The 115,343-nt window shown below is 40.7% G+C and carries 83 protein-coding genes, 1 tRNA gene and 1 pseudogene (1 of these 85 cut by a window edge); 43 read left to right on the top strand and 42 right to left on the bottom strand.

Annotated features, from left to right (window positions below; all coding sequences use genetic code 11):
* Positions 1–305: 305 nt before the first annotated feature.
* Positions 306–379: transfer RNA gene (locus IPO83_16815), tRNA-Asp, on the bottom strand.
* Between the two features lie 159 nt (positions 380–538).
* On the opposite strand from IPO83_16815, the gene IPO83_16810 reads away from it, so the two are divergent.
* The 3 genes from IPO83_16810 (at position 539) to IPO83_16800 (ending at position 3,041) form a co-directional block, all read left to right on the top strand.
* On the top strand, positions 539–1,489 hold the full coding sequence (locus IPO83_16810) for an acetyl-CoA carboxylase carboxyltransferase subunit alpha (GenBank protein MBK9732915.1): 951 nt from the start codon (positions 539–541) through the stop codon (positions 1,487–1,489).
* Positions 1,490–1,550: 61 nt separating this feature from the next.
* Positions 1,551–2,021: a hypothetical protein gene (locus IPO83_16805; protein ID MBK9732914.1), complete on the top strand. Its 471-nt coding sequence runs from the start codon at positions 1,551–1,553 to the stop codon at positions 2,019–2,021.
* A gap of 138 nt (positions 2,022–2,159) precedes the next feature.
* Positions 2,160–3,041, top strand: a complete 882-nt coding sequence (locus IPO83_16800; protein MBK9732913.1) for a 4-hydroxy-tetrahydrodipicolinate synthase — start codon at positions 2,160–2,162, stop codon at positions 3,039–3,041.
* Between the two features lie 270 nt (positions 3,042–3,311).
* Here the strand turns inward: IPO83_16800 and IPO83_16795 are convergent, their stop codons facing one another.
* Entirely contained in the window at positions 3,312–4,556 is a 1,245-nt protein-coding gene (locus IPO83_16795) for an aminotransferase class I/II-fold pyridoxal phosphate-dependent enzyme (protein MBK9732912.1), read from the bottom strand.
* 415 nt (positions 4,557–4,971) lie between these two features.
* On the opposite strand from IPO83_16795, the gene IPO83_16790 reads away from it, so the two are divergent.
* From IPO83_16790 to IPO83_16755, 8 genes are all read left to right on the top strand, one after another.
* Complete coding sequence (locus IPO83_16790) at positions 4,972–18,021, top strand: T9SS type A sorting domain-containing protein (protein ID MBK9732911.1); 13,050 nt, start codon at positions 4,972–4,974, stop codon at positions 18,019–18,021.
* Positions 18,022–18,384: 363 nt separating this feature from the next.
* On the top strand, positions 18,385–22,689 hold the full coding sequence (locus IPO83_16785) for a T9SS type A sorting domain-containing protein (GenBank protein ID MBK9732910.1): 4,305 nt from the start codon (positions 18,385–18,387) through the stop codon (positions 22,687–22,689).
* Positions 22,690–22,995: 306 nt separating this feature from the next.
* Entirely contained in the window at positions 22,996–23,817 is an 822-nt protein-coding gene (gene bamD / locus IPO83_16780; GenBank protein MBK9732909.1) for an outer membrane protein assembly factor BamD, read from the top strand.
* On the top strand, positions 23,804–24,148 hold the full coding sequence (locus IPO83_16775) for a DNA-directed RNA polymerase subunit omega (GenBank protein ID MBK9732908.1): 345 nt from the start codon (positions 23,804–23,806) through the stop codon (positions 24,146–24,148). Before bamD ends, IPO83_16775 begins: the two co-directional genes overlap by 14 nt.
* A 207-nt stretch (positions 24,149–24,355) precedes the next feature.
* Entirely contained in the window at positions 24,356–25,618 is a 1,263-nt protein-coding gene (gene coaBC / locus IPO83_16770; GenBank protein ID MBK9732907.1) for a bifunctional phosphopantothenoylcysteine decarboxylase/phosphopantothenate--cysteine ligase CoaBC, read from the top strand.
* Positions 25,619–25,672: 54 nt separating this feature from the next.
* Positions 25,673–26,572, top strand: a complete 900-nt coding sequence (locus IPO83_16765) for a DUF4835 family protein (GenBank protein ID MBK9732906.1) — start codon at positions 25,673–25,675, stop codon at positions 26,570–26,572.
* Positions 26,573–26,749: 177 nt separating this feature from the next.
* Positions 26,750–28,408: a DNA repair protein RecN gene (gene recN / locus IPO83_16760; GenBank protein MBK9732905.1), complete on the top strand. Its 1,659-nt coding sequence runs from the start codon at positions 26,750–26,752 to the stop codon at positions 28,406–28,408.
* A gap of 116 nt (positions 28,409–28,524) precedes the next feature.
* Positions 28,525–29,346: an SDR family oxidoreductase gene (locus tag IPO83_16755; protein MBK9732904.1), complete on the top strand. Its 822-nt coding sequence runs from the start codon at positions 28,525–28,527 to the stop codon at positions 29,344–29,346.
* Between the two features lie 102 nt (positions 29,347–29,448).
* On the opposite strand, the gene IPO83_16750 is transcribed toward IPO83_16755, so the two are convergent.
* The 7 genes from IPO83_16750 to IPO83_16720 all read right to left on the bottom strand — a co-directional run bounded on the left by IPO83_16750 (position 29,449) and on the right by IPO83_16720 (position 37,819).
* Complete coding sequence (locus tag IPO83_16750) at positions 29,449–30,312, bottom strand: sigma-70 family RNA polymerase sigma factor (protein ID MBK9732903.1); 864 nt, start codon at positions 30,310–30,312, stop codon at positions 29,449–29,451.
* 309 nt (positions 30,313–30,621) lie between these two features.
* On the bottom strand, positions 30,622–32,751 hold the full coding sequence (pnp, locus tag IPO83_16745) for a polyribonucleotide nucleotidyltransferase (GenBank protein ID MBK9732902.1): 2,130 nt from the start codon (positions 32,749–32,751) through the stop codon (positions 30,622–30,624).
* Between the two features lie 141 nt (positions 32,752–32,892).
* Positions 32,893–33,162 carry a 30S ribosomal protein S15 gene (gene rpsO, locus IPO83_16740; GenBank protein ID MBK9732901.1) on the bottom strand — a complete coding sequence of 90 codons (270 nt, stop codon included), beginning with the start codon at positions 33,160–33,162 and terminating at the stop codon, positions 32,893–32,895.
* Positions 33,163–33,346: 184 nt separating this feature from the next.
* On the bottom strand, positions 33,347–34,195 hold the full coding sequence (locus tag IPO83_16735; protein MBK9732900.1) for an acetyl-CoA carboxylase carboxyltransferase subunit beta: 849 nt from the start codon (positions 34,193–34,195) through the stop codon (positions 33,347–33,349).
* 112 nt (positions 34,196–34,307) lie between these two features.
* A complete protein-coding gene (locus IPO83_16730; GenBank protein ID MBK9732899.1) occupies positions 34,308–35,366 on the bottom strand; it encodes a class I fructose-bisphosphate aldolase in 1,059 nt (352 codons plus the stop codon).
* Positions 35,367–35,565: 199 nt separating this feature from the next.
* Positions 35,566–36,372 carry an ABC transporter substrate-binding protein gene (locus IPO83_16725; GenBank protein MBK9732898.1) on the bottom strand — a complete coding sequence of 269 codons (807 nt, stop codon included), beginning with the start codon at positions 36,370–36,372 and terminating at the stop codon, positions 35,566–35,568.
* 91 nt (positions 36,373–36,463) lie between these two features.
* Positions 36,464–37,819 carry a pyridoxal-phosphate dependent enzyme gene (locus tag IPO83_16720; GenBank protein MBK9732897.1) on the bottom strand — a complete coding sequence of 452 codons (1,356 nt, stop codon included), beginning with the start codon at positions 37,817–37,819 and terminating at the stop codon, positions 36,464–36,466.
* Between the two features lie 235 nt (positions 37,820–38,054).
* Here IPO83_16720 and IPO83_16715 point away from each other — a divergent pair, with 235 nt between their 5' ends.
* Positions 38,055–40,463 carry a choice-of-anchor B family protein gene (locus IPO83_16715; GenBank protein MBK9732896.1) on the top strand — a complete coding sequence of 803 codons (2,409 nt, stop codon included), beginning with the start codon at positions 38,055–38,057 and terminating at the stop codon, positions 40,461–40,463.
* A gap of 324 nt (positions 40,464–40,787) precedes the next feature.
* On the opposite strand, the gene IPO83_16710 is transcribed toward IPO83_16715, so the two are convergent.
* Positions 40,788–41,633 carry an energy transducer TonB gene (locus IPO83_16710; protein MBK9732895.1) on the bottom strand — a complete coding sequence of 282 codons (846 nt, stop codon included), beginning with the start codon at positions 41,631–41,633 and terminating at the stop codon, positions 40,788–40,790.
* Positions 41,634–41,743: 110 nt separating this feature from the next.
* Positions 41,744–43,411: a S8 family serine peptidase gene (locus tag IPO83_16705; protein ID MBK9732894.1), complete on the bottom strand. Its 1,668-nt coding sequence runs from the start codon at positions 43,409–43,411 to the stop codon at positions 41,744–41,746.
* A 258-nt stretch (positions 43,412–43,669) separates the two neighbouring features.
* Here IPO83_16705 and typA point away from each other — a divergent pair, with 258 nt between their 5' ends.
* Positions 43,670–45,484: a translational GTPase TypA gene (typA, locus tag IPO83_16700; GenBank protein MBK9732893.1), complete on the top strand. Its 1,815-nt coding sequence runs from the start codon at positions 43,670–43,672 to the stop codon at positions 45,482–45,484.
* A gap of 23 nt (positions 45,485–45,507) precedes the next feature.
* Here the strand turns inward: typA and IPO83_16695 are convergent.
* The 8 genes and pseudogenes from IPO83_16695 to IPO83_16660 form a co-directional block, all read right to left on the bottom strand.
* A pseudogene (locus IPO83_16695) lies at positions 45,508–47,093 on the bottom strand (carboxylate-amine ligase).
* Positions 47,094–47,186: 93 nt separating this feature from the next.
* A complete protein-coding gene (locus IPO83_16690; GenBank protein ID MBK9732892.1) occupies positions 47,187–48,185 on the bottom strand; it encodes an NAD-binding protein in 999 nt (332 codons plus the stop codon).
* Between the two features lie 143 nt (positions 48,186–48,328).
* Complete coding sequence (locus IPO83_16685; GenBank protein MBK9732891.1) at positions 48,329–50,008, bottom strand: hypothetical protein; 1,680 nt, start codon at positions 50,006–50,008, stop codon at positions 48,329–48,331.
* A gap of 64 nt (positions 50,009–50,072) precedes the next feature.
* A complete protein-coding gene (locus IPO83_16680) occupies positions 50,073–53,198 on the bottom strand; it encodes a tetratricopeptide repeat protein (GenBank protein MBK9732890.1) in 3,126 nt (1,041 codons plus the stop codon).
* A gap of 224 nt (positions 53,199–53,422) precedes the next feature.
* Entirely contained in the window at positions 53,423–55,696 is a 2,274-nt protein-coding gene (locus tag IPO83_16675; protein ID MBK9732889.1) for a TonB-dependent receptor, read from the bottom strand.
* A gap of 143 nt (positions 55,697–55,839) precedes the next feature.
* Positions 55,840–56,448 carry a threonylcarbamoyl-AMP synthase gene (locus IPO83_16670; GenBank protein MBK9732888.1) on the bottom strand — a complete coding sequence of 203 codons (609 nt, stop codon included), beginning with the start codon at positions 56,446–56,448 and terminating at the stop codon, positions 55,840–55,842.
* A 71-nt stretch (positions 56,449–56,519) separates the two neighbouring features.
* Complete coding sequence (gene sucC, locus IPO83_16665; protein ID MBK9732887.1) at positions 56,520–57,713, bottom strand: ADP-forming succinate--CoA ligase subunit beta; 1,194 nt, start codon at positions 57,711–57,713, stop codon at positions 56,520–56,522.
* An 837-nt stretch (positions 57,714–58,550) separates the two neighbouring features.
* Entirely contained in the window at positions 58,551–58,889 is a 339-nt protein-coding gene (locus tag IPO83_16660; protein MBK9732886.1) for a hypothetical protein, read from the bottom strand.
* Between the two features lie 212 nt (positions 58,890–59,101).
* Between IPO83_16660 and IPO83_16655 the strand changes: the two genes are divergently transcribed.
* The 4 genes from IPO83_16655 to IPO83_16640 all read left to right on the top strand — a co-directional run bounded on the left by IPO83_16655 (position 59,102) and on the right by IPO83_16640 (position 65,524).
* Positions 59,102–59,752 (top strand): ABC transporter ATP-binding protein, encoded by a 651-nt coding sequence (locus IPO83_16655; protein ID MBK9732885.1) that lies wholly within the window; start codon positions 59,102–59,104, stop codon positions 59,750–59,752.
* A gap of 389 nt (positions 59,753–60,141) precedes the next feature.
* Positions 60,142–62,190, top strand: a complete 2,049-nt coding sequence (locus IPO83_16650) for a M13 family metallopeptidase (protein ID MBK9732884.1) — start codon at positions 60,142–60,144, stop codon at positions 62,188–62,190.
* 334 nt (positions 62,191–62,524) lie between these two features.
* A complete protein-coding gene (locus IPO83_16645) occupies positions 62,525–64,222 on the top strand; it encodes a hypothetical protein (protein ID MBK9732883.1) in 1,698 nt (565 codons plus the stop codon).
* Between the two features lie 552 nt (positions 64,223–64,774).
* Positions 64,775–65,524, top strand: coding sequence for a hypothetical protein (locus IPO83_16640; protein ID MBK9732882.1), 750 nt, complete (start codon positions 64,775–64,777; stop codon positions 65,522–65,524).
* A 259-nt stretch (positions 65,525–65,783) separates the two neighbouring features.
* On the opposite strand, the gene IPO83_16635 is transcribed toward IPO83_16640, so the two are convergent.
* The 8 genes from IPO83_16635 to IPO83_16600 all read right to left on the bottom strand — a co-directional run bounded on the left by IPO83_16635 (position 65,784) and on the right by IPO83_16600 (position 71,196).
* Complete coding sequence (locus tag IPO83_16635; protein MBK9732881.1) at positions 65,784–66,113, bottom strand: DUF1493 family protein; 330 nt, start codon at positions 66,111–66,113, stop codon at positions 65,784–65,786.
* 26 nt (positions 66,114–66,139) lie between these two features.
* Positions 66,140–67,549 (bottom strand): LysM peptidoglycan-binding domain-containing protein, encoded by a 1,410-nt coding sequence (locus tag IPO83_16630; protein MBK9732880.1) that lies wholly within the window; start codon positions 67,547–67,549, stop codon positions 66,140–66,142.
* Between the two features lie 329 nt (positions 67,550–67,878).
* On the bottom strand, positions 67,879–68,238 hold the full coding sequence (locus IPO83_16625; protein MBK9732879.1) for a hypothetical protein: 360 nt from the start codon (positions 68,236–68,238) through the stop codon (positions 67,879–67,881).
* Positions 68,225–69,265 (bottom strand): RHS repeat-associated core domain-containing protein, encoded by a 1,041-nt coding sequence (locus IPO83_16620; GenBank protein ID MBK9732878.1) that lies wholly within the window; start codon positions 69,263–69,265, stop codon positions 68,225–68,227. Before IPO83_16620 ends, IPO83_16625 begins: the two co-directional genes overlap by 14 nt.
* A gap of 51 nt (positions 69,266–69,316) precedes the next feature.
* Positions 69,317–69,700 (bottom strand): hypothetical protein, encoded by a 384-nt coding sequence (locus IPO83_16615; GenBank protein ID MBK9732877.1) that lies wholly within the window; start codon positions 69,698–69,700, stop codon positions 69,317–69,319.
* A 13-nt stretch (positions 69,701–69,713) separates the two neighbouring features.
* On the bottom strand, positions 69,714–70,109 hold the full coding sequence (locus tag IPO83_16610; GenBank protein MBK9732876.1) for a hypothetical protein: 396 nt from the start codon (positions 70,107–70,109) through the stop codon (positions 69,714–69,716).
* Entirely contained in the window at positions 70,093–70,623 is a 531-nt protein-coding gene (locus IPO83_16605; GenBank protein MBK9732875.1) for a hypothetical protein, read from the bottom strand. The genes IPO83_16610 and IPO83_16605 overlap by 17 nt, the downstream gene beginning before the upstream one ends.
* Before the next feature lie 60 nt (positions 70,624–70,683).
* The gene (locus tag IPO83_16600) at positions 70,684–71,196 is read right to left on the bottom strand and encodes a ribonuclease H-like domain-containing protein (GenBank protein ID MBK9732874.1); all 513 of its coding nucleotides are present in this window, start codon (positions 71,194–71,196) and stop codon (positions 70,684–70,686) included.
* Positions 71,197–71,665: 469 nt separating this feature from the next.
* On the opposite strand from IPO83_16600, the gene IPO83_16595 reads away from it, so the two are divergent.
* The 3 genes from IPO83_16595 (at position 71,666) to IPO83_16585 (ending at position 75,950) form a co-directional block, all read left to right on the top strand.
* Complete coding sequence (locus tag IPO83_16595; protein ID MBK9732873.1) at positions 71,666–73,570, top strand: RecQ family ATP-dependent DNA helicase; 1,905 nt, start codon at positions 71,666–71,668, stop codon at positions 73,568–73,570.
* Between the two features lie 161 nt (positions 73,571–73,731).
* Complete coding sequence (locus IPO83_16590) at positions 73,732–74,826, top strand: glycosyltransferase (protein MBK9732872.1); 1,095 nt, start codon at positions 73,732–73,734, stop codon at positions 74,824–74,826.
* A complete protein-coding gene (locus IPO83_16585; protein ID MBK9732871.1) occupies positions 74,823–75,950 on the top strand; it encodes a glycosyltransferase in 1,128 nt (375 codons plus the stop codon). The genes IPO83_16590 and IPO83_16585 overlap by 4 nt, the downstream gene beginning before the upstream one ends.
* A 4-nt stretch (positions 75,951–75,954) precedes the next feature.
* On the opposite strand, the gene IPO83_16580 is transcribed toward IPO83_16585, so the two are convergent.
* The 6 genes from IPO83_16580 to IPO83_16555 all read right to left on the bottom strand — a co-directional run bounded on the left by IPO83_16580 (position 75,955) and on the right by IPO83_16555 (position 83,293).
* Complete coding sequence (locus IPO83_16580) at positions 75,955–76,647, bottom strand: ATP-binding cassette domain-containing protein (protein ID MBK9732870.1); 693 nt, start codon at positions 76,645–76,647, stop codon at positions 75,955–75,957.
* 40 nt (positions 76,648–76,687) lie between these two features.
* The gene (locus IPO83_16575) at positions 76,688–76,891 is read right to left on the bottom strand and encodes a fructose-6-phosphate aldolase (GenBank protein ID MBK9732869.1); all 204 of its coding nucleotides are present in this window, start codon (positions 76,889–76,891) and stop codon (positions 76,688–76,690) included.
* Positions 76,892–78,841: 1,950 nt separating this feature from the next.
* Entirely contained in the window at positions 78,842–79,219 is a 378-nt protein-coding gene (locus IPO83_16570; GenBank protein MBK9732868.1) for a GxxExxY protein, read from the bottom strand.
* Positions 79,220–79,298: 79 nt separating this feature from the next.
* Entirely contained in the window at positions 79,299–80,831 is a 1,533-nt protein-coding gene (gene lptC, locus IPO83_16565; GenBank protein MBK9732867.1) for an LPS export ABC transporter periplasmic protein LptC, read from the bottom strand.
* 75 nt (positions 80,832–80,906) lie between these two features.
* Positions 80,907–81,872 (bottom strand): MCE family protein, encoded by a 966-nt coding sequence (locus IPO83_16560; GenBank protein MBK9732866.1) that lies wholly within the window; start codon positions 81,870–81,872, stop codon positions 80,907–80,909.
* A 200-nt stretch (positions 81,873–82,072) separates the two neighbouring features.
* On the bottom strand, positions 82,073–83,293 hold the full coding sequence (locus IPO83_16555; protein MBK9732865.1) for an N-acetylmuramoyl-L-alanine amidase: 1,221 nt from the start codon (positions 83,291–83,293) through the stop codon (positions 82,073–82,075).
* A 133-nt stretch (positions 83,294–83,426) separates the two neighbouring features.
* On the opposite strand from IPO83_16555, the gene IPO83_16550 reads away from it, so the two are divergent.
* The gene (locus tag IPO83_16550) at positions 83,427–85,925 is read left to right on the top strand and encodes an LPS-assembly protein LptD (GenBank protein ID MBK9732864.1); all 2,499 of its coding nucleotides are present in this window, start codon (positions 83,427–83,429) and stop codon (positions 85,923–85,925) included.
* Between the two features lie 213 nt (positions 85,926–86,138).
* Here the strand turns inward: IPO83_16550 and IPO83_16545 are convergent, their stop codons facing one another.
* A complete protein-coding gene (locus tag IPO83_16545; GenBank protein ID MBK9732863.1) occupies positions 86,139–86,933 on the bottom strand; it encodes a DUF4197 domain-containing protein in 795 nt (264 codons plus the stop codon).
* Between the two features lie 184 nt (positions 86,934–87,117).
* Here IPO83_16545 and IPO83_16540 point away from each other — a divergent pair, with 184 nt between their 5' ends.
* From IPO83_16540 to IPO83_16530, 3 genes are all read left to right on the top strand, one after another.
* Positions 87,118–88,371, top strand: coding sequence for a competence/damage-inducible protein A (locus tag IPO83_16540; GenBank protein MBK9732862.1), 1,254 nt, complete (start codon positions 87,118–87,120; stop codon positions 88,369–88,371).
* A 168-nt stretch (positions 88,372–88,539) separates the two neighbouring features.
* Positions 88,540–89,838, top strand: a complete 1,299-nt coding sequence (locus IPO83_16535) for a 2-oxo acid dehydrogenase subunit E2 (protein MBK9732861.1) — start codon at positions 88,540–88,542, stop codon at positions 89,836–89,838.
* Positions 89,839–89,953: 115 nt separating this feature from the next.
* The gene (locus tag IPO83_16530; protein MBK9732860.1) at positions 89,954–90,388 is read left to right on the top strand and encodes a hypothetical protein; all 435 of its coding nucleotides are present in this window, start codon (positions 89,954–89,956) and stop codon (positions 90,386–90,388) included.
* A 40-nt stretch (positions 90,389–90,428) separates the two neighbouring features.
* On the opposite strand, the gene IPO83_16525 is transcribed toward IPO83_16530, so the two are convergent.
* The gene (locus tag IPO83_16525) at positions 90,429–92,339 is read right to left on the bottom strand and encodes a M1 family metallopeptidase (GenBank protein MBK9732859.1); all 1,911 of its coding nucleotides are present in this window, start codon (positions 92,337–92,339) and stop codon (positions 90,429–90,431) included.
* 246 nt (positions 92,340–92,585) lie between these two features.
* On the opposite strand from IPO83_16525, the gene IPO83_16520 reads away from it, so the two are divergent.
* Entirely contained in the window at positions 92,586–93,419 is an 834-nt protein-coding gene (locus IPO83_16520) for a universal stress protein (protein MBK9732858.1), read from the top strand.
* 231 nt (positions 93,420–93,650) lie between these two features.
* Positions 93,651–93,947, top strand: a complete 297-nt coding sequence (trxA, locus tag IPO83_16515) for a thioredoxin (protein ID MBK9732857.1) — start codon at positions 93,651–93,653, stop codon at positions 93,945–93,947.
* Between the two features lie 290 nt (positions 93,948–94,237).
* On the opposite strand, the gene IPO83_16510 is transcribed toward trxA, so the two are convergent.
* On the bottom strand, positions 94,238–94,660 hold the full coding sequence (locus IPO83_16510) for a hypothetical protein (GenBank protein ID MBK9732856.1): 423 nt from the start codon (positions 94,658–94,660) through the stop codon (positions 94,238–94,240).
* A 195-nt stretch (positions 94,661–94,855) separates the two neighbouring features.
* On the opposite strand from IPO83_16510, the gene IPO83_16505 reads away from it, so the two are divergent.
* Positions 94,856–95,554: an alpha/beta hydrolase gene (locus IPO83_16505; GenBank protein MBK9732855.1), complete on the top strand. Its 699-nt coding sequence runs from the start codon at positions 94,856–94,858 to the stop codon at positions 95,552–95,554.
* Between the two features lie 178 nt (positions 95,555–95,732).
* Here IPO83_16505 and IPO83_16500 read toward each other — a convergent pair whose 3' ends face one another.
* Complete coding sequence (locus IPO83_16500; GenBank protein ID MBK9732854.1) at positions 95,733–96,575, bottom strand: universal stress protein; 843 nt, start codon at positions 96,573–96,575, stop codon at positions 95,733–95,735.
* A gap of 334 nt (positions 96,576–96,909) precedes the next feature.
* Here IPO83_16500 and IPO83_16495 point away from each other — a divergent pair, with 334 nt between their 5' ends.
* Positions 96,910–97,347 carry an isoprenylcysteine carboxylmethyltransferase family protein gene (locus tag IPO83_16495; protein MBK9732853.1) on the top strand — a complete coding sequence of 146 codons (438 nt, stop codon included), beginning with the start codon at positions 96,910–96,912 and terminating at the stop codon, positions 97,345–97,347.
* 73 nt (positions 97,348–97,420) lie between these two features.
* Here the strand turns inward: IPO83_16495 and IPO83_16490 are convergent, their stop codons facing one another.
* The 4 genes from IPO83_16490 to IPO83_16475 form a co-directional block, all read right to left on the bottom strand.
* Positions 97,421–97,894 (bottom strand): DNA starvation/stationary phase protection protein, encoded by a 474-nt coding sequence (locus IPO83_16490; GenBank protein MBK9732852.1) that lies wholly within the window; start codon positions 97,892–97,894, stop codon positions 97,421–97,423.
* Positions 97,895–98,086: 192 nt separating this feature from the next.
* The gene (locus IPO83_16485) at positions 98,087–98,248 is read right to left on the bottom strand and encodes a hypothetical protein (GenBank protein MBK9732851.1); all 162 of its coding nucleotides are present in this window, start codon (positions 98,246–98,248) and stop codon (positions 98,087–98,089) included.
* A gap of 250 nt (positions 98,249–98,498) precedes the next feature.
* On the bottom strand, positions 98,499–99,788 hold the full coding sequence (locus tag IPO83_16480; protein ID MBK9732850.1) for an acetyl-CoA hydrolase/transferase family protein: 1,290 nt from the start codon (positions 99,786–99,788) through the stop codon (positions 98,499–98,501).
* Between the two features lie 84 nt (positions 99,789–99,872).
* Positions 99,873–100,670 (bottom strand): CHAD domain-containing protein, encoded by a 798-nt coding sequence (locus IPO83_16475; protein MBK9732849.1) that lies wholly within the window; start codon positions 100,668–100,670, stop codon positions 99,873–99,875.
* A gap of 132 nt (positions 100,671–100,802) precedes the next feature.
* On the opposite strand from IPO83_16475, the gene IPO83_16470 reads away from it, so the two are divergent.
* The 11 genes from IPO83_16470 (at position 100,803) to IPO83_16420 (ending at position 111,762) form a co-directional block, all read left to right on the top strand.
* A complete protein-coding gene (locus tag IPO83_16470) occupies positions 100,803–101,252 on the top strand; it encodes a pyridoxamine 5'-phosphate oxidase family protein (GenBank protein MBK9732848.1) in 450 nt (149 codons plus the stop codon).
* 133 nt (positions 101,253–101,385) lie between these two features.
* Positions 101,386–102,603 carry a serine hydrolase gene (locus IPO83_16465; protein ID MBK9732847.1) on the top strand — a complete coding sequence of 406 codons (1,218 nt, stop codon included), beginning with the start codon at positions 101,386–101,388 and terminating at the stop codon, positions 102,601–102,603.
* A gap of 116 nt (positions 102,604–102,719) precedes the next feature.
* Complete coding sequence (locus IPO83_16460) at positions 102,720–103,133, top strand: T9SS type A sorting domain-containing protein (GenBank protein ID MBK9732846.1); 414 nt, start codon at positions 102,720–102,722, stop codon at positions 103,131–103,133.
* Positions 103,134–103,139: 6 nt separating this feature from the next.
* A complete protein-coding gene (locus IPO83_16455; GenBank protein ID MBK9732845.1) occupies positions 103,140–103,709 on the top strand; it encodes a Crp/Fnr family transcriptional regulator in 570 nt (189 codons plus the stop codon).
* A 93-nt stretch (positions 103,710–103,802) separates the two neighbouring features.
* The gene (locus IPO83_16450; GenBank protein ID MBK9732844.1) at positions 103,803–104,240 is read left to right on the top strand and encodes an SRPBCC domain-containing protein; all 438 of its coding nucleotides are present in this window, start codon (positions 103,803–103,805) and stop codon (positions 104,238–104,240) included.
* Between the two features lie 162 nt (positions 104,241–104,402).
* Complete coding sequence (locus IPO83_16445) at positions 104,403–106,181, top strand: T9SS type A sorting domain-containing protein (GenBank protein MBK9732843.1); 1,779 nt, start codon at positions 104,403–104,405, stop codon at positions 106,179–106,181.
* Positions 106,182–106,286: 105 nt separating this feature from the next.
* Entirely contained in the window at positions 106,287–107,234 is a 948-nt protein-coding gene (locus IPO83_16440; GenBank protein ID MBK9732842.1) for an MBL fold metallo-hydrolase, read from the top strand.
* A 282-nt stretch (positions 107,235–107,516) separates the two neighbouring features.
* Positions 107,517–109,511, top strand: a complete 1,995-nt coding sequence (locus IPO83_16435; protein MBK9732841.1) for a right-handed parallel beta-helix repeat-containing protein — start codon at positions 107,517–107,519, stop codon at positions 109,509–109,511.
* A 311-nt stretch (positions 109,512–109,822) separates the two neighbouring features.
* Positions 109,823–110,233 (top strand): hypothetical protein, encoded by a 411-nt coding sequence (locus tag IPO83_16430; GenBank protein MBK9732840.1) that lies wholly within the window; start codon positions 109,823–109,825, stop codon positions 110,231–110,233.
* Positions 110,223–110,798: a hypothetical protein gene (locus IPO83_16425; protein MBK9732839.1), complete on the top strand. Its 576-nt coding sequence runs from the start codon at positions 110,223–110,225 to the stop codon at positions 110,796–110,798. The genes IPO83_16430 and IPO83_16425 overlap by 11 nt, the downstream gene beginning before the upstream one ends.
* A gap of 73 nt (positions 110,799–110,871) precedes the next feature.
* Positions 110,872–111,762 (top strand): hypothetical protein, encoded by an 891-nt coding sequence (locus tag IPO83_16420; GenBank protein ID MBK9732838.1) that lies wholly within the window; start codon positions 110,872–110,874, stop codon positions 111,760–111,762.
* A gap of 125 nt (positions 111,763–111,887) precedes the next feature.
* On the opposite strand, the gene IPO83_16415 is transcribed toward IPO83_16420, so the two are convergent.
* On the bottom strand, positions 111,888–112,607 hold the full coding sequence (locus IPO83_16415) for a (Fe-S)-binding protein (protein ID MBK9732837.1): 720 nt from the start codon (positions 112,605–112,607) through the stop codon (positions 111,888–111,890).
* 206 nt (positions 112,608–112,813) lie between these two features.
* Between IPO83_16415 and IPO83_16410 the strand changes: the two genes are divergently transcribed.
* From IPO83_16410 to IPO83_16395, 4 genes are all read left to right on the top strand, one after another.
* The gene (locus IPO83_16410) at positions 112,814–113,566 is read left to right on the top strand and encodes a helix-turn-helix transcriptional regulator (protein ID MBK9732836.1); all 753 of its coding nucleotides are present in this window, start codon (positions 112,814–112,816) and stop codon (positions 113,564–113,566) included.
* Between the two features lie 89 nt (positions 113,567–113,655).
* On the top strand, positions 113,656–114,873 hold the full coding sequence (locus IPO83_16405; GenBank protein ID MBK9732835.1) for a thiol oxidoreductase: 1,218 nt from the start codon (positions 113,656–113,658) through the stop codon (positions 114,871–114,873).
* A gap of 1 nt (position 114,874) precedes the next feature.
* Entirely contained in the window at positions 114,875–115,315 is a 441-nt protein-coding gene (locus IPO83_16400; protein ID MBK9732834.1) for a Rieske (2Fe-2S) protein, read from the top strand.
* On the top strand, positions 115,312–115,343 hold the 5' portion of the coding sequence (locus IPO83_16395; protein MBK9732833.1) for a hypothetical protein. Its footprint extends 1,222 nt past the window's final position; 32 of the gene's 1,254 nt are visible here — the first part of the coding sequence; the start codon lies at positions 115,312–115,314; its stop codon lies beyond the right edge, outside the window. Before IPO83_16400 ends, IPO83_16395 begins: the two co-directional genes overlap by 4 nt.

Here is a 115,343-nt window from a genome sequence, read left to right as displayed (position 1 = left end):
GACTTATACCAGAAAGAAAAAAAGATCTGTACCGTACAGTACTTGGAAAGTGAAGGTATTTCCTGAAGGAAATACCAATTTATAACTCAATATCCGCAACAGTAGTAGCGAGTGGAGATTTCGGAGTTCTTGACCACCGTTTTTCGGTTTGGTTTGACCATGTGATATCAGTTGGGTTTGACCATCCAGTTTTTCCCCCGTGTCCTGCTAGCTCACAGCACAAGGCTTTCAGCAGAGACACGGGGGCGGTGTAAAAAACAAAACCCCTACAATCATTATTGCAGGGGCTTACAGAGTATTAATTGCGGTCCGGATGGGACTCGAACCCACGACCTCTGCCGTGACAGGGCAGCATTCTAACCAACTAAACTACCGGACCTTATAATTTTATCGCCAGCATTAAAGAATCTAAAAATCCACTTCAATCTTATGATTCTTAATTTCCGGCTCGCAAAAGTAAACTTTTCTTCTTTTCAAAAAAACTATTCACTTCATTTCCTTCATATTTTGATAATTTTGTTTCCCACAAAAAAAATGCATGACGTATCTCGATTTTGAAAAGCCAATCGAAGAGCTACAGGAACAGTTGGATAAACTGAAAAAGATTGGTGAAAACGGCAAGGTAGATATGGCTTCGGCCATTAAGGAGTTGGATGATAAAATGCTGGAAACCAGGAAGAATATTTATGGTAACCTTAACGGTTGGCAACGCGTCCAGCTCTCCCGGCATCCTGAACGGCCTTATACGCTCTATTACATCTCTCAAATGTGCAGCAAGTTTATTGAATTGCATGGCGACCGCACAATGGGCGATGATAAAGCCATGGTAGGTTGCATTGGAAAACTGGATGGTGATTCCATTCTCTTCATTGGTCAGCAAAAAGGAGTGAATACCAAGCAACGTCAGTACAGAAACTTTGGAATGGCCAATCCTGAAGGTTACCGTAAAGCATTGCGCCTGATGAAGATGGCCGAGAAATTTAATATCCCGATTGTTACATTGATTGATACTCCGGGTGCATATCCGGGCCTGGAGGCGGAAGAGCGCGGACAGGCTGAAGCTATCGCAAGAAACTTGTATGAAATGACATTGTTAAAAGTGCCTGTCATTTGCATTATCATTGGCGAAGGTGCTTCAGGTGGTGCGTTAGGAATTGGTATCGGAGACCGTGTGCTGATGATGGAAAACACCTGGTATTCAGTAATATCTCCTGAATCATGCTCTTCTATTCTTTGGCATAGCTGGAATTACAAGGAACAAGCCGCTGAAGAGCTGAAGCTGGATGCAAAAAATATGTTTGATTTCAAATTGGTCGATGGTGTAATCAAAGAACCATTGGGAGGAGCTCATAATAACCCGGAAGAGATGGCAAAGATTCTGAAGCGGGAAATAAAAAAACACCTGATTGATCTCAAAGACCTCACTCCAAAGGAACGTATTGATCAGCGGATACAAAAGTTTTCTTCCATGGGATTTTTCGAAGAATGAGCAGATGCAACTATTAACATACATAAGAAGACTATTCCATTTCTATTTTCTAAATAAGGAATTGAAGTTTCACCAGGTTTCCAGAAAAGTGGTGAATCTCAACGATTCCCGTGAAATCGGGATTCTTTTCGATGCCTCCGATACAGACAGAACAGCTATCGTGAATATCTTTGCCGATGCACTTCGCAAAGAGCGGAAAAAAGTTGTTTTACTCGGCTTCTATAATTTCCCGAAGCCCGCTATCAATTTTAATTTTCCGTATTTCAACCGTAAAAACATCAACTGGCATTTTGAACCCAATGGCGGGTTGGTGGAAGAATTCATTGCGCGTAAGTTCGACATTCTCATCAACGCTTACATTGATGAAAACCTTCCACTGGAATACGTGTCAACCATGTCGCAATCCTCTTTTAGAATCGGGCACTACGATAAACAAAAAACGTATGCTTATGATTTTATGATTGACATGAAGGGAGAAAGAGATTTACGAAAATTGATGGAGCAGGTGAAATATTATATGGAGATGGTGTAAAGGAAAATTAGGAATTAGGAATTAGGATATAAATTGGGGAATCAATATAAGCATTCTGCACATAGGACGAAGGTGCTAAACATGCTAAACTAAACATTTCAAACTCTCAAACAACCTAAACATTTCAAACCCTCAAACATGATTCACCAGAAATTCCGCGGAACAGGTGTCGCACTGATTACTCCTTTCAAAAAGGATGGCAGCATAGATTTTACAGCGCTTGATAAACTTATTCATTTCAATATTGACAATGGTGTAAATTATTTTGTTTCACTCGGTACAACAGGTGAAACAGCCACATTGACAAAAGAAGAAAGAAAAGAGGTATGGCAATTCTCTTCGAAATCTGTAAATGGAAAAGTCCCACTGGTTGCAGGCATTGGCGGAAATAATACAGCAGAAGTAGTTGAAACCGTAAAACAGTTTGACATCCCGGGATTTGATGCGATTCTTTCAGTGAGTCCTTATTACAATAAGCCATCACAGGAAGGTATTTATCAGCATTTCATGAAAATTGCGGAAGTATCCAACCTTCCTTTACTATTATATAACGTACCCGGAAGAACAAGTTCTAATATTTCCGCAGAAACGACGATAAGGCTTGCTAAGTCTCATGAGCGTTTTATTGGAATGAAAGAAGCCTCCGGAAATTTTGCGCAATGTATGCGAATTGTTAAAGAGAAACCGAAAGACTTTCTGGTGATTTCGGGCGATGACATTATAACGTTGCCCATGATTGGTTTTGGAATGGATGGTGTGATATCAGTTGTTGGACAGGCTTTCCCTACAGATTTTTCAGAGATGGTAACCGAAGCGCTCAATGGAAATTTCGCGGCCGCTCAACAATCGCATTATAAGCTCCTCGATTTTATGGAATGGTTCTTCGCAGAAGGAAGTCCGGGTGGTGTGAAAGCTGCTTTAAACATATTGGGGATTTGCGAAAATATAGTTCGCTTGCCATTGGTTCCTGTGAGCAACACGCTTTATCAACGAATCGGGGCAGCGATGGCGATCGTTTGAAATATTGAAGAGCTTAGATGTTTAGGAGTTTGAAATGTTTGATCGTTATCGCACCATGAATGGAAAATGCATCCTCCTAAAATAGACAGGAACAGATGGTTAAATTCATGGGTAAATGGCAATTTAATAATTCAACAATTTAACCACCATATAACCATCTGATCATTTAGCCATTTTTACAAAGAGAATTGGTATGAAAAAAAACTGGCCACGAACTAAGTCCGCAGCCAATCAACAATTAAACAATTTTACAATTAAGCAATGCAATAACTATACGACTCCCACTAACTTCTGTGTCAGATAAGTTCCTGCCTTTAATTTTTCGCCCACTTCCGTGAAACAGTTCAATGTTTCATCTATGTCTTGCATGGTATGAACGGCAGTAGGTGTAAGACGTAACAGCATCACTCCTTTAGGTACTACCGGATACACCACTATCGATAAGAAAATGTTGTAATTCTCACGTATATCCATAATCATATTGGCTGCTTCAGAAGGAGATCCTTTGAAATAAACCGGAGTTACGGGTGTGTTGGATTGTCCGATATCAAAACCGCGTTCTTTTAACCCTTTCTGAAGTGCATTTACATTCTCCCACAATTTTGCTTTCAGTTCAGGTTGTGTTTGCAACAATTCAAGCCGCTTAAGATTTCCAACTACAAAAGGCATAGGTAAAGCTTTGGCGAAAATTTGCGAACGGGAATTATACCGGAGGTATTCAATTACCTGTTCATCACCGGCCATAAAAGCGCCGATGCTTGCCATTGATTTTGCGAATGTGGAAAAGTACAGGTCAATGTCATCCTGAACGCCTTGCTCCTCTCCTGTTCCGGCACCTGTTTTTCCCATGGTTCCAAATCCGTGTGCGTCATCCACCATCAGCCGGAAACTGTATTTTTTCTTCAGCGCTACGATCTCTTTCAGTTTTCCCTGGTCACCACCCATTCCAAAAACGCCTTCAGTAATTACCAGTATGGCGCCTCCGGATTCATTAGCGAGTTCTGTTGCACGTTGTAACTGTTTTTCGCAACTTTCGATATCGTTATGAGCGTAAACGAAACGTTTCCCCAGGTGCATCCTTAAACCATCAATGATACATGCATGAGATTCTGCATCGTACACAATTATATCCCGGCGATCCACCAGGCAATCAATTGCTGACATAATTCCCTGGTAACCGTAATTGAAAAGTATCGCGTCCTTTTTTCCTTCAAACTTCGCCAGTTCTTTCTCTAACTGCTCATGCAGGTCAGAATTGCCTGACATCATACGTGCACCCATTGGATAAGCCAATCCCCAGCGTGCAGTGGCATCAGCATCTGCTTTACGGATTTCTGGATGATTGGCGAGGCCCAGATAATTATTTAAACTCCAGATGATCCGCTCTTTACCTCGGAAGATCATACGGTTTCCAATCTCGCCTTCGAGCTTTGGAAAAGAAAAATAACCGTGCGCAATTTTTGAGTACTGCCCTATCGGACCTCTGTTCTGAAGAAGTTTTTCAAATAAATCCATGTAGTTGGATGGGGTTGTTGATGAATGAATTTAAAGCGAAGGTAAATGAATGAGTCTTGAAAAAAATAATCGGGTAAAAATAGTTATTCACCTGAAAAAACCACTCCCCCAACCGTCAGAAACGATTTAGAAAAGGAAGATTTACCGTATTGAATAACCGACAGGCTATGGTTACGGTAGGAAATTCTGGGTGGATCGACCAGCGGAATCGTTGCCGTTGCAGTTTTTGTAACCTACTATTGTTAACCCATTTCAGGTGAAAATATCTTAATCCGTCTCGCTGCTGGTTGTTAATGTTGACCTGAAAAGCCTATCCATATTTATGGTTAACTCATAAATACAAGCAATTCTTACCAATATGTAACATTAATTACTAACCTGTCGTAGTGAAATACATCTATAAATCCAACCCACCATGATAAAACTTCTACTCCGTAATCAAGGTTTTGCTTTTATTCTCCTGTTTCTCCTATTCACTCAATCGGCCCATGCATTTTTAGTAAGTGAATTACAGGCCACTTATCGTTACGGTCAGGTGTTTCTTACCTGGAAAAATTCAACCACTACAAACCTGCAATACAATGTTTACCGTTCCACTTCACCTCTAAATGCCACTAATCTCAACGCTACTACTTTCTTGGGTTATGTTCGCGATAACTCAGCAAAAAATGTCCGGAAAGCATCGCTATATACCGGAAGTTTTTATTTCAAGATCACTGACAGCGGCAGCCCTTTAGCAAGTGACCGTGGCTTATATGTTGCAACCTGCACGAACAATGCCTCCTATTATTATGCCGTCACAATCGTCAACCTGAGTACTGGTGTGGAGGATAAATCATTAATTAACTCAGCAAATTCATTAGCAGTACCTGTGGCCGAAACAATTGCCGATCCGCAGGCAGTTCTACAGCTTCAAAATAATGAGACAGACGGTTCGGTTAGATACGAATATGCTATGTGGGGCAATAACCAGAATGCCAGTCACTTTCCCGCTTTTAACAATGCCGGTTCTTATGCACATAATTTTACCGTCTTTAAAGTGGGCAACAGTACCAACCGATCCATTTATATACAATACAAAGATGATAACCCATTTTCCAATTCAGGCATCAATGTGTGTACCGATTGTAACGTGATAAAGATTGATGACCGCCTGCCCAATGGGGTTGACTCTTATTGGAGCGGATGGAATGAGAATTATAATATGTACTCCACTACTAATCCTGTAGCTACATCAGGGGTCGTTAAAATGTATACGCAGGCACGTTTGAAAGAAACAATTGAGTGGTTAAGAAAAAATATTTCTGCCGACAGCAATCGTGTCTACCTGATCGGTGTTTCACACAATGCTTTTGGCGCTTTACTGACCTCCCAGATGTGGCCCAATCAGGTTACCGCTGTTTCTGCAAAAAATGCCCCTATCATTATTAAACCCATCAACAACTCTCCACGCGAGGAGCAATGGTGCGACAATCTGGTAAATCTTAATTCAGATTATAATGACCCAAATACAGGTCTTCCTATCCTGATATGGGATCTTTTTAGTATTTACCATATGTATGGCATCAACAAGACCAGAGGTATTCCATTTAATGAAGGAATTAATGGCAAGAAAGACGTGACTGTTGGCTGGGTTCAAAAATTTTATTGGTATGATTCAGTGAATGTCTATAATCAGGGTGGAGCATGGTATTGGGATCAGCGGACACATAATAATACCGGAGGGTTATTTTTAGATGAGGAAGTATCTCCGGCGTTCGAAAGATTTTCTCTAGCCCGTTCTTATCCCGCATTTGCGTATTGTTCAATTAATCAGAATCCTGGAAATGGAACTCCTACGGATGGAGCACCTGTTGGAGCAATAAATGGCTACCTCGACTGGAATGATGCTTCTATTAATGACATCAGCACTAATTATGATATAACCTGCTTTGTGAAAAATTTTTATGCCGGCGGTGTACTATTGGCAAATCAATATGATTCCTGTACAACTAATATTACGTTCAGAAGACTTCAGCAATTCAAACCATTGGTTGGACAGGTGATTACCTGGGCTGTTCGAAAAAACAACGGGAATGTAATTCAGCAAGGCACCATGGTGTATAACGGAGGCCCCATCACGCTGACGGGTATTAAAATTTACAAAGTTGGAAGTAACATCAGTCTGTCGGTTCCCGGATGTACTACTAAGTATTATGCTGATACCGATCATGATGGATACGGATCGAGCACCGATGCGGGCACAATTTATTGCATTGCACCCAATGGATTTGTGACCAATAACAATGATTGCAACGACAACAATGTGTCCATAAATCCTTTAGCCCAGGAAGTATGCGATGCCAATGATATAGATGAGGATTGTGATGGAATGTCAGATGATGCGGATGCAAGCGTAACAGGTAAAATGGTTTATTATCCGGATGCTGACCATGACGGATTTGGCTCCTCAACATCAAGCGGAACATTGTATTGTAATCCACCTGCCTGGTATATCACCAATAAAACAGACTGCAATGATGCCAACAGTGCTGTTCGTCCTAATGGCCAGGAGATCTGTGATGCCAACGATGTTGATGAAGATTGCGATGGACTGTCAGATGATGCTGATGCTTCAGTAACAGGGAAACAGACCTATTATATTGATGCTGATCATGATGGTTTTGGAAGTATCATTCTGCCTGGAACAGCCTATTGCAATCCGCCGGCATGGACCGTTACCAATCATACTGATTGCAATGATCTGAACGCTGCGATTTTTCCAACAGCTGTTGAAATTTGTGACCTGTTCAGCATCGATGAAAATTGCAACGGATTATCAGATGATGCGGACCCTGCTGCCACAGGAAAAATAAGTTATTACCCTGATGCAGATCTGGACGGATATGGAACCAGCGCTGGTTCAGGAACTGCCTATTGCCATCCTCCTTTGGGTTTGCAGAGTTCACATAACGATTGCAACGATAACAATATCACCATTAACCCGGCTGCCATAGAAATATGCGATGTGAATAATATTGATGAAAATTGCAATGGCCTCGCGGACAATGCCGATGCGCTTGCACTCGGTAAGATTATTTATTACAAAGATGTTGACCTGGACGGATTTGGAAGTCTTGCTGATGCCGGCACTTTTTATTGCGATCAGCCTGCAGCCACTACATTAAATCATACGGATTGTAATGATGCGAATGCATCTATAAACCCTTCCGCAGGTGAAATTTGTGATGCCAATGATGCGGATGAAGATTGTGATGGTTTGGCAGATGATTTGGATCTTTCTGTAACAGGCAAGCAGATTTATTACATAGATGCTGATCATGACGGCTTTGGTAACTCTCTGCTTCCAGGAACTCCATTCTGCAATGCTCCTGAATGGACCGTAACCAATAATACTGATTGCAATGATATCAATGCAGCAATTAATCCAATGGCTAACGAGCTCTGTAATGCAAGCCTGATAGATGAGGATTGTGATGGGCTGATTGATGCAGCAGATCCATCAGCAATCGGAACAATTATTTATTATGTGGATGCAGATTTAGATGGTTTCGGATCAGCATCTGCTATAGGAACCGCTTATTGCAACCCTCCCGCAGGTCTCGTTACGTCGCATAATGATTGTAACGATAACAACGCATCAATTAATCCTAATGCCACGGAAATATGTGATTTAAATAATGTGGATGAAAACTGCAATGGACTGGCTGACAATGCAGATGCAAATGCTATTGGTAAGATCATTTATTACAAAGATGTTGATCTGGATGCATTTGGTGATCTTTCAGATGCCGGAACGCTATATTGTGATCAACCTGCGGCCACTACATTAAATCATACTGATTGTAATGATGCGAATGCATCAATAAATCCTGCTGCCAGCGAAGTTTGCGATCCAAATCATCTCGATGAAGATTGCGATGGATTAGCGGACAGTGCTGATCCTTCTGCAACTGGAGCAACATCCTATTACATCGATTCAGATAATGATGGTTATGGTTCTGCTATTGCTACAGGAACAGTGTACTGTACGCCGCCAGCAGGTTACGTTTCAAACCAAACAGATTGCAACGATGCCAACAGCGCGGTTAATCCCGGTACCCAGGAAATCTGCAGTGCTAATAACATTGATGAAAATTGCAATGGTCTTGCCGATAATGCTGATCCCGGTGCCATAGGAAAACTTACCTATTATGCCGATGCCGACAATGATGGTTATGGAAGTGCAACAGCGTCCGGTATTGCCTATTGCCAACCTCCGGCCGGTGTTTCTTTAACTCACAACGATTGTGCTGATGGCAATGCTAACATTAACCCCGGTGCGCCTGATATTTGTGATGGCATTGATAATAACTGCAATGGAACAGTTGATGAAAATGCAATTAGCGTTACGGTTACTGCGGCAGGTTCACTAAGTGGATGTAAAACTGATTTTATTACGTTAACCGCTACGGGAAATAATATCACTTCCTATAAATGGTATAAAGGCTCAAATCCAAATTCAGTTGCCGGACAATCCAACTCCACCTATAATCTCAATTACGAAACCACAACAGTTAAAGCTGTGGTCTCCAATGGTTTTGGTTGCACTGTCACTTCAAACATTATTTCGCTTACCGCCCTTAATTCTCCCGCTTCTACAATAACTGTTTTAAATAATGGCAACCTGAACTTATGCGCAGGACCCGTTACGCTTACTGCAACAGGTGGTACCAATTATACCTGGCAGTGGTACATGAATGATGTTGCCATCGCAGGTGCAACCGGCATTAATTATACTGCAACCGGCAATGGTGTCATTACGGTTAAAGTAACCAACGTGACCGGTTGTTATAAAATTTCCAATCCTGTAACAGTGTTTGGACAAGCAAATTTTTATGTAGATGCAGATCTTGACGGGTATGGTTCTTCAACGGCTACTGCTTCTACTTTTTGCACACCTCCTCCGGGAACATCTATCAATAATACAGATTGCAATGATGCCAACAGCTCGGTTAATCCCGGTGTCCAGGAAATCTGCAGTGCAAATAACATAGATGAAAATTGCAATGGTCTTGCCGATAATGCTGATCCCGGTGCCATAGGAAAACTTACCTATTATGCCGATGCCGACAATGATGGTTATGGAAGTGCAACAGCGTCCGGTATTGCCTATTGCCAACCTCCGGCCGGTGTTTCTTTAACTCACAACGATTGTGCTGATGGCAATGCTAACATTAACCCCGGTGCGCCTGATATTTGTGATGGCATTGATAATAACTGCAATGGAACAGTTGATGAAAATGCAATTAGCGTTACGGTTACTGCGGCAGGTTCACTAAGTGGATGTAAAACTGATTTTATTACGTTAACCGCTACGGGAAATAATATCACTTCCTATAAATGGTATAAAGGCTCAAATCCAAATTCAGTTGCCGGACAATCCAACTCCACCTATAATCTCAATTACGAAACCACAACAGTTAAAGCTGTGGTCTCCAATGGTTTTGGTTGCACTGTCACTTCAAACATTATTTCGCTTACCGCCCTTAATTCTCCCGCTTCTACAATAACTGTTTTAAATAATGGCAACCTGAACTTATGCGCAGGAGCCGTTACGCTTGCTGCAACAGGTGGTACCAATTATACCTGGCAGTGGTACATGAATGATGTTGCCATCGCAGGTGCAACCGGCATTAATTATACTGCAACCGGCAATGGTGTCATTACGGTTAAAGTAACCAACGTGACCGGTTGTTATAAAATTTCCAATCCTGTAACAGTGTTTGGACAAGCAAATTTTTATGTAGATGCAGATCTTGACGGGTATGGTTCTTCAACAGCTACTGCTTCTTCCTTTTGTATCCCTCCTGCCGGAATGGTGAATAATAATACCGATTGCAATGATGCCAACAGCGCGGTTAATCCCGGTGCCCAGGAAATCTGCAGTGCTAACAACATAGATGAAAACTGCAATGGTCTCGCTGACAATGCCGATCCGGCAGCCATTGGACTTTTAACTTATTACATAGATGCGGATAATGACGGTTATGGTTCCGCTGTTGCTCCAGGAACCTCTTATTGCTTTCCTCCTGCAGGGCTTGTTTCAAACCATTCAGATTGTAATGATGCTAATAGCGCGATCAAACCAAATGCTCAGGAAATATGTGATGCTAATGCCATTGATGAAAATTGCAACGGCCTGGCCGACAATGCTGATCCTTCTGCCATCGGAAAAGTTACCTATTATCCCGATGCTGACAACGACAGTTATGGAAGTGCCTCCTCTTCAGGAACTGCTTACTGTATTCCTCCGGCAGGTGTTACTTTGAGCCATAATGATTGTGCTGACGGTAATGCAGCTATTAACCCTGCGGCCATTGATATTTGCGATGGCCTTGATAATAATTGCGATGGAGTTGTTGATGAAAATGCACCTACAATTATTATTACTGCAGGTGGACCACTAACAGGATGTAAATGCGATTCTATTACCCTCACCGCTTCCGGAAATAACATCACCTCCTATAAATGGTACAAAGGCTCAAATCCCAATTCAATAGCCGGTCAATCCAACGCCACTTATACACTCAAGTATGAAACTACTACAGTTACTGCTGTTGCATCCAACGGTTTTGGTTGTTCCACCACTTCAAATGGTATTTCATTAATCAGTCTTAACCTGCCCGCTGCTGTAATAACAGCAATAAATAATGGCAATTTAAATATCTGTGAAGGAACTGTTACACTCGGTGCTTCAGGTGGTGCTAATTATACCTGGCAGTGGTACCGCAATGACGTGATCATCTCGGGTGCAACGGATAGTAATTTCATCGCTACCATTAATGGTACTTATACAGTAAAAGTGACCAATGTAAGTGGTTGCTTTAAATTGTCTGATCCTGTAACTGTATTTGGACAGTCAAATTTTTATTTGGATGAAGACCTTGACGGGTATGGATCCCGCACATCAGAGCCCTCTTTAGCTTGCACAACTCCTGCCGGAATGGCTCCCAATAACACTGATTGCAATGATTCCATTAATTCGATTCATCCGGGTGCTCAGGAAGTTTGCAGTACAAACTTCATTGATGAAGATTGTAATGGACTCGCTGACAATTTCGATCCGGCAACAATGGGCCGATTATATTATTATATAGATTCAGATAATGACGGTTACGGTTCAGCTCTTGCAACTGGAACACTTTCTTGTTTTGCCCCCGAAGGCCTTGTTTCAAATAACACCGATTGCAATGATGAAAATAGTTTAGTTAAGCCAGATGCTCTTGAAATCTGTGATGCCAATGCTATTGACGAAAATTGCAACGGCCTGGCCGACAATGCTGATCCTTCTGCCATCGGAAAAGTTACCTATTATCCCGATGCTGACAACGACAGTTATGGAAGTGCCTCCTCTTCAGGAACTGCTTACTGTATTCCTCCGGCAGGTGTTGCTTTGAGCCATAATGATTGTGCTGACGGTAATGCAGCTATTAACCCTGCAGCCATTGATATTTGCGATGGCCTTGATAATAATTGCGATGGAGTTGTTGATGAAAATGCACCTACAATTATTATTACTGCAGGTGGACCACTAACAGGATGTAAATGCGATTCTATTACCCTCACCGCTTCCGGAAATAACATCACTTCCTATAAATGGTACAAAGGCTCAAATCCCAATTCAATAGCCGGTCAATCCAACGCCACTTATACACTCAAGTATGAAACTACTACAGTTACTGCTGTTGCATCCAACGGTTTTGGTTGTTCCACCACTTCAAATGGTATTTCATTAATCAGTCTTAACCTGCCCGCTGCTGTAATAACAGCATTAAATAATGGCAATTTAAATATCTGTGAAGGAACTGTTACACTCGGTGCTTCAGGTGGTGCTAATTATACCTGGCAATGGTACCGCAATGACGTGATCATCTCGGGTGCAACGGATAGTAATTTCATCGCTACCATTAATGGTACTTATACAGTAAAAGTGACCAATGTAAGTGGTTGCTTTAAATTGTCTGATCCTGTAACTGTATTTGGACAGTCAAATTTTTATTTGGATGAAGACCTTGACGGATATGGCTCCTCCACATCCACCGCTTCTTTATTTTGCACGCCTCCTGCAGGAATGACTATCAATAACACCGACTGCAATGATGCCAACAGCGCCATTCATCCAGGTGCCCAGGAAATCTGCAGTGCTAATAATATTGATGAAGATTGCAATGGTCTTGCTGACAATGCCGATCCTTCAGCAATTGGACTTTTATCTTATTACATAGATGCAGATAATGACGGTTATGGTTCAGCTCTTGCTACAGGAACTGCTTATTGCTTCCCTCCGGCAGGATTTGTTTCAAACAACACGGATTGCAATGATGAAAATGACGCCATTAATCCGGTTGCTCAGGAAATTTGTGATGCAAATTCAATAGATGAAAACTGCAACGGTCTGGCAGATAACCAGGATACCCTGGCTTCTGGAAAGATTATTTATTATACTGATGCTGACAATGATGGCTATGGAAGTGTGGCAGCAGCAGGAACTGCTTATTGTCATCCTCCTGCGGGTGTTGCTGTTTCAAATAATGATTGCAACGATGCAAATGGATTGGTGAATCCTGCAGCCAGTGAAATATGTGATGCAAACATGGTAGATGAAGATTGCGATGGAGTTGCAGATGACAATGATGTTTCTGTTTTCGGACAAGCTTTGTATTACCCGGACGCCGATCATGATGGTTATGGAGCAACTGCTATTTCAGGAACAGCTTATTGCCATCCTCCTGCGGAACTGGTAATCGATAACACTGATTGTAATGATAGTAACAGCGAAATTAATCCGTCTGTAGTTGAGCTTTGTGACAATACTATTGATGATAACTGCAATGGCTTTATCGACAATGCCGATCCAACAATTGCAGGTTCAACTCTATATTACAAAGATTTGGATATGGATGGCTTTGGTGATGCAACTGATCCGGGCACAACTTACTGTAGTGCACCTGCAGGAAAAGTTTTAAATCACACAGATTGTAATGATGCCAATAACCTGGTCAATCCTTTTGCAAGTGAAATTTGTGACGCCAACCACATTGATGAAAACTGCAACGGACTTAGCGATGATAATGATCCGGGTGTACTTGGTTCAGTACTCTATTATCCTGATGCCGATATGGATGGTTTTGGTGCAGCTAATAATCCGGGAACAAAATACTGTAGTCCACCTTCAGGTGAAGTTGCCAGTAACAATGATTGTAACGATGCAAATAGCTCAGTAAAACCAACAGCTATTGAGATCTGCGATGCTAACCATATAGATGAAAATTGCAACGGTCTGTCTGACGATGCTGACCCATTAGCACTAGGAAAAATCGTTTATTACGCGGATGCAGATAATGATGGTTATGGTTCACTTACCGCTCCGGGTATTGCCTTTTGTGCTCCACCCGCAGGAGTTGTTACCAGCCATGACGATTGCAATGATGGGGTAGCTTCCGTCAATCCTGCTGCCGCAGAAATATGTGATGAAAACAATGTGGATGAAAATTGCAATGGATTATCAGATGATCTGGATCTAACAGCGACAGGTAAGATTCTATATTATGCTGATATTGATCTTGATGGCTTTGGCACATCATCTGGATCAGGAAGTGGATTTTGTGATGCTCCTTTAAATCTCGTTACGAACCACTCTGATTGCAATGACAATAATGCTGCGATCAAACCTTCTGCCACTGAAATTTGCGATGCAAATGATGTGGATGAAGACTGTGATGGCTTGGGAGATGACGCAGATCCTTCGGCTATCGGAAAAATTCTATACTATCCAGATGCAGATCTGGATGGATACGGTGCATTGAATGCTACCGGAAGCGCATGGTGTAATCAGCCTGTAGGAAAAGTGAGCAACAAAACCGATTGCAATGATGCAAACAGCTCAATCAATCCAGCCGGAACCGAAATTTGTGATGCCAACGATCTTGATGAAGATTGTGACGGCCTCTCAGACGATAATGATGCATCCGTGGTTGGTAAAATGAATTATTATCCCGATGCAGACAATGACGGGTATGGCTCAACAGGCGGTTCAGGAATTCTTTATTGTAATCCGCCATTAGGAAAAGCACCTAACCAGAATGATTGTAATGACAATAATCCTGCTATTCATCCTGGCGCCACAGAATTTTGCGATGCGAACGGCCTTGATGAAGATTGTGATGGTCTGTCAGACAATAATGATCCTTCTGCAATTGGAAAGGTTACTTATTACGTGGATGCTGATGGTGATACATATGGGTCTTCGAGTGATCCGGGAACTGCTTATTGCTTTCCGCCTGCCGGTGTGGTTACCTCCAAAACAGATTGCGCAGATAATAACGCGAGCATCAAACCCGGCGCCACTGAGATTTGCGATGGAATCGATAATAACTGCAATGGTTTGATTGATGAAAATTTAAATCCTTCCAACCCAATGCCGCAACCTGTCATTACGCCTGTAGGATCAACATCATTTTGTTATGATCAAAGCGTAACTCTGAATGCACCTGTTGGATTTAATAATTATACATGGTCGAACGGAAAAGTAGGTCAATCGATCACAGCAAACTTGGAAGGAAACATCACTGTAACTGTTAAAGATGCGAACAATTGTTACGGAACCTCAGCGCCAGTTAATCTTACTGTTTGGGAACCTGCCGTTCCAACTTTGAGTTTGTCCGGCCCATCAACTTATTGCGTAGAAAATCCTTCTGTATTATCCACCATTCCAGGCTATAGTTATCAATGGAAAAAAGGTAGTACCGTTCTTACCGGTGCAACCAACCAAAGCTATAGTCCCACTTCAACCAGCACTGTTTACAAGGTGACGATCAATGATGTTCATGGATGCACAAAAACCTCAGATAATTTTTCAGTAACTGTAAATAGTGCCGCAGTGCCTGTAATTTCAACAACGGGTGGCACTTCGATCTGCATCGGACAAAGCACAACGCTTAATGCTACTGCAGGCTATAATTCTTATCTCTGGTCTACAGGACAGACTACTTCATCCATTCCGGTGTCAATTGCTGGAAATTACACGGTAGTCGGTACAGATCAGGATGGATGTTCTGCAGTGTCACTTGCGAAAACAATTGTTGTAAATCCATTGCCTCAACCAGTAATTACCGCTCAAGGACCTACCTCATTTTGTGACGGTGGAAGTGTAACACTTGATGCGGGTTCTGGCTATTCGACTTATAACTGGTCAAACGGAAAAAATACTTCCTCCGTTAACATCACCGGATCAGGATCCTATTCGGTTACTGTCACCAATTCCAACTCCTGCAGTGGTACCGCTTCTGCTGTTACTGTTACAGAATGGGTACCTGAAATACCAACTATCGTTACAAGTATTGGAGCAACAACATTCTGCGCCAATACAGGTGTTTATCTTACCACCATTTCGGGCACTGCTTATCAATGGCAAAAATCAGGTGTTGATATTGCAGGCGCGACGGCAAAGAATTATACCCCCACTTCAAGTGGCAGCTATAAGGTAACTGTAATTGATTTGCATGGCTGTCAGGCTACTTCTGTTTCATTTTCCATCACTATTCTTTCGAATCCTGTACCTGTCATCACCGGAACTTCAACCATTTGCAACGGCTTCACCACCTTGCTTAGCTGTGGTACTTTCAATGCATATCTATGGTCTACAGGATCAGTTGCAGCCAGCATAACTCCGGGAGCAGCAGGTGATTACACCGTTACTGTTACCGATGCCAATGGATGTGTAGGTACGTCCGCTCCCAAGACTACTACTGTGGTTCCATTACCAACACCTGTAATAACTGCTCAGGGACCCATTCAATTCTGTGACGGAGGTTCGGTAACATTAGATGCAGGAAGCGGTTATAACAGCTATAGCTGGTCCAATTCAAAATTCACACAAACCAATGTTATTAATTCTTCCGGCACTTACACTGTTACTGTTACCAATGCGAATGGTTGTTCCGGAACTTCAACTCCTGTAACCGTTGATGAATGGATTCCTCCTACACCTGTAGTTTCAACCAGTACGGGCGCTACTACTTTCTGCGCGAATGCCGGTGTGTTTCTGACCACAATTGGAGGTTATGGTTATCAATGGCAAAAATCTTCACTGGATATTGCCGGAGCAACCTTACAAAACTATACTCCGACTTCCGGTGGTAGTTATAAGGTGATTATTACAGATATTCATGGTTGTTCTAAAACAGCTACCGCGCTTACCATCACCATTAATAACAATCCTGTTCCTGTAATTGCAGGTTCAGGCATCGTTTGTCAGGGAAGCTCCGTAACGTTAACATGCGGCACCTTTGTTACTTATAGTTGGTCTACAGGATCAACTGCATCTTCCATAATTTCGACTACTTCCAATAGCTATACCGTGACTGTTACAGATGTTAATGGATGCCCCGGAACATCGGCTCCTAAAACAACAACGCTTACAGCACTGCCAACACCTGTAATCACCGCTCAGGGACCCATTCAATTCTGTGATGGTGGTTCGGTAACCTTAGATGCCGGAAGTGGCTATTCATCTTATAACTGGTCTAACAGTAAAACAACACAAACCAATCCAATCACGGCGTCAGGAACCTTTACTGTAACTGTAACAAATGCGAGTGGTTGTTCCGGCACCTCTGCACCGGTAACAGTTGACGAGTGGATTCCTCCCACGCCTTCAGTTACCATTGTTGGTCCGGCTACTTTTTGTGCAAATAACAGTACCACTTATTTAACCACTTTAGCAGGTCCTTATAGCTATCAATGGATCAAAGGTTCCACCGATCAGGCTGGGGCAACAAACCAAAACTATTCACCTACTGCCACTGCTTCATACAAAGTAAAAATAACCGATATACATGGTTGCAGTAAAACAAGTGGTACGGTTAGCATTACAGCGAATAGTGCTCCCACCGCTTCAATAAACATTTCTGGCAGTGCCAATATTTGTTCCGGTCAGACAAAAACAATCAATGCCAACACCGGCACCGGTTTAACGTATCAATGGAAGAAAGAGGGCATAACGATTTCCGGCGCCACCGCCTCAAGTTATGTTGCCAGCGTTGCAGGAAATTACACTTGCGTCGTCACGAACTCAAATGGTTGTTCCTCTACATCAAACATCATGGTGATCACCAGCAACTGCAAGGACGATGAAGCATTGGTTGAAATTAAAAGTGATGCATCCTGGTTATTATATCCTAATCCGACAAGCAATGACTTGCATGTGAGGTTGAGTCTCGGCACAAAAGAATCAGGCAATTACGAAATGGAAATAAGGAATATGCTTGGAGAAATCGTTTGGAGTAATAAATCACTTTTTTCTGAACATACTGTCTCTGAAGATTTGTTCCTTAATGATAGGCTTCCTGCAGGTATTTATTTTGTGATCGTAAACGCGAATGGAGACATTTATCATACTCAATTTATACTTACCAGGAAATAAATAAGAAATGCTTTAAAAAAGGAAGGCAGTATGCGGTCATCGCGTGCTGCCTTTTTTATTTTCATTTACACGAATATTACGACGGTGTTTGATACCTATTTAAAAAACATATAATATCCCAAGTTAACTATTTTCAACCGAAAAATTTTGTACACGCATTACAAATAAATTAATGTGAAAGCATCATATAGTGATGCGATTTAATAAAAAGGCAGTTCAGATATCCACACCCGTAAATCATTCTAATTTCCACATAAAACGGCAGGCTTTTTACATGCTAAAAAACATTCTATCTTACCGATCCGAAACATTTTGAAAATGGAAACGTAACCGCCTCCAATATTCAATCAACCAGACCCAAAAATGACTTCTTTTTTAACGGAATTTCGCGGCTTCACAGTTGCGATCATGCTTTCCTTTATATTTAATTTTTCAGGTAATGCATTTACTGTTAGTGAACTGCAAGCTGTAAAATATAATGGTCAGGTATTTCTTACCTGGAAAAATCCGGCAGGAACAAATTTTCAGTATAATGTTTACCGTTCGTCAACTCCTATCACAGTAGTATCAAATCTTTCTACTGCCAATTTCCTTGGTTATGTGCGGGATAATTCTGCTAAAAATGTCCGTAAATCAAATCTTTATGGTTCAAGTTATTATTTTAAGATCACCGCCACTGGAGCACCATTGGCAACTGATCGTGGATTGTATGTGACTACCTGTACAAGCAGCGGGTCTTTTTATTATGCGGTAATGGTTGTTAATCTGTCTACTGGCCAGGAAGATAAATTAGTGCTCAATGGACTGAATTCACTCCTTTTACCGATCTCGGAATCAGTCGCCAATCCTCAGCCTGTACTTCAGTATCAATCGGTAGAAACGGATGGAACTTTAAGGTACGAATATGCACAGTGGGGCAATAATCAATCCTCCAGTCAGTATCCTGCTTTTACCAATGCCGGCTCTTATGCCTGGAACTTCACAGTTTTTAAGTCTGGCAACAGTGCCAATAAGTCTATTTACATGCTGTTCAAAGATGAAAGCCCCTTTACCACTACCGGTCTTGACGTTTGCACCGATTGCAATATTATTAAGATCGATGATCGGCTGCCGAACGGAGTAGATACTTACTGGTCGGGCTGGAATGATAATTATAACATGTATTCTACTAACAACTCAGTACCTTCTTCAGGTGTTGTAAAAATGTATACCCAGGCCAGATTAAAAGAAACACTTGAATGGGTGAGGAAAAATATTGGTGCCGATAGCAACAAAGTCTATCTTACTGGTGTCTCACACAACGGCTTTGGTGCCTTGCTGACTTCACAGATGTGGCCATCAATGGTTACTGCAGTTTCCGCTAAAAGCGCCCCGATTATTCTTAAAGCATTGAACAGTTCCGAGCGGGAGCAACAATGGTGCAGTTCTTCCGATAACTTTGAAACTGACTATAAAGATCCAAATACCGGGCAAAATATTCCAATCTGGAAACTTTTTGATATAAGACATATGTATCTTGTGAATGAAATGCGTGGAGGTCCGTTTATCAGTGGCATCAATGGGAAACAGGACGTTACCGTTGGTTGGGTTCAGAAATATTTCTGGTACGACAGCGTGGATGCCTCACGCCAGGGCGGTACCTGGTATTGGGATCAAAGAAATCATACGAATGATGGCGCTACATTTACTGAGGAAGAATATACACCCGCATTTGAAAGATTTACATTGGCGCGTTCTTATCCGGCCTTTTCATTTTGCTCTGTCGACCAGAATCCGGGCAATGGCACTCCTACAAATGGTGACCAGTTGGGTGCACTCAATGGTTACCTTGACTGGAATGATGCATCTATCGTAGACAATAGCACCAGTTACAGCATCACTTGTTTTGTTAAAAATATGTATGCCGGAGGAGCATTGCTGCCGCAGCAGTATGACTCTTGTACCACTGATATTGCTTTCCGGAGAATTCAAAAATTCAAACCAACTACCGGGAAAACAATTTACTGGAATGTAAAAAACAGTGCTAATAAAATTGTTCAGCAGGGAAGTCTTGTCTATACAGGCGATCCCATAACATTGTATGGTATAAAAGTCTACCGTACCAACAGCACTATTTCCTTGTCTTATACGCAATCATGTTCAACCATTTATTATGTTGATGCTGATAATGACGGATATGGTTCCTCCACTGATCCGGGAACAACTTATTGCACTCCTCCTTCGGGTGTTGTAACAAATAATACAGACTGTAATGATGCCAATGCAGCAATTAAACCGGGAGCACAGGAAGTATGCGATGCTAATGATGTTGATGAAGATTGCGACGGATTGAAAGATGATGCCGATGGTTCAGTTACAGGCAAAATAACTTATTACGTAGATGCTGATCATGATAATTATGGCTCTTCCATCGCAGCTGGTATTGCTTATTGTAACCCACCAGCCTGGTATATTACTAACCACACCGACTGTAACGATGCCAATGCATCCATCAAACCAGGAGGACAGGAATTGTGTGATGCAAATGATGTAGATGAAGACTGCGATGGACTTGCTGATGATTTAGATATATCTGCTACAGGGAAAGTGATTTATTATGTTGATGCAGATCATGACAACTTCGGTTCTTCCACTGCCACGGGAATAGCATATTGCAATCCGCCAGCCTGGTTCATCACTAATCACACGGACTGCAACGATGCAAATTCAGCCATCAAACCAGGAGGACAGGAATTGTGTGATGCAAATGATGCGGACGAAGATTGTGACGGTTTATCAGATGATGCAGATGCTTCCGTAACCGGAAAATTAACTTACTATATTGATAGTGATCACGACAGCTATGGTTCTTCTACTGCTACCGGAGTTGCTTATTGTAATCCTCCTGCCTGGTACACTACCAACCATACAGATTGTAATGATTCAAAGTCTTCTGTCAAGCCCAATGGAACAGAAATTTGTGATGTAAATGACGTAGACGAAGATTGTGATGGCCTTGCAGATGATGCAGACAACAGCGCCACAGGAAAATTGACCTATTACATTGACGTGGACCATGATACTTATGGATCTTCTTCAGCAACCGGTATTGCATACTGCAACCCTCCTGCCTGGGTTACCACCAATCACACCGATTGTAATGACACTGATGTATCCGTAAATCAGAGTGCTATTGATATTTGCGATGGTATTGATAACAATTGTAACGGAATTATTGATGAAAATGCAATTATATTTTCGATTGGCTCTACGGATCCTCTAAACGGTTGTAAAAATGACATGATAACTCTTACCGCGACAGGAACCAATATGGAAACCTTTAAATGGTACAAAGGAACGAATACAAATCCGATCAGTGGGCAGACTAATTCTTCCTACAGCCTGAACTATGAAAGCAATACGGTGAAAGCAGTTGTAACCAATGGCTTTGGATGCACCGCGACTTCCAATGTAATTTCACTGGGTGTTTTGGCGAATCCAACATCAGTAATTACAGTGAATAACGGAGGCAACCTTGATCTTTGCATGGGCTCTGTTAATCTTTCCACCAATGCAGTTATCAATTATGCACGTCAATGGTACAGGAATGATCTGATAGTAGCAGGTGCCACAAACCCTGACTATTTGCCTTCAACTGACGGTAACTATACCGTAATGGTAACAAACAATTTAGGCTGCAGTAAATTATCGGCTCCCGTAACGGTAACAGATGCTCTGCTTTATTATTCAGATACCGATCAGGATGGCTATGGGTCTGCTGCAGATCCGGGGACTTATTCTTGTATTCCTCTAATTGGAAAGGTCACCAATAACACAGACTGCAACGATGGTATAGCAACCATTTATCCTGGCGCTGCTGATATTTGTGATGGTCTTGATAATAACTGCAATGGCTCTATTGACGAAAATGCGATAACGGTTTCTGTTGGCCCTCCCGGACCCATTACCCTTTGTAAAAACGACTCTGTAACGTTTTTAGCTACCGGTTCAAACATCGAAAGCTTTAGCTGGTATAAAGGAAGTAGTAATGCGATAGTGCCCGGACAAACTAATTCAACCTATACTTTAATGCCTTACCAGAATACAAGCGTTAAAGCGGTTGTAAGCAATAGTTATGGATGCAGCGCTACTTCCAACACAGTATCTATTACAAGTGTTTCTAATCCAACATCATACATCAGCTCAATCAATCTGAACCTTTGTCTTGGTGCTGTATTACTTACGGCGTCGGGTGAATCCGCTGCTGTTACGTGGCAATGGTATAAAGGAGGGACGATAATTCCAGGTGCCACCTCATCAATTTATTCAGCCAGCCAGGCAGACTATTTTGAAGTAATTGTGACGAATACAAATAGTGGCTGCAGCAAATTGTCACCGGCTGTAACAGTAATTAATGCCTGCAAAACCACTGTTCAGACTGATGAAATAAAGGTTTACCCCAATCCGTCCAATGGACTTTTTCATTTATTGATCAGTAATATACATGATGCTAAGCTTGTTTTGAAACTCTCAGATATAACTGGAAGAGTGTTATTCACCACCGCTCAGCAAATTGAGGAGGAAAATTTCCAAACTGATATTGATCTGAAGAACCATCCGGCAGGAATTTACATGCTGGAGATTATTTTAGGAGATGAAGTAATGCACCAGCAAATTATCAATCAATAACCGGAAACAAATGCCTTACTTAATTTTCAAGTGCCCGCAAAATCTCTTCTTTTCCGGAAGTTGGAATCAATGATTCTGCAGGTCCGCCTGTAATTTTATCTGATAGCGTTGTTATTGAGGGGCAAAATTTCTTCAAGATAATGAATGGCAAACGGTCGTAATTAACTTTCAGCCAGTATCCGTCGCCAATTATTTAGCTTTCAAGCTACCAGAAGGTCTTTTTATCCAGAAAGCAATGTTCTTTCTGTTGGCAATATTATTTGGAACCGCTTCGTTTTCATGATTTTACAGTATCTTTGCGCGCTTATGAAAAGTTGGAAACGCTTTTTATTCTTTGTACTTGCCTTTGGAATCATAGCACTTTCAGGATGTAGTGAATATCAGGAAGTATTAAAAAGCACTGATACCACTCTCAAACTTCAAAAGGCTAAAGAATATTACGATGCAGGTCTTTATTATAAGGCACTCCCCCTTTTTGAAGATTTGATAAACTTCTATAAAGGCACAAAGGAGATGGAAGATATTTCCTACTATTACGCTTACACCCATTTTCATCTCAATGAAAATCTGTTGGCCGCCTATTATTTTAAAAACTTTTCCATAACCTACCCTTATAATGAGCATGCTGAAGAGTGCCTTTTCATGAATGCTAAATGTTATTACATTTTATCACCTGACATTCAATTAGAACAATCATATACCGAAAAAGCGATTGGTGAATTACAGCTATTTGTAAACCAGTACCCATCGGGAAAGTATGTGCCTGATGCAAATCAGATGATTGACGACATGCGTCGCAAACTTGATCTTAAAGCATACAAAAGCGCTGAGCTTTATTTTAAAATGGGCCGATACAGCGCCTCCTCTGTTGCTTTCAAAAACCTTTTACATGACTATCCTGACAGTCCGTACATTGAACGCGCTATGTTCATGATAATTAAGTCAAATTACCTGTATGCTTTAAACAGTGTTCCTTCAAAACAAAGGGAACGTTATCAGACCACTTTGGACAGCTACCAGATTTTTGCAAATAAATATGCCGGCAGTTCTTACATGAATGAGGCAAAAGATCTTTACGAAACAACCAATAAAAACATAACTAAAATCAAAACTGATGAGCAAGAATAAACGCAATGCAAACGGTACCATTTCTCCTGTAATGGAAACTAAAAATCTTTCAGAGATGCAGAAAAAAACCGGTAATCTTTATGAATCCATCGTAGTGATTGCAAAGCGGGCCAACCAGATTTCATCCCAGTTAAAAGAAGAGTTGCACGGTAAACTTGAAGAGTTTGCTACTACAACTGATAACCTCGAGGAAATTCATGAAAACCGTGAGCAAATTGAGATCTCTAAGTATTATGAGAAGATGCCGGATGCAACGCTCATCGCTACACAGGAATTTATGGAGGACAAAGTGTATTTCCGCAACCCTGTTAAAGACAATGAAGCAATCTGATTCGTAGCCTTTGAGTTTCAGTTTTCCCGTTTGTTGTCAGCCGGAACAAATGATTCTCATGGGCGCTAAAACCTTAGAACACATTTCATAGCGTGATGCTTTCAGCATGCAATCTGATTTCATATACCTTGAATCTCTGATAAATAGGAGTCTGATGGTGCAACAAGAGGTATTTATTTATCCTTTTTCTCCTTATAACTTTTGCCTGTGAACTCAATTTCCGGTAAAAAGATCCTGATGGGTGTTACCGGCAGCATTGCCGCGTATAAAAGCGCGCTTCTAATCCGGCAATTGATAAAAGAAGGTGCCGAAGTAAAAGTCGTAATGACAAGAGAGGCGAGTAATTTTATAGCTCCTCTTACACTGTCCACTCTTTCCAAAAACAAAGTAGATATTGACCTTATAGAGGACAAGGCAATGCTGTGGAACAATCACGTGGAGTTGGGACTTTGGGCTGACATACTGTTAGTAGCTCCTGCCACTGCAAATACCATTGCAAAGTTTTCAAACGGGCTTTGCGACAATCTGCTTACTGCCGTGTATCTCTCTGCACGTTGCCCTGTGGTAATCGCACCTGCAATGGACGAAGATATGTGGATGCATCCGGCAACACAAAACAATATTGCCAGGCTTTCTTCATTCGGACATGTTTTAATTCCTGTAGATTCAGGGGAATTGGCAAGTGGCCTGATGGGCCCGGGAAGAATGGCTGAACCTACCGCTATTGTAAATTATCTCGATTCGTATTTTGCAAAAATAAAAATGGACGGGATCAGCAAAAAGGCACTGTCTGGAAAGACAGCACTTGTTACAGCCGGACCAACCCACGAACCAATTGATCCTGTACGTTTCATCGGAAATCATTCTTCCGGAAAGATGGGAATGGCTATAGCTGAAGAATTGGCAAATCAGGGTGCCACGGTGAAATTGATTTTAGGCCCTACAACGTTGGGTGCTGTTCATGCAAATATTAAGACCACAAAAGTCACCACCGCGCAGGAAATGTATGAGGAAGTACACAAGAATTTTCCAGGAACAGATATCACAGTAATGGCTGCAGCCGTAGCGGATTATACACCGGAATCTTTTGCTGCTGAAAAAATAAAAAAGGGCGCTGAAACCCAGCTTCATCTTTCATTAGTTAAAACACCCGACATACTCAGGTCATTAGGGGAACAAAAAAAGAATGGACAATTGCTCATCGGATTTGCACTTGAGACTGCCAACGAAATTGTTAATGCCAAAGAAAAACTCCGGAGTAAAAATCTGGATATGATTATCCTCAACTCTCTCCGCGATCAGGGAGCAGGATTCCAACACGATACCAACAGAATTACGATTATTGACAAACAGGAACAGCTACATTCTTACGATTTGAAAAACAAACAAGAAGTTGCGAAAGATATCGTTAGTTTCATTTTAAAGCTCATGAATCATGCAGTATCTTCGGCAACTTCAAATAGCAGATAGGCGGAGTATTTATCTTTACCTGAATTAAATAGGCACGCGATAACTTTTTCAACAATGAAAAAATATCTTTTCGTTTTTATCATTTTATGTTGCACTGCTTTCTGCCGTGCACAGGAACTGAATTGTACAGTAAAAGTGATTACTGCACAACTGCAAACCGCCGATCCAAAAATATTTCAAACACTTCAGAAGTCTGTTTATGAATTTATGAACAATCGTAAATGGACCAATGATAATTTCTCAGCCACTGAAAGAATAGAATGCAGCATCCTGATTAATATAACGCAGGAAATTTCATCTGATAAATTCGGTGCGCAAATTTCTGTACAGAGCAATCGTCCGATATACAGCGCCGGATATAATTCAACACTCTTGAAATGGGTTGACAAAGATTTTCAGATTCAGTATACTGAATATCAGCCTTTGGAATTTAATGAGAACAACTATCTCTCGAACCTGACATCAGTACTTGCTTATTATGCTTATACTATTATTGGCTTTGATTACGATTCATTTTCGCCTTCAGCCGGAACACCTTATTATCAGAAAGCCCAAAGTATCGTGAATGCAGCGCAATCCAGTTCTGAACCAGGCTGGAAATCATACGAATCGCTTCGTAACCGATACTGGCTCATTACTAATCTTCTTGATACAAAGTTCGCGGATGTCCGGGAAGTGCTTTATAAATATCACCGGGAAGGTCTCGATAAGATGTTTGAAAATACCGATCAGGGAAGAAAGGCGATCGATAATTGTCTTACTCTGTTGAGCAAAACCAGCGACAATGCTCCTAACTCCATGATCATGCTAGTGCTGCTCCAGGCAAAATCTGATGAACTGGTCAATATCTATTCAAAGGCCACCCCGCAGGAAAAAGCAAATGCGGTGCAGGTACTTTCCAAACTTGATGCATCCAACTCATCCAAGTACCAGGCAATTATGAAATCTAATTAATATTGGTCACTGTTGAATAATCAATCGTCTTTTATTCATTATTAGGTAAGACTATTTTTGAAAAAATCCGCTGAGGTAAGAACTCATTTACTACGGCACTTTCAATTTCCCGTGACATGTTGAAAAGATCAATATTCAAAATACCTAAGTATCATTGTACCAAATTAACTTTGATTTATGCTGCGTAAATTATCCATTCGCAATTATGTCATCATCGAACAACTGGAACTTTTGTTTTCAGACCAACTCACTGTCATTACAGGTGAAACAGGTGCAGGCAAGTCAATTGCAATTGAGGCATTGTCACTTATATTGGGCGAACGTGCTGATGCATCCGCTTTGTTTGATAAAGAAAAAAAATGCGTGGTGGAAGCTACTTTCGAATCTTTATCACCGGATTTGAAAATTTTCTTCGATGAAAATGATCTTGATTTTGAAAAGCAACTGATCCTGCGCAGGGAAGTTCTGGCTGCCGGTAAATCACGTGCATTCATCAATGATACACCCGTTAATTTATCGGTGATGAAATCGTTGGGAGATCAACTGGTTGATATGCATAACCAGCATGAATCTCATGAATTAAACACCACGCAGTTTCAAATTACAATACTGGATTCGCTGGCAAAACAAGAAAGTGCAACGCAGGAATTCCGCATGCGTTTTCTTGCTTACCAGGAAAACTTAAAAAGATCCAATCATTTGCGCGATCATCATCAGCGTGAAACACAGGAACTTGATTATCTCTCCTTTCAATTGAAGGAACTTGCCAATGCAACATTAAAAGACAATGAACAGGAACCTGCTGAACAGGAGTTGAAACAATTAGAACATGCTGAAGAGATCAAAAAATTATTTGCAGCTGCCTATAACTTACTACAGGAAACCGACACCGCCATAAAGTACCAGTTAAAAGAAGTGATCAGCTTACTGAGCAGTGCAAAAAAATATTTTCCTCAAACTGAAGTGCTGATATCACGCCTCGAAAGTGCGCGTATTGAGTTGGACGATATTTCAGATGAAATAGCATCCAGCCAGTCCATTTTAAATGTTGATCCTGAACGCTTGCAGGAAATCACCCAACGTTTAGATGTCATTTACCGGCTTGAAAAAAAGCATCGTGTACACTCGGTTGCAGAATTACTGCGGATAGCATCGGAACTTGAAGTAAGAATTCAGGCCATCAGCATTCATACAGATGAATTAGAAAGTCTTGAAAAAAAATTAGCGGTTGATAAAAAAGAGCTGCTTGCTTTTGCCTTATTGCTCTCTAACGAAAGAAACAAGCAAATGCCCGTGGTGATGCAAGCAGTAAATAAGATGCTCAAAAGTGTTGGGATGCCACATGCGGAAATCAGTATTCAACAGGAATCATTACCTGCCGGTGAATTGAATGTTTTCGGTATCGATAAATTCCGTTTTCTCTTTGCATCAAACAAAGGCAGCGAATTTCAGGAGGTTAGAAAAGTTGCCTCGGGCGGTGAATTATCCCGACTGATGCTCTGTATAAAATCATTGATTGCAGCTACCACTGCCCTACCAACGCTGATCTTTGATGAAATTGATACCGGTATTTCAGGAGAAACAGCCATGAAAGTTTCTGCCATTTTAAAACAGCTTTCAACACATCACCAGGTAATTTGTATCACACACTTACCACAGATTGCTGCTAAAGCCAACATGCATTATTTTGTTTACAAAGAAACATCTGCTGATCGCACCTTCACCCGCATCCGCACACTCGACCAGGAGGAAAAGATCAAAGCTATTGCGCAAATGATCAGTGGAGAAAAAGTGACTCCTGCCGCCCTCGAAAGTGCCCGCGAACTTTTGAATTGACCGGATCATCTCCATTGGCTTCGCTGCCACCATTAAACCAATCAACAATTAAGCAATTTGCGAATTCAATTCAGCTAATTCCAAATTGATAATTACATTTGTTAAAACCAGCTACCATGCCGTATAACTTATTGAAAGGAAAGAAAGGACTCATTTTCGGAGCATTGGACGAAAGTTCGATTGCCTGGAAAGTTGCCATGCGTTGTCATGAAGAAGGTGCAATACTCACCTTGTCAAATGCGCCAATTGCTATGCGAATGGGTAAAATAGCTGAATTGGCTACCGCGGTTAATGCCGAAATTATTCCCGCTGATGCTACCAGTGTAGAAGACCTGACGAAACTTGTACAACGCACGCTGGAAATTCATGGCGGACCGATTGATTTTGTACTGCATTCTATCGGCATGTCACCGAATGTGAGAAAGAACAAACCTTACACCGAACTGAATCATGAATTCATGCTGAAGACGATGGATATTTCTGCACTTTCCCTGCATAAAATTATTCAAAGTTTCTATCAGCTTGATGCACTGAATGAAAATGCCTCTGTGCTTGCGCTAAGCTATATTGCAGCTCAGCGTGTATTCCCTAATTACAACGATATGGCAGATGCCAAGGCATTGCTTGAATCGGTTGCACGAAGCTGGGGTTATCATTATGGCGTGAAGAAAAAAGTGCGTGTGAATACTATTTCTCAATCTCCTACTTACACCACCGCCGGTTCCGGCGTAGCTGGATTTGATATTTTTTTCAATTATGCGGAAGCGATGTCACCACTGGGCAATGCAACTGCCGATGAATGTGCCGACTACTGTGTTACCATGTTTTCTGATTTAACCAAAAAAATCACCATGCAGAACTTGTTTCATGATGGTGGTTATTCGCTGACGGGTGTGAGTGGGAAAATGATGGAGTTGTTTAAGAACAAAGCGGATTAAAGAAATTATTAGATTGAAAATAGAAATGCTAAAAAAAGAAGGGCCGCTAACGATAGCGGCCCTTCTTTTTTTACGACAATAATATTTGCTTATTGAAATCTATTATCCAAGGTAAGTCCTGAGCGTGCGGGCAGACTTCAACTTGCGCAACCTGCGAATCGCCTTCTCCTTTATCTGGCGAACGCGTTCACGGGTTAACCCGAAGCGCTGTCCGATTTCATCCAGGTTCATGGGCAATTCACCATTTACTCCAAAGAAGCAGCTTACAATATCCGCGTCCCGTTTATTCATGGTGGAAAGCACTCGTTTGATATCTTTCTTTAACGACTCCTTTGCCAAATCTTCATCCACCGGTTTAGAATCAGAATCCTGATAAAATTCTATCATGGTGCCTTCTTCATTTTCTTTAATCGGAGCATCCATGGAAAGGTGTTTTCCTGCTCCTTTCATCATTTCAGTAATTTCCTTGGCTGATACATTCATGATGTCTGCAAGTTCATCATGACTGGGCTCTCTTTCATGTTGCTGTTCAAAGTGTATCATGATTTTGTTCAGTTTGCTCAATGATCCCACTTTGTTGAGAGGTAAACGAACCATTCTCGATTGCTCTACCAATGCCTGCAAAATTGACTGGCGGATCCACCAAACTGCATAGGAAATAAATTTAAATCCTTTTGATTCATCAAATCGTTGTGCCGCTTTGATCAGTCCGATGTTGCCTTCGTTTATAAGATCGCTGAGAGACAATCCCTGGTGTTGGTATTGTTTTGCGACAGACACTACGAAACGAAGGTTTGCCTTCGTCATCTTTTCCAAAGCACTCTGATCACCCATTCTAATCTTCCTCGCAAGCGAAACCTCTTCTTCCGGCGTAATCAGGCTCATCTTTCCTATCTCCTGAAGATATTTCTCCAGAGAATCGTTATCACGAGCAGTGATTTGTTGGGTAATTTTTAACTGTCTCATCGTCAAATGATTTTACAACATGAACAAATACAACGGGCACATTCTTTTAGTTCTGAATAGCAGTTGATTTTACGCACAAAAAAAACTAAACCGAACAAAAACTTCGCCATAGTTTAGTCAGCAATCAATGTTTGACCAGCGGGTGACAAAAGAGTTTCAAAAAATAGCCTATTAACTGACTTTTCAAGACAGAAAGACCTGAGGAAATGTTGCTTGACTTAAAGGATGTTCATAAAAAAAGCAGGAACCGACTTTACCGATTCCTGCTTCCAAGCTATTTAAAACAGCTTCTTTATGTCTGAAAATCAATCAATTCTGCGATGAATTTTCCATCAGTGCCTTGCTTGAAAGTTTGAATTTTCCTGTTTTCTTATCCACATCGAGAAGTTTCACTTTAATAATATCTCCTACGTTCATAACTCCTTCCATTGTTTCAAGTCGTTTGTTTGAAACTTCTGAAATGTGAAGAAGACCTTCTTTACCTGGCAAAAACTCAACGAATGCGCCATAAGGCATAATTGATTTCACCTTCGCATCATATACTTCCCCAGGTTGAGGAATGGCAATAATTCCCCTAATTCTTGTTAAGGCCTTGTCAATAGATTCCTTATTTGCAGATGCTATCAGTACTTCCCCTTCGTCACCTACTTCAGAAATATTAATGGTGGTTCCGGTTTCACGTTGCATCTCCTGAATTACTTTACCACCGGGACCAATTACAGCACCGATAAATTCACGCGGGATCATGATTTTGATGATTCTTGGCGCATGTGGTTTGTAATCTTCTCTCGGAGCCGGCATTGCTTCATTCAGGATACCCAGTATGTGTAACCTTCCCTGCTTCGCCTGTTCCAATGCCTTAAACATTGTTTCAAAACTCAACCCTTGTACCTTGATATCCATCTGACAGCCGCATATACCCTTCTCCGTTCCGGTAACTTTAAAATCCATATCACCTAAGTGATCTTCATCTCCCAATATATCAGAAAGGATGGCCACTTTTCCATCTTCCCGGGTAATTAATCCCATTGCTATGCCTGAAACGTGGCTCTTCATCTTAATGCCTGCATCAAAAAGTGCCAGTGATCCGGCGCAAACGGTTGCCATTGAGGAGGAACCGTTGGATTCGAGAATATCAGATACCACTCGGATGGTATATGGATTATCATCTCCTCCGGGCAGCATGTTTTTCAATGAGCGCATAGCAAGATTACCATGACCTACTTCGCGTCGTCCCGGGCCACGATTCGGTTTTACTTCACCAGTTGAAAAAGCAGGAAAATTATAATGAAGGATAAATTTGGTGTAAACCAATTCCATTGCTTTATCCAGCATCAGTTCATCGAGCTTGGTACCGAGCGTTACTGTAGTTAAAGATTGCGTCTCACCCCGCGTAAAAATTGCAGACCCGTGGGCAGAAGGCAGATAGTCAGTTTCTGTCCAGATTGCACGAACCTGATCCGTTTTTCTTCCATCCAGTCTAATGCCTTCATCGAGAATCAGGTTTCTGATTACATCATATTCCAGATCACTGAAGTATTTTTTAGCTAATTTAATTTCAGTATCGTTCTCCCAATCAGCTACCATTGCTTTTAGCTCCTCTTTTATCGCACCGAAGGCTGATTTACGATCTGATTTTGAGGCACCGGATTTTGCAACCTGGTAAACTTTGTCTTTGAAAGCTTCAGTAACCTTATCTTTGATCTCCTGACTTTGAGCTGCTTTTTCGTATTCCCTAAATGGCTTCTTACCTCCGCATAAGGCAGCCAGCTCCAATTGTGCCTGGCAATGCAATTTAATAGCTTCGTGGCCCACCTTGATTCCTTCCAGCATATCCGCCTCAGATACTTCTTTGGCCTCGCCTTCCACCATTACGATACTGCCTGCTGAGCCGGCAACAATAATATCAAGATCCGCTTTGTCAATTTCCTGCTTGGCAGGGTTCACCACAAATTTGCCGTCAATTTTACAAACCCGAACTTCTGAAATAGGTCCATTGAAAGGAATATTAGAAACTGTTAACGCTGCTGATGCGGCAAGTGCAACCAAAGAATCAGGCATGATAGTCTGGTCAGCAGAAAGTAACGTAATTATTACTTGAGTGTCATAAAGATAATCCTCTGGAAATAAAGGTCTTAATGCGCGATCAACTAATCGGCTAATTAATATTTCATAATCTGAAAGTCGTGCTTCGCGACGGAAAAATCCGCCTGGAATTCTGCCGGCAGAAGCAAACTTTTCCTGGTAATCAACAGAAAGCGGGAAAAAATCCTGTCCTTCTTTTACTTCTTCTTTAGAAACAACTGTTGCCAGAATCATGCAGTTACCCTGACGAACGAGCACCGCGCCATCGGCCTGTGTAGCTAATTTACCGGTTTCAATAGTGATTGGTTTGCCGTCACCCCCATCAAAGGTTTTGCTAATTGCAATTTTGCTCATGTTATTGGATTAAAAGTATGTTTAGAGAGGTGCTGAAAGTCAGATGCTACAGCAAATTGCGCTACACAACAGGCGCATATCTCATAACGGGTTAGAAAATAGTGAATCCGTCAGCAATGCTGACAACTTTATGAATGGTTATTATTTGCGGAGATTGAGCTTTTCTATAAGCTTCCTGTAAGATGTTAGATTGGTTTCCTGCAAATACTTTAACAGCCGTTTACGCTGACCAACCAATTTCAATAATGACCGTGAAGAATTGTAGTCCTTCTTTTGACCATCCAAATGGCCAGAGATGTGGTTAATTCTCTCCGTCAACATCGCAACTTGCGCTTCGGCTGAACCTGTATTTTTTTCAGAGCCGCCGAAATTCTTAATGATTTCTGTCTTTCTTTCTTTCGTTAATTCCATTTGAATTAATTCTTTTTTCTGATTTTTAAAACGCGCAAATATAAAGGTTTTTCTTTAGCAAGGAGCACTTATTTTGGTTAACAAGATGACCGAAACCGCGATCTAAAGCAAATTTCCAATTTGATTATTCAATCGATAAGGTGAAATATCAGTCCTTATAAACTATCAAAAGGTCAAGGATTACCTATTTCTCGTTCATCAGTATGACTATTACATCAGAAAGCCGGTCTTTGAGTTCTTTCCTATCCACGATAAAATCAAGAAATCCATGTTCAAGCAAAAATTCGGAACGTTGAAAGCCTTTCGGGAGGTCCTTTTTAATAGTTTCCTTGATTACCCTGGGTCCTGCAAATCCAATGAGTGCCTCCGGTTCAGCAATATTCAAATCTCCGAGCATTGCAAATGAAGCTGTTACTCCACCTGTTGTAGGGTCAGTCATCAAGGAAATGAATGGAAGTTTTGCTTCCGCAAGCTGGGTAAGTTTTGCAGCCGTCTTTGCCAATTGCATCAGCGAAAACGCAGCTTCCATCATCCTTGCTCCTCCTGATTTGGAAATAATCAGCAATGGTGCTCTTGTCTTGATGCAATGATCTATGGCCGATGAAATCCGCTCTCCGACCACACTTCCCATGGATCCTCCAATGAAATTAAAATTCATGCAGGCGCACACCAGTTTCTTCCCATTTATTTTACCGGAAGCTACTGAAATAGCTTCAGATACATTTACCTTTTTGGCAGCATCGTCAAGACGATCCTGATAACTTTTTAAGTCCTTAAATCCCAACAAATCGCGTGGGCGTAAGTCCTCAAATAAAGGCTTGTATTCCTTGTCGAACAATATTTCGAAGTACTCCACTGAATTAATTCGTGGATGATAGTTGCAATTGATACAGACGTATTTATTTTTCTTGAGATCGTCTGTCGGTATTGTCTTTTTACAGGAAGGACACTTCCACCATAACCCTTCCGGAACTTCGAGTTTTTCCTCTGTTGTGGTGGTTATTCCTTCTTTGCTCCTTTTAAACCAGGCCATTTAATTTGTATTGACTACCAGAGAAATCACATCTTTTTCAAAACTTTTCAGCAGGCATTAGCAACAAATTGCTAATACAAGTGAATAATTTAAGCCATCAACATTCAGCGTGTTAAGCAAGATCAATTTTCTTTTCAAGATAAACATCCTGAATCATGTTCAGTAATTCCACTCCGTCATTCATGGGTTTCTGGAAGGCTTTTCTTCCACTTATCAATCCTTGTCCACCTGCTCTTTTGTTCACAATAGCTGTGAATACCGCTTCCGCCATATCTGACGCTCCTTTAGATTCGCCGCCGGAATTGATTAGACCGATACGTCCCATGAAGCAATTGATTACCTGGTAGCGACAAAGATCAATCGGGTGTTCGGTAGTGAGTTCACGGTAAACTTTAGGGTGCGTTTTGCCAAATTTCAAAGCTTCATAACCGCCATTATTAGTTGGCAATTTCTGTTTAATAATATCTGCCTGAATCGTAACGCCAAGGTGATTGGCCTGTCCCGTTAAATCAGCAGCAGTATGAAAATCTATTCCATCTTTTTTATATCCGGAATTGCGCAGATAGCACCAAAGAATGGTTGCCATTCCCAACTCATGTGCATATTCAAAGGCCTGTGAAACTTCCTGTAATTGACGGGTAGCTTCATCACTTCCAAAATAAATGGTGGCACCTACCGCTACTGCACCCATGTTCCAGGCGTCTTCAATGGTGCCAAACATTACCTGATCGTATTTATTCGGGTAGGAAAGAAATTCATTGTGGTTGATCTTAACAATGAAAGGAATTTTATGCGCATATTTTCGTGCTACTGAACCAAGCACACCATACGTAGAAGCCACTGCATTACAGCCACCTTCCATTGCGAGTTTAACAATATTTTCAGGATCAAAATAGATTGGATTGGGTGCGAATGATGCGCCTGCACTGTGCTCAATACCCTGATCAACCGGTAGAATAGATACGTACCCGGTTCCACCTAATCTTCCGTTACCATAGATTGTTTGCAAACTGCGCAACACCTGATTACTACGGTTGGTACCGGCAAAAACACGATCAATAAAATCAGGCCCGGGTGCATACAAAAGTTCTTTATTCACGGTGCCACTGATGTGATTCAAAAGGTACTCGGCTTTGTCTTCGAGCAATGAAGTAATCTTACTTAACGACATAGGAAGTTGATTTTTTGAATTTAGTTATGAGGGCAAATATAACAAAGTTCGGTTTGGATGAACAGCAGGATATTGTTAAGGTGCACGACAAGATCTGTCTATGGCTGGCGTCCAGGCAACCTTAAAACCCGTGATCAGCGGGACGCCGTCCACGGACTAATGTTCTGCTTGGATGATCAGGAGGTTATTTTCAGAACGATCAGGATTGAAGGTGATTTCTGATTTCCCGGAAGTAGTCAGCAGCTTTCAATAAGCGGCTTCCATACCACGAAAACAACTCACCATCCACCAATAAAACTTTTGTTCCGGGCAATTCCTTTTCTAATTCCTGCACATGCTTATCACTGAAAGGATATGGTTCAGAAGAAAGCAAAACAAATTGTGGTTGAAGCGATTTCAATTGCATTACATTAATTTCAGGATATCGCAGTTGATGGGCAAGCACATTTTTGAAACCTGCCAACTCCATCATCGAGTTAATAAAAGTGTCGCTGCCTGCTGCCATATATGGCTTTCGCCAGATAAGATAAGCTGCAGAAAATTGAGGATGAAGGTTGTCAGCTTTTGCAAATGCTGAATCTATGTTCTGTATCAACCTCAAGGCCGCTTCCGACCTGTTAACCATTTCTCCAATAGCTGTTATCATCCGAAAAGCATCCTGCAACGATTTGATATCACTGATCCATACAGGAAAGCGGGCTGACAATTCCTTAATCTGAAGTTCATCATTCTCCTCTTTATTCGCAATAATCAAATCCGGATTAAGTGCGATAATCTTTTCTAAATTAATATTCTTCGTGCCGCCTACTTTCGATTTTGTCTTGAATTGATGCGCAGGATGTACACAAAATTTTGTGATGCCAACTACTTCTTCATTCAGCCCAAGATCAAAAAGTAATTCTGTCTGAGAAGGAACAAGCGAGACAATTCGCTGTGGAGGAAAGACGACTGAAATATTTCTCGATAGCTGGTCTTTAAACTTTTGCGAGAAAGTTGACGGCTTCATTTAGGCTTATTTCATTTATAAGTCTGAACAGTTAATTCAGTTTACCCATTATTTTCAGTTGATGTTAAAGAGTAATCTTTGGGCCTCTCTTCTACTTCGACAGCGCGCGAATGATATCTGATTTAGTGATGATGTGCAGGTTGTTCAATCCATCCAGCGTAATAACTGCAGGAACTTCTTTACTCATCATTCCACTCAGCTTGTCAATGGTAGTTTCTGCGGCAACCACCGGAAAAGGTTTTTCCATTACCTCTTTCACGTTATGAGATTTTAAAGAAGTATCGGACATAAGTTTGTTAAGTAAACCGGTTTCACTCAAGGAGCCCACCATTTTGCCATCCTCCATCACGGGTAGTTGATCAATATCATTGCTGTTCATTACTGTCACTGCTTCAGCAACATTTCTGGAGGCATCGATAGAAATGAGTCTGCTATCGGCTTTTGTTTCGATAATATCCCGCAATGTTTTCACAGTTAACCAGCCGCGATCACGCATCCATTCATCATTATAAACTTTGCCGACATACCTGCTTCCGTGATCCGGAAAAATCACTACCACCACATCTGCTTCTTTCAGGCTGTCTTTCAACTGCATCAATCCGGCAACCGCGGAACCACAGGAATAGCCAACAAAGATTCCCTCCTTACGGGTAATTTCTCTTGCCATTAATGCCGCATCTTTATCCGTTACTTTTTCAAACAGATCAATTAATGTAAAATCATAATTCTTCGGAATAATATCTTCACCAATTCCTTCTGTGATGTAAGGATAAATTTCCTTCTGTTCAATTTTGCCTGTTTCGTGAAATGCTTTTAAGGTAGATCCATAGGTATCAATTGCCCAAATTTTAATAGCCGGATTCTTTTCTTTCAAATACTGTGCACAGCCGGTGATAGTACCTCCTGTTCCTGAACCCACTACAAGATGTGTGATTTTTCCTTCCGTCTGATTCCAAATTTCCGGTCCGGTAGATTCATAGTGCGCCAGCCGGTTATCAAGATTATCATATTGATTCGGATACCATGAATTGGGTGTTTCTTCCGATAATCTTTTTGATACGGAATAATACGAGCGTGGGTCAGACGGTTCAACGTTGGTCGGACAAACGATTACCTCTGCTCCGACCGCTTTCAAAATATCAGCTTTCTCTTTCGATTGTTTATCCGTAGTAGTAAAGATGCATTTATATCCTTTCGCGATAGCAGCCAGTGCAAGTCCCATTCCTGTGTTACCGGAAGTGCCTTCAATGATGGTGCCACCAGGTTTTAACCATCCTTTCTTTTCCGCTTCTTCCACCATTTTCAATCCTATTCTGTCTTTGATGGAATTTCCCGGATTGAATGATTCTACTTTAGCAAGCACGGTTGCTTTTACCCCTTTGGTAACCTTATTCAGCTTAACCAAAGGTGTATTTCCAATTGTTTCAATGATGTGATTGTAAAACATGCTGCAAAGATAACCGCGCAAATGAAAACGTATTAAATTATGCATTTCACCATCAGCATTTTAAAATTATGAGCACGTTCATTGACACGATGAAGAGACAATAAATGAAGCGAAGAATTGCGATGGATATACTAGATGTAACGAAAATGAAAAACTGCCTGATTTTCCCTAGTTAAATTATTTGTTTATTTGCTTTTTTTATCTGCCACCTTCCTTAATCCACTCGCTAATCCACATGAGAAAAATATTACAATCGATCCTGGTGCTGCTAATCATTGTTAAAGCATCAAGTGCTCAAAATTTTAACCTTGAATTAAGGGGAGAAATATCTTATCCCTATTCCTGCGCCAGCATTTGGGGTTATGTGGATGATGATGGAACAGAATACGCTCTCGTGGGCACCTATGCTGGGGTTTCGATAGTTGATGTTTCTGATCCGGATAATCCACAAATAAAATTCGACGTGCCTCATACACCAAACTTGTGGCGGGAAATCAAAACTTACGGACATTATGCATATGCTACCAATGAAGTGGGTGGTGGCTTGTTGGTGATAGACCTCAGCAATCTGCCTTTAAGCGTAAGTCATTCCACTTTTTCTTTTACTGATGCATCCGGTGCACTGCAACAAGATGGCCATACGCTTTGGATAGATGAGAATGGTAAGCTGTATATTTTTGGAGGCGCTTATGGAAATGGCGGCGCTACGATTTTTGATTTAACAGTAAATCCACTGAATCCTCCTTATTTAGGCAAGTATGAACAACATTATATTCACGATGGATTTGTGCGCGGCGATACATTATGGGCTTCTGAAATTAATGATGGCAAACTGGAAATTGTGAATGTCTCAAATCCGCTGAGTCCTGTACCACTTGGTTCAGTAAGCACGCCGAATAACTTCACCCATAACTCATGGCCGACCCACGATAATCACTACGCGTTTACAACTGACGAAGTTGACAACAGCTACCTGACTTCTTATGATGTTTCGGATTTAGGCAATATTACTGAGCTTGACCGGGTGCAGTCGAATCCGGGATCAGGTACAATCATCCACAATGTGCACCTGCTTAATGATCAGTTTGCGTGGGTGGCTTATTACAAAGACGGCGTTACACTATTCGATGTTTCCCATCCTGACAATATGATTCAGGTTGGGGCCTATGATACTGATCCGCAGGAATCAGGTGGAGATTATGGAGGAACCTGGGGCGTATATCCTTACCTGCCTTCAGGAAATGTGATTGCTTCGGATCTTTATACTTTTAATACCAATGGTAAATTAACTGTTCTTACACCCAACTACATTTCAGCAAGCTGGTTACAGGGTAATGTTACAGATGCCCTAACTTCAGGAAGCATCAACAATGGTCTTGTAGAAATTCTAACCACTTCTCAAAACGATCAAACGGATTTAAGTGGCGTATATAAGACAGGGATAGGAATTCCGGGAAGCTACACTGTTCGATTCAGCAAGGTGGGTTATGTTACAAAGGAAATACAAAATGTTTCACTTGCAAGTGGTGTCACAACGCAGTTGGATGTTCAGCTTTTTCCATTGGCAAGTACAAGTGTAACCGGCACCGTTTCAGATTCCATCACTAATGAGCTGTTGGCTGACGCGCATATTTACCTTCGGGGAATTAATGTTGGTGAGTCGTATGAAATCACAACTGATGTGAATGGTGCATTCAGCCTATCACCTATTTACATAGATGATTATGATATCTATACTGGCAAATGGGGTTATCACGAATTTGCATCGCCAAATACAGAATTGAATCTGACCAGTGCGCCACTTGATCTCAAGTTATCAAAGGGTTACTACGATGATTTTATTGTCAACAATAATTGGGTTGTAACCGGAACTGCCACTACAGGAAAATGGGAACGCGGGGAACCTGTGGGTACTATTAATACAGATAATGTAGTCTATAACCCGGATCTCGATGTGACCAATGATTTTGGAGATTATTGTTTTGTTACCGGCAACGGAGGAGGCAGCGCAGGGTTTGATGATGTAGATAGCGGCAAGACTACGCTTACCTCACCTGTAATGGATTTGACAACTTACGAACATCCGGTAGTTAGCTTTTATTCCTGGTTTGCAAATGGCGGCGGCAGCGGAACGCCTAACGATACGTTGATCGTTTCTATCACCGACGGTACTACAACGGTTAAGATGGGCAATATCAAATTCCCGACATCACAATGGATTTATCATGAATATCAGGTTGCCAATTATCTCACACCTAATTCCACTATGAAAATTATTTTCTCATCCAGCGACCTCGCCAGTTCAGGGCATCTTGTTGAAGCAGCCATAGATAAGTTCCAGGTGCAGGATGGATTTGCAACAGGTATTGAAGATCAACAACTAGCTTTCAATTGTTGCAGTGCAAGTCCCAATCCTTTTTCATCAATTAGTACTATCAGGTTTGATTTTGGAACTACTTCTTTTAATGATGCTACATTAAATGTTTATTCAATGATGGGTCAATTGATGGAGCAACACGAAATTCATTCCTTATCAGGAACAATGAGCTGGGGAGCTGATCTGGCAGATGGGATGTATGTAATAAAAGTGATGATAGATGGGCAGACAGCATCAATAATGAAAATGGTGAAGGCCCGGCAGTAATTCTGTTTAATCAGGATTTTTTCCTTTAGAAAATCCGACTGCATTAAGATAAAAAATTAACATGTTTCGTAGTTACAATGTACCTATCGGAACATAAAAAAATCTGTCCTTTATTTCTACTACCATAAGGTTGCTCCTAACGGCGCAAGTCTGTAATTCTAAGTTCAACCTGTTGTGAAGTAAGCTTACTACCCGAAGCAAATGTGCTTCAGGCTACTTGATGACTCATTGAATTTTTATCCTTCAATTGTGCAGTTCACCCTGTCTTGTAAAATAACTGCCCGCAGCATTGTGCTGCGGGCCTCTTTATGAATAATTAAATTTTTACTCGGTTGTAGTTTCCATTGAAATAGGCATTATGACTTTCACATTCACTGCACGATTGTTATCAGTACCGGGAATCCACTTTGGCATATTTTGTAAAACCATTACAGCCTCCTGCACACAACCATAGCCAACACCATCACGCATTATTTGCGCATCATAAACTTTTCCTTCCCTGGAAACAATAAAACTCACGTACATCTTTCCACCCTTTGCATTACTCGATCTGAACTGCTGACACTTCAGATGAATTTGCAAATATCTCGATAGTGCGTTTTTCCCACCGGGGAAATATGGCATTACTGCAGGTGTTGAAATCACTTCCTCCGCATCAATTTTTTTACCAGCGGTATCAGATCCTTTTCCTTCTCCTGATCCTATTCCATTCACTGAACCTCCGGTTCCATTGTTTGAAGAACCAATTCCCAAACTGTCTGCTTTTCCTTCACCGCTATCTTTTGCATGGCTCGTAGTATCAGTATCCTTCTTTTCGGCTTGTGCTGTGTCTGCCACAATGGAAGTGGGCAATTTTTCTTTGGGTGATAAAGAAGATCGTTCTTCTTTTTGTACCTGTTGCTTTTTATCTTCCGAAAAACCGGGATTGGTTATATAAGGTATATCTCCCGAAGAAGAAGGCACTACTATCGATTTATGTTTTGATAAAGATAACTCCATCACAGTCCACAATGTGAAACAGAACAATAAAGCAATGATGAAAGCCTGTTTCAAACGCTCAGGATAACTTCTGCGCAATTCATAGGCGCCATATAATTTATTTCTTCCTTCAAAAATGATCTCATCAAGATCATTGGCAAACCATTCGGAGAAAAAATTTTTGGTTTTCATGGCTGATTGTTTTTCTCAAAACGTCAGCAGCAGTTCAAAGATTTTATGCATTAGTTTTTATTGCAATGTTATGACTTGCAAGAAATCAATCATTGAATGCCTGAAAATCTTTAGGGTTGCACTTTAATTACCCGAACCACTTCCGTGTGATCATCGAAGTTAAGTCGCAGAAAATAAAGGCCGTTTGAAGCATTTTTTAGCGCCGTAACAGGCAGATAATTATAACCGGTAAGGAAATCAGTTTCAAAGGCCTGCACCTTTTCACCATAAATATTAAACACCTCAATTTCTAATGTCTGCAACCTGGCAGTGTAGTATAACATACCGAAGGTATCACTGAAAGGATTCGGATAAATCAATGGTCCTGTGAGGGCGAGTTCGTTGGGTGCTTTGTCCGAAAGCATGAGATCCGCAACTTCATAATTTGGAATTCCGTATCCCATTGAATCATTAGGATTGTAATACAAACTGGCACTTTTTTCAATCGCATAAATTATTTCCATGTTGTTTTTATCGGGATGTGCCTGCCAAAGGCAAGCGGTCATGCCTGCGATGATTGGATTTGAAAGAGATGTGCCGTTAACCGTCACAATAATTCCGGAATAAGGTTCCACTACAGTTGCACGGATTCCCTGGGCTACTACATTGGGCTTAATGTCACCATCTGATGCAGGACCATGTGAACTTAACGAAGTAACTAGTCCTAATGAATCTACTGCACCTACCGTTAAAATACTATCCGCATCAGCCGGTGCAACGATGTAGAACCAGTCATGTTTTCCTTCATTACCGGCACTGTTGCAAACGATCATTCCTTTTGAGGCTGCAAAGTCCGCCGCCCGCGTAATCATAGTGGTATTGCCATCCAATTGAGCATAAGTATGATCGAAGGAGGCATCCTGAAATTCGGAATATCCCAACGAAGTAGTAATCATATCTGCTCCAAGGCTATCTGCTTTTTCGGCCGCCGCTGCCCAGTTGTGTTCTTCAATGGGATATTCTGAAAATCCATCCTCGGTTACAAACAAATACACACTTGCTCCGGGCGCGGTGCCAATCATGGTTCCGGGTAGATTGGACGAGATGGTGGACAATACAGAAGTGCCATGTCCACCGCCATGAAAGACACTATCATTGAGATCAACAAAATTCCAGGTTCCTAAGACTCTTTCCTGCTGAAACAGGCTATCAAAAACCCTGAGATTGAAAGCATTATCAAAACCCACATCCATTACGGCAATCACAATGCCTTCACCTTTATAACCTTGCTGATGTAAAACATTGCCATGCAACATTTCTATCTGGTTTGCTGCTTTCCCATAATCCAGTACGTTGTCGCTACTTAATTTTAAATCACCGGATCCTGTAGCTGATTTCAAGTTGCGTTTCAAATTGCTGATACGCACCGCTATTGGATAAGATGATTTTACGAATGGCAATGCCATTACTGCTGCAAGCATCAGCGAGTCATCTGTTTCTATCGAAATGGAATTGAGCCATTTTGATTGGTTAAGCAACTTCACCCCAATGTCAATCACTTGCTGAACATAGGCCGGATTGACCGGAAGATCATTTTCTGTAATTGGTATATCATAACGGTTTCTCCTGTCAATTGCACGCTGCGATAAAAAAGCTGCAGGATCTGAAACGGAGAAAGGGTTGTCTTGCTTGTCCTTAAATTCAACGATGTAACGGTGATATGTACTTGTCTGCGAAAACAGATTGTGCTGCTGTAATAGCATCACAATAGTGGCAATGAAAAAGCACCTGAGTTTCATAAGCGGTAAATTTATAAGAAAATCAACAGATCCGCTGAACGCCATCATGTTATGCGTCACAGTTGTGTTAATAATTCACAGACGTCGATGTTACACTCGATTTCCTATCGAAATTGTTTATGAATGCTATTCAGAAAACGAATCAACTTACATTGTTTTCAACAAGCAGATCGAAGCCCATCATGACTGATTGTGACGCTTCCTTCGTATTGCCGATTTATAACGCTATCTTTGCGCCTCCAAATTTTAACCCACTGCATGCAATCCATTAGAAATATTGCCATTATCGCCCACGTCGATCATGGGAAAACCACCTTAGTAGATAAAATTCTTCATCAGTCGAATTTGTTTCGTGATAACCAGGAAACAGGCGACCTTATATTAGACAGTAATCCACTGGAACGGGAACGTGGAATAACCATTCTTGCAAAAAATGTTTCTGTTCGTTACGGTGATACTAAAATCAATATTATTGATACGCCCGGTCACGCAGATTTCGGCGGCGAAGTAGAGCGTGTGCTGAACATGGCTGACGGCGTTTTATTATTGGTGGATGCATTTGAAGGTGCTATGCCGCAAACGCGTTTTGTTTTGCAGAAAGCGCTTGAACTTGGCAAGCGGGCTGTGGTAGTTATCAACAAAGTTGATAAACCGAACTGCCATCCTGAATTGGTACACGAGCAGGTATTCGAATTATTCTTTAATCTGAATGCAACGGAAGAGCAGCTTAATTTTCCAACTATGTATGGTTCTTCCAAACAAGGATGGATGAGTGACGACTGGCAGAAACCCACCGAGAACCTGATTCCTTTATTCGAAACCATCATCAATTATTTTCCGGAAGCGCCTGCATTGGAAGGAACTCCCCAGATGCAAATTACTTCGCTTGATTATTCTTCCTACACAGGTCGAATTGCAATCGGACGCTTGCTGAGAGGCACAATAAAAGAAGGCATGCCTGTGAGTCTTGTGAAAAGAGATGGCAAGGTTTTGAAATCGCGGATCAAAGAATTGTACACATTTGAAGGTCTTGGCAGGAAGCGCGTAACGGAAGTAAGTTCAGGAGATATCTGTGCTATTTTCGGTATTGAAGATTTTGAAATTGGAGATACCGTTGCTGACTTTGAAAATCCGGAAGGATTGAAACCCATCGCGATTGATGAACCAACGATCAATATGTTGTTCACGATCAACAACTCTCCTTTCTTTGGCAAAGAAGGAAAGCTGGTAACGTCACAACGCGTGCGTGAGCGCCTCGAAAAAGAAACAGAAAAAAATCTTGCACTTCGTTTGGAAGATACCGATTCACCTGATGCAATCCTGGTATATGGTCGCGGTATTCTGCATCTTTCCATTCTTATTGAAACCATGCGTCGCGAGGGTTATGAAATACAGGTGGGTCAACCCAAAGTAATTGTTAAGCATATTGAAGGCGTGAAATGCGAACCGGTGGAAGTGCTTACAGTAAATGTGCCGCAGGAATTTGCCGGCAAAGTGATTGAACTTGTTTCTGCACGCAAAGGCGAAATGACTATTATGGAGCCTAAAGGGGATGTGCAACACCTGGAGTTTAATATTCCTTCACGTGGATTGGTTGGCTTGCGAAATAATATGCTGACTGCGACGGCCGGTGAAGCCATCATGGCGCATCGTTTCAAGGCGTTCGAGCCCTGGAAAGGAAATATTCCCGGTAGGAACAACGGTGTATTACTTGGGTTGGAAAAAGGACTTGCCACTGCTTATTCTATTGATGCCTTACAGGACCGGGGCACTTTCTTTATAGAACCCGGAGAAGAAATATATGGCGGACAAATTATTGGTGAGCATATTCGTCCGGGAGACCTGGTGATTAATGTAGTGAAGACTAAAAAACTTTCGAATATGCGTGCTTCAGGAACTGATGAAGCGGTGCGTATTGCGCCAAAAGTTAATTTCTCGCTTGAAGAAGCGCTGGAGTTTATACAGGAGGATGAGTTTGTGGAAATCACACCAAAGTCAATTCGTATGCGCAAAATTATTCTCGACCATAACGAGAGAGCAAGAAAGACGAAGGAAGTGGTTGCTGTTGTCTGATGCACCTATTGAATTACCGGCACCTAATAAATTGCGGCGGACTTGCCGGACTTACCTTCTTTGTTCAGCACCTGAACTGTGCGGCGGTAAAAGGCATTGGCACGGCTAGCAGTGTCACCAATGCAAACAACACCCAACTTTCCATAACGGGAAAGTGCTCCCATGAGGTGAAACATAACACCTTGCTGCAGACTTCCGTCATACTGAAGACGGTTTGTAATAGCAATATCCATTAGGTCGTAAGGAGTGAGACCGATGTACGCATCACTTCGCAGGTTATCTGAACTGAAGTAATAGCGTTGCTGGCCGTTAGCTGTATGGTAAATCCCTGTTTCCTCATTGTAATTCCCTACTGTAAGGCCCTGCAGCATCAGGAAGGGATGCGTAGTACCACCTTTACGCAAATTCAATTCAAGTGCATAATGCTTCCATCCTGTCTCCTTTTTACCGAAATAAAATCGGCACCGAAACGGCCAATTACACCATAGTCTTTTAACCTGCCTGCTATTCTCCTGCCCATGCTTCCAATTTCTTTCGCGTATTCAGGATTCGCGGGGAAATTAGCACCAATAAAAACCTGTCCGCTATCACCGCCTAATAACTGGTCGTGGGTTGAAAGTACCTCTACACAACCCAGCGGATTGATCCTGCATTGTACGGATGGAGATTGTTTTGCAGCACCGGGAATAAATTCCTCCACCACTCCTTTCATTGCTTTGAATTTGTCAATGAAGCTGTCATAGGTGATATCCGGCGCTACAATTTCCATTTTTTTTCGAATCGTATTTCGGATAAAACTTCTCAGGTGACCATTTTCCGGAAATTGCTTAAAAGAGAAAATGGCATTGCCTTCTCCCGAAAAACCTTCATTCAATTTAACAACTGCTTTATCAAGGAATAGATTTTTCCTTTTTAATGCTTCCAATGCATCTACAATGTCGGTCTCATCCCTCAGGTCTTCAAAGCCGGCCGGAATATCAAAGCCGCATTCTTTAAATATTTTTCGGCTGCCGCTCTTGGTGCCAATATGCAGCAAATCAGGATCAACTCCATAAATAGGCAAGCCAAGCTGAACTGCAAGTGTACGCTCAAGCTCAGTCATATTGAAGCAGGCAATGTGTGCCAGATGACCTCCCTGAATCTTGTTGCGGATCCTTTCAATCAACCTGGGGCGTTCCAGTATCTTTTCTGTTAGGGATTTTGAACTGTCATCAAAGCAACTCAGCATGGTTAGCCGTTGCTGGGCATGGTAACCGGTAATGCCGGGCAACAAATGAAGGTAATAGTCAACTATAACGGGATCTATCGGAATGCTGGTAACATAAATGATATGCGTCCGGGGCATCCGCAGCAACATCAACAGACACAATAGGCGCTCTTCATAGAATACCGAGCCTTTGACTTTTGAAAGAATTTCCTGATCAACCGACAGACTGGGTATAATGACGATCGTTTTCTCTGCCAGGATATTGAGAAAGATATCTTCATACTCATGTGCAAAGGAAAGCTGGAGTGCATGATACCTGTTACGTTCTTCATCTGAACCGGAAACCGGTGAAACGTTATCGTGGTGTGGGGAACCGATAGAAACTGCGTATTCCTGGTTCATGCAGCGAGGTAATTTACTTGCAAGTTAGCAAAGTAAAAAGCAAACCAACCATACATTCAATTAATGAAAAGTTAATCTTCATACATTCAGCCGTTACCTGAAAAGTTGCTCCATTCTATTCAGTTGTTCCTTTGAACCCATGGTAATCAAACGGTCGCTGATGGTAACAATAACAGACGGAGACGGATTAAGGAGATATTCGCCGGAAATATTTTTTATTCCCAGAATGGTTGCGCCCGTATTTTTCCATCCATCAATTTCGGAGAGCATGCATTTATGCTTCACCATAATTTCAGCTATCTGAAAATCCTCACTATTCTGCGTGGAGAGGTAATCCAGAAATTCTTTTACGTCAGGATTCACTACCAGTGTTGCCATATGTGTGCCGCCGATTTTGTCGGGCATGATTACATTGGCAGCACCCGCAATCTTCATCTTACTTACTGATGTATCACTGGAAGCCCGCGTAATTATTTTCAATTTTGGGTTCAATGCTTTTGCAGTCAGCACGATGAAAACATTGTCTGCATCATTTGGCAGTGTGATAATTAAGGCCTGCGCCTGCAGAATGCCGGCATGTGTTAACACTTCATCTTCGGTAGCATCTCCCACGAGGAAATAGTCAATACTCCTGCCCGCATTTTCAATCAGCTCTGCATTTTTCTCAATTATCACAACAGGCGTTTTACTCATGTGAAGGATCTCAAATGCAGATTGACCGTTTCTGCCATATCCACAAAGAATGACGTGGTTGCTGAGGTGCTTTATCTTATTCTTCATGTTGTACAATTTATAGTTGCGCTGAAATTGACCATCAAGCAGGTAACGGGTGATGTAGGCCAATGAAAATGAGATGGCAATAACCGTTACCATTATCAGGATGATCGTGAAAATCATTCCATGAGGTGAAAGGGGATGCACTTCTTCGAATCCGACGGTTGCAATGGTAATCACCGTCATATACACCGCTTCAATCCAGGTATAGTTCTCAATGAGCATGTAACCGGCCGTTCCAAAAATGACCATCACCACAAACACGAGAAAAACTTCGAAGATTCTGAAAAAAGGATGGTTAATAAACCGGAATCTCATGTTCTAAAAGTAGGAAGATTGCTTTCAGGAAGGGACTTTTTTTCAGAACCAGATTGATAAGCGGAGATTACAATAGCAGCATGCTGCATCCATTGCTGGCAATATATTTTTTTCAGCTACTCACATTGAGAATGACGTTGCCTTTAAAATTTCAGGTTAACTCCCACCATTGCCTGAAATCCATAAGTGGGATAATTAAACCACGCTGTATTCTTTGCGCCAAAAATATTATTGAATGCCAGCCAGCCGGAAATGTTTTTCTTGTAATCATAAGTGAGTGAAATGTTCACATCCGCTCTCCCTTTTAATTGGGTGGATGTTGTTTCGGAAGGCAGGATGGTATAAGCGCCACTGTTTGCAAAAAAATCAACTTGGGCGAAAATCTTATTTTGAAGATTGTAATTCAGTGTTAAGTCGAGCTGTGATTTTGGAATTCCCCATGGCTGATCATCAAAATCCATATCGTAGGAATTAGCTTCTCCACTCAATACTACATTGATTCGCTCCGACTGACGATAAGCAATTTCCGCATGCACATTTATGATGTTCAGATTGTAATAGTATTCCAGGTTGTAATAAGCCGGGTTGATCTGATCAGGCAAATAAACAGGCAGGTTTGTTTGTGAGCGGAAACCGCCTCTCAGGTTATAAGAGATATTATTTCCGTAGCTGCCTTTAATACCAAGAAATACATCATTGAATTTAGAAAAAGAGGAGCTGGTGTTTACCAAATAAGGATTTACAGTGGTGATTTCCGGCAAGGTGTTAGGCTTCCATCCTCCTTCCCAACCGATATATGGTATCAGGTATTCACCAATCAATTTATACTCACCATGCAATCGCGGAAAAAAGCTAACGGCCTTGTCAAATACATTCACATTTACACCTGCTTGTATCAAAATATTTTTCTGCTTAAACTGGTAGTACGGAACAACAGATAAAAGTGATTGAGCAGTATCATAAACGCCAATCAGTTTATCGTGCAGGTTTTCATAGGTGAATTCAAGGTTTGCGCTATGAATTTTTTGTATTTGTTTCTGTAGCAGAAAATTAAAATTGAAATAATCTTCCTTTTCAGGTAATAAAAACGAATTGTTGGATTGCCAGTCAAAATGATAATACTTAAATCCAAAATGATAATTAATGTTGTTTTTGTTGTTCGTGTTTTGAAATCCAATCTCAAACGGAAGCAGGATATAAGTTCGCTTCAGATCCTGCTTGTCATTGTCAGTTGAATCAGTTACCGCTTCAGCATAGTTATAATTCTTTCGAAAATCGTAACCTGCAGTTGCAGAAAGCACCGAACCACCGACATACGCGCTTCCAAATAAATCAATACCGGTATGACTGAAATCCTGGTAATCAATTTTGCTGCCGTTGGAAGAAAGATGATGAAGATTTAATCCATAGCTGAAACTTTTCGAATTGCCATTGTGAAGATGCAGGTCGATTAATGGAGTGAGCTGCATTCCGAATCCTGCTTTTAGAAAGTTATTCTGCAATGCAACAGGTTCCGTCACCGGCAGTGATACCGCGCGAATTTCCGCCGGTATAAAAGGTACTTCTATCAAATGAGGTTTAACGTCATAGCTTAATGTTGTCATGCTTGTATCAGTCAATGCAGGTTCAGCATTAAAATCAATCTTTTCAGCGTCGGCCAGCAAAGGTTGATACGCTTTTACAATATCAACCTGTTCAGCAGCAATGTTTCCCTGCGAAAATGAATGCTGGAAGGAAATCAGCATCATCAAAAAACTGAATGCTGCTGCGAAGCATTTCCCTCGCAAAGATTTGCGTTGACCATTAGCATGAAAATTATTCATTACAGCGCAACTGATTTTGTTCCTTATCATCTACTATTGAATATTAACTATTCACCATTCACTATTACTTGTCGCCCACTCCGGGAATTGAATCCAACTCCATTTCATCCGGCTGATTTTCCGGTTTTAACCTTGATTGATTCGCTTCCTTCTCTGTTACGTTTTTCAACTTCTCTTTAGCAGTGGACACGATTTCATCCGCGCCTTTATAATTATCAATCACACTTTGCAAGGTTGATTTGGCCTGGAAATAATCACCGTCTGTTTCGAAAATATCCGCTATGAGCAAGTAAGATTTCGCAATCCAGTAATCATAAACAGGCTTCTGCTTCAGCAAAGCATAACATTGTGCTTCCGCTGCTTTTAGGTTATTCTGTTTGAAATAAATTTCCGCCATCCGGTACCCGGATTCAGCTCCGATCGCAGATTTTTCTTTGGATACAACTGAATATTCAGCGAATGCCTTTGTAAGATCCTGCTGCGCATCATACACTTTTGCGAGGTAATAATGCGCTTCTGTGAGATCTGCTGCCTTCGCATTCTCGGCATTCAGTAATTGCTCTGCGGACGAAACAACATCATTGTAATGGCTGAGATAATAAGCGCTGTACATCATGCCCTTTGTTGCTTCTGTACTGTTGGCCTTGAACTCTGCATTTTCACGAAGCTTTTTGTAATAGTTGTAAGCACTGCTGTAATCCTTTTTTTGCGTGTAGCTGATACGTGCGGCATTCAGCAATGATTTTTCTGTGAAGCGTGACTGAGGCTGACCTGCAACAAAAGCATAATCAGTTAAAGCCGCATCAAAATCATTTTGATTGAATAAGCATTCAGCTCTGTAGAAGTGTGCAGGTGAGGCAAAAGCTCCAGCAGGAAAAGCAGTGAGATAATTTGAAAATTCTTTGATCGCACCGCTGCAATCATTCTTTGAATATTTATTTTCGGCTGCCTGGTACATGACTGAATCTTTCACAGCATCGGTGACGTTGATATTTGCGATACCTTTTACAAAATCAAGATATCCCTGCGCATTTCCCTGTGAAGTATAAATTTCCTTAACGCCGTTCAGCGCCTCTGCGCCTTCAGGTGATTTAGGATATTTATTCAGCACCCAGCGATATTCCCGTAACGCATCGTCATCTTTATCGAGGTTGAAATAAATCAGTCCCATTTTCAAGTGCGCTTTACTCACATAATTACTGTTTGGATACTTCTCAATAACCTGGCTGAAGGCTGTTGCGGCATCCTGATATGCAGGCACGGTGAGATTAGTAGTACCCAGTTCATACAACGCGTCATCCATATAAATACTTCCAGGATAATCAGTGATAATCCTTCTAATCGCTGATAATTTTTCAGCAGTTTTATTCTGAAGTCCGAGTATCACCGCTTTCTGATACAAAGCATAATCAGCACCTTGCAATTTTTCAGAAGCCACTTCTTCATAGTTACCAATGGCCGCGCTGTAATTTTTTAATACAAATCCACAGTCGCCATTTCTCAAAGTTGCATCCGCATAAATTTTCTTCATGGAAGCATCGCCGGAAGCAGCGGTTGACTTCATCACACGCTGAAAATAATCGGAAGCGTTGGCATAAGATTCCTGTTTTAGATAACAATAACCTATCGTGTATGCTGAATGTATGTCCGACACATTAGCGGGAAGTTTGGTTTTGTTATCCGTGAAGTCAGCAAACTGAGAAAGAGCAGTAATGGCATTACTATACTTTTGTTGCTTATAAAATGATTGTCCTTTCCAAAAGTATGCTGCGGCCTGCAACGATCCATCCACAGGGTTTTTCAACGACTCATCAAAGGTGGCAATGGATTCATTCAGTTCACCGGCATTGTATAATTCCGTTGCACGTGAATAGGCAACTTTCTGATATGCTTTTCTTATTGCAGGATTCTTAGCATCCATTGTACGCAGCAAAGTGAGTGCATCCCTGTAATTCTGAGTGGATAAAAACTCCAGCGAGAGTAGTTCCTTTGCTTCGCCAACGTTGGAAGACTTTGGAAAAGACGTAATAAAATCCTGCAATGCCGCAACAGACACATCGTGGTAATTGAGTTCGAAGGAAAGTTTTGCAAACTGAAAGGATGCATTTTCCTTTACAAACAAATCAAAATTCATTCTTGAAGCCTGTTCAAAAGCCAACCTCGCATTGCTCTTCTCTCCTGTTTTCAGGTAACAATCTCCCATCAGGTACAATGCATTTTGACCCAGGGAATCATCAAGCACATTAAGTTCTTTAAAGCTGTTGATGGCAGCTGCATAATTTTTTGTCTTGTATTGACAAAACCCAATCTGGTATATATCCGATTTATTCAACTTTGGAGCTGCACTCATAAAAGCCGTGAAGTAAGGCATTGCTTTGTCGTACTGCCCTTTTTCAAAATAAGACTTCCCGGTCAACTGCTGCATTTCAAGTCCATATTGCAATTTATCATCGCTCTTAAATCCATTGGCATAGTTGATCTCTTCATCATACTTTTTTTGCTGGAAATAGATATTGGCAATGTAGTAGGGCACGATGGAATGATATAACTCTGATTTTTCCACTTCCTGAAAAGAAGCAAGCGCTTCCTTATAGCTACCTTCTTTATAAGTGATGTAGCCATAATAATAATTGGCCGGATAATAATACCCTCCTTTCAGCGTGCGTACTTCATTCAAGAGTGGCTTGGCTTTTTCAAATTCTTTTTTATAGAAATAGCTGAATCCCATCTGAAAGTTATATTCCGTCTTCTCTTCTGCTGAAAGATCAGCCGGATCAACTTTCTTATACCAGGTTATGGCCTTGTCATATTTCTTCTGATCGAAATACAAATCGGCCAGGTGGAAATAGGCCAAACGTGTGGTAGCATTTTCCTCGTAATTATTCACCAGGTCAAGAAACAATTTTTCGGCATCAGGGCGACTGAGCATTTTGCTGCAGCGTGCATCAAAATAAAATGCTTCCAGCAATAATAAGTGACTGGAAGTTTCATTTTGTTTTTCAAAATCTGCAATGGCCTGCCGGAATTTCTCCTGTGCAGCTCCATATTTTTCCTGCTGAAACAACATAATTCCGGTCTTATAACTGAGTGCCGGATCAGTATAAACATTGCTTTGCTGGGCTTCTGCAAATGAAGCAGCAAGCATGAAAACAGCAATAATAAATAATATGATTTTGCTATGCTTTATCAAGACAATCGGGCTTGTTGAAAAATGACTTCAAAATTCACGTCTTCCATCAACTTTTCGAGTGAATACATCAAAATGATATACACATTCAAAATGCAGGTTGTACGCTGATGATTACACTTGTTTGAAATGAAAACAGTTGTTACTGTTTGATCCACGCAAAATCACTCATTAAAAAAGTAATGGATGCGTGTGAAAGGTAGCAAGGAATGAATACCGGAATAATTTTAGAAGGTTAACGACGCACCCACGCTCGGTAGTATGGGCAACTGATTCACACGCTGATAACTTACCCTGTCGAAGTAAAAAATATTCTCACGGTTATAGACATTGATGATGCTGGCATTGAGTTCCAGCATGCTGTTTTCCGAAATCTGTATTTTCTTTTTTACCGCTAAATCGACGCGATGGTAGTAAGGTAACCTGCCGGTATTTAAACTGTCGTCATACACAATTCCAAGGTTGCCGTTCTGTGTAGTGTAGTTTGTATTGATGCCATCAAGAAAATTAACCTGCTCATAAAATCCTTGTGTAAGTGTAAATGGAAATCCTGAACCGAAGTTAAAGCGGACGTCCACTTCCCAACTTTTATCTTTTCCCCAGGTATAAGATGCTACAATATTCAGGTTGTGACGACGGTCAAAATGTGGTGGATAAACCTGTTCGCCATTATCACGGCTGACATATCCCAAAGAGTAGGCAATCCATAAATAGAAATTCCGGTAGTCATATTTCACCAAAAAATCCAGTCCATAAGCTTTGCCTGTTTCCACTTCGAAATCCGGATCTTCAGGCAACAATTTATTCCTGTTGATATTGATCAACTGGCCGAACTTTTTATAGTATGGTTCAAAAGTCAGCTCAATATTCTTTGTAAGGTCGGCTTCCACTCCAATCACAGCCTGGCTGGCAACCTGCAAATTGGTTTTTACAGGTTTTCCATCGGTTCCGTTGAGCTGACCATCAGGTGCTGTAAGAAATCCTGTAAATAGATTCACCACATCCTGGTCCGATTTAGTGCTGATGAAATTTTGTGAATACATACCTATTGCACCTTTCAACCGTATGCCATCTGTTAAATTGTATTTCACGGAGATGCGTGGTTCAGGCGAAAAGGCAGGCAGAGAAGCATAGTATTGAAGGCGGATACTTGGTTCCAATATAAATTTCTCATTAAAGATGTGTTTATAAACAAGAAACCCTGACAACTCAGTTGTATTGTTATTCTGTTCTATTTTCAATCCAAGCGAGTTATAAAACTGAAGCTCAGTTCTGAACCCACCAATATCAAAACCATATTTCACATCGCCATGCGGAAGAAAGTAAGTGAAATCAATATTCAGATCAAATCCATTAATGCCGCTTGTTCTTGGTTTACCATCGGCTTCCAGCAGTGAAATATTATAATCGGAATAGGAAATCGTGCCTCCTATTAACACCTTTGACCCACCCGGCACAATTACGAAATTGGTACCAAAGCCATATGATTTCCAATCGAAATCTGATACGAACTGATAATTCACATGATCGTTGAAATTGAAACCAAAGAAACTCAGCTTGCTGCCGCTGGCACTGTTGAGAGAAATCTTTCCATACAGATCTGTAAAACTGTATGGCAGACCACCTGTATCGATGTAACTATAAAACAGTTGAGATGATTTATCGAGATAGGAAGACTTTCCGGTAAACATATAAGAGACACTGGAGCCGGCATCATTGAGTTTTTTTATAGGTCCTTCCAAAACTACTTTAGTGAGAAACGGGTTCACCGCTACTTTTCCTGCAAACTGTTTTTTATTGCCATCGCGTGTAGTAACATCTAAAACCGCTGACAAGCGATCACCATACTCAGCGCTGAATCCACCGGTAAACACTTTTACATTGCGAATAATATCTGTTTCGAACACAGAGAAAAGTCCGATGGAGTGAAAAGGATTGTAGATGGTCATGCCATCCAGCAATACTTTGTTCTGAATGGGAGAACCGCCGCGAATGTATAATTCACCGCCCTGGTCACCTGTAAAAACCACACCGGGCAGCACCTGAAGGTATTGCGCAAGATCCGCTTCACCACCCACTGACGGAATGCGTGTAATATCCTTTGTAGTAATCTTTGTCATCGAAACAGCTGTTTCCGTTTTCTTTTCTTCACGGGCAGCACTGATGTTTACATTCTCGAGTTCAATGGCAGATTTGGAAAGAAAAAGCTGCTGATTCAAAATTTCATTGGGCTTAACGGTAATTGGTATTTCAACAGTATCAAATCCTAACTGTGTGCAGAAGATCATGTAAGAGCCGGGCTTTACATTGGCAATATTGTAGAGTCCGTCTTCATTGGTTTGCGCGCCGAGTCCTGTTCCTTTCAGAATTACGTTGGTATAAATAACAGGTTCACCAGTCGACTTTTCATAAACAAGTCCTCGAACGGTTGCGTTTTGCGCCAACAATTGTGTCGTGAAACATGATAACAAGAGAAAGAAAAGAACTGTATAAAATCGCATCCTGATTTGAGTTGTCGTTGTTAAAAATGTTACTGTAAATTGTTACATCTGTTACTTATAAACAATTCTAATAATTGATTTCGGTTGATTAGGTTAAGTTCAATTCCCTTCAGAAAATAATGAAAAGGAAAGTTTCTGATTTGTTATGGCTGCCATGCTCCCAATCCTTCCCTTACCAGCATTGGTTCATCCTGTGTGTAGTCAATTACTGTTGAAGGCATATTTCCGCCTGAACCGCCGTCAATCACAATAGCGAGCTGACTGTGAAACCGGTTTTCAATTTCACGCGGATCAGTGATGTAATCAAGAATCACATCCTCATCATGCAATGAAGTGGAAATGATCGGATGCCCCAAAGCTTTAGCAATGGCACGTGCGATTTCATTGTCAGGAATGCGGATTCCAACAGTACGTTTATTGGTTTGAAAAAATCGGGCTACCTGTGGAGCAGCATTCACAATCATGGTGTAAGGTCCGGGAAACAAGCGCTTCATTTCTTTAAACACAGGAGTATCCAACCCTGCAGTGTATTCCTGCGCCTGCGCAATGTCGCTGCAGATGAATGAAAAGTCAGGCCGTTTTTTTCCACTCATCTTTATTAACCGTTCAATCGCTTTGGGTTGAAAAAGATCGCCGCCAAAGGCATACACAGTATCTGTGGGAAATACAACCAAGCCACCCTTCTTCAACTCATCAACCACCAGGTTGATCTTTTGCTCACTGATTCTGTTTGAATGTATCTTGAGTAACAACGATGAACTATTTACTATTGAAAAAAATAATTGATAGCCGGAAATTTTGCCCGAACGAAAAACCTATTCGATTATGCGGCAATCACTTTGTTCACCAACTCAGCGGCTTCGCGAAGTTCGATGGCGCTGAACACTTTTAATCCTGATTTGTCAATTATTTCTTTTGCCAATTCAGCATTGGTGCCCTGCAAACGGACAATAATCGGGACATGAATAGTTCCGATGTTTTTGTATGCATCCACAATTCCCTGGGCCACACGGTCGCAACGAACGATGCCGCCAAAAATATTGATGAGAATGGCTTTCACATTCGGATCAGACAAGATGATGCGGAAACCTGCTTCTGTAGTTTGCGCATTGGCTGTTCCACCTACGTCGAGAAAATTAGCGGGTGAACCACCTGCAAGCTTAATCATGTCCATGGTGGCCATGGCAAGACCGGCACCATTTACCATGCAGCCGACATTGCCATCGAGCTTGATGAAGTTGAGGTTAAAACGACTCGCTTCCACTTCCGTTGGATCTTCCTCGGAAACATCGCGTAAGTCAGCGTATTCTTTATGCCTGTATAAAGCATTGTCGTCCACTTTAACTTTTGCATCTACCGCGATGATGCGGTTGTCTGACGTTTTTAAAGTCGGATTGATTTCGATCAATGCGCTATCCAATTCAACATATGCTTTGTAAACAGCGGTTACGAAGGAAACCATGTTTTTATAGGCATCACCGGATAAGCCGAGGTTGAAAGCAATCTTTCTTGCCTGGTAAGGATTCAGGCCATCTTTTGGATCCACCCATTCCTTATGAATTTTCTCAGGTGTTTTAGCAGCCACTTCTTCAATGTCCATTCCGCCTTCTGTGGAATAGATGATCACATTCCTTTTTTGCTCACGGTCGAGTAACACGCTCATATAAAATTCCTTGCGGTCTTTTTCATCGCCGTAATACACATCTTCCGCAATCAATACCTTGTTCACTTTTTTTCCTGCAGGACCGGTTTGCGGAGTAACCAACTGCATACCGATAATCTGCTCAGCTTTCTCTTTCAGTTTATCTAAGGAGGTGGCCACTTTCACGCCGCCACCCTTGCCTCTTCCACCTGCATGAATCTGTGCTTTCACCACCCAAATAGCAGTGCCGCGTTCGTTCTTCAATTGCTTGGCTGCTTCAATAGCAGCATCCACGGATTCCACTGCAATACCTTCCTGCACCGGAACGCCGTATCGCTTCAACAATTCTTTTCCCTGGTATTCGTGTAAATTCATGGTAGCTTTTTAAAAGACGCGCAAAAATAGCTTGAATAATCTGAAATCTGAAACAGGTTTCGGTGTATGGTGGAATTCCATCGACCAACAAAATCAAACTGACATCATGGTGACATAAAAATTGATGCTGCGCGAATTCGGATTTATAATCATAGGTGTTCGAATCATTGAACTATTGAATTTATGCAGAGGAATTATTGTCTGTTGTGGCGAGAAGCAAAAAAATTGTCATTTAAAGCGGTGTCGAAGAAAGACAATTTCTTTTGGGAGGGCTATAACAAAAACAAATGTCGCGGTTCGACTACGCTCACCGTGACATTGTTTTTGTTCCACTCTAATGCCCGTTCGACCACGTAAATCACGAATCAAATCTTCTTTTAATTTTCAGTAAAGCAGAAACTCACCAAGCTTTCAAACACCTATTGATTTGTAGTTCCGGACTTATTGAGATTGGAATTTAATCTACTCTTTTAATGTCTTTTATAATTTTTGTGTGACAGTGGCAAAGTAAATTCCGGAAGGAAGATCGGAAACATCTATCAAGCGGTTTTTGAAATAATGAAAAAGAACTGATTTCCGCGGACGAACGGGCATATGAGTGAAAAAGAACAATGTCACAGTGAGCGTAGTCGAACTGCGACATTGTTTATGTTGATGTACTTCAAAAAATGTTCTTCGACTCCCTCAAAATTTAAAATCCGAACTTCATTTTAGAACAGAACGCATTCAACAAAATATAAAATTTATGAATGAATCACAAGTATTCAGCTTCTGGTTTATGTTTTTACACTGGCTCCGTCTCATCAAGAAGACGCAGGAAACTTGCCTTTCAAAATCTCAAGACATCAGTCTATAAAATATCGCAACGATGATTATCAAAAAAATACTGGTGTAAATCAGCTTATTATACTTCGCAAGCCAGTTCGGAAGATAGATATCAAAATTATCAGCGGACGAATCGGAATACTTTCTCGCCATTACAGTAAGCGGGCACCTGTTTCCAAAGATCAGCAACACTATTCCTTCCAATACAATGAGACTGATTCCTATCCAAACCCATTTGTCAATTTTCCCGGCGATCGCAGCATATGCAAGATAGCCAAGCACTATATTGAAAAAAATCCAGACGATTGTATGGATGATTTTGATCATTTTCAACTTTGCAACGGTTGTCATAATAAGAATCTATTTTTTTGCATCGCACATATGCAAGTCATGGTGTATGCAGGAGAATTCAATGCGACTAATTTACTTTTTACCACCTGCAACATACATGTATTGCGTGATAGAAAATAATATAGCGCTTAGTCCACCGATCCGGTCCAAATGATGCTTTAGCCAATGATGTGATACAAAAATTGTTTCTTTGGCGATTGCAATTTTCATACATGATACAAGCTACCAACATTCATAAATACTATGGCGATCTTCATATTCTGAGGGGCGTATCAATTGATATTGCTAAAGGTGAGGTGGTTTCAATAGTCGGACCTTCGGGGGCAGGAAAGAGCACGCTGCTTCATATTATGGGCACACTGGATCGTGCGAACGAAGGAAAGGTTTTGTATGAAGGCACTGATGTTTTTCAACTTCCTGATAAGAAGCTGGGCATCTTCAGAAATCAGCACATTGGTTTTGTGTTTCAGTTTCATCACCTCTTGCCTGAATTTACTGCTATTGAAAATGTGTCGATACCTGCGCACATTGGCGGCAGAGAGGTGAAGCAAACCAGGGAAAGAGCAAAGGAGCTGCTCTCCTATCTCGGATTGAAAGACAGAATGGAACACAAGCCTTCTGAACTTTCCGGCGGTGAGCAGCAGCGTGTAGCTGTTGCGCGTGCCCTCATTAATTCGCCCAAAGTGGTGCTGGCAGACGAACCATCAGGTAATCTTGATTCTGATTCGGCTAAAGAGCTGCACACGCTATTTTTTCAATTGCGTGAAAAATTCAACCAGACATTTGTGATTGTAACGCACAATGAGGAACTCGCGAATTTGGCGGACAGGAAGTTGACGATGAAGGATGGAGCGATGATTTGAGTTTTGAGGTCGGACCCTTCGGCTCGCTCAGGAGCCGACGCGGCGGAGTCGGACTTTTAGACCTTTCTAATCTTCGACACTTCGATCTTTCGGTCCTTCGGTCCTTCGACCCTTCGACCCTTCGACAAGCTCAGGGCAAGCAAGCTCAGGGCAGGCAAGTTCAGGGCAAGGAAGCACAATGCAGACAAGTCAGGGTTCAGCACTGTGTGGTCGGGCCCTTCGACTCCGCTCAGGGACCGACGTGGCGGATTCGGGAACCCTAAACAACGTCATTGCATGAAGGCAAATGCATAGTATCATTCAATATTGGTTCGGTGAAGTCGGTTTGACGAAATAAATTTTCCCCCTTCAGCAAACTTTTTATATTTCGGCCAACAAATAAAATTCCCATGAACAAATTTTCACTCCTGCTGATTACCATCATCCTTATTGTTACCGCAAGCATCAGTTGCAAAAGAAGCGCTGGTCCTGCAGAAAAAGACAAAGAAAGAAAGACATTGTCGTTGCAGAATATTGATACTGCTATCAAACCCGGCGATGATTTTTTCCTGTATGCCAACGGCAACTGGTACGACACTGCCACCATATTACCTACTGAATCAAGAGCCGGCGCGCGCCTTGAAATGGATTATAAAACCAAAGCAAACATCAAAAGCATTTTGGAAGAAGCTGCTGCTTCCAATTCAACTAAAGGAAGCGTGGAACAAAAGGTCGGTGATTTTTATGCATCAGGAATGGATACTACCGCCATTAATCAGTTGGGTTATCAACCCGTAAAGCCTTACCTGGATCAGATTGAAGCTTTGCAAAATGCACAGGATGTGATGAAGTTTGCAGCATCACAATGGACGCTTTACCATCCAATGCTGATTGGTCAATATGTGGCACCCGACGATAAAAACAGCACCAAAAATATTGCAATCTATTTTCAATCCGGACTTGGGTTGCCTGACCGTGATTATTATTTCATGCAAGATGAAGGCACCCGGGAAGTGGTGAAAGCTTACCTGAAGTATATCAGCGCTTTATTTCAATTAACAGGTGATGATTCCGTTACTGCAAATAAGAATGCGACCATCATTTACAACTTAGAAAAGCAACTTGCTGCAAGTCATCGCACCAATGTTGAGTTGCGCGATCCGCAAAGCAATTACAATAAAATGTCGGTGGCTGACCTTGATAAAAAAATGCCTGCGATCGGATGGAAAGAAGTGTTCAGCAACCTGCATGTTTCAACTGATTCAGTAAATATGAGTCAGCCTGCCTACTATTTAAAGCTGAATGACCTTTTGAAAACGACTCCAATATCCACCTGGAAAACCTATCTGCGTTTTCATTTGCTGGATGATGTAGCCAGTGGCTTAAGCAGTGATTTCGTGAACGCTAAATTTGAATACAATGGAAGAGCACTGAGTGGTCAGCAAAAAATCAAACCGCGTTGGGAAAGGGTTTACGGAGCTATTGATGGAAGCATAGGCGAAGACCTTGGTCAACTATATGTGAGAAAATATTTTTCTGCGGAAGCAAAACAACGCATGCAGGAATTAGTGGATAACCTGCAGAAAGCATTTGAGGCGCGGATCAGTAAACTCGACTGGATGAGTGACAGCACGAAGCAACGTGCAAAGGAGAAACTGCACACCTTTCTTAAAAAGGTTGGCTATCCGGATGTGTGGCGCAACTACAGTGCAGTGACGACTGACCGTAATAACTGGTTTCAAAACCTCGAAAATTCAGGCAAGAATCAATACGAATTTGAAACGTCTAAAATTGGTAAGGCAGTCGATCGCAATGAGTGGGGCATGACACCACCGACTAACAATGCGTATTACAATCCAACCATCAACGAAATTGTTTTTCCTGCAGGCATTTTACAATTTCCAATGTTTGATGTGGAATCAGATGATGCCTTGAACTATGGTGGCATCGGCATGGTAATCGGTCATGAGCTCACGCATGGATTTGATGATCAGGGTTCGCAATACGATAAAGACGGCAACCTGAAAAACTGGTGGACCAGGGAAGATAACGACAAGTTTAAAGCAAAAGGACAACAGGTTATTAATCTCTACAACAGTTTTACAGTATTTGATTCAATACATATAAATGGTGAGCTTACCCAAGGAGAAAACACTGCCGATATTGGTGGAATTGCTATTGCATATGATGCTTTTAAGCTGACTAAACAAGGTCAGGACACCACGAAGATTGATGGATATACACCTGATCAGCGTTTCTTTTTATCGTTCGCACAAAGCTGGAGGAAGAAAGTAAAAGATCAGGCATTGTTACAACAAGTGAAAACAGATCCGCATTCTCCGGGCATTTATCGTGTGCGTGGTCCGCTGATGAACTTCACTCCTTTCTACGCTGCATTTGATGTGAAGGAGGGTGATAAAATGTTTGTGCCGGAAGAGCAACGGATAAGGATTTGGTAATGCTATGATTCAAGTTATTTATTGCCGCCGGTTAAAACCGGTGGCAATAGATAGCATTGTGACAACGAGATGCTTTAATGTTGATCGGAATCATTGAAGAATTCAATTGGGAAGCAAGTGATGGCAAATTTATCTTGCCGGAGGCAATAGATGGGTTTGTTGCCCCGGCTTATTTAATGGTAACATCCATAACATTGGCTACACCATAAAAGGGCTCACGCCGCTTACTATCGGCTATGCTTACCTATACGACCAGTTAAACAGACTTACCGATGTAACGCCTTTTGACAATTTTAATACTGCCAATTACAAATGGAGTTCAAGTGGCAGCGGCATGACTGCATACAAAGAAAACCTTGCCTATGATGCCAATGGTAATATTGTTACGTACCTTCGTAAAGGAGCCGTTTCGCAGGTGAACATGGATTACTTGACCTACAACTATACCTCTGGAACTAATAAATTAGTGAAGGTTGATGATGCCATCAGCAGCGGCAACTATCCCAGCGATATTGATCAGCAGTCAAGCAATAACTACGTGTATGATAATTCCGGGAATCTTATTGAAGATAAAAAAGAGAAGCTCGATATTACCTGGACTGCTTATGGAAAGGTGGATTCGATTTACAATGACAATACAGACCTTGCAATTAATTTTGGATATGATGTTTCACAAAACCGGTTATCAAAACGAGTGATTGCTACTGGTTCTAGTGACACTACCTCTACTTACTATATCCGAGACGCTCAGGGCAACATTATGGCCATGTATGAATTAAAAGAAGATACCGTGAGATGGATTGAACAGGATCTCTACGGAAGTTCACGGTTGGGAGTGTTGAATCCTGATTCAGTGGTTTATCCCGGCAGCACCTACTCGAAGTATTTCCATCATCTCCAAGGCAGAAAGCAATACGAGCTTACCAATCATCTTGGAAATGTTTTGACCACGATCAATGACCGAAAGATCGGTGTAGATACGGCTACAACCAATGGCAACTATGATTATTGGTTAGCTGTTCAAGTCAGTGCTCAGGATTACTATTCGGGCGGGATGGTAATGCCGGATAGGAGTTTTAGTTCTTTAAAGTACAGGTTTGGTGCAGCAAGCGGACAAGAAAAAGACGATGAAATATGTGGGATCGGAAACTCTTATACTGCCGATTATTGGCAATATGATCCACGGCTTAGCAGACGCTGGAATATTGATCCTGCTTTCTCTCAAAAACCATGGATGTCTTCGTATCATTCATTCAGCAATAAATTTATCACCAATATTGATCCAAATGGTGACAATGATGGACATTGGATTACATGTACAGGAACGGAAATTGGCGATGACGGGCATGCTGATAATAACCTGTATACAATTGACAACAGTCTCTATACTTCAGAAACAGTTCCCCAAAATCCTGGTGAACTTCGAAAGGAATATGACAAAGGAATTAATAATACAGTGAATGTAGCTACCGCAACCACCCCAATTGCAACCAAATCAGAAAATTCAATTACACCAGTATCAAACTCTTCTTCGACATTTAGTGCCTCCTCACCACCAAATACAATAGTAAAAGATGAATATTTTGATTTGAGTGGGACAGAATTCTCGCTTCTTTGGACCTTTGGGGCATCTGCCAGCTTGGATTTAGGTTTGGCTTCAGTTGGCGGAGGTATTGAAGTTGACTTAATTGGAATCAGGGATTGGAGATCAGTAGGATTTGGTGTATCTGAGAATGGCGACAAATCAGTTAGGCGTTGGAAAAATCTTGATACAGGATTAGGAACGTTTGGAGGTGGAGCTTATCAGGAAACAGTAACCATAACACACAGCGATAACGTAAAAGAGCAAATAATATCAACTGATATTACCATATGTGGATTCACTTACTCAAGAAGTTCTTTAAACCTAAACACAAATTTACAAACCTCCAAGGTTGGTATTGGAATTGGTTTAAAGGAAGGGGGTATCCTTCTTGGAGAATTTGACTTGTTTATACCTCTTTTTTCAAGAACTATAACCCCAAATAAATAACATGAAAATACTACTGAAAGTCAATAGATGGATTCTAGTTTGCGTAGTAATAGTTTTACCGATTGTTTTTCAAGCAATATTTGGCAGCATTCCTTCTTCTGGAGATTTAATTAGTGATCTACTAAATAGCTCAAAGTTACAAACAATGGTATTAATATATATGATATCATATACAGTTTATTTGATGTGGCTCTATTCCATAATAATCTTATTCAATAAGAAGTTTTCCCAGAATTATTTTATGCTTCACACGTTCTTGTTGATCATACTCATTTCTGGCCTACCTATTTCATTCATACTCTTTCTATTCTCTTTTATCCAAAATTCCAGTTCACCCATTATTAACCTTTTACCCCTTATAGGAACGTCAGCTCTAATTTCCTATTTATATTTTATATTTAAATCAGCTCAATTACTGTCCCAACTTCCTAAGATAAGCATCAAATATTCCATGATTAATATTTTGGTACTTCTATACCTTTTTCCGCTTGGAATTATCTTATTACAAGAAAGAATTAGGCGAAGTTATGCGTCCTTAGAAAATTCTATTTAATGAGTCAAAGTAGTTCACAGATTCTATTTATTTTTTTAACGGCATTTTCAGGGGGCTGCCAAATGGGTACCATTCAAAATCGCACCTTGGTATTTGAGAAAACATCGAGGAACTTAAATGGGGGGATTGAGACTCATGTCCTTGACTATTTTATAGAAACTCTTCATGATACTTTACACATTACTGGCTACCCAGACTCATCCAATGCATATTTTTATAGTGATACCATCTTCGTCGATAGTTTAAAAAATGAAATTTTAAAAGTCGTTCATGATACATCCTTTGAAGATGTAGTATATTTATCAACGCAACCATTTATTCTAAGAAAAGAAAAAGATTCAATTTATTTTCTTTACAGAAGTAATGTGGACGAGTCAATTGCTAGAGCAAAATGGTATTCTCTTTCAAAATGGGATACTTTAATTAACTGTAGTCCATTCTTCCTCTCATCAAATCAAGTAACATGTGATGGTGTTAATTATTATACAGGGAGAGACAGCACATTTTATCTGTGTGGAATAAAATTCAAAACATACATTTTCAAAGAAATATACACTGTTACCGGCGCAGATAAGCATTGTTACAATGTCATTCGATACATCGATAAGAAAACATTAGTACCAATCGTTGCCAAATATTATTATCTGGATGAAAACTGTTCAAACATTATTGATAAAGCTCAAATTTATTTAGTAAAGATATTACCATTGACTGAGAGAAATAAAGCCACCTGGAGGAAAGACTTCTGAAAATTCCACTCCTTGAGTAGCCACTAACCAGTTGGAATGAACGATCAAAGCCCAATATATTTTTGTCCCTTCTCCTAAAAAAAATTTAAGTAACAAACAATATTATCACTCCTTTGTTTTGTATCTATACTATGATCTATTATTATTGCAATGTAGTAATTCTGCGTCTGAGCTATTAAAGAATAAATCTGTTGCCTGTAAGATCAGAAAGTGGAAATTGCACCTTACGTATTTGGTTTAATATTGTTTTAATTAAACACTACATTGGTAAGTTGATTATTTTTTCGTCTAACCTTCCTGCACTTATTCCTTTCTCCAGATCCCCAAGAGTTAAGATTTTTTTATTCCTCTGATTTCCTAATGAAAATAAAGAATGACCTTCAGCATCAAAATAATCTGCTGCCATAAATCTTGATACATCTACATTGAATTGCTCGCCATAAGCGATTATGAACTCCATTGCATCTTCACCAGTAATTCCCAAATCAAGTTCAACTTTTGTAGTTCTTTCTAAAGGAAAATCATATTTCTCCCAGCTTTGTTGCTTTTCAACAAAGTCTTTTAATTTTTTAAAAATTTCGTCACTCATCAGATTTCTGATTTGAAGATTTAGCACTACTTTATGATTTTAATTTTTTCTTTGAACTTCTTTAATTCTTTCACAGGATGAATACCTTTGTTATGAACAAGAATACTGCTGCTCGTCACAAAATAATTGTGATTGCCGTCAACTTCAATATTGTAAACAGTTAGTGATTGTTGCAGTAAGCTTAAAGATTTCACTTGTTCAACCGTTTTGCTATTCATCGTTTTAAACTTATCACCTACTTTTAGTTGCTTTACTGTTACCCATCCTTTGCCTTCTATATAAAACGGATGCTCGGCAGTTACAAATATTGTCTGATCGATTGTAGTGATTTCGTAAATCTCACCTGTGTTTCGTTCCAGAGTATTTAACACCTTGCTTTCTTCAATTTCATTTGTCTGTATGTTGTACGTATAAACGGAATCTCCAATCTGAATACTTTCTATTGCAACTAAACCTTTGTTTGCATAAACTAATGTTCCTTTCTCAAAACAGATGTGATAGATTAAACCCGCATCCTTATAAGTATTACTATAGTCAGATACTCCTTGACTCATTGGTATTGCTACTTCGGCTGTAAAATCATAAACTGTTAAGGCAAGACCAATTCCCGAGGCAGCACTACTTGCCCATCTTCCCAAAACTCTACCAACAACCGCTGAAGAACCCCCTACAACTTCTTTTGCAGTTTGCTTACCTATTACGGCCGATGTTTTTTTCCAAAGATTAGATTGAAACTTCCCTAATGTTGGAGATTGATTGGGCCAAACTCTTGACATGGACCAAGATAGAACTGATGATCCCGTATTTGAAGCTAGAGGAGCGGTTGATTTTAATATATCCAGTGGTTGCCCCAATAAATACATTGTTGGTCCAATCCATTCTGTAGGAAGTCCCAACATGCTCCCTTGCTGCTCCTGAGCATTAATGCTTTTCACTGGCAACGAAGAGTTTGGTGATTTTGATTCATTAATTTTTGATACGTTTAGTGTGTTTGTATTGCTGATTGTTGTCGCTCTATTTGATGCCGAGCTGCTTGAAGAGGATCCTGGAATATTAATTGTTTGACCCGCAAAAATATTGTCAGCATTTTTAATGGCGTCTTTGTTTAAAGCCATAATGTCATTAATGGTAGTGCCATTATCTTTAGCTATCTGCGACAAAGTGTTGCCCTTCTGGACAATGTATGCCTGAGGGTCTTCCCCTCCTTGACCAGTAGGATCAATAACCCTGATTGGGTTATTATCAAATCCAACATAAGGGCTTTGCCAAGGGTAATCATTTGTCAACGGGTCAACACTCCACCATCTACCAACTCGTGGATCATATTCTCTAAAAGCTGTTGTATAACTATTCCCGGCTCCCTTTATATCGTCATTTTTCTCAAAACCTTGGAATCCTCTCTGATATTCTGAACTGATAAAACTCCTGTCGGGCATTACCATCCCGCCCGGTTAGTAATCTTTTTGGCTGTACTCTCTAGTAGAATTATGATAGCTAGTGATACTTAAATTCATACGGGATTTTGCTTATTACTGTATGAAATTTAGAAATTTTTTAGCATTTCCTCTAGCACAAGTGCAATGATGTCAGACCCAAGATTGATATCGAAAAAAGGAAAAACTGTAACGCAACACCAGGAGATCAAGCAACTAACTTAAACATAAAAAATAGAAGTGCATCTTGATTTGATTGAAGCATACTTTAGAGTGTCATTGCGAGGAAAGCGTTTGCGTTGATAAAGATAATTAAGGCCAAAAGGGATGCATTACTGATCACAACACGGATAATCAAAGCTCATCCGTTTTTCGCCATTAGTAATTTCCAACTGTATTGTGTTTTTCTTTTTAATCACTGTATCTCCTTCTGAAATAGAATCCCAAGTTTTACGGTATTGAAGACAAGTGCAAAATTTTAAAGTATCTACAGACTCATTGAATTGTTGTACAACGATAGCACCTAAACAATCTTTATTTTCAGATTTCCAAATAACCACCCCATTTATGGTTTTAGGCTCTATATCATCTTTTAACCATTTTTGACAAGAGAACACTCTTCTGCCGCACCCGTTGGTTAGCAATGAAAAAAATATTATCAGTGTAATTACAATAACCTTATTTACTCCCATTTAATTGTTGTTTTAAAGTTGCAGCTCGATTCTTCTTGCTCTGTAAATCTTTTCCAAGTTGATCATAAAGTCCCTCCAAATATGCTTTTTTAGTCCTGTTTTTTGTTTCTGACATAACCGTTTGAACATCTTGCATAGTATTTTCTATAGCTGGTATCGCTACTTTCTCTATGCCTTCAATTTCTAATTCTTCTGATTTCTCTTGATCTGTTAAAAGTGCATTGTGGATGATAAAATCAAAACCTTTAGTGTTGCCGGGGTCAGAAAAAAAATCAGCCAACTTTGCCTCTTGTGCATATGCTTCAGCTTCATAGCTTATACGCCTATAAGCATCGTAATCATCTAACCCCTTTTTCTTATTTTCTTTGTACTCCTTGTAGTAAGCTGATGCAAATGGTATCCAACCTATCTTATCAATTTGCATACGGTGAGTTTGCTCATGCCCAACTAATTGAGCCCAAAAATGTTCATCCATATTACTTTGAAGAGATGGATCAAAAAATACAGTATTTCCCCAAGTGTCAGCAGTAGGTTTTCCTGAAAGTTTCCATACTGCGCTTCTTGAACCTTCCATCCATAGCGTAGATTCAGAAACTCTTCTCTGAATATCTATTGCTCCTTGTAAAAACCCAATAATTGGCTTTGTAAGATTTCCATTCTTATCGATGATTGTTGTCGGTTCAAGACCGTCAACATCAACAGCGGCAATCGGAGTGTTGCCAGCAAATTGATAAGGAGAATAAAATGGATAACCTTTGGAAAGAGGATCCACGCTTAAGAATCTTGCTATTCGTGGATCATAGATCCTGTATCCATAGTCATAACTATCACCACTCCCATTGATCTCATCATCTTTTGGTTTTCCATTGAATCCGAATCGATAATTTTCATTGGAGAAATTTCTGTCTGGCATTACCATCCCGCCCGGATGGTAATCACTTAGCCGTACAATCACCGGTTCAAACCATTTCAATTCCAATTCAAGAACTACTACTAAATTGATTTTAATAAAACGAATTATATACAATATTAAACCTATAAATTTAAATGTACTGACAACCTTAGCCTTTTATCCAACTTAGTGACAATTTTTTTCTGAAATTACTTTTATATTTGTATTACTATCTGTTTCTAAAGAAATAGTTGACCCTGTGGCATCTCCATTTGACACATTCACAATTTTATAAAAGGAATTTGGTTCCAATTTAAATTCATTGATTACGACATCATGTACTGTTATTTCAAATTCAGTGTTGTCTCCCTTTAATGCGAATAAATCACCACTTCCATTTTTTCTTAATTTAATTCTATAAAGAACTCCTCCCTTTTTTTCTATATACATTTGAGTTAATGAGTGTTTATCACAAGTAGTTATTATCCATTTTTCCTTGTCAACATAAATTTCATTATCTAAACAACCAGTAAATGTCAGCGTAGCAATAAATAAGAATAAAAATCTCACGATTATGAATTTACTATCTATTTGGATTGGTTGATTCTGAAACATTTGACTCCTTATTGTTTTTATCCATGGTTTGATTCTCCAATTCTCCTTCTTTAGGTAAAAGTGATGATACTTTCTTATTAAGCTCCTCCAAATATACTTGGTTCCATATATCTAATTTATCCATTTTCCCCTGATCGGTCAGATTATTATTATTTAATAAATTATAAAGTTCATCTGGACCCACTGTTTTATCTATAAAATTTTTAAATTTTATGTAGTTATACGTTCCTTCATTAGCAATACTTTCTCGGGGTGCATTATTGTGTCCACCGCTGAAGAGATATTCAACTCCAAAGCTGAGGACATATGTTTCCTTAGTTTTTGATTCTTCATATTGTGGTAAGTGCTTAACTAGTAATGGCACCGCCTCCTTCATTTGGATTGTACAAAGGCGCTTTCAACCAACTTAAAATTTGTCCTTTAGTCGCTCCTTTGTTAATTATTTCTACATTTCGTATGAGATTCTCGTCAACGCCTGTGGTCATTGTAAATAAATGAATAACTGGCTCAGTAAATTTATAGTACCCGGTCATAGGGTTAAATGAAACGACAGATTCTGGCTCTCTGCCATCAATATCAATTGCCGTTATTGGAGTATTTCCTGCAAATTGGTATGGCGTGTAAAAAGGATAATTTCTATCTAATGGGTCAATACTTAGAAATTTTCCGAGCCGTGAGTCGTATATTCGATATCCGTAGTTGTAACTATTCCCTGCCCCCTTTATCTCATCATCTTTTAGCTTGCCATTGAATCCAAATCCATAGATTTCATTGGAGAAACTCCTCCCCGGCATTACCATCCCGCCCGGATGGTAATCTTTTTGGCTGTAATCGTTGCTGGGATTGCGATGTGAAAGATGCTCAATATTCAAATTCATACCGAATTTTGCTTATTTCGACATGAAAATTAGATAAACTTTACCAGGTTAGGGATGAAATTATTTCAGCCTTATGGTATCAAGATATTTGCTCTTTACGTTGTATTTCTTAAAAATCTTGAAAGTAAGCCGCACCAGATTAACCACATCTTCCCTATTGTAATGAAGCACTGCTTTCTTTTTCTTGGGATTTCGCCAATCACCCCAAATCTGAAAGATGCTGGTTTTGTATTTCATCACTTTGCGCCGGATGCTGAATTTATGTTCCAGGTCCTTTAGTTTGAAGCTGCCGGTTTTGATATGGTCTTTGAAAACCTTCATCAGGTTTACACACCGGAATTTATCTCTGAACTTCCATTTGAAGAATTTTTCCAGCATTCCGGTATCAGGTCCGTAACAAAAAACGCTGCCGGTAACTTTGGTAAATAATTTTTTGAAATTCTTTGCGGTAAGTTTCTTGCCATAAAGCTGTCCGAAGTTTTTACGGTCATAGGAATAACCGATAAGGAAGATGCGCTGGTTTAAATACCATTCTGCGTCAATGTATAGATTGATCACTTTTTCTTTTGCCATCTTGAGGGACCATGGGGTGATCGCAATTAAGCTTTTTTGCTCTCCTTATTTTTTTTGTTTTGCTTAAATATGAAGTTCATATTGAACTTCATGGAAATAAGAAACCGTCACCCCGGGGCCCCTCAAGGGGCACCTCACGCCGGTACCTTTCTGTCGCTCTGATTGCACTGAGTTGAAACAATGACCAATGACCAATGAAATGTCCAATGACCAAATGCGTCCCATCGGGCCACAGAATGGCACAGGAGAAAGGCGCCCCTTGAGGGGCCACGGGGTGACTTTCTTTATTTCAATATTTTCGAATTGAATGGAATGGCTAAAGCGTGGGGTTAGAGGAGGCGCTCCGGTATTGGATTTTAATCCAAAGTGCTTTTTTTAGTTGGACAACCATGATATTTATTTCAGCTATAGTTTTTCTATAAGACTGCTTTATAATCCGTTTAATTTTCCCTTTCTTATTTTTATGCAGATGACTATTCATGACCTGTTAAAAAAATATTGGGGCTTTTCCACTTTCAGGGATATGCAGGAAGATATCATTCAATCTGTGATGGATGGAAAAGATACACTTGCATTACTACCAACCGGCGGAGGGAAATCTGTTTGCTTTCAGATTCCGGCATTAGCCAGGGAAGGTATTTGCATCGTGGTGTCACCACTCATTGCGCTGATGAAAGACCAGGTAGCGAATCTTGAACAAAAAGGAATAAAAGCAATAGCAGTTTACAGTGGCATGAGCAAGCAGGAGATAGATATTGCCATCGACAATTGCGTGTATGGCAATTATAAATTTCTGTATGTATCACCGGAAAGACTTGCTACAGATATTCTGAAAGTACGCGTTGCCAAAATGAAAGTGAATTTATTGGCAATAGATGAAGCGCATTGTATTTCACAGTGGGGTTATGATTTCCGGCCACCTTATCTCCGCATTGCTGAGTTCAGAGCTATTATTCCTGAAGTGCCGGTGCTTGCACTTACTGCAACGGCAACGCCGCCCGTAGTGCTTGACATTTGCGACAAGCTGCAATTCAAAAATAAAAACGTATTTCAGAAAAGCTTTGAACGCGACAACCTCTCCTACTCCGTGTTGTTTGAAGAAAGTAAAAATGAACGGCTTGCAAAAATGCTGAACAAAGTGCCGGGAACTGCCATAGCTTATGTTCGCAACCGTAGAAAAACAAAAGAGATAGCTGATTACCTGAAGAAAAAAAATATCAGTGCTGATTATTATCATGCAGGATTGGATCATGCTACCCGTTCTAAAAAGCAGGAAGCCTGGACTAAAAACAAAACCCGTGTGATGGTATCCACCAATGCATTTGGAATGGGCATCGATAAGCCGGATGTAAGGCTGGTAGTACATATGGATGTACCGGATGACATGGAATCTTATTTTCAGGAAGCAGGACGGGGAGGAAGGGATGGAAAGAAATCATTTGCAGTGTTGCTTTACAACAACAGCGATGTTGCTGATCTTACTGAAAGGCTTGAACATTTTATTCCCGCTGTTGAAAAAATCCGTCAGACTTACCAGGCTTTGGCCAATCATTTTCAACTGGCCATTGGTGCTGGAGAAAATCAAAGCTTTGATTTCGACATCGCTTTCTTCAGTAAAAAATACCGTTTCAATCCTGTTGAAACTTTGCAAGCCCTGAAAACCCTGGAGCAGGAAGGATATATCGCCCTCACGGAAGCCGTTTTCATCCGATCGCGTATTCTTTTAAAAGTAAATAAAGAAGTACTGTATCGTTTTGAAGTGGAGAATAAGAAACATGAGACGTTGCTTCGCACTTTGCTTCGCTCCTACTCAGGTATCTTTGAGGACTTTGTGCCTATCAACGAAAATGACTTAGCGAGATTTACGGGTTTAAGCCGTGAACAGGTGGTTGTCCAACTTAAGGAGCTTGAACAATTTAATCTGTTGAAATATGAGCCGCAAAAAGATGTTCCGCAGGTTATTTTCCTGCAGCCAAGAGCGGACAGCGATCGCATGCCCTTTGATTATGAATTACTGAAGCGCAGAAAGCTTGCGCATGAGCTCAGGTTGACAGCGATGAAAAATTATTTGCTGACAATCAATTCCTGCCGCAGTCAGATGCTCCTGGCGTATTTCGGAGAAAAAGATGCACCACGCTGTGGCATTTGTGATCTTTGTTTGCGAAGGAACCGGCTTGATCTTTCAGATCTCGAATTTGAGCAGATTACATTACAGGTAAAAAACTTATTGCAAATTAAGCCACAAACAATAACTGAAGTAGTTAATAAAATACCCAAAATGCATGAAAAGAAAATGCTCGAAACTATTCAGTGGCTCCTTGATAATGAGGAATTGCAGTTGAATGATCAGCATCAACTCATATTCCGTGTTTAATGAATCCCGTTGATTTTCTACTCATGCAATGTTGTAAAATCCTTGAGAGATGTTGTTCTGATTATTATGAAATACCACCAAATGGCCTACAGTATTACAGTAGATATTAAATGAATACCTTTCATTTGCAGGATTTATTAATTCCCGAATAGCCAGATAATTTGACGCACATAGTTTTCACGGTAGTAAATGATCTGACTTATGATCAGCGTATGAACAGGATTTGTTCATCGCTTGCCAATCATGGATATGAAGTGACTTTGGTAGGAAGAAAACTTAAAGAGAGTGTTCCGCTTGCAAATAAAACATTCAGACAAAAGCGGCTGAAATTATTATTCAGAAAGGGAAAATTATTTTACCTGGAATTCAATATCCGGCTCTTCTTCTATTTGCTCTTCAAAAAATTTGATGTAGTATGTGGAATTGACCTGGATACGATCCTTCCCTGTTACATGGCATCGAAAGTGAAAAAGAAGCAATGTGTTTATGATGCTCATGAAATTTTTACTGAAGTACCCGAAGTCATCCGGAGACCTGTTATTCAGGATTTATGGAAACGTGTTGAGAGATATTCCATAGATAGAATTAAGAAGTGTTATACCGTTTGTGGTGCATTGGCAGATTATTTTTATAGTCAGTATGGTCGCACTTTTGAGGTGGTAAGAAATGTTCCTTTACTTGAAAACAGTATTACTGTTGATGAAAACAAATTACGCGATCGCTTCATCTTGTATCAAGGTGCTTTGAATGAAGGCAGAGGACTTGAACAACTGATTACTGCCATGCAACATATTCCTTTGCATTTGAAACTTGCTGGCGAAGGTGATTTATCTGTTGCCTTACGAAAGCTTGTTCTTGAATTAAAATTATCGGAAAAAGTAATTTTTCTCGGACAGCAACACCCTGACGACCTGAGAAAAATTACCAACCAAAGTTTCATTGGCGTAAACCTGCTCGAGAATAAAGGATTGAGTTATTATTATTCACTCGCCAATAAATATTTTGACTATGTGCATGCAGGAGTCCCGGTAATCACGATGAATTTCCCTGAATACAAGCAACTGAATCAACAGTATGAAGTAGCTGTTTTGGTGAATGACCTGGAAACGAAAACGATAGTGGAAGCGGTAGTTGAACTCATTGAAAATAAAGATGCTTATTTTCGCTATCATGAACAATGCCTGCTGGCGATGCAGGAATGGAACTGGCAGAAAGAAGAACAGAAACTTCTTGCTTTCTACCAATCACTGACATGAGTAATTTGTTACACATCATTTCTTTCAATGTTCCCTATCCACCTGATTACGGTGGCGTGATGGATGTGTTTTATAAAATAAAAGCATTGCATGACAGTGGTATAAGAATCAAACTGCACTGCTTTGAATATGGCCGGAAAGAATCCGATGTATTGAATCAACTGTGTGAGGAAGTATTTTATTACAAACGCGAACACAGCTTTCGTGATTTCACCTCCCGCACTCCCTATATAGTGAAAACACGCAAGTCAAGTGAGTTACTGAAAAACCTCGCACTTGATCAGGCTCCGATTTTATTTGAAGGTCTGCACACCTGTTATTACCTGGATCACGATGATTTGAAAGACAGGTTTAAAGCAGTTCGCATGCACAATGTAGAATGGGACTATTACCGTCACCTTGGTAAAAATGAGAGTGGTATGTTCCGTAAGTTTTATTTTTTTACAGAATCCGTGAAGCTGAAGAACTTTGAAAAGGTGCTTTCCTTTGCAGATCATTTGCTGCCGATTTCAAAAAATGATTTTGAATACCTGAGCAAAAAATTTGACAACGTAACAGAATTACCAGCCTTTCACCCAAATGAAGAAGTGATTTCCACACCTGGCCACGGAGAGTACGTTTTGTATCATGGTAATCTTGCGGTGGTGGAAAACAACCAGGCAGCACTTTTCCTGGTAAGTAAATTATTTAATGACCTTGATGTGAAGCTGATCATTGCAGGATCTGACCCTTCCGATATGTTGGTGGATGCTGTGAAAAAGAACAGGAATGTAGAGTTGCGTATCAATCCGGGCGAAGTGGAAATGATGCGGCTTATCCGGCATGCACACATTAACCTGTTGCCTACTTTCCAAAATACCGGAACTAAACTTAAGTTGCTGAATGCATTGTTTAATGGTCGCTATGCAGTGGTGAATTCACCGATGATAGAAAACACGGGACTGGAAGAACTTTGTATTGTGCGGGATAAATCAGAGGAGTTAAAACAAGTGGTGCGAGAGCTGATGATGGTGCCGTTTAAACAGGAGGATGTTGACCATAGAAAAGCAATTTTAGGAAATCAATATTCCAATCTTGTAAATGCGGCGAAACTGATAAAAGTATTGTATGCAGCCGTTCAATAATCCGTTATACTGCTTCCAGCACAGAAGTATCAAACACCTTTCCGTTCTCACACTTCAGGGTACGCGATGGAAATTTCTGAATAGTCATAAAATCATGAGAAGCAATCAGCACAGCGGTATTCGATTCACGGCTGATGTCCATTAACAGCCGCAGAATCTCATCAGAGGTTTCAGGATCGAGATTGCCGGTAGGTTCGTCTGCAAGAATTAACGCAGGATGATTTAACAATGCTCTTGCGATCACCACACGCTGCTGTTCACCGCCAGATAATTCATGAGGCATCTTAAATCCTTTTGTTTTCAATCCCACCATTTCCAACACTTCTGCAATACGATCCTTCATTTTTTCTTTATCGTTCCAACCGGTTGCATGCAATACAAAACTTAGGTTCGCATCAATCGTCCGATCGGTCAACAACTGAAAATCCTGGAAAACAATGCCAAGGTTTCTCCGGAGAAAGGGAAGCTTTTTCCAGGTAATGGTTTTCAGATCATGGCCGGCGACAAAGCCGGATCCGCCGGCAAGTTGCAAGTCTCCGTATAACACTTTTAGCAAGGAGCTTTTTCCACTTCCTGTTTTACCAATCAGGTACACAAATTCTCCTTTGTGAATAGTGAGATTCACATTACTTAAAATCAATGATTCTTGTTGGTAAATAATACCATCCCTTAATTCTATGATCACTTGTTCTTCCATGATGCTTTTAATTAGTAAGACAACTTACACCTGACAAATCTTAAACCTCCAGCTTTTGAATTTTGCCATAGGGCAATGCAGCAATTATTTGTTTTACTGCTGCTTCCTTTTCTGCCAATCCTATTTTTTTTAAAGCCTCTTCAGGCCGGTCTGCACGAAAATAGGACAATAACGTAAACTGATCATCCCGTATTTGAATGTAATCGGGGATTTTCACTTTACCATGAATCTTGATGATGTACATATTGTTGCTAAAACGCGCTGCAAATTTCGTTAAGAACAGCGGAATCAAGAAATTGGATCTGAAGAAGTTATCCCCATGAAACTAACCTGTTTTCCTCGCAGAGGCGCTAAGCGGCAAAGGATTAACTACTAAGAACACCAACACTTTCTTTGCGAGCTTTGCGACTTAGCACGCATTTGTTCTCGCAGAGGCGCTAAGCGCGCAAAGGATCAACTACTAAGAACACCAACACTTTCTTTGCGAGCTTAGCGACTTAGCGTGCATTTGTTTTCGCGGAGGTGCTAAGCGCGTAAAGGATTAACTTCTAAGATCACCAACACTTTCTTTGCGAGCTTTGCGACTTGGCGTGCAGCTTTTTCTCGCTGAGGCGCTAAGCGCGCAAAGGATTAACTACTAAGAACACCAACACTTTCTTTGCGAGCTTAGCGACTTAACGCGCAGCTTGTTCTCGAAGAGGCGCTAAGCGCGTAAAGGATTAACTACTAAGAACACCAACACTTTCTTTGCGAGCTTTGTGACTTAGCGTGCATTTGTTTTCGCAGAGGTGTTAAGCGCGTAAAGGATTAACTTCTAAGAACACCAACACTTTCTTTGCGAGCTTTGCGAGTTAGCGCGCATTTGTTTTCGCGGAGGTGCTAAGCGCGTAAAGGATTAACTTCTAAGAACATCAACACTTTCTTTGCGAGCTTTGCGACTTAGCGCGCATTTGTTTTCGCGGAGGTGCTAAGCGCGTAAAATATTAACTACTAAAAACACCAACACTTTCTTTGCGAGCTTTGCGACTTAGCGTGCATTTGTTCTCGCAGAGGTGCTAAGCGCGTAAAATATTAACTACTAAAAACACCAACACTTTCTTTGCGAGCTTTGCGACTTAGCGTGCAGTTTGTTCTCGCAGAGGCGCTAAGCGCGTAAAGGATTAACTTCTAAGAACACCAACACTTTCTTTGCGAGCTTAGCGACTTAGCGTGCAGCTTGTTCTCGAAGAGGTGCTAAGCCTAAAATATTAACTACGAAGAACACCAACACTTTCTTTGCGAGCTTTGCGACTTAGCGTGCATTTGTTCTCGCAGAGGTGCTAAGCGCGTAAAATATTAACTACTAAAAACACCAACACTTTCTTTGCGAGCTTTGCGACTTAGCACGCATTTGTTCTCGAAGAGGCTCTAAGCCGCAAAGGATTAACTACTAAGAACACCACCACTTTCTTTGCGAGCTTTGCGACTTAGCGTGCATTTGTTTTCGCGGAGGCGCTAAGCGCGCAAAGGATTAACTTCTAAGAACACCAACACTTTCTTTGCGAGCTTTGCGACTTAGCGTGCATTTGTTCTCGCGGAGGCGCTAAGCGGCAAAGGTTTAACTACTAAGAACACCCACACTTTCTTTGCGAGCTTTGCGACTTAGCGTGCATTTGTTTTCGCGGAGGCGCTAAGCGCGCAAAGGATTAACTTCTAAGAACACCAACACTTTCTTTGCGAGCTTTGCGACTTAGCGCGCATTTGTTCTCGCAGAGGTGCTAAGCGCGTAAAGGATTAACTTCTAAGAACACCAACACTTTCTTTGCGAGCTTTGCGACTTAGCGTGCAGTTTGTTCTCGCAGAGGCGCTAAGCGGCAAAGGATTAACTACTAAGATCACCAACACTTTCTTTGCGAGCTTTGCGACTTAGCGTGCAGTTTGTTCTCGTAGAGGTGCTAAGCGCGTAAAATATTAACTACTAAGAACACCAACACTTTCTTTGCAGGCTTTGCGACTTAGCGTGCATTTGTTCTCGCAGAGGTGCTAAGCGCGTAAAGGATTAACTTCTAAGAACACCAACACTTTCTTTGCGAGCTTTGCGACTTAGCGCGCATTTGTTCTCGCAGAGGCGCTAAGCGGCAAAGGATTAACTACTAAGAACATTTATACATTAATTGCGAGCTTGGAGTCCGACAAACTACGACTGTAGTAAGCATTACAGATTGTTAACTATACGATGAATTCCGTCCTTAATTAGTTCAACATTAAAATTCACCAACATAGCCAATTTTAATTCTGACAGTTTCAAATAAGTTAGCACTGTTTTGAAGTGCACGGGTGCCAGGACGGTAATAGATTTAATTTCTACGATCACCTTTTCTTCAACAATGATGTCTGCACGAAAACCTAAATTCATTGTGATTGCTTCATAGATTACCGGGATGCCTTCCTGGCGTGTAAAAGCTAAACCCAACTTCGAAAGTTCGTAACAAATGACTTCCTCATAAACTGATTCAAGCAAGCCGGGACCTAAAGTCCGGTGAATCTTTAAGAAAATGTTGACCAATATGGCCGAAATTTCATTGTGTGTCATCGTATAAGATATGTAAAAAGATATTGACTCAAGATAACTAATTCTGTCAAATAGTTGCCGTCATTTCCTCACTTGTATATTAATCAGGAGCAGTTGGCTTCAGCAGTTCTTCCTTTGATTTTGGTTTTTTTGAGATGAACCAACGGAAGTTTTTCAGCTTCGATTCTTCCTTAGGAAATTCGTTCAAAGGATAAAGCGTCGCATCAGGCTGCGTGAGAAAATAAATGCGGTCTACTTTTTTGTCTACCGAAAAATAAATTGTCATGTTGCTGCAGATAGCTTTGTTTACTCCGATGTATGCGTTGCTGTCGTCCTTTGCATAATAAATACTTTCTCCATTGCCTTCCACTTCCATCCGTTGCAATCGTCCGTCGACAAAGAACCCATACATATTTTTGCCCTGCACCTGGTTATACAATCCGGAATCAGACTCATTCGTAGCGAATGCTGTCTGCAGCAGGTCCATTTTATAAAGTTCTTCGCCTCTTAAATACATGTTCATTGTATCAGCGCTGAGCTGATTATCAGATACCCACAATATGGGCTCACCAAACATTCTGAATACCGAATCCCGATAAGTGAATGCGATTGAATCGCAGACACCTTGCATGTCGCTCTTGAAAATTTTTACATGGTGATAGGCAAAAAGATTTCGATAATTGCCGACCGTATCTTTATAGGAAAAAAGTGTATCAGCAGTTACAAACATCGAATCATTATCCATTACCATAACCAGCACAGCATTTTCAGTAGCGATAATACGATCATTGTTTTCATAATACTGCGCGAAATTTCCCAGCATAAAAATATTGTTCAGTGTATCAGCCCACCTGACATGTGAACGCGCATATCCATAACCTCTTTTGCGCTGGTAAAAAATGGTGTCTGCTTTTAGTTGCTGTGTCCGTGTATCGAGCCGTGCATTTTTTTCAAATTGAGCCACGTCATATTGTGTGTTGTAATATCCTCCTTCGCAATACACGTTGAATGAATCAGAATTAATGGTGGTCGGACTTACAAAATAAGCAGTTCGTGAGGCAGTATTAAATTTTAAAGTATCAGTATGCAGCACGTAATCCGGATGCGTGAGCTTCACATCCTGCTTAAAGAACATGTCAGACGAATTGGAATAATAATAACCATGCTGGCTGGTGAGGATTGCTTCATCGCTTAACAACTTGCCTCCTTTAAGATAGAAGCCTACCCTTGTATTCAGATCATAATCCAGTTCTTCTGTAGTGAGCACCATTTTTGAATCGGTGAGCTTCACTTTCGTATTCAGCTTCGCCTTTTTAAGATTGCCATCATAGTGTAGTTTTTCTCCGTAAATATGAATGGTATCACCCTGCCGGATATGAACATTACCAAATGCGTCAACAATATTTTCATCGAAATAAAAATCTGCGCGGTCGCAAAAAAGAGTGACATCTTTTTGCTTTAGCTGAACATTACCCACAAGTTTCCTTACCGCAATATTGCCTTGTTCGCTGTATTGCAATTCATCGGCATTAACAATTTCTATGGGTTCACCTGTTTGAGCGTAAGCAGACAAGGTCAGTACGAGCAGGAACAATAAAGAAAAAAGCTTACACAGATTTTGTAAGCATTGCACAGAGAACCGACTAAGTTTTTCTATGCAGAAATTCATCCGGATGATTCTGAGGTTCACTGTGAAAGAGTGCGCCAATTATTTGTTTTGAGTTTCCTGTGGTGTCTTGTCCTTTTTTCCGAATACGGAAACCTGCACATAACGGCCAGGATTGGCTTTCATGTCAATCAGCAGTGCATCCAGTGATTGAGTCGAAGATTCAAGATTATGATACAGCTTATCATCATTCATGAGTAAACCCATAGAACCTTTACCTTCATTAATCTTTATCATCACATTACGCACTTCCTCCAATACTTCTTTTGCTTCCCGCACGGTGGCCCCAATTTCACTGCGCTTAACTGTATCTGAAATAGCGGAAAGGTTACTTATCAGGTTATTGATCTCTTCCTGGTTATTTTTTAGATTGGTAGTAATAGACTCTACATTCGAAAAAATGTGATCAAGACGGCTTACGTTGTCATTCAGCATCACATCCATTTTAGATGTTGCGTTGTCCAGTGTCTTTAATGTGCTTTCAATACTTTTCACGCTTTTTTGTAAATTTAACTTCGTCTCACTATTAAAAATTCCGCTAATAGAATTAATTGCAGAATCAATTGTGGCAATCAGCGCTTCTGCCTGTGACTGCACTTCCTGAATACCATTTCTTCCGACTTTAGAAACAAGGGTGTCATGGCTATTGTAAAAATCATTGGAGGCAACAAAATCAAGTTGAATTGCTTTGGGACTGATTAAATCAGGACTTACTACAGTGGCTGTTGATCCCCTCGGAATCTGGAGATCTGGTGTAATTGCTACAGAGACTACGATTTGGCCGGAACCATCTGTTGCCAATTTTATATCCTGCACATGACCGACTTTCATTCCCTTGTAACGAACAGAACCAGCCGGAGCAATTCCACCTGCATTTTCATATCTGATATAGAAGACATTATCCCGGCTAAAAACGTTTTTGCCACGTAGCAGGTTGTAACCAAGAACGAGTAAAACAATTGCAACGGTTGCAAGCACTCCCACCTTCATTTCATTCGATACTTTCAATTGCGCAGCTTTTGAGTGTGGTAAAAATAAAATTTTAATTCTTAAAGGCTCTTTTGAACCACGGCTGAGAATTTAATTTTCGAATCATTACTTTTTAAAAGCAGGATACACCCATTTTCAATAAACCCTGAAGCATGAGTATTAACTGAGAGACAGTGTTGTAAAATCTGTTTTAGTTTGAACCACCGAAAGTCACTTAGCTATGGCAGTTCGCTGATGGGTATTCGTTTCCCATCCTTATAAGCAACAACAAAAGCATCTTTAAATCCATTTTTTCGCAAAGTGGCAAGACGATTCTGAGACGCTGTGAGATCAGTATAATTACCCACCACATAACGATTCACCTGGTTATCGCTTTTATCGTTCGTTATATCTTTGATACCTGCAAAGCGCGGATCGTTTAATGGAATCGATTTTTCAGAGGCAGCAATTTGTATTTTGTAAACTATGACCGGTGATGGAGCTTGTTTGATATTTGCATCCGCCACCATTTTCTGAGATTGATCTCCTGTTAAAGTATCGCGTGATTCTACCGGTGCGGGTTTTCCGGAGGTATCTTCAACCACCGTTTTACTATCCTGCTGCACCAGTGCCAATTGGCTATAATCACCTTCTATTTCAGATTTATAAAGTGCAATGGCCTGTAAAACAGAAAGTGCAATTTGATTCTGACCAGTTGTTGAATTAAGATACTTCTCCTCTTCCCTGTTGGTAAGAAATCCTGATTCAATTAAAATAGACGGCATTGTAGTTCGCCACAAAACAAGAAATCCTGCCTGTTTTACACCACGTGTCTGTCGGCCGTCTTTCACAAATTCATCTTCAACTTTTGAGGCAAGATTTATACTTTGGTCAATATGCGCATTCTGGTTCATGGAAAGTATGATGTAACCTTCCGGTGAATTCGGATCGAAGCCATCATAATTTTCCTGGTAATTGTCCTCCAGCATAATTACATCATTCTCCCTTTTTGAGACTTCAAGGTTACCTTCAGATTTATGCAGACCCATCAACCACGTTTCTGTACCGTAAGCTGAAATGGATTTACTTGCATTACAATGAATGGAAATAAACAAATCCGCATTGGCGCGGTTGGCAATGTTGGCACGTTCATATAACTCAATGAATGTATCCGTCTGCCGTGTATAAATGATTTTGATCCCGGGATAAGTTTTTTTTATCAGTGCTCCCAATTTCAATACAAGTGCAAGCGTTACGTTTTTCTCGTATGATGAAACGCCCCGGCAACCCGTATCGTGACCACCATGCCCGGCGTCAAGAACAATGGTTTTAAATTTGTAATCGGAGTTTGCTTGAGCATTTACAGGAACACACCGGCAAGAGATAAGGAAAACTATGAAGAGAATTGTACGTTTCACAAATGGAATGCTTTGTAGTAGCTTTGTTGCAAAAATCAGCATTAAACGCAAATTTATACCTGATATTTTTTTGAAAAAAAGATATAGCCTTCAAGGTTTCCCCATCATTTTGTTAATACTGTGTTCGCTGTACTCATATGCGGACATTAACGAAGTTTATTATTCTAATCAGATTATGCCTGACACGGCGATAGATTTGACCCCTCCGGATACCATTCCACCCTTTTCAATTGTGGATTCCACTGGTGCAGACAGTTCTTTAAATAGTAAAGTAAAAGAATCAAAAGATGGATTGGATGGCCCTGTAAAATATAATGCCAGAGATACTATCTGGTACGACATTACCAATCAACGGGTTTATCTTCTTGGCGATGCGCAAGTGCAATACAAAGACATCACACTTACTGCCGATTCGATCATTTTTGACTGGAAGAACAGTGAAGTGACTGCCATGGGACGAAAAGACAGCAGTGGAAATCTTGAAAACCGTCCCACATTTTCTCAGGGTGAGCGGAAATATGATGCGCGCGAAATTCATTTTAACTTCAAAACAAACAAAGGAAAAATAAGTGAGATACTGACCCAGGAAGATGAAGGATTTGTGAGAAGTGGCGTTGTAAAACGATTACCGAATGAAGTGTTGTTTGGAAAAAATAATGTATACACAACATGCAATCTCGATCATCCGCATTTCTACATTGCTTCTTCAAAAATTGAAGTTATTCCGGGAAAGTCCATCGTATCAGGTCCGGCAAACCTGGTAGTAGCCGATGTACCCACGCCTCTTTTTTTACCTTTCGGAATATTTCCTTTAAATGCAAAGCGTAAATCGGGCATCATATTTCCTGAATATGGTGAGGATCAAAACAGGGGTTTCTTTTTACGAAATGGCGGTTATTATTTTGGAATAAGTGACAATGTAGACCTGGCGCTAACTGCAGATATCTATTCGCTTGGATCATGGAAAGCAGTGGCCGCAAGTCGTTTCAATAAGCGGTATAAATTCAACGGCGATGTCAGGATGACTTTTGCCAATGAAAGGATCTTCAGCACCGAAATAAATGATTACACTTCCAATAAGCAATTTAACATTGCCGCGAGGTACAACCAGGATGGCAAAGCAAAGCCTAACAGCCACTTCGGCGCTACTATTAATTTCGGCACATCAGGTTTCAATAAGCTCTTTGCTTCCAACACCAACTTCAATTATCTTAACAATACATACCAGTCATCCATCTCCTATTCACAAACGATTCCTTATTCACCTTTTAATTACACGATTTCTGCAAATCATTCTCAAAGCACGCTCACCCATCTTGTGAATGTTTCATTGCCCACTGTTGCATTTAACATGAATACGATCTATCCGTTTCGCAGGCAAGGAGGTATTGGTGGAGAACGATGGTATGAGAAGATTGGATTCTCTTATAACATGAATGCGCAAAACCAGGTATCAAACGCTGATTCTTTATTCTTCACGCCGGCAACATTCAGAAATATTCAAACTGGCATGCGTCACAATATACCGGTGAGTGCACCTTTCCAGATACTTAAATTCGTAACTGTAACGCCGGCATTTAATTATTCAGAAGTATGGGCATTACAAACAACACGACAGACATGGAATCCCGATTCAAATATGATTGCATATGATACGATCCAGGGTTTTGCAACGGCACGTGACTTCAATTTTTCAGTGAGCACTTCAACAAGGGTCTATGGTATTGTAAACTTCAGAAAAGGCAAGGTGAAGGCTATTCGTCATGTAATGACACCCAGTCTTGGGTTTTCTTTTCATCCTGATTTTAGTGATCCACAATGGAATACCTTTAAAACGGTGCAATACAATACGGAAGGAAGTACGCAACGTTATTCTTTGTTCAGTGATGCCATTTATTCAGGACCAGGGCAAGGAAAATCAGGCAGCATCAATTTTTCGCTTGGAAATACATTAGAGATGAAAGTTTTTTCGAAGAAAGATACTGTGGCACAAACGAAGAAAGTAAAGCTGCTGGATGCATTAAACTTTGGAGCTTCCTACAACCTTGCAGCCGACTCACTTAATCTTTCTGTGATCTCTATTACCGGTCGCACTAAGCTCTTTGATAAATTCGATATCAATTTCGGTTCCCGTTTCGATCCTTATATCGCAGATAGTTTAGGCAGAAGGCTGAATCAATTTGAATGGGATGTGAACAACAGGTTAGCCAGGTTAACAAATGCAAACCTGAGTATTGGTACAAGTTTTCAATCTAAAAAATCTACCCAACAGGTTTTGACAGAAGAGCAACAAGATTATATTTCCCGGTCACTTAATGAATATGTAAGTTTCGATGTTCCATGGAATCTCAATCTTTCTTACAGCCTGTTTCTGCAAACAGTAAATTCAGAAACCGGCAATGATTCTCTCACCTTTAATCAAACCCTTAACATCAGTGGTGGATTAAATCTAACTGAAAAATGGAAACTCACCGCTAGTACCTCGTATGATTTTGTAAACCATCAGTTTCCAACCGCTTCACTGGGCATCTACCGGGATTTGCACTGCTGGGAAATGAGTATTCAATGGGTTCCATTCGGAATACGACCGAGTTATAGTTTTGTATTGCGAGTGAAAGCATCTGTACTGCAAGATTTAAAACTGCCTAAGCGAAGTGATTGGAATGAGTTTTAATTATGAGTTGTCGGTTGTCTGTTGGCAGTTGTGAGTGGTCAGTTGTGAGGTATGAAGTGATTGCAGAATTTTGGCTTTGACGGGTATACAATCATCTATTTAATTGCATCAAAGCAATAGCATTTCTGTGTTTCCATCTATTTGCAAATAAAATCATCAACTCATATTTCTACTGCATACAATCGGCACATCGATTCATCGGCACATCAACTCTCAATGCTTTCCAAAAACCGATTCAATTATACTGTTTGCGGTGCCGGCAGGATCTTTCCTGATTTTAGCTTCCTCTTGCGCCATGGTATAGAATAAACCATCCAGCGCTTTTTGAGTCACATATTTTTTAAGATCTGAATCGACGGGTTTTACGAAAGGCAGTTTATTGTAGGTGCCAAAAACATCAGACCAATATTTTGTTGCTTCTGTTTTATCAAGTGCTTTGCCAATTACCGGAGCAAACTTTTCAGTAAGCTGCGCGGACGTTGATTTCTTTAAGTATTGCGTTGCCGCGTCATTCGGTCCTTTAATTAATCCAAATGCGTCATTCACCGACATGCCTTTTATCGCATCCAGGAAAATGGGTGCGGCATCTTTCGCTGCCTCTTCTGCTGCCCTGTTCATACTTAACAATGCTTTGTCTACTTCACTTCCCAATCCAAGGGAACGCAGCTTCGTTTCCACCATTTTCACATCAGGAGGCATTAAAATTTTTATAGCCTGGTTTTTAAAAAATCCATCCGTAGCCGAAAGAATCGTTGAACTGTTCACCGCACTTAAGCTCAGTGCTTCTTTTAAACCTGACACCAAATGATCACTATCAAGTCCAGACAATGCGCCTTGTATCCCATTGGAATTTGTTGAAGAGGGCTGCGATTGATCGGGTGCTGTAGTAGAAGATCCGGGACGCGTATCTTGCGGAGCAGCAGGAGTCGTAGCAGGATGAGTTACCTGGGCACAACCTGAATTAACAATCAATGCAGTCAGCAGGGCAAGAATGGAATTTTTAATCATGGTTTTTATTTGGCGTCGAATTTATCAAAATCGTGCCAATTGCAAATAGAAAGCCTTAAACAACGAATTGCATAATTGTCTGAAGATGATTTTTATTTGAATTTCATTATTTAATCGAACTTTCCGTCTGGCAAAACATTCTAAACATTCTAAACTTCTAAACTTCTCAAACCCTTAACTATTCATGAACGCAACCATCATTACCATTGGCGACGAACTCCTTATCGGACAAGTTGTAGATACGAACTCTGCGTGGATGGGCCAGGAACTGAATAGCATAGGAGTTTATGTGATCCGCAGAATTGCTGTGGGTGATGATAAAAAAGAAATCATAGCTGCTTTGAATGAAGCCCGTGAAATAAGTGACCTGATTCTGATAACAGGTGGACTTGGACCTACCAAAGATGATATTACCAAGCATACGCTGTGTCAATATTTCGACAGCAAGCTTGTTTTCAATGAAGAAATATTCGAAATGGTAAAAGCTATTTTCGATCGTCTTAGCCGGCCCATGCTGGAAAGTAACCGGAGCCAGGCAGAAGTGCCCGATAAGTGCATTCCTATAAAAAATCTTAATGGTACCGCGCCGGGAATGTGGTTTAATCATGATGGTAAAGTATTTGTTTCCATGCCCGGAGTTCCATGGGAAATGAAGCTCATGATGACCAATAATGTGCTACCTCAAATAAAAACACTTTTTAAAACACCCTTCATACTTCATAAAACAATACTGACGCAAGGTATTGGCGAATCATTCCTTGCTGAAAAAATACGGGATATCGAAGATGATTTCCCGGCAGGTTTTAAGCTGGCTTATCTTCCTTACCTGTCTTCTGTGAGGTTAAGAATAACAGCGCGTGGAGAAGACGAAAAATATCTTCAACAAACCACTGAAGCATTCGTGAAACGGCTTCGTGATAGCATTGGCGAATACATATGGGGTTATGATGATGACGTTCTTGAAGAAGTGATTGGAAAAATTCTGTTGCAACAAAAAGCCACGTTAAGCATAGCAGAAAGTTGCACCGGAGGATTGATTGCTTTCCGGATTGTGTCTGTTGCAGGGGCATCAGATTATTTCGGAGGCAGCATCGTGAGCTATTCTTATGAAGCCAAAAAAAAACTGCTGGGTGTTAAGGAAGCAACCCTCAATACTTATGGCGCCGTAAGTAAAGAAACAGTTTGCGAAATGGCCACTGGCGTGCTTGAAAAGATGCAGACAAGTTATTCTATCGCTGTATCCGGAATAGCAGGTCCGGGTGGTGGAACGGAGGAAAAACCAGTTGGCACTGTTTGGATTGCCGTAGCCGGAAATAACCGTGTAATGGCGAAAAAGTTCTTCTTTCCCGGTAATCGCCAGCGAAATATGGAGATGAGTTCTATTAATGCACTGAGTATGCTGAGGAAGTTTATGTTAGGGTTGTTGATTGATGCTTGAATTCGTATACTGATTGTTTAATTGTTGATTCTCTCGTCAAATTTATTGAAGTCCGCTATGGAGACATTTAACGATTTATCAGTTTAACAATTAAGGAATTGTTGTACGGTTTGATTAATCCCCCGTTTCGCTTTACATTTGACCATTCCAAAAAAATCAACTAATACTATGGCCGAAGTGGAACTGATAATGCCTAAAATGGGGGAAAGTATTATGGAAGCCACCATTTTAAAATGGTTGAAAAATGTTGGTGACAGCATAGCTGTTGATGAGCCGGTACTTGAAATTGCAACTGACAAAGTTGACTCGGAAGTGCCTTCTACGCATGCCGGTAAGCTTGTAAAAATTCTTTTCGAGGTAAATGATGTGGTGCCTGTTGGAAAAGTAATTGCTATTGTTGAAACAGAAGGTGCCAGCACAACTGCGCCTTCAGCCGTGAAAACCGAAGTAACCAGGCAGCCTGAAAAAACCATAGCTCCTGCTATTCAACAACAGGAATCAAAACCCGTTTCTGTCGAAGGAAGATTTTATTCTCCGCTTGTATTAAACATTGCACGTAATGAAGGAATCTCCATGCCGGTGCTTGATACTATTGCGGGAACAGGTGAAGGGGGCAGGGTTACAAAAAAAGATATTCTGCAGTTTGTACAACAGGGCGGTTCAAAAGCTGCCTCCACTCCTGCCGCGCCAATTGTTGAAAAACCAATGGTAAGGCAACAGGAAGAAGTTGTTACCCCTGTTGCTGTGAATGTTTCCGGCAATGTGGAAATTATTGAAATGGACCGCATGCGTAAACTGATTGCGGAACATATGGTAATGAGTAAACGCACTTCCGCGCATGTAACATCATTCGTGGAAGCGGATGTTACGAATCTTGTATTGTGGAGAGAAAGGGTGAAAAAAGATTTTGAAAAACGCGAAGGAGAAAAAATCACGTTTACGCCTCTTTTCATTGAAGCAGTGGTAAAAGCATTGAAGGATTATCCATTGGTGAATTCATCGTTGAACGGTACACAAATTATCCGTAAAAAGGACATCAATATCGGTATGGCGGCCGCATTGCCCAGCGGAAACCTGATTGTGCCGGTGATTAAGAATGCGGATACCAAGAACCTTGTCGGCTTAACCAAAGAAGTAAATGATTTTGCAAAGCGTGCACGTGCCGGTCAATTGAAACCTAATGAGATTGAAGGTGGCACTTTCACATTAACCAATGTTGGCACTTTTGGAAATTTAATGGGAACACCCATCATCAATCAACCGCAGGTAGCAATCATGGCAACCGGAGCCATCAAGAAAAAACCGGCTGTGCTGGAAACTTCGCAGGGCGATGTGATTGCGATTCGTCACATGATGTTTCTTTCACTGTCATACGATCACAGGATTGTTGATGGTGCCTTGGGTGGATCATTCCTCAGGAAAGTGGCAGATTACCTCGAGGCATTCGATCAGAAACGTGAATATTAATTCAGCGGAAAATCATAGAACCGACATACTAAAGACGACACCTTTATTTAGCTCTGCTTCTCCCCATGCATGATTATTCACTCTTACTTTATTAACTCAAAAATTCAAACCTCTTATGGATCAAGTGTATACTTTTACAAAAGATATTCATTCTTACTGGAGATGGATCATACTTGCCCTCGCAGTAATAGTTCTTATCAAGTATCTGTACGGTTGGTTTGGAAAGCAAAAATTCACTTCAACAGATAACAGGCTAAATTTATTTTTTGTAACTGCTCTTGACATTCAATTACTAATCGGATTAGCACTTTACATTTTTCTCAGCCCGGTTACAAAGGCTGCTTTTCAATCCGGCGAAAGTATAATGGCCAATCCCGGCTACCGGTTTTCAGTAGTAGAACATCCCATTACCATGTTGCTGGCCATTATATTGGCACATGTCGGAAGAGTGATGGTGAAGCGCTCCACAACAGATGTTGTTAAATTTAAAAAGGGTGCTATCTTTTTCGGATTATCGTTGCTATTTATACTCTCAAGAATGCCGTGGTAATTCAGGAAGTTTAATTTTTCATGATAATCAAAATCACCTTTTACCGGAGCCTCCACAGATTATCCTTCTTGTTAACATCAGGAATAAATTCATTCCCCATCCGGATGTATTTTAATTTTCCCGGCAGGGCTTGCTGTACATTATAATCACGATTGCCTTCTTTCCAAACTATCGCTGTAAAATCTTTTCTGATCACGGAATCATTTTCGAGAACGAATTCAAGATGGACAGGAACAGGCAATGCACCTGTATTGCTTACGATAATATTCCATGTTTCTGAACTTGTTTTTTTGCCTTTCTCCAACTGTACTTTTTTCAATGCCAAATCAGGATATGCGCTTTGCATAAACCATGGTATAAAAAACCAATTCAAATCCTGTTCACTCGCATTATTAATGGAGTAGAAAAAGTCGTACGGCGTAGGATGCTTTCCATGCCAGCGGCTCATGTATTCATGTAGCGCTTTAAAAAAAACAGTATCGCCCAGTAAATTCTGCAAGGTCCAGTAAAAAATTCCGGGCTTGCCGTATGCATTGGTTGTATAGGTAATTCCACTGGTCAGCTTTGTATTCGTAATCAATGGAACTTCGATATCTGTTCCGGCAACATTTTCATACCGCCTTCTCATATAAATTCCATCGTCTTCAGGTTCGCCCAGCATAGGAGATATTACAGATTCGCCGATAGTGGCCCAACCCTCATCCATCCATGCATATTTTGTTTCGTTGGTACCCATGTAAAATGGGAAATAAGAATGAAATATTTCATGAGAGGTAAGTTGCACCATGTCCATCCTTGTATCAGAAACATTATCATTCACCATCATCGGGTATTCCATCTGATCAAGTCCCTGGAATATCGTGATATGTGGAAATGGAAATGGTACGGCAGGATACGACTTGCTCATAATGTCGACACATTTACGCGCAACATCCGCTACTTCAAAAAAATCAACCGCGTTTTTATCATATGCCGCATCAACAAAAACTCTTCTTCCTGTAGCAGCATCCACCATTAATGAACTCCCCTGCCAGAGGTAATGATCACTGATTGCAAAAGCAAAGTCAGTCACTTCTTCCGCAGAAAATTTCCAGGAAAGCTGCGCACCTGCAGCAGTAACCGGTTCCGCATCATAATCTGTACTGTCAATGATGCCGATGATCTTATCAGATGTCTGTGCCGTTTGGTAACGATTGTAAATACGGGGAGCGAAAACATCTTTCGGATTTTGAAGCAAGCCTGTTGCCCAGACAACAAAGCCTCCCGGAACAGTAATTTCAGCATCAAAATTTCCAAAGTCATTGTAAAATTCCTGAAGGCCAATATAATCCCAGTCGTCCCAACCATCAATATCATCATACACAGCAATTCTTGGAAAAGTATATGCGAGAAAGTAAGAAGACGCGTCGACCATTCCCGTTCTGATATGCGAGCCTTTGTTGACAGTGTAATGCCAGGAGATCTGCATGGTTATGCTCTTGCCGGGTTTCACTGATTCTTCCGGTGTAACTTTCATATTCGTCCCGCTGAAATGTATGCGTTTATCTGTAAGGGTAGCAAATTTTTCTGTTCCCATTACAAGGCTTTCAATGGTCACGCCTTCATTTTCGTCTGCTTCATCAAACGGATAATTTCTTTGCATTCCTTTCTTAAAAAGATTAGGGTATAGGTGAATCACAATCTGATGAAGGGTATCAGGACTGTTATTGTAATAAACGATTGTTTCCGTACCGCTTAATAAACGCGTGGCAGGATCAAAATTAATTTTCATTGTGTAATTACCTCTGTTTTGCCAGTAATGAGATCCTGGTTTTCCATCCATGGAACGTGTTCCGGATTCATAAGCCGGTTGTACATTACGGGGTATAGGTAATGCCATTTTCTGTGCAAGACAATTCTCTATCATGAGTAGCAGCAATGTGCTGAAAGCAAATAGGCATAAAGGTTTCATAGGCAGATTTAATCAGTTTCAAACGTACAGTAATAACATGAAAAGGACAAACGATGAAGTATCCTGCTCCGGATGCAATAAAATTTCAGTTCTTCCTGTTCCTGCGGATACGTAATCTGAAATGCAAAAATGATCTCTGGAAAAAATATAACAATTGTCATTCAAATACCTGACTACAGTCATACTTTCAATTTAACTAAATCCTATATTTTTGAACAAATGTTAAATTAACCTAAATAATATGTCATGAAAAAGATCCTCGCTGTGTTTGACGGAGTGAACTATTCCGATCAGACTGCAAGTTTTGGAATTGAGCTGGCTCAAAAAACAGATTCTTTGCTGGTTGGGGTTTTCCTTCACGATCTCTCCTATTCCCGATTTGTTTATGCTTATGCCTGGGACATACCTACTCAATACTACTATGGGTTCCAGGAAATTGAAAAGGAAGACAATGTTAAGATCACCGAGAATATGAAAGTGTTCACAAGACAATGCGAGGAAAAACGTGTCAAACATAAAATCCATCTTGACAGTGGCGTTCCCCTTCAGGAATTGCTCAAAGAAAGTGCCTTCACTGATTTATTGTTAATAGATAACAAAACCAGTTTTATGCGGATCGGCGATAGGTCGCCGAGTTTATTTCTTAAAGATTTACTGGCGGAATCGAAGTGCCCTGTACTGATTCTTCCTGATGAGAAACCTTCTATCAACCGCGTGGTGATTGCCTATGACGGGAGCGACTCCAGTGTATTCGCTATGAAGATGTACAGCTATTTATTTCCACAGTGGAACGATATACCCACCAATGTTGTAACCGTAAATCATTCTACTTCCAACCATGTTCCCAAGAACAGAGATATTAAGGACCTTGCAAGTGAGCATTTCAAAAACCTGACATTCACAGTACTGAATGGTGAGCCGGAAGAAGAGCTAAAAAAATTTCTGAAGAAAGATGGCAATGATGTATTGGTTGTGCTGGGAGCTTACGGCAGAAGTGCCTTATCAAGAATGTTTCATTCCAGCATTTCCAATCGGATTTTGACAGAAGTGAAAGTTCCACTGTTTATTGCGCATCAATAACCTTTGCGGTTTGTCAATGTCGGGATCGGAATAACCATGGTGGAGGAAGGATTTCTTCTTGAAAAAAGCAGAACATGAATAATTCCATCTGTAACAAATGGACGAATAAAAAATGTTTTTCACTCAATACGCTGGCTTTGAAATAAATGGACACAGTCTGTTTTTTTTCGGGACAACAGGAAATAATTGCATAGATTTTGTCACACGCATCAACACTTTTCAAAGCGCAACATGAAATCCTTTAATGAATTGATAAATTCCGGCAAGCCGGTTGTTGTTGACTTTTTCGCTGATTGGTGCGGTCCTTGTAAAGCAATGGTTCCGATCCTCAACGATGTAAAGGCAACCGTAAAAGAAAGTGCGATCATCATCAAAATTGATGTAGATAAAGCACAGTCCCTTGCATCGGAATATGGCATAAGAGCCATTCCCACCTTACTGATTATTAAAGACGGAAAAGAAGTTTGGCGTCATTCCGGTGTCTGTCAACCTGAAGTTTTGAAGAAAAAAATTATGAACCTCGTTTAATGAGAAATTGCTGACACTCATTTATGCAGTGGCTTTGTATGCAGCACGAATCTACCGGAACCAGTTTATAACCGCATTTGCATTTTATTAAAAAGCCTCTTGATTACAAAACTAAATTGCAGGCAAATAGCATCCATCTGAAAATGGATACGTCATGCAGAATTTAATTTTGGAAGGATCCTGCTCATTTGGATTGTTGAGATGGATGCTCAAAAAAAAACGAATGGCCGTTGATACTGCTATCAACGGTCATTCATTTTGAAGTAAATGCGGAATAACCGCGGACTTCCCTATTTAATAACAGCAACTACTTTTCCATATACACCTGCACCGGAAACAACTATAGGATAGTTTCCACTTCCATAAGAGGTAAGATCAATTGCTATCTGATTACTTCCAACTTTTGCTATTCCTTCAATCACAAACATGGCTGATCCGTTGCTATTCATAACGGTGATTCCGATTTTGCCACTAACAGTGGCGGTGAAGCGAACGGTAACAGGTCCAGATGATGGATTTGGAACAACAGTAACATCAGGTCGCGCAATTGAAGCACCTTCCTCTGACGATACAAATAGGGCAGTTGTTGGTGCATTTGCTGTTGATATACTATTAAGAGCATTTCGGTTTTGTGCGCAGAGCATTCCGTTTATAACAAAGAGCATTGTAATGACTGCGAAGAGGGATTTGAGATTCACGTTGGTCGATTTCATAATATTAGTTTTTAATTTTCTTCAAAATTATACCGGCACTTTTCCGTGCGTTATGACTGCTGTCACACCTTGATATGATTATTGCCATCCTTTTCAATGTTTGGGTATGATTAAAATCACGGGCTCCGATAATAGTGGTCATACTATTGACGCTGAAGTGGTCATATTTTTAATTCCAGTTAAAAACTATCGGTCATGAATGCTAAAATGATTTATAATAATGACATCACCTTCAAGGCAGTAAATGTGCTTCTTCAAGGTACACTTGCAGTTCCCGAAAATGCTAAAGGCATCGTACTATTTTGTCATGGTATTAACAGCAGCAGGCACAGTCCGCGCAATACTCACCTTGCACGTGTTTTTAATAATCACGGATTAGCAACATTGCTGGTGAGTCTGGAGAAAGTGGAAGAAGATCTTTTTTTGAAAGGAAGCAACCTTACTGAACTCGCGGAGCGTGTAACCGACGTCACCCAGACACTGATGAATATCAACCCTACAAAAAAATTACCTGTTGTCTACTTCGGTTCCGGAACAGGTGCTGCAGTAGCTTTGGTTGCCTCTCTGGGGCTTAAAGAAATCGTGAAGACAATTGTTTGCCGGGATGCAAGCCCTGAGTCAGCCGTGGAATTACTGGCGCAGGTTAAAACTCCTGTGCTGTTTATCTGCGCACAAAAGGATAAAGAAGGTATTGCAATTAATGAAATGGCAAAAGGTTATCTGAAATCAAAATGCGAATTGAAAGTGATTGAAAATGCGTCTTATCTTTTTGAAGAAGAAGGAAAACTGGATGAAGTTGCTCAACTTTCTATAGCATGGTATAAACAGTATTTAATTCCGCTACAAGAAGCTTCCTCCGATCCCTCACTCCTGAACCTGCATGCGGTTGGTTAGTATCATTTAAAGCAACAGCACAAAACTTATGAGTAAAGCGAAACTGAGCGGGATAAACAGCGGACTTCCGAAGTAGAGTATCGCACCTGCTGAAACAACAGAAAAGAGCCAATTGGCAAGTTGATTTCGTAATACCGGCACTACTTTTACCATTTTGTTATGAACCGATTACTGCCATCTATTTTTTTCTGATGGACAACAAAGGAACTTTCAGGTTGTATGACAATTTTTCGGTCTTGCTTCCTTCAAAAACATATTCAAAGAATCTTTTCTTGTGAGGAAACATGACCGCCCAATCCGGTTTCCGGTAATCGAGAAATTCACGTAGCTGCTCGAGCAAACGTTCACCCGGATTTCTTTTTATCTGAATCAACTCCAGCTTCACTCCCTTTGCTACGCCTTTCAGTTTGTTGAATAATTTTTCTTCATCTACATCCGGATTATAACTCAAATTAAAAATGTCGATGATCGAGCCAAAGGATTTTGCGAGCGGAACAAGCGTCCCAAGTTCCATCACAGGACTTTTGAGGTCAGAAAAATAAAGCAAGGACTTAACGTGCCTGAAGCGATAACCGGAAGGTATGGCAAGCACCGGAATTTCACTCTTTGAAATAAGAATTGAAGTGGTACTTCCAAAAAGCTTGTTGATGCCGGACGCACCATGCGTTCCCATCACAATGAGACCTGCTTTAGCATTGTTGGCGGCGATGACGATATCTTCTACTACATATTTTTCAGTTTTCACCATCATCAAAACTTTAGTGGCGTCTCTTAAAATATGCATCTGACGGTATAACCGGTCGATTGTTTTATCAAGCAGCATTTTCTTATTTGACATATCCATCTTCTCCAGCCGCTTCATTTCGCTGTCCGGAATACCAAATAGTTCCACTCTCAGCGGAATATGCGTTGAATGGAAAAACACAACTTTACAATCCAACTTCGCTGCCAGCCGAATTCCATATTTCATGGCATTAACTGCATTTTCAGAAAAATCAGTTGGAACAAGAATCGTTTTCATAAATCCGTTTTATGAATGCACAGTTTATACATCAGGCTTCGAAGTAAGTAGTTGCGTAGAAATTCAATTATGATATTCGTCAATGTTTGTGATGACGGATGTCATTGCATCAACGTGTTTCTTTGCATCAAAACCAGCATCGGTAACTGAATATCAACATCGTTGATTTAAAATGATGGGGGAAGATTTAACCATAATCTTATAAGCAAAAATAGTTTCTTTCCGAGCCGGTACTGAACAGCAAATAGTTTGCAGATGATGGCTATAAAAAATCTTCTTTTATTACTCTCATGGGAAAAGAAAACGGCATAACTTCCGGAAATAATTATTCAGTATGTCGTCAAAAATCAGTTCATTAATCGCGCTTGCCATCGCTATCGCCGGCTTGGTCTACCTGATTTATGCCCAGCACTTATTTTCAACAAATCCTGTTTCTATTGCCATACAGCTCAGCGCGGCAGCTTTGATGATCTGGGCACGGATTACTTTCGGACTCAGAAGCTTTCACGCGACGGCCAATACCACCTCAGGAGAATTGGTAACAAATGGGCCGTATCAATGGCTTCGTCATCCCATCTATGCTTCCATCATCTATTTTTCATGGGCAAGTGTAATTGCCTACCCATTTTTGGAAACCTTTGCAGCAGTATGTGTAATCACCGCCGGACTTTACACAAGAATGCTGCTGGAAGAAAAATTTCTATTGATAGCGTACCCGGAATACAAGTCTTACATGAAACAAACCAGAAGGGTTATTCCTTATTTATTTTGATAGGCAGTTATAAGACATGTGTTATTGACAGAAACAATAATCGTGTAAATCACCAACAACTTCCGAACGCAAATTAAATTAAATAAGCTCTCAGCATCCAGCTCATCTTTTCATGTTGCTCCATAATACCGGTAACAAAATCTCCGGTGCCGGAATCTTTGCATTTTTCAGTTATGGTATGGATGTCTTTTCTTAGAATGCGGATAATCGTTTCATGATCGTTTAACAGCGATTGAATTACTTGCTTTTGCTTGCTGAAGTCGTTGTGACCTTCTGTAAGGTGTGTCATGCTTAAGAAGTCCTTAAGTGATCCTAAGGAATAATGGCCCAATGCCCTTACCCGCTCTGCAACTTCATCAATAATGAGATCCAATGCTTCATATTGAGCTTCAAAAAATTTGTGGAGGTCCATAAAGCCCGGACCCTCAATATTCCAATGTGCATTGCGGGTTTTAGTGTACAATACATATTCATCAGCCACTAAATTATTGAGTAAGGTGGCCACTTCTTTCAGATTATTTTCGGAAATTTCAATATTGGGTTTCATGTTTTTAATATGGCTTTGTGAATTACTATTGTTTAATACTTATTCAGCTATCTCCTTCTTTAGCAGTGGTTATTTCCGCTCATATTCCAAATTCCTTTATCTATTTCAATGCAAATCAAATCTAATAACAAATCTGTTCTTATTCCTTTTGCCCGATGGGTTATAGATGGGTTTCTTAATGAGGTGGTGTTGTCAGAACTTGATCCCTCTCTTTTTCATTTCTTCTTCCAATTTCGGAGGAATATCGCGACAGGAACAATTTTGATGATGAGCGAGATGCCATTTTACCCGCTGTGCAAACGTTGGATTTTCAGGCATTTTATTTTTAAGGTGCCAGTCTTTGTTGATTTTCATGGCTATCGATTGAATGTTCTATGGTTGCCTCCACTACACTAAATATTATTTGGAAAATATTTTGCAGTTGCTTCCGGATTCATACTGCAAATTTCCAATCCCCAAATGGCGGGAATTATGACTTTCATCACTCCAAATAATGATAATATTCAGTAAAAGGAATGAGGCGAGATCAACGCATCAGTTCGCGCAAAGTCGGGAACGGCTAGTAGGCTAAAATTAATCTGCTATCACCCCGCAGATTGCTTCCTTAGTTAAATATCTTAAAGCGCTCATGACAAGCCCTGCTCAGTTGTTCACGATCATCAGGATGAGCGATATTGATGAGTGCCTTTGCACGTTGTCGAAAATTTTGTCCGAAGAGAGAAGCAACACCAAATTCTGTAACTACATAGTGAACATGTCCACGGGTGGTAACTACCCCGGCACCCGGATTAAGCACAGGAACAATTCGGGGAATTCCTTTTTTCGTTCTGCTGGTGAGTGCAATGATAGGTTTACCATCTTCACTTAATGAAGCTGCACGCATAAAATCCATCTGGCCACCAATGCCGCTGTACTGGTAAGTGCCTATACTGTCTGCACAAACCTGTCCGGTGATATCAATTTCAATGGCGCTGTTGATGGCCATTACCTTTGTATTGCGTTTAATTACCGAAGGGTCATTCACATAATCAATATCGAGAAATGCGAAATCCGGATTATCGCTCACGTAATCATACAGTTTCCTTGTACCCAATGCAAAACCTGCTACTGTTTTATGAGGATGAATATTTTTATACCGGTTCGTGATGATACCTTTTTCGCAGAGATCAATCAAACCATCGCTGAACATTTCCGTATGCACACCAAGGTCTTTGTGATCATGAAGACACCTGCAAACCGCATCGGGAATCGTGCCGATTCCAAGTTGTAAAGTACTCCTGTCTATAACCAGGTCAGATACATGCGCACCGATTTTCATTTCATCGTCGGTAATCTGCGATCCGAAGTTCACCTCATGGAGCGGTTCATCCACCCAAACCATTGCATTAAAACTGTTCAGGTGCATAAAGCCATCTCCATGTGTGCGTGGAACCTGCGGATTGATTTGAGCTATTACATATTTCGCAGTGTGCACTGCTGTGCGTGCAATATCCACCGACACTCCCATCGAACAAAAACCTTTATTATCCGGCGGGGAAACCTGCACTATAGCGACATCGAGCGGCAATACATTCCGCCTGAAAAGTTCAGGAATTTCGCTGAGGAAAACCGGTATAAAATCGCCCCTGCCTTCGTTTACCGCTTTTCTTACAGGGTCGCTCACAAACATTGTATTGATATGAAAAGAATCCGCATACTCTGGCTGATCAAAAAAAACATCACCTAGCAGACTGATAAAAACCAGTTCAACATGCTGCAGCTCTTTATTTCTTTTCACCAATTCACTGATAAGAAATGTAGGCGTACAGGCTCCTCCCTGTATAAATACCCTATTGCCCGACTGAATCAACTTTAATGCATCCTGGGGATCCTGATATGCAATGTTAGCTGTCATAAGTGTTTTATTTCTTGAAATGTAGTTTTTTTCACGTTGCCGCGCAAAAATCTAAAGTGCAATATTTGATTGTGATGACATTCATCATTTATGAAACTGATTAATATCATGCTTAAATTTTAAAAGCCACCGTTCCGCCTCTGTATTCGCTACCGCTTCGAGTTGAAGCATTCCATTCCTCACCGGTCCGGGTAATCCTGGCTTAGCTGACAGATGATGTAATTGTCTTCCGGCAACAACAGCATCATGCCATTCGCCCAACAACGTATCTGCAGTATTTAAAAATCCGGGAAGCAACACAAGCCACTTCAAATCATGGATTTCATCGGAGAAAATTTCAGAGTTATACTTTAGTTTTTTAACATCGGTTCTGATTTCATGATACATTTCATTTGACGGGCCTTGTCGTAATAACCTGGTCTCCATATTTTCCGCTGTACCATTCAGATAATCAACCGGATTTACTGTCCGGAGCTTGATGGCAAACGGTTTAAGATACCTGCGCACTTTATTCAGCTCCGTCCCCGTACATTTATCCTGCTTCCGGCAAAAATCTCTGTAAGCTTTTTTTTCTTCATGTGTTATAAGATTCAAAATTTCGCTGTTCAAATTGTGCGGAAGAAATGATTGCTGCATTCTTTCAGTAAGCAACTGCCATTCACGCAAATCACCCGCCTTTCCACCTAATTTCCAGATAGCATTCAACTTTCCTTTATCAAAATCTTCAAAATACCATTTGAACAGACATGATAACGCTTTCATCTTTTTAATAGCTACACGCAATTGGTGAATATGCTTAACATCCTCACGGTCAGAAGTCTTTCGAGAGTACCTGCCGATATGCGATAAGAGTTTCGCTGAATATTCCTGATAGTCAATCATAATGAATCAGGCCTCTTTTAATAAAGATGTGAACTTATGCATTGCGATGGATGAGATGACTCATCATTTTACATGACAAATGTCATATTGAAGAATTAATTCCGCATATAATTTAGCATAAAATAGTGAATCGTGCTCGGTGAATTAAGTCCCAATCAGATTGAAATATTACTTAACCGGCAATTTATCGGGCGTATTGGTTGCAGCGCAAACGGAATTTCCTATATAGTTCCTGTGGCATACGCTTATGATGGCAAATATATTTATGCGCATTCAAAAGAAGGCAGGAAAATTCAGATGATGCGAATGAATCCACTTGTTTGTTTTGAAGTAGACCAAACGGAAAATCCGGCGAATTGGGAGTCTGTAATTATGTGGGGTAAATATGAAGAATTGAAAGGCGAGGATAAGAAAGAAGGCCTACAGAAACTGGTTGCGCGTTTACAGCCGATTGCGACTGGAGAATCAATCAGTCCACCTGCGGAATTGGCGGAGGCACATCAGAATGATACAGGTGCTTACAAGACCATAATTTTTAGAATTGAGATCAAAGAAAAAACAGGACGGTTTGAGAATAGATGAAGAAATAACATCCGGATAACCTGGCGTACAATCTTTACTTTTCTATTGTATTGAAATTGCAGCATCATGAATCAGGATCCTTACCTGCCACACCCTTTACACAGCAAATTAATAAAATAAAAAAAGCGATGCCATGAAATCAATACTGATTTTACCTTTTCTATTTTCCTTTGGTTTCGTCTTTAGCCAGGATAATTTACAACAGTCAATCGATAAAATTGCATTGCCTTATGCAAATGAAAAAGGAAACCATGCATTGGTGATTGGTTTGGTGACTGCATCGGGAGAACAGATATATGTATACGGAGAAACGGAAAAGGGAAATGGTGTAAAACCTGACTCATCTTCTGTATTTGAACTGGGAACTATCACTTCGGTTTTTACGACTTCCCTTTTAGCTGTTTTGGAATCAGATCATAAAATTGATCTGAATGACCCTGTGCAAAATTACTTTCCCGAAAGTGTAATGATTCCTGTATATGAAGAAATCATCTGCAAACCTGCTGATCAGCATCCTGTTAATTCAGAGAATGACCACCATACTGTGTATTATTGCTTTGCTGATCCTTCATACCATCCGAAGCACATGTTGCTTTGCGATCTGGCCACGAATACTTCAGGTTTACCGGTTTATCCCGGCAACCTGAAAGCAAGTTTGAAAAGTTCCAATCCGTTCGAAGGTTATTCATTAACCAACTTGTACAGTTTCCTGAACAACTACCGCACAAGCTATCCTACTGGTCTTGTCTATAAGTTTTCACCGCTGGGAATCGCTATGTTGGGTAATGGGTTAGCCTGGAAAGAAGGAACAACTTATGAATCGATATTACAGCAGGAAGTGCTCGAGCCGCTAATGCTTCAGCATACATTTATAACACCAACAACCATACAGCAATCGAAAATGTTAGTTGGTCACGATCAAAAGGGCAAAATAGTACCTCCGGGAATATTTGACGCGATGATCCCCGCCATCGGACTTCACTCCAATGTAACAGACCTGTTGCTATTTCTGAAGGAAAACTTAGTTCTCCATCACTCCGCCATTCAAGCCTCATTGTTGAATACCCAGAACCCACGAGTCGCTATACCAGATGTAAAGAAATTACATGGATCTTATTCAGCTCTTGCATGGATTCTTTCTCCGGTTGCTGTTAACAGCAAAGTGAATATGATTTGGCAACAAGGCACTACCAGTGGGTGCTCTTCTTACATTGGTTTTATCAGGGAAAGTAATATCGGTGTTGTTGTCCTATCCAATTCAGCAAATGGCGTAGCAGAGATCGGCAGTAACATTTTGAAAATGATCTACAAGGAGCAGCAATCCAGGCCTACTGATAATCCAAAAATGTGATAATCGTTTAATGCATTTGCGTCGCAATATCCGATGCATCACTTATCAATCCTTGTATCTCGATGCACCTTCGCAGGTGGTGAGATTAAGATGGAAAGAAAGATGTGGTGCTCGTAATGCCGATGCAAACAGTAAATATCATCATGAAGTTTTCAGATTTTGCCGATGACTCCATTCCCTATATGTACCACTGTCACTTGTTACACCATGAAGATGATGGGATGATGGGATCGTTTGTGGTTTTGGATACTGCGGCAATAGGTATTCAGCAATTAAAAACCGAAAATTGGATACATGCATTTCCCAATCCCATTATGAATGGGTCGATGACTATCACATTATTTAAGGATAAGAGGGAGATAACTGAATACACGCTTATTAATATCCTGGGTCAACATCTCATCAATGAACATCTTTGTGCTGAGGATGATTTGATAAAAATTAACTTTGATACGATTCCCGCTGGCACCTACTTCCTTAAAGTGGTTTACGGCAGTCAGGCTTCCACTGTAAAAATTATTAAACAATAAACAGTATTGACCGAACTCGAACAATATATCCAGTCCTATTTCGGAATCAACAAATCCGACCTTAAACAAATCGGTTCTCTCTTCAGGCCAAAATATTTAAAGAAGGATGACTATTTTCTGAAAACAGGCGCACGTTGTAACAAATTAAGCTTTGTAAAATCTGGTTTGCTGAGAATTTATGTGTCAACACAGGAAAAAGAAGTTACCCAATGGATTTCCACGAAAGGATATTTTGTAACAGATCTTTCCAGTTTTATTTTTAACACGCCGGCACGCTGGACTATTCAGACTTTATCAGATTCAGAATTATTTACCATCTCAAAGGAAGACTATAACCATATCGGCAACCTCATTCCGAAATGGCATGAGCTGGAAAAATTATTTATCGCCCGTTGTTTCACCATTCTGGAGGATCGCATTTTCTCCCATTTGTCTATGACTGCGGAAGAACGTTACCGCTTTTTCTTTGAACACAACAGCGAAATCTTTAACCAGGTACCGTTGCAATATATTGCCTCTATGCTGGGCATGACACCGGAAACATTCAGCAGGATAAGGAAAAAAAAGCTGTCCTGATTTCTTGATAAATGTCAAGCGCCTCTTGATGAAACATGCTCACCTTTGCTTCATCAAACAATCCAAACATTATAAACCATTCAATTTTCCACCATGGCCAAAGAAATCAAAACAGAAATCCTGATCAATGCAACACCTCAAAAAGTCTGGAAAATTCTAACGGACTTTAAAAATTATCCAAACTGGAATCCTTTTATCAAATCCATCAGCGGAGAAATTGCAGTCGGAAAAAAAATAATCGCAAGACTTGAACCGCCCGGTGCATCAGGCATGACTTTCAAACCCGTCGTACTTACATTTGAAAAAAACAAAGAATTCCGTTGGCTGGGACATTTATTGTTTGAAGGATTGTTCGATGGTGAACATATTTTTGAACTCATTGATAAAGGAAATGGAACAACATTATTCATCCAAAGAGAAAAATTCAAAGGAGTATTGGTTCCTGTTTTTAACAAAATGCTGGATAATACTACACTGAATGGTTTTAATCTCATGAATAAAAAACTCAAAGAACTTGCGGAACAGACTTAGTTCCGGTTTTAAAATAAAGCTTCCCAACACGTCCCCTGAGCCTATCGAAGGGTATCAGGAAAATCAACCTATTCATTAAAGGAAACTATTCCACTCCAAACAAATGTGATAGATTTATGAGCCCATAAAAAGTCTCCACTACGGAATTCAACTGCATTCAAAATGACTCACTTCGACAATCTCCCTACTTTATCATTACTTAGGACTTCCATTGGCATTTCATTGTTGCTGCTACTGGTGAACAGTGAATATGGCCATTCGCAATGCATCATTCTTCCCAACGCCATCGAAGAAATCTCTTACACTTACGTGCTTCCGGATGGAACCAATGCCTCAGGTATTGCTTACAACCCAAATCTTGACATTTATTATACCGTGATTGCCGGCAACTCAGGTTTTCCGTTAGAAACATTTGATCCATCAGGTGCTTCCCTTTTTCAATCAAATACCGGTTTTGATTTCCGTGGATTGTGGTGGAATGCAAACACCAGTCAGTTGGAGGGCAATGGCTATTATAATTTTGGATTGTGGTCGCCCGATCTCAATGCAAATGGTTATGCACTTAATACAGGCACTTCCATTTTTACCGGGCAAAATCAACCTGATGCACAATCTTGTGGTGATTATGACTACTGCGCGGATGAAATCATTTATTATTTCAACGGTGCTGTTTACAGAGTTAACAGAACAACCAATGCATTGTTAGGTTCCTTTGCACTCACCGGCTTGCCCGTTCCCCTCAGCAATATCAATACAACCAGCATTGTGTTTACAGGCTGTTCTGGAAATGAAATTGCACTTGAAGATTATGTGAACAAAAATATACTGCTCTTTAATAAAACGACAGGTGCCTATTCCGGCTCTTCACAATTGCCTGCTAATGCAGTTACAAGTCAGAGTTTCAGACTATCGTATGCAAACAACATGATTTGGTTGTATGATGCTTACACCCGAACCTGGACCAGCTATTCCATATTCGAAAATACCGGCAATGGAAATATTGTTGATCTTGGAAATGATACCACACTTTGCAATGGCGACTCATTAATACTGATCGCAGGAAGTTCAGACGCAGCCTATCTCTGGTCGACCGGTGCAACTGATTCCTCCATTACAATTAATTCATCGGGAAGTTATTGGGTCACCACTTCGAACGGAGCATGTGCAGTGAGTGACACTATTGTAATCACCGATACTTTATGCAATCCGGTAGTATCCATTAATGCTACAGATACCTTGATCTGTGAAAAATTCTGTATCAGTTTTTTTGATGTTTCTCAAAACAATCCGATTGCATGGCATTGGATATTTGAAGGGGCCAGTCCTTCCACTTCCAGCATCATGAATCCTGAAAATATTTGTTACAGTGTGGCGGGCAGCTTTGATGTAACGCTTATCACCACCAATGCAACCGGTAACGATACATTGATACTTACCGATTACATTACTGTTACTCCTACTCCATCCACTCCAACCATTATTGCAAATGGCTATGAACTGACTGTCAGCGCGGCAGACAGTTATCAATGGCAATATAACCTCGTGGATATTGCAGGCGCTACCAATCAGTCATACACCGCTACGCAATCAGGATTGTACACCGTAAATGTGTTCGATCAGTTTGGGTGTAAAAATTCAGCGAGCGTTACAGTTTTAATCAGTGGTATTGATGCAATAACTTCGCAAGCAGCACTTTCAATCTTTCCCAATCCCGGCTTTGGAACTTTTACCATTCAGTTAACAGGACTTTTTCCAGGCAAACCCCTTTCGTTGCTGATCCATAATTCAATAGGTCAGATCATTTTTTCAGTTGAAGAAATTCCTGGCGATGATTTCTGGAAAAAAGAAATTAATCTGGAGCCTGTTGCTAGTGGTTTCTATCTTGTTGAAATAAGATCAGGTGACAAATACTTTAGAAAGAAATTAATAGTGTTAGATTAACAAGTTGGAGTTGAGGTGCGAGTGTATTGATGTGGCGATGTTTCAATGTGCCGATGTGCCAATGACTCAACTAATGACCAATGACTCAATGCCCAATGACCCTTCATGCAAAAGCTCCTAATCCAACTTATCTGCTTCGCTTTCCTGTTATCACTTTCTTCCTGTCAACACGCTGCTGAATCTACCCAATCCAATCCATTCATCGTGATTCTGGGCAATGCACAAGACGGTGGTTATCCGCATATCAATTGCAAAAAAGAGTGTTGCAAAAAATATTACAGTGGTGCAGAAGAAAAGCATTTTGTTTCCTGCATCGCTGTGATGGATCCTGTTTCCAACCAGCGTTTTTTGTTTGATTGTACGCCTGACTTTCCTGCCCAGTTGCATTTGCTCGACAGCATTGCATCCACAGAAAATATGATAGACGGTATTTTTCTAACGCATGCGCACATCGGTCACTATACAGGCCTGATGTACCTCGGACGGGAAAGCATGAATGCAACCAATGTAAAAGTTTATGCTATGCCAGAAATGAATTCCTTCCTTCAAACCAACGGACCCTGGAGTTTACTGGTGCAGCTAAAGAATATTGCATTGCATAAATTGAAAGCTGATTCCACTATACATTTGAATGAAAGAATTACAGTAACACCATTTCTCGTTCCGCACCGGCATGAATTTACAGAGACAGCAGGCTACAAAATTCAACTGCAAAACAAATCGGTGATCTTCATTCCCGACATCGATAAATGGGCAACCTGGAATCATGATATACTTCAGTTGATCAAAGAAAATGACCTGCTCCTTCTTGATGGTACTTTTTTTCATGATGGGGAAATTGCAGGCCGCAACATGAATGAAATACCACATCCATTCATAGAAGAAAGCATGAAGCTATTTGAAAATTTATCGAAAGAAGAAAAATCAAAAATCTATTTCATTCATCTTAATCACACCAATCCGGCACTGATTAATAATAGTCAGGCACAAAAGGAAGTGGAACAATCCGGATTTCATGTGGCAAGGCAGGGACAAAGAATATTCTTTCATTAACAAAACAAGCAAACTTTTTTTAGTGATCAGTTAACATCAATCATAGTGTAAGGCATATCAGGAGGGTGCACACCACATTGACACTGGCGAAATGATTTCTAAAAAACTGCTTTTTAATCAGTCGTGCAAAGGCGCAATGATTGCAAACTTGCTGCTGCGCATTTTTTCTTTGCGAGCTTTGAGCCTTGGCGCAAAAGCCTGTCCGGATCATCTTACATTAGCTAAGTAGTAATTCGTAAATTCACATTTACTAATTCTTTACCAACATAATTTTCATCCGCTATGCTAAAAATACTTACCCTGCTCTTTACAGTTGCAATCATCACTACTCTTTTTAATACTGCAAATGCAACAGTCTATGATGTCAACTCACTTGCTGCTTCGAATACGGGCACGGGCAACAGCGGCACTCTTTACTATTGCATTACACAAGCTAATCAAACCGTTGGTCCGCATAGCATTAACTTCAGTGTGGCAGGCACCATCAACATTAATACGTCAGGTTCAATATTACCTGCATTAAATAAACAGATCAGCATTGATGCAACCACTGCTCCCGGATACGCGGGAGCTCCGGTAATTATACTGGATGGCACAGGTGCCGGCGGTGGAAACGGAATTGAAATTACTGCAGCTGATTGCGAACTCTACGGTTTGGAAATAGCGAATTTCTCCGGCCGCGGCATTTATGTTCATGGCACCAATGCCGACAATTATATCATTGGTGCGGCAACAAAAGGAAACGTAGTTCGAAATAATGAATACTACGGTATTTCCATTGATGCAAGTGACAACGGTGTGATTGCTTATAACAAAATCGGCACCGATGCTACCGGCGATATTTGCGCAGGCAACTACTACAATGGCATAGATCTATTAAATGGTGCAGATTATACGCAGGTGTTGTTCAACTATGTTTCTTGCAACCAATACAATGGTTTACAAATAGGTGGCAGCAGTTATAACGAGATTAAAGGGAATATTATCGGTCCGCTTAAAACTCAATGTCAGGGTAATTCCTATCGTGGAATTGATATTGAAGATGGATCACAATACAATATTATTGGCGGAACCAATGCTGCAGACTTCAATAAAATCGCCGGCAATCTTTACTGGGGAATAGAAGTGAAGAATAATTCTCCGAATAACCTGATTAGCGGCAACAGTTATGTCTGCAATGTTTATGGAGCTATTGTCCTTGCCAATAATGGAAATAACAACATGGCAGCTCCTGCAATTACTACAGCAAATACTTTGTTGATATCAGGAACAGCAGCCGCCAATGCAAATATTCAAATATTCAAAAGTCAGAACACCAATCCAACGCAATGCACCGGCACGCCTTCCAACCAGGGCGCCGATTACATTGCAAGCACTAATGCTGATGCAAGCGGCAACTGGTCCTTATCAGGAAATTTCGGTGGGTATGTAACAGCAACGGCAACTGATGCAAACGATAACACTTCCGCTTTCAGCACCAGTATTTCGACAGGAGCAACAGATACTTTGATCAATGAATGCAGCGGTTACATTCCGTTCATCACTGCTTCGTTCAACACTTCCACATCAACAGTTTGTGAAAAACAATGCATCAATTTCACAGACCAGTCATTGAATGCCGCCTCCTGGCATTGGACGTTTGAAGGCGGAACACCTGCCACTTCTGCATTGCAAAATCCCGACAACATCTGTTACAGCGAACCGGGAATTTTTGCAGCAACACTCACAGTGTATGGTACGAACGGAATTGATTCTTCTGTTGCGGTTTTATATGTTACCGTAAATGCCACACCCACTGTTCCATTGATAAGCCAGCAAGGTGATACACTAACCAGCACAGCTTCCGTGGCCTACCAATGGTACCTTAACACAATCATCATTCCCGGCGCCACCGATCAGCAATACATTGTTTCACAAAATGGATACTACTCCGTTGAGATCACCGATAGTGTGGGCTGCAGTGCCATATCCACTGCGGATTATATTGACATTACCGGCATCGGAGATTCACAAAATGATCAGTGGATCAATATTTTAACTGATCATCAATCAGGAGCCATTCAACTATTCATTTATGGAATGACTGGCAAAGCAGCACAGTTGAGACTGGTTGACCTTTATGGCAGAACTGTTAAAGCACAATCTATTTTCAGCTCATCACCTGTTTTTACACAAACACTTCAACTGCCTGACAATGTCAACGGCTACTATTTCATACAGTTAAAAACAAGCGAGAAGATATGGGTTGAAAAATTATTGCTCCATAATGCTCAATAAGTATTTCTGACGAATGCAACACTTCTATCCTGAAAGAAGCAGGGCAGTCAGGTATGATTACAGCCCGGCGGGGATGTTCTTTTATTCTCCAAAATTGTTTCCATTTCAAATCGTCACGTAGCAACGTTAATTTTATCGCCGATCTATTTTTTTCCATACAACAATACATCAGGCATATTGATCAGGCTCTTATGCAAAAAAATTACCCGGACAGATACGCTTGTGGTAAGATCTTAACGCACGCATAATTTAAATGTGACCCGTATAACTATTGGAATAATGAATTATATTCACCTTCATAATGCGCTGGAATGGATTCAAGGACTAAAAAGATTCTTACTATCTGCGGTATTGTGATCCTTGGTGTAGTTATTATGAATTATTTTAAAAAGGATCCCGGAATTAAACAGATCATGGCAAAGCTTGATTCCACCAAAGTGATGCTTGACAGTGCACAGGAACGTATTCATTCTTCACAAACACTCATCAGTAATCTTCAATCTGATGTGGACTCCTATGCACAACTCGTTAAAGCAGATGACTATAACGTGTCAATGCTGGAAGCCTCCCGCAACCGCCGGGAAAATGATTTTTTAAGAAAGATCAGTGCTTCCCAGCAAAGCTATGAGGTCTTTAAAAATCAACTCAATCAAAACAAAAGAACTTCCTGGCCGGTCATAATTATTGATACTTCACATTATCAGCTTTCTAATGCAAATTAAAAAGGTTGTCTTCCTGTTGCTTTCTTTATTCGCCATTCCGCGCGCTTCATTAGCACAGGACACGCCTGACCCTTTCTGCAATGATAGTTCTTACAGGGCCTTGCTTCGGGTGGCCGGTGAAACAATAAATGTTTCTTGCGATACCATATACTTGTTGAACAAAGCAACTTTCCACTTGCTCCATGCTTCTTATCTGGAATACCAGCAACAAAGCAACAGTCTTTCTTCATTTTATGATTCGGTTGATCAGTTTCTTTCCATTTATAAAGAACATGCGGAGGATCAACGAAGAGAATTCGATACACTCGGTATCTATTACCATCAGTTATCTGATTCTTCGAAGCTGTTGGTAAACAATGCGAATAAAAAACTACAAAGCATCAATACCAATCTCGACTCCATCCAACATTCCATAAGCCTTGCGCAAACCAACCTCACTGAGGTGCAGGAAATGGTGAAGAAGTCTGAAAAGAAGAAATGGTTGTTTGGTGCGGTGGGCGGTGCAATCGGATTTGGAGTCGGCTTTATCCTCGCGACTACCCTCGTGTTACTGGCGACTAACTAACTTGTTAGCCGCAATGCTTTGACGACAGTGCTAACTCAAAGAGACAAGTAAAAAAGAAACAGAAAGACCATTTATGAGCTACGACTTATACTTCTATAAACGCAAGGGACGACAACTTTCTGAACAGGAAATTGGTGATTACTTAACCAAGAATTTAGTTACACCAACAGAAGAAAGTAATCAGTGGTTCTTTGATAACGAAGACACAAGGGTTTACTTTTTTATCAATCACAACGAACCAGAGGACGACCCCGAAGCAATTGAGTTATATGAAAGTTTTGAGGATTTTGACAATACACATTTTACATTCAATCTTAATTTTCTCCGACCAAATTTCTTTGGCTTGGAGGCTTTCAAGTTCGTTGACAAATTTGTAACTGACCTTGATTTGTTCATCCTAAATCCTCAATCGCAAACCGACCCTGACAATCCATTGAAGGTTGACGCATCGACACTTTTTGAAAACTGGTCAATTACAAACTTGCGACAGAGTGTAGACCACTTCAACGAGTTTAATTTTAGTTTTTTTCCTCTTGACAGGTCTGACAAATTATGGGAATTTAATTTCCGCAGAAATGAGATGCAAGACACACTTGGAGATGCTTACTTCGTTCCAAAAGTGTTTTTTATGAAGCGTAAAGACACAGGAGAAGCTATTTCACTTACAATTTGGTCAGAACATTTACCAATTGTTTTACCCTCAGTTGACTATGTTTTAGTAACAAAGGACTACAAAAAATTATTCAGGACTGTTAAAGAAGCTGGCATAGTTCCATACAGCACAATTATTAAAAACTTCGGGACATATTTTGACAGCTACGATTTTAACGACTCCAAAATCATTCATCCGACAAATTCAGAAAAAGTAAAGGATGCTTTCAACGGACTAAAATTAGAATATCAGACAGAGAAATTTTGCGAACCTCTTGAAATGGATAAACTTTCAAACTCTCTACCCAAATGACTGCAAATTTGAAACGACACATCTTCGGACGGACAGTAGCACATGCGGCTAACATATAAGGATTAAACGCGCGCAAAGAAGCGGAGCAGCGATTTAATCTTTATATGTTAAGCCTTCAATTCCCATTACCATCCGGAAGCCAGCACATCAGCTATGTGCATAGTTTTAATCGATGCATTATGCTTTTTAATGTAGCCATCCACATGCATCAGGCAGGAGATATCGGTGGAAATAATATAGTCGGCACCGCTGGCAAGTGAGTTGGTCATTTTCTGTTCTGCCATCGCCGCAGATATATCGGGGAATTTTACCGCGAAAGTGCCACCGAATCCGCAACAGGTTTCGCAGTCCGTCATTTCATTGAGTTGCAATCCTTTTACATTCGCAAGCAGTGTGCGCGGCTCTTCCTTTATTTTGCATTCGCGCAATGCACCGCAGGCATCGTGATAGGTTCCAACACCGTTGAGTGAAGCACCCAGATCGGTAACATTCATCACTTTCACCAGGAACTCGGTGAATTCGTATGTGTTCTTCTGCAATTGCTTGCATTCGTTGTGCAAAGCGGAATTATCAAAAAGATCGGAATAGAAATTACGGACAAAGCCCACGCAACTGCCACTGGGTGCTACAACATAATTATAATCCGAAAAATCGTGGATGAATTTCTCGCAGACCGTTCGGGACTCATTCCAGAAACCAGCATTAAACGCCGGTTGACCGCAACAGGTTTGTGAAGGATTGTAATGCACATCACAGCCCACCTTTTCCAAAATTTTCACCATGTTAAAAGCGGTTTGCGGATATAACTGATCTACAAAACACGGAATGAATAGACTGACTTTCACGAGCGGTTCTTTTTCAATTTAGCGGCTAAAGTAGGAATATCAGGTGTGTATTTATTAATTGTTCAGGTGGAATTATGAACGTGGAGAATAACGATTCAATTCGAATTCAAATCAAATGGAATTTATACAATTGAAAATTCCACAATAAACTTTCCACCGCAACTATTTAGAACTATTCTAAATAACCATTAATTTGCGGCGTGATTGTGAAACAGCAAATAAGAGACGGCCTGCATTTTCAACTTGATTCCATGTCGGAAAGAGTCGGGAACACCTCTTTTCTCAAACGTAATAATCAAAGCATTTCCCTAACCTGCCTGTTTTCAGGAACTGATTGCAATATGGATATGGAAGGATCTGCTCCTGCTTACGAAATCAATTTTATTTTCAATAATAAGTACCTGCAAGCTTTTTCAGTTAATGATCACACTTTCCCGATAGAAGAATTTTCAGAATACCAGCAACACGAGATTTGTTGCAACAGTCAATTGCTGCTCCATGAAATTCTAACCTGCAAACTGCAGGGAGCTTTCCGGAATATGTTTCTCGAAAGCAAAGCACTCGCGCTCCTGCTATGTTTTCAAAAATGTAGTACATCAACACAAACCGGTTGCGACTCCTGTAAATTTCTCGCTCGTCCTATGGAGAAAGAGAAACTTTTCGAAGCCAGGAAAATCATCTTGAATAGTTTAAACAGTCCGCCCACCATTCCCGCATTGGCGCTACAAACAGGAATCAATCAATGCTATCTGAAAAAAGGATTTAAAGAATTATTCGGAAGCACTGTTTACGATTTTGTGCAGGAACAAAGAATGCTGAAGGCCAAACTATTGCTCACCACTACAGGTAATTCCGTTTCGCAGATTGCCAATGAAATCGGATTTTCAAGTGCAGGCAACTTCAGCGCGGCTTTCAAAAAACTAACAGGAGTTTTCCCCAGTGAATTGCCGCGGAATTAATTTTCCCTTTTGGGTTACAGATTTTCCACTTTGAATAACATCCACAGACCGCAATCTTCACATCTTTGCGCACTATATCCTTTCCTCCAATGAAACCTAAGCTTCTCCTTTTCCTTTTGCCCGGCCTGATGGCATTGGCCGTGTATTCCTGCACTAAATTAGAACCTGCTGCACCTGTCGCAGATACAGTAATGGATGCGCCTCTTGACGGAATGACTAGTGCACAATACAAACTCTTTAATGAAGGCGCAGGTGAGTTTGATGAAGTGTATCATACTGAAACAGGACTGGGTCCCGTTTTCGTTGCCACCAGTTGCGGAAGTTGTCATGCCGGAGATAATCGCGGACATCTTTTCACCATCTTAACAAGATTCGGGCAACCCGATACTGCAGGCAACCGGTTTTTAGCCATGGGCGGACCTCAATTGCAAAACCGCGCAATACAAGGTCATTCACCTGAAGAAATTCCTGCAGGAGCCACTTCATCAAAATTTACGGCTCCTATTGCAAGTGGCGTGGGTTTTCTTGAATTGGTATCCGATGCTGATATTATTGCCATGGCAGAAGCAAACATCACCCATCCGGATGGTGTGCGAGGGCATCCTAATTGGAATACGATTCCGGATTATGTTATACCGTTTCCGGATGCCGTTTCAAAAGGCGGAAAATATATCTGCCGTTTCGGAAGAAAAGCAAGTACTTATAATTTACATCAACAAACCGTGCAGGCCTTCAACCAGGATATTGGTGTCACCACTTCTTTTCTTCCTAATAATCCATTTAATTATTTGTCAGGCCTGAACCCTGTGCAAACTGCCGATCCTGAAATTTCTGACGCAAGTGTGAATGCAACTGTTTTTTACCTGCAAGGATTACAGGCACCTATACAACGTGATCAAAATGACGCTCAAGTTGTTTCAGGAAAGAATATTTTCATAAACATTGGGTGTGAAAGTTGTCACCGGCAGACGTTGAAAACCGGATTCTCTCCTATTGAACCGCTTTCCTATCAAGAGTTTCATCCTTATACTGATCTGTTGGTGCATGATATGGGCGTAGGATTGAATGATCATTACACAGAAGGAACCGCGAAACCATCGGAGTGGAGAACAACACCATTGTGGGGACTGGGCCTGGCAGGAGATGCGCAAGGTGGCAACTTATTTTTGATGCATGATGGCAGGGCACTTTCGATTGAAGACGCCATATTAATGCATGGCGGCGAAGCAGAAGTGAGTGCAACACGCTTCATGGATCTTTCACAACCGGATAAAGATGCGCTCCTTAAATTTCTGAAATCATTATAACATGCAACGCAGAGATTTCATAAAAACTTCCTGCCTGGCTTGCATAAGTGGTTTGGCACTTTCAGCTTTTTTAGAAAGTTGCGGAACAACCCATCATATCACCGCAAATATTTCCGGTTCCGATTTAATCATTCCATTGGCTGAATTCCAACTACTAAAAAATGAGTTGCCGCAATTCAAAAAATACCTGGTAGTGCAAAATGATTCACTTCAATACCCGATTTGCATTTACAGGCTTGATGAAAAAAATTACACCGCCTTATGGATGCGCTGCACACACCAGGGCGCAGAGTTGCAGGTGTTTGGCGATAGGCTGCAATGCCCTGCACACGGAAGTGAATTCAGCAACACCGGGAAAGTATCAAACTCGCCGGCAACAGAAAATCTAAAAACTTTTCCAGTCACCATTGAAAACAATCAACTAAGAATATCCTTGCAATGAAAATAAAACTAAAGCTCATAATCCTCCT

Source organism: Chitinophagaceae bacterium (assembly GCA_016717285.1).
Taxonomy (GTDB): domain Bacteria; phylum Bacteroidota; class Bacteroidia; order Chitinophagales; family UBA10324; genus JACCZZ01.
The sequence above is the reverse complement of the archived record's forward strand: the minus strand, read 5'-3'. Positions and strand labels throughout refer to the sequence as shown.

What these genes read in the sequence shown, in the direction of transcription:
- IPO83_16810 (MBK9732915.1), top strand. Translation starts at nt 539, where the DNA reads ATGACGTATCTCGATTTTGAAAAGCCAATCGAAGAGCTACAGGAACAG.
- IPO83_16800 (MBK9732913.1), top strand. Translation starts at nt 2,160, where the DNA reads ATGATTCACCAGAAATTCCGCGGAACAGGTGTCGCACTGATTACTCCT.
- IPO83_16795 (MBK9732912.1), bottom strand. Translation starts at nt 4,556, where the DNA reads ATGGATTTATTTGAAAAACTTCTTCAGAACAGAGGTCCGATAGGGCAG.
- IPO83_16790 (MBK9732911.1), top strand. Translation starts at nt 4,972, where the DNA reads ATGATAAAACTTCTACTCCGTAATCAAGGTTTTGCTTTTATTCTCCTG.
- IPO83_16785 (MBK9732910.1), top strand. Translation starts at nt 18,385, where the DNA reads ATGACTTCTTTTTTAACGGAATTTCGCGGCTTCACAGTTGCGATCATG.
- bamD (MBK9732909.1), top strand. Translation starts at nt 22,996, where the DNA reads ATGAAAAGTTGGAAACGCTTTTTATTCTTTGTACTTGCCTTTGGAATC.
- IPO83_16775 (MBK9732908.1), top strand. Translation starts at nt 23,804, where the DNA reads ATGAGCAAGAATAAACGCAATGCAAACGGTACCATTTCTCCTGTAATG.
- IPO83_16765 (MBK9732906.1), top strand. Translation starts at nt 25,673, where the DNA reads ATGAAAAAATATCTTTTCGTTTTTATCATTTTATGTTGCACTGCTTTC.
- recN (MBK9732905.1), top strand. Translation starts at nt 26,750, where the DNA reads ATGCTGCGTAAATTATCCATTCGCAATTATGTCATCATCGAACAACTG.
- IPO83_16755 (MBK9732904.1), top strand. Translation starts at nt 28,525, where the DNA reads ATGCCGTATAACTTATTGAAAGGAAAGAAAGGACTCATTTTCGGAGCA.
- IPO83_16750 (MBK9732903.1), bottom strand. Translation starts at nt 30,312, where the DNA reads ATGAGACAGTTAAAAATTACCCAACAAATCACTGCTCGTGATAACGAT.
- pnp (MBK9732902.1), bottom strand. Translation starts at nt 32,751, where the DNA reads ATGAGCAAAATTGCAATTAGCAAAACCTTTGATGGGGGTGACGGCAAA.
- rpsO (MBK9732901.1), bottom strand. Translation starts at nt 33,162, where the DNA reads ATGGAATTAACGAAAGAAAGAAAGACAGAAATCATTAAGAATTTCGGC.
- IPO83_16735 (MBK9732900.1), bottom strand. Translation starts at nt 34,195, where the DNA reads ATGGCCTGGTTTAAAAGGAGCAAAGAAGGAATAACCACCACAACAGAG.
- IPO83_16730 (MBK9732899.1), bottom strand. Translation starts at nt 35,366, where the DNA reads ATGTCGTTAAGTAAGATTACTTCATTGCTCGAAGACAAAGCCGAGTAC.
- IPO83_16725 (MBK9732898.1), bottom strand. Translation starts at nt 36,372, where the DNA reads ATGAAGCCGTCAACTTTCTCGCAAAAGTTTAAAGACCAGCTATCGAGA.
- IPO83_16720 (MBK9732897.1), bottom strand. Translation starts at nt 37,819, where the DNA reads ATGTTTTACAATCACATCATTGAAACAATTGGAAATACACCTTTGGTT.
- IPO83_16715 (MBK9732896.1), top strand. Translation starts at nt 38,055, where the DNA reads ATGAGAAAAATATTACAATCGATCCTGGTGCTGCTAATCATTGTTAAA.
- IPO83_16710 (MBK9732895.1), bottom strand. Translation starts at nt 41,633, where the DNA reads ATGAAAACCAAAAATTTTTTCTCCGAATGGTTTGCCAATGATCTTGAT.
- IPO83_16705 (MBK9732894.1), bottom strand. Translation starts at nt 43,411, where the DNA reads ATGAAACTCAGGTGCTTTTTCATTGCCACTATTGTGATGCTATTACAG.
- typA (MBK9732893.1), top strand. Translation starts at nt 43,670, where the DNA reads ATGCAATCCATTAGAAATATTGCCATTATCGCCCACGTCGATCATGGG.
- IPO83_16690 (MBK9732892.1), bottom strand. Translation starts at nt 48,185, where the DNA reads ATGAGATTCCGGTTTATTAACCATCCTTTTTTCAGAATCTTCGAAGTT.
- IPO83_16685 (MBK9732891.1), bottom strand. Translation starts at nt 50,008, where the DNA reads ATGAATAATTTTCATGCTAATGGTCAACGCAAATCTTTGCGAGGGAAA.
- IPO83_16675 (MBK9732889.1), bottom strand. Translation starts at nt 55,696, where the DNA reads ATGCGATTTTATACAGTTCTTTTCTTTCTCTTGTTATCATGTTTCACG.
- sucC (MBK9732887.1), bottom strand. Translation starts at nt 57,713, where the DNA reads ATGAATTTACACGAATACCAGGGAAAAGAATTGTTGAAGCGATACGGC.
- IPO83_16660 (MBK9732886.1), bottom strand. Translation starts at nt 58,889, where the DNA reads ATGACAACCGTTGCAAAGTTGAAAATGATCAAAATCATCCATACAATC.
- IPO83_16655 (MBK9732885.1), top strand. Translation starts at nt 59,102, where the DNA reads ATGATACAAGCTACCAACATTCATAAATACTATGGCGATCTTCATATT.
- IPO83_16650 (MBK9732884.1), top strand. Translation starts at nt 60,142, where the DNA reads ATGAACAAATTTTCACTCCTGCTGATTACCATCATCCTTATTGTTACC.
- IPO83_16645 (MBK9732883.1), top strand. Translation starts at nt 62,525, where the DNA reads ATGACTGCATACAAAGAAAACCTTGCCTATGATGCCAATGGTAATATT.
- IPO83_16640 (MBK9732882.1), top strand. Translation starts at nt 64,775, where the DNA reads ATGAGTCAAAGTAGTTCACAGATTCTATTTATTTTTTTAACGGCATTT.
- IPO83_16635 (MBK9732881.1), bottom strand. Translation starts at nt 66,113, where the DNA reads ATGAGTGACGAAATTTTTAAAAAATTAAAAGACTTTGTTGAAAAGCAA.
- IPO83_16630 (MBK9732880.1), bottom strand. Translation starts at nt 67,549, where the DNA reads ATGCCCGACAGGAGTTTTATCAGTTCAGAATATCAGAGAGGATTCCAA.
- IPO83_16625 (MBK9732879.1), bottom strand. Translation starts at nt 68,238, where the DNA reads ATGGGAGTAAATAAGGTTATTGTAATTACACTGATAATATTTTTTTCA.
- IPO83_16605 (MBK9732875.1), bottom strand. Translation starts at nt 70,623, where the DNA reads ATGAATTTGAATATTGAGCATCTTTCACATCGCAATCCCAGCAACGAT.
- IPO83_16600 (MBK9732874.1), bottom strand. Translation starts at nt 71,196, where the DNA reads ATGGCAAAAGAAAAAGTGATCAATCTATACATTGACGCAGAATGGTAT.
- IPO83_16595 (MBK9732873.1), top strand. Translation starts at nt 71,666, where the DNA reads ATGACTATTCATGACCTGTTAAAAAAATATTGGGGCTTTTCCACTTTC.
- IPO83_16585 (MBK9732871.1), top strand. Translation starts at nt 74,823, where the DNA reads ATGAGTAATTTGTTACACATCATTTCTTTCAATGTTCCCTATCCACCT.
- IPO83_16580 (MBK9732870.1), bottom strand. Translation starts at nt 76,647, where the DNA reads ATGGAAGAACAAGTGATCATAGAATTAAGGGATGGTATTATTTACCAA.
- IPO83_16575 (MBK9732869.1), bottom strand. Translation starts at nt 76,891, where the DNA reads ATGTACATCATCAAGATTCATGGTAAAGTGAAAATCCCCGATTACATT.
- IPO83_16570 (MBK9732868.1), bottom strand. Translation starts at nt 79,219, where the DNA reads ATGACACACAATGAAATTTCGGCCATATTGGTCAACATTTTCTTAAAG.
- IPO83_16555 (MBK9732865.1), bottom strand. Translation starts at nt 83,293, where the DNA reads ATGCTGATTTTTGCAACAAAGCTACTACAAAGCATTCCATTTGTGAAA.
- IPO83_16550 (MBK9732864.1), top strand. Translation starts at nt 83,427, where the DNA reads ATGCCTGACACGGCGATAGATTTGACCCCTCCGGATACCATTCCACCC.
- IPO83_16545 (MBK9732863.1), bottom strand. Translation starts at nt 86,933, where the DNA reads ATGATTAAAAATTCCATTCTTGCCCTGCTGACTGCATTGATTGTTAAT.
- IPO83_16540 (MBK9732862.1), top strand. Translation starts at nt 87,118, where the DNA reads ATGAACGCAACCATCATTACCATTGGCGACGAACTCCTTATCGGACAA.
- IPO83_16535 (MBK9732861.1), top strand. Translation starts at nt 88,540, where the DNA reads ATGGCCGAAGTGGAACTGATAATGCCTAAAATGGGGGAAAGTATTATG.
- IPO83_16530 (MBK9732860.1), top strand. Translation starts at nt 89,954, where the DNA reads ATGGATCAAGTGTATACTTTTACAAAAGATATTCATTCTTACTGGAGA.
- IPO83_16525 (MBK9732859.1), bottom strand. Translation starts at nt 92,339, where the DNA reads ATGAAACCTTTATGCCTATTTGCTTTCAGCACATTGCTGCTACTCATG.
- IPO83_16520 (MBK9732858.1), top strand. Translation starts at nt 92,586, where the DNA reads ATGAAAAAGATCCTCGCTGTGTTTGACGGAGTGAACTATTCCGATCAG.
- trxA (MBK9732857.1), top strand. Translation starts at nt 93,651, where the DNA reads ATGAAATCCTTTAATGAATTGATAAATTCCGGCAAGCCGGTTGTTGTT.
- IPO83_16510 (MBK9732856.1), bottom strand. Translation starts at nt 94,660, where the DNA reads ATGAAATCGACCAACGTGAATCTCAAATCCCTCTTCGCAGTCATTACA.
- IPO83_16505 (MBK9732855.1), top strand. Translation starts at nt 94,856, where the DNA reads ATGAATGCTAAAATGATTTATAATAATGACATCACCTTCAAGGCAGTA.
- IPO83_16500 (MBK9732854.1), bottom strand. Translation starts at nt 96,575, where the DNA reads ATGAAAACGATTCTTGTTCCAACTGATTTTTCTGAAAATGCAGTTAAT.
- IPO83_16495 (MBK9732853.1), top strand. Translation starts at nt 96,910, where the DNA reads ATGTCGTCAAAAATCAGTTCATTAATCGCGCTTGCCATCGCTATCGCC.
- IPO83_16490 (MBK9732852.1), bottom strand. Translation starts at nt 97,894, where the DNA reads ATGAAACCCAATATTGAAATTTCCGAAAATAATCTGAAAGAAGTGGCC.
- IPO83_16485 (MBK9732851.1), bottom strand. Translation starts at nt 98,248, where the DNA reads ATGAAAATCAACAAAGACTGGCACCTTAAAAATAAAATGCCTGAAAAT.
- IPO83_16480 (MBK9732850.1), bottom strand. Translation starts at nt 99,788, where the DNA reads ATGACAGCTAACATTGCATATCAGGATCCCCAGGATGCATTAAAGTTG.
- IPO83_16475 (MBK9732849.1), bottom strand. Translation starts at nt 100,670, where the DNA reads ATGATTGACTATCAGGAATATTCAGCGAAACTCTTATCGCATATCGGC.
- IPO83_16465 (MBK9732847.1), top strand. Translation starts at nt 101,386, where the DNA reads ATGAAATCAATACTGATTTTACCTTTTCTATTTTCCTTTGGTTTCGTC.
- IPO83_16460 (MBK9732846.1), top strand. Translation starts at nt 102,720, where the DNA reads ATGCCGATGCAAACAGTAAATATCATCATGAAGTTTTCAGATTTTGCC.
- IPO83_16450 (MBK9732844.1), top strand. Translation starts at nt 103,803, where the DNA reads ATGGCCAAAGAAATCAAAACAGAAATCCTGATCAATGCAACACCTCAA.
- IPO83_16445 (MBK9732843.1), top strand. Translation starts at nt 104,403, where the DNA reads ATGACTCACTTCGACAATCTCCCTACTTTATCATTACTTAGGACTTCC.
- IPO83_16440 (MBK9732842.1), top strand. Translation starts at nt 106,287, where the DNA reads ATGCAAAAGCTCCTAATCCAACTTATCTGCTTCGCTTTCCTGTTATCA.
- IPO83_16435 (MBK9732841.1), top strand. Translation starts at nt 107,517, where the DNA reads ATGCTAAAAATACTTACCCTGCTCTTTACAGTTGCAATCATCACTACT.
- IPO83_16430 (MBK9732840.1), top strand. Translation starts at nt 109,823, where the DNA reads ATGGATTCAAGGACTAAAAAGATTCTTACTATCTGCGGTATTGTGATC.
- IPO83_16425 (MBK9732839.1), top strand. Translation starts at nt 110,223, where the DNA reads ATGCAAATTAAAAAGGTTGTCTTCCTGTTGCTTTCTTTATTCGCCATT.
- IPO83_16420 (MBK9732838.1), top strand. Translation starts at nt 110,872, where the DNA reads ATGAGCTACGACTTATACTTCTATAAACGCAAGGGACGACAACTTTCT.
- IPO83_16405 (MBK9732835.1), top strand. Translation starts at nt 113,656, where the DNA reads ATGAAACCTAAGCTTCTCCTTTTCCTTTTGCCCGGCCTGATGGCATTG.
- IPO83_16400 (MBK9732834.1), top strand. Translation starts at nt 114,875, where the DNA reads ATGCAACGCAGAGATTTCATAAAAACTTCCTGCCTGGCTTGCATAAGT.